We start from the raw sequence: 115,343 nt of genomic DNA on the forward strand, positions 1-115,343 counted from the left end.
TACTCACCCAGTTCGAGCATGCAGGCCGTTACTGAGAAAACCTCAGTGCGGTCGAATTCGTGTTCATCGGGTTCCCTTGCCGAATTCGATGGTAATCCCCACACCGCGTCGAGCCGGCGCATATCGGAGAAACTCGACTTTTCCGACTCCGGTCGGTGAACCCGGATTTCCGGACCGGACAGGATTCGGACGGCGATGTCGAGAACGCACGACCGGCTCCGTCCCCGAATCGAATGCGACCACAATGGGTTGCACCAGCACCGAGGAGAACACGATGGCCAAGTACCTGCTGCTCAAGCACTACCGCGGCGCTCCGGCGGCGGTCAACGACGTGCCCATGGACCAGTGGACGCCCGAGGAGATCTCGGCGCACATGCAGTACATGCACGACTTCGCGGCCCGGCTCGAGGGGACCGGCGAATTCGTCGACGGTCAGGCGCTCGCCCCGGAGGGAGTGTTCGTGCGGTACGACGGCGAGGGCCGGCCGCCCGTCACCGACGGCCCGTTCGCCGAGACCAAGGATCTCATTGCCGGCTGGATGGTGATCGACGTCGACAGCTACGAACGCGCCGTCGAGCTGGCCGGAGAGTTGTCGGCCGCCCCCGGCGCGGGGGGAAAGCCGATCCACGAGTGGCTCGAGCTGCGCCCCTTCCTGACGGCGCCGCCCACCGTCACGGAGTGACCGTCCGGTGAACGAACTCGAGCTCCGCACCCTCGTGCCCAGCGTGCTCGGGATCCTCGTCCGTCGCGGAGCAGACTTCGCGGCGGCCGAGGACGCCGTGCAGGACGCGCTGGTCGAGGCGATCCGCGTCTGGCCGGCCGACCCACCGCGGGACCCGAAGGGCTGGCTGATCGCGGTGGCCTGGCGCCGGTTCCTCGATGCCGTCCGCACGGACGGTGCCCGCCGACGTCGCGAGCAGCTCGTCTACGCGGAGCGGGGCCGGCCGAGTGACCGAGGCGCCGAGCCGGCACCCGTCCCCGCGGTGGACGACACCCTTCAGCTCTACTTCCTGTGTGCCCACCCGTCGTTGACGCCGTCGTCCGCGGTCGCCCTCACGTTGCGCGCCGTCGGCGGGCTGACCACCCGCCAGATCGCCCGCGCGTACCTGGTGCCCGAGGCGACCATGGCGCAGCGCATCAGCCGGGCCAAGCGCACCGTCGCCGGGGTGCGGTTCGACCGGCCCGGCGACGTGGCCACCGTGCTGCGCGTGCTCTACCTCGTCTTCAACGAGGGCTACTCCGGCGATGTCGACCTAGCCGCCGAGGCCATCCGGCTCACCCGGCAGCTCGCCGGCGCGATCGACCATCCCGAGGTGGCGGGGCTGCTCGCTCTCATGCTGCTTCACCATGCCCGGCGTGCCGCCCGGACGGCACCCGACGGCAGCCTGGTGCCGCTCGCCGAGCAGGACCGCGCCCGATGGGACACCGAGTCGATCGCCGAGGGGGTCGAGATCCTGCAGGCGGCGCTCGCCCGCGACCGGCTGGGCGAATTCCAGGCGCAGGCCGCCATCGCGGCACTCCACGCCGATGCCCCGAGCGCCGAGGAGACCGACTGGGTGCAGATCGTCGAGTGGTACGACGAGCTCGTCCGGCTGACCGACAGCCCGGTCGTCCGGCTCAACCGGGCGGTGGCCGTCGGCGAGGCCGACGGGCCGCGCGCCGGCCTCGCCGCGCTCGCGGCGCTGGACGACTCGCTGCCCCGCCACGCCGCGGTGGCGGCGTACCTCCACGAGCGCGCCGGCGACCCAGTGACGGCGGCATGGCTGTACGCCGAGGCAGCCCGGAAGGCCCCGAATCTCGCCGAGCGTGACCACCTGACACGCCAGGCGGCCCGGCTCAACGACCGGCCGCGTCGCTGAACGGGCACTCGGCGGCGAGGCCGCTGCCGTACTCGGGTGAGCTGCGGGAGGTGGGCGATGCGGGCGTCGTGGTGGCGCGCGCTCACTCCTCGGGCAGGGGAGCCGACCACAGCACCCGGGTGCCACCGGTGCCGAGCGCGGTAGCGGTGAAGGTGCCTGCGGCTTCCTCCGCCCGGGAGGCCAGGTTGTGCAGTCCACTGCGCGCGACGGTGACCGGAAGACCGACGCCGTTGTCGGTGACGTCGAGGGTGAGATAGTCGTCGACCGACACGGTGACGGTGACGGTGTCCGCGCCGGAATGGTGCACCACGTTGCTCATCGCCTCCCGCAGCACCGCCTCCGCATGATCGGCGAGGGAACCGGTGACCACGTTGAGCGGACCGGACATGCGCACCACGGTGCGCAGGCCGACCTCGGCGGTCTGTTCGGCGACGATGTCGTGCAGCGCCTGGCGCAGCTGGCGGCCGCCCTCCGCTCCCCCGTGCAGGTCGAAGATCGCGGTGCGCACGTCGGTGATGATGTTCTGCACGTCGTCGATCATGTCCGCCAGGCGCCCCTGGATCTCCGGCGAACGGGTGCGGGCGTGCGTGCTCTGCAGGTTCAAACCGTGGGCGAACAATCGCTGGATGACATGATCGTGCAGGTCCCGCGCGATGCGGTCCCGGTCGGCGAGCACGGTCAGGGAATTGAGCCGCCGTTGGTCGTCGGCCAGCTTCAGCGCGAGCGCCGCCTGATCGGTGAACGACGTGGCGAGGAAGAGCTGCCGGTCGTCGAAGGGTTCCCGATCCGCGGTGCGAACGACCGACAGCACCCCCGACACGGTGTCGGCCGAGGCGCGCAGGGGCAGCAGCAGCGCCGGTCCGTGCCGATCGCCGTCGCCGTCGAACTCCGTGACCTGGAGCGGCTGCCCGCCCCGGTACACGGATCCGGTGGCGGTGCCCTCCACCCGGATCCGCTTGCCCTCGAACGCCGTGGGGTCCGAACCGGCGTACGCGGTGACGACCAGGGTCGAGACCTCCTCCGGCGGCACATCCGGATCCTCGGGTTGGGCGATCTGGACGTGGTCCGCCTCCGCCAGCACCAGTGCGCGCCGGGCGATGAGGTCGAGCACGTCCTGCGGGTCGGTATCGGCCAGCAGTTCCGCACGGATCTCGCTCGTGGCCTCCTGCCAGCGCTGCCGCAGCCGGGCCTCCTCGAACAGGCGCGCATTGTCCACCGCGATGCCCGCGGCGGCCGCGAGGGCCTGCACGATCACCTCGTCGTCCTCGGTGAACGACTGACCGTTCGCCTTCTCGGTGAGGTAGAGGTTGCCGAAGACCTCCCCGTGCACCCGGACCGGGACACCCAGAAAGGTCCGCATCGGCGGATGGTGATCCGGGAAGCCGGACGAGGCCACGTGCTGGGCGAGGTTGTCGAGGCGGATCGGCTTCGGTTGCTCGATCAGCAGCCCGAGCAGGCCGTGACCGGTGGGGAGGTCGCCGATCAGCGCGCGAGTGTCCTCGTCGATGCCCTCGTACACGAAGTTCTGCAGTCCGTCGCCACGGCGATTGAGCACGCCCAAGGCGCCGTAACGGCAGTCCACGAGCTCGATGGCCGCGTGCACGATGCGCGCCAGCGTCGCCTCCAGCTCGAGGCCGGACGCGACCGTGAGCACGGCCTCGAGCAGCCCGTCGATCTGATCGCGTGCGACGACCACCTGGTCGATGCGGTCCTGGACCTCCGCGAGCAGCTCCCTCAGCCGCAGCTGTGAGAGCGTGCCCGCGAGCAACGGTTCCTCGTCGGCAGCCATCGCTCACCCCTTCGGTGGATCACGGGCCCCGGGCGCCCCCGCCCGGCTGCTTCCGAAGGCCCGGTTTCTCCCATTGTGCAGAGGGTAATCCGTGGAATGCCGCCGCCGCGGTGACTTGCGCCCCGACGGTGACGACTTTCGGCCCTGCCGCTCGAGGTCACCGCGGGCCACTGTGGAGTCGGAGAATGTCTCGGTGGGAGGAGTAGGCCCAGGATGACCACGGGTCCGGACGCCCCGCTCGCGCCCGGTCGGTGCATGGCGCTGCTGCGCTCGGTGCCGACCGGCCGTCTAGTCTACACCGAGGGCGCACTGCCGGCGGTGCACCCGGTGACCTTTGCCGCGCCGAACGGCGAGATCATCGTTCCCACCGGGGACGACGGGTGGTTCGAGCGCTTCGACGGCAGGCTGCTCGCCTTCCACGCCGAACAGCTCGAAGCGCCGGTCCGGACAGGATGGAGCGTGGTCGCGATCGGCCGCGCCCGGCTCGTGCGGGGCACCGACGGCCTCCGCGGATTCGACGGCGCCCACGGTGTGCCGTGGGGCATCGGCACGGAGGATGCGCTCCTCGTCATCGACGTCGAGCACATCAGCGGGCGTCGTGCCACGCTGCCGTGGTGGCCCGGCGCGTGCAGCTGATCATTCTGCGACCGTCGACAACCCGGTCCGAGCCGATGTGAGCCGGCTCACCGTGCGGTACCGTGCTGTCCGGGGATTGGAGGCTGCCGCATGGTCAAGGTCTTTCTCGTCGACGACCACGAGGTCGTCCGCCGTGGCATCGCGGATCTGCTCACCACCGATCCCGACCTGACGATCGCGGGGGAGGCGTCGTCGTACGGCGAGGCGCTCGTGCGGGTTCCGGCCGCGGAACCCGACGTGGCCGTGCTCGACGTCCGGATCCCGGACGGCAACGGCATCGAGCTGTGCCGGGAACTGCTCTCGCAGATGCCGCAACTGCGCTGCCTGATGCTGACCTCGTTCACCGACGAGCAGGCGATGCTCGATGCGATCCTTGCCGGCGCGAGCGGGTACGCGCTCAAGGACATCCGCGGAACCGAGCTGATCCAGGCCGTGCGGGACGTGGGCGCCGGCAAGTCCCTGCTCGACAGCCGCGCCGCGACCACGCTGATGGCGAAGCTGCGCGCCGACACCAGCACCAGCGACGGCCCCTACGCGAACCTGACCGAGCAGGAGCGGAACCTGCTCGCGCTGCTCGGCGAGGGGCTGACCAACCGTCAGATCGCCGAGCGGATGTTCCTGGCCGAGAAGACGGTGAAGAACTACGTGTCGCGGCTGCTGGCCAAGCTCGGCGTGGAGCGCCGCACCCAAGCTGCGGTACTGGCGACGAAGATTCCGCCGAGACGCCCCGGGGGGCGCTGAGCCCTCCGGGGCGGGCGTGACGCGACGGCAGGACGAATCCATGGCGGAGGAGTGGTCCCGGTTCGAGCGGTTGAGTCCGCTCGACGTGGGCAACCTGCGCGTCGAGGACCATGGGGTGCCGATGCACGTGGCGGCGCTCGTCGTCGTGGACGGGACACCGCTGCGTGATGCGGTGGGGCGGCTCCGGCTGGCGGCGATCCGCGCACACGTCGAGCGCCGCACTCGTCGAGCACCGCGGCTGCGCCAGCGGTTGCACCGGCCGCCGCCGGGTGCCGGACCGCCGGTGTGGGTCGACGACTCGCGCTTCGACATCTCGTACCACGTGCGGACCCGTGCCCTGCCCGCCCCCGGCGACGAGGCGACCTGGTTGCGCACGTGCGCGGAACTGGACGAGCCCCGCCTCGACCGTTCGCGGCCACTGTGGGAGCTGTGGCTGCTCACCGATCGCGACGACGGGACGGTCGCGATGCTTCTGCGGCTGCACCACGTGGTCGCCGACGGCATCGCCGCCCTCGAACTGTTCGGCGCCCTCCTCGACACCGCCGCGGTCCCGCCCGACGAGGACACCCTTCCGGTGCCGGCCCCGGCACCTGTGCCCTCGGTGCGCGCGCTCGTCCGCGACAACCTGCGCCGCCGGAGCGCGGCCGCGCGGCGTCGGATCCGGGCGGTGCGGCCTGCGGCGGCGGCGCGACGGGGCGCGCTGCGGATGCGGCAGTTGCGCGAACTGGCGCGGCACGGCAAGGCCCCGCGGGTGCCGTTCGACGGTCCTGTGGGACCGCACCGCCGGCTGAGCCTGGTGCGCTGCGACCTCGCCGAGGTCCGTCGCGTCGCCCATGCGCACGGGGCGACGGTCAACGACGTCGTACTCGCCGCCGTCGCGGCCGGGCTGCGGCGGCTCCTCGAAGCGCGCGGCATGCACGACCCGGATCTGATCCTGACTGTGTCGGTCGCGGCGTCGTTGCGCACCACCGGCGACCGGAGCCCGGGAAACCGGGTCGGGATCCTGCTCGTGCCGCTGCCGGTGGGGCCCGGACCGGTGGCCGCGCGGCTCGTGGCCGTCGCTCGCGAGACCGCCCGGCTCCGGCGGGAGCCGCCGCTGCAGCCCGGGGGCCGGCTGCTCCAGCGTTGGACGGTGTGGGTCATGCGGCGTCAACGGCTGGTCAATCTGTTCGTCAGCAATCTGGTCGGCCCGCCTGTGCCGCTCTACTTCGCCGGGGCCCGCATCCTCGAGATGTTCCAGATCGGCGTGGTGCAGGGCAATGTCGGCCTCGGCGTCGGAGTGCTGTCCTACGCGGGCCGGCTGAATATCGATCTGGTTGCGGACGCGGTGCTCGTTCCCGATCTCGAGATCGTGGCAGCGGGATTCGCCGCTGCCGTCGACGAATTGTGTGCGGCGCCGTCTGCGCGCCTCGACCCGTGACGACCTGCGCGAATTGCGGCGCGACGTACTTTGTTGGCGCCGTCCGTATTGCTGGAATTTCGCGGTACGTCGTATCTGCCGGATTGTGTCTCGAATTGCAGACGTTCAAAGCCTCCGGTAACAATTGAGTCGGTGCACGACCCGCACCGCCGTGTACAGCATCAGAAATGGAGTTACCTAATGGACCTCGCTTTCCTCAGCGAATTCTTCGACGCCGTGTCGACCCTCTTCGACGCGCTCGACTTCTTCTCGGGCTCGGCTGAGGCCGCCGGCAGCTCCGACGCTGCGTAAGCTGGACTCGACGAGCGGGCGGCCTGCGGTTGGAAAACCGCAGGCCGCCCGCTCGTGTGAATTCCCGTGGCCCCTCGAGTAAATACTTCGATTCGGAAAAGCATGAATTCGGTAAAGGAACCGCTGTCCTCCGCACCGGTAGGTCCCGACGATTGCGTGCACTTCTCACCCGTCGTCACCCTCGGCCAGGGCCACCGGCCGCATGTACTCGGTAACGTACTCGCGCACCCACCAGGCGCCGGTCTCCCGGCGCTCACGCCGCGTGGTGTACCGGTAGTCGAAGTAGCGTGCCCGCACCCAGCGCGGCGGCTCGTCGGGAAACGGGTTACTGCGTAGCAACGCCGTCACGTGCCTGTCGTTGGTCAGCAGCTTCTCGAGCAGTCGCCCGAACCAGGAGCGTGCGTAGTCGGGGGACAGCGCGGCAAACCACATCAACCAGTCCAGCCGTAGGTGGTACGGCGCGTACTGGCGGGGCCGGCGCTGCACGTCGCCGGGTTTGCCCTTGAACTCGTATTCGCGCCACACGGTGCCGGGACCGATCTGCCGATCCGAGGTGCCCTCGACGATCACCTCGTGCCGGTGCCGGGTGATGCTGCCGAACGCGCCGTAGGTGTTGACGAAGTGCCATCGGTTGAACGAGGCGTTCATCGCCTGCCGGTGCGAGAGCATGTTCCGCACCGGCAGATAGCTCAGCACCGCGACCGTCCCGGTCAGCGCGAGGACCGCTGCCACGAACACCGTCGGTGTCGGCCCGTACCCCGTGCCCGGCTCGAGCGGCAGCAGACGCTCCCACCAGTCGTCCGGGATCACCGACAGCGCCAGCACGATCGTCAGCCAGTTCAGCCACGAGAAGTTCCCGCTGATGACCAGCCACAGCTGGGTGACGATCATGATCGACGCCGCGATCCCCGCGATCGGTTGCGGCGCGAACAGGAAGAACGGCACCACCAGCTGGGTGACGTGGTTCCCGGCCACCTCGACCCGGTGCAGCGGCTTGGGCAGGTGATGGAAGTACCAGCTCAGCGGGCCGGGCATCGGCTGAGTCTCGTGGTGGTAGTACAGGCACGTCAGATCCCGCCAGCACCGGTCGCCGCGCATCTTGATCAGGCCCGCCCCGAACTCGAGCCGGAACAGCAGCCAGCGGAGCAGGATCAGGACGAGCAGTGGCGGGGCGGTGTCCGCGTTGCCGAGGAAGATCGCCAGGAATCCGGCCTCGAGCAGCAACGATTCCCAGCCGAACGAGTACCAGACCTGACCGACGTTGACGATCGACAGGTACAGCAGCCACATCAGGAACCAGACGAGCATCGAGGCGATCAGCGGCAGCCGGTCCGTCACCCCGAGGGCCGTGGCGGCGGCCAGGACCGCGCCGAGACCGGCGACCGCCGCGAACAGACGGTCCGAGTAGCGCAGGTGGAACACGCTCGGGGCACGGCCGAACGACGTCGCGCTCAGGAAGCGGGGGATCGGCGTCAGGCCGGTGCTTCCGAGCAGCGCCCGGAACTGGTTGAGCGCCACGAGGAACGCGACGAGGTAGACCAGGGCGAGCGCACGCGTGCACAGCAACCGTCCCAGCGAGTACCCCTCGGCGTCGTACCATTCCACGGCAGCTCACCTCGTCCCGGCGCGGACCTCTCGAGCATGGCACGGACTCCGCATTCCGGGAACGGGATCGTCGCGGCGGCGATTCAGCGCAGCGCCGGTGGACTGTCCAGATCCCGCGCCGTGTAGGTGTCGCACGCCGCGATCTGCCCGGTGGTGTACCCGGCGAGGAACCACTTCTGCCGCTGTTCGGACGAGCCGTGCGTCCAGCCCTCGGGGTTGACCCGGCCGCCGGCGGAGGCCTGGATCCGATCGTCGCCGACGGCGGAGGCTGCCGACAGTGCGTCGCGGATGTCCTGGTCGGTGAGCGGCTGCAGGAACGGCTCCCCGGTGTTCGGATCCGGCTGCTTGTCGGCGTGGTACGCCCAGGCGCCGGCGTAGCAGTCGGCCTGCAACTCGGTCCGGACCGCGCCGGAGTCGGCGCCGCGCGGATCGGCCTGCGCGCGGCCGAGGTCCCCGAGCTGATTCTGCAGATGGTGGCCCACCTCGTGCGCGACGACGTATTCCTGCGCGAGCGGGCCCGCGTTGGCGCCGAACCGGGTGACCAGATCCTGGAAGAAGCTGGTGTCGAAGTACGCAGTTCGGTCGGCCGGGCAGTAGAACGGCCCGACGTCGCTCGTGGCGTTGCCGCAGCCCGTCGCGACCGCGCCGGAGAACAGCACGACGTCGGGCCGGACGTACTCGACGCCGGTCTGCGGCCCGAGCTGCTGTTCCCACACCGCGTCGAGGCTGCCGACGGTGAACTGGACGCGGCAGTCGACGCTCGCGTTGGCGTCCGCACCCGTCTCGCAGCCCTCGAGGGTGCCCGAGCCGTACTGTCCGGCCTGCTCCGGGGCGCCGCTGCCGAGCAGGGAGCCGGGATCACCCCCGAACAGCAGTGCCAGGATCAGCACCACCAGGCCGCCGGCCCCACCACCGATCGCGATGCGCCCGCCGGGGCTGCCTCCGCCGCCGAGCCGGATCCGGCCGCCCTCCATCCGCGCGCCCTCGTTGAACGTCATCGCCGCCTTCGCTTTCTCGTCGCAGGGTGACCGACCGGTTCAGCTTGGCACGGCCGATCGGGTACGGGTGTCCTCGGCGGATACGTGCCTTTCGTAGGATTGCAGCGACGACGTCCCTCGCCAATGTTGTTTCGAAAGGAATTCCGTGCTGCGCACCCATCTCGCCGGCTCGTTGCGAGCCGAGCACGCCGAGCAGACCGTCACCCTCACCGGCTGGGTGGCCCGGCGCCGCGACCACGGCGGGGTGATCTTCATCGACCTGCGCGACGCGTCGGGCGTGTCGCAGGTCGTCTTCCGCGAGGGCGACGTCCTCGAGCAGGCCCACCGTCTGCGCGCCGAGTACTGCATCAAGGTCGTCGGAGCCGTCGAGGTCCGCCCGGAGGGCAACCAGAACTTCGACATCCCCACCGGTGCCGTCGAGGTGAACGCGACGCAGCTCGAGGTGCTCAACGAGGCCGCACCGCTGCCGTTCCAGCTCGACGACCAGGTCGGTGAGGAAGCCCGCCTCAAGTACCGCTACCTGGACCTGCGGCGCGAGGGCCCGGGCAAGGCTATCCGGCTGCGCAGCAAGGTCAACGCCGCCGCGCGCGCCGTGCTGGCCCACCACAGCTTCGTGGAGGTCGAGACTCCGACGCTGACGCGCTCCACCCCGGAGGGCGCACGCGACTTCGTGGTGCCGGCACGGCTGCAGCCCGGCAGCTTCTACGCGCTGCCGCAGTCGCCGCAGCTGTTCAAGCAGCTGCTCATGGCCGGCGGCATCGAGCGCTACTACCAGATCGCCCGCTGCTACCGGGACGAGGACTTCCGCGCCGACCGCCAGCCGGAGTTCACCCAGCTCGACATCGAGATGGCCTTCGTGGGCCAGGACGATGTGATCCTCCTCGCCGAGGAGATCCTGCACGCGCTGTGGCGTCTGATCGGCCACGAGCTGACCACACCGATCCCGCGGATGACCTACGCCGAGGCGATGCGCCGCTTCGGCTCGGACAAGCCCGACCTGCGTTTCGGCCTCGAGTTGGTCGAGTGCAAGGAGTTCTTCAAGGACACCACCTTCCGGGTGTTCCAGGCCGAGTACGTCGGTGCGGTCGTCATGCCCGGCGGTGCGAGCCAGCCGCGGCGCCAGCTCGACGCCTGGCAGGAGTGGGCCAAGCAGCGGGGTGCGAAGGGCCTGGCGTACGTGCTGGTCGGCGAGGACGGCGAACTGTCCGGACCGGTCGCGAAGAACCTCACCGACACCGAACGGGACGGTCTGGCTGCGCATGTCGGTGCCCAGCCGGGGGACTGCATCTTCTTCGCCGCCGGCCCCACCAAGCCCATGCGTGCGCTGCTCGGTGCCGCGCGCGGCGAGATCGCCCGCAAGCTCGATCTCATCGATCCCGACGACTGGAAGTTCGTGTGGGTCGTCGACGCCCCGCTGTTCGAGCCCGCCGCCGACGCCACCGCGTCCGGCGACGTGGCGCTCGGCACCTCCGCGTGGACTGCGGTGCACCACGCCTTCACCTCGCCGATGCCCGAGCACCTCGACACGTTCGACAGCGACCCCGGTTCGGCACTCGCCTACGCGTACGACATCGTGTGCAACGGCCACGAGATCGGCGGCGGCTCGATCCGTATCCACCGCATGGACATCCAGCAGCGCGTGTTCAAGGTGATGGGGATCTCCGAGGAGGACGCGAACGAGAAGTTCGGCTTCCTGCTCGAGGCGTTCAAGTACGGCGCGCCGCCGCACGGCGGCATCGCCTTCGGCTGGGACCGCATCACCGCCCTGCTCGCCGGTGCGGACTCGATCCGCGAAGTCATCGCGTTCCCGAAGTCCGGCGGTGGCGTCGATCCGCTGACCGACGCCCCGGCGCCCATCACTGCCGAACAGCGCAAGGACTCGGGCATCGACTTCAAGCCGGAGCCGAAGCCGGCCGGGAAGTAAGAGGACGGGACAGCAGTCCCCGGTGGCGCCGACCGGGGATCCCCAGGTGGCGCCACCGGGGCGCCGGCCGTCACCGAACCCGGTGCACCGGGTCACGCGACCGGCATCCGTTCGTGCTGCCCACGCACGTTTCGGTCAAGATGCGGTTCGTGCACGAACTGATCGTCGCCCGAACCGGGTAGATTGTCAGGCGATGACTGCAACTTTGGCGGAGCCCATGTCGGAAGTGGTGGAGGCGGCGGAAAAGCTGCTGACCCGGCGTACCGGCGCACCCGTGACCTTGGCCGATCCGGTGGATCTCGGCGGCAGCGGCCGCTCGGTGGTCCTGCGCGTGCGGGTCGCGGCGAACCCGTTCTCCCTGCCGCGCACCCTGGTGCTCAAGCAGGTGCCGCCGCGCACGAACCGGCGGGTGGGATTCCGCGGTGCCGCCACCGACGACGAGGTCGCGTTCCTCCGGGAGGCGGTGTCCTACCAGTTCGCCACCGCCCTGGCCAAGGACGACCGGCCCGGCGCCGAACTGCTGGCGTACGACTTCGAATCCCGCCTGCTCGTGCTCAGCGATCTCGGCGACGCCACTCCGATCGCCACGCTGCTGCGCAGCGACGACACCGACACGGTCACCAACACCCTCATGGCGTTCGCCCAGGCCCTCGGCCGGATGCATGCCGCGACCGTCGGGCGCGAAGAGGACTTCGCCGCGCTGCTGCGCCGCGCCGAGGTGGCGCATTTCGCCGATGCGGTCGTCGAGCAGGCCACCGCCGCGCTGCGTGGGGTGCCCGACCGCTTCGCCGTCGAGTTCGGGCTCGAGGTGCCGCAGAGCGTGATCGACCGCGCCGAGCGGTCCGCGAAGCTGTTCACCGCCGGCCGGTTCCGGGCGTTCAGTCCTTCGGACCTGTGCCCGGACAACATCGTCGTCGGAGACGAGGGCGTGCAGTTCCTCGACTACGAATGGGGCGGCTTCCGCGACGCCACCCTCGACATCGCCTATGCCCTCACCTCCTTCCCGGCCTGCCTGTGCAAGGCACCGCTCACCCTCGAGCGGGCCCGCGCGATGGCCGACGCGTGGCGTGCCGAGGTGGTGGGCATGTGGCCCTCGCTCGGCTTCGACGAGGTGCTCGCCGAGCGGTTGCTCGACGCACAACTCGCGTGGGTGTGGTTGAGCACCTACCTGTTCGTTCCCGAGGACCCTGCCCGTGTCGCTGCGGTGCGGGACCACCATCTGTCCGTGCCGTGGCCGGACGCGCTGCGCAGCCGCTGGTCGCTGCTCGCCGACTTCGCCGGCGACACCGGACACGACGACGTCGCCGGGCATGCCCGGGACGTCCTCGACCGCCTCGAGCGGCGCGTCGGCGACTGACCGGGCCGCGCGCGGAGCGTCACGGCCCGGCGTGGTGCGTCACGGCGCGGTGCGCGCGCAGATCGCCTCGACGAACCGGCCCACCTCCGACTCCGGCAGATGTGTGGCCAGGTCGGCCTCGCTGATCATCCCGACCAGTCGATGCTCCTCGACCACCGGCAGCCTGCGGATCCGGTGTTCCTCCATCACCGTCAGGACCCGGCCGACGTCCGCGTCCGCGTCGACCACGTAGGGCTTGCCGTGGGCGAGCGCACCGGCCGTCATCGAACGCGGGTCGCCGCCCGCAGCCACGCACTCGAGCACGATGTCGCGGTCGGTGATGATGCCGTGGAGCCGATTGTCGTCGCCGCAGATCGGCAACGCGCCGATGTCCAGTTCCCGCATCCGCCGGGCCGCGGTCTCGAGGGTGTCGTGTTCACCGATGCAGACCGCGTCACCGTGCATGATGTCGCGTGCAGTGGTCATCACTGCCTCCTCCGTTGAAAACGGTTACTGCCCTTCCATTGTCACGCGCGGCGGCGGACGGTGGAAGGGGAGTCGACGTCGAATTCACCCGGCGAAGGCGTGCGCCGCCGCGCGGCCGTCCCAGCCGCCCGGCGGTTCGGCCAACCCGAACAGTGCCGCGACCGTGGGGGCGACGTCCAGGGTGCGCAGGGGGTCGGAGACCGTCGAGCCCCGGCGGAGGCTCGCGTGCCCGCCGGCGACGAAGAACGGGATGTCGACGGTCGCGGCGTGCCCGTGATTGCCCGGAATCGGATTCGACAGCGGGCTCGGATCGGAGAACCGCCACCCCGCGTCGCACAACGCCACCAGATCGCCTGCGGCCGCACCGAGACCCAGATCCGCTCCCGCGTACAACCCGGCCACGCCCGGGACGACGGCAGCCACCTCCCGCATCCGCGCCACCGCCTCCAGCCGGGCCGCCGGATCGCCGACCCAGTACAGCAGGTTCGCGCCACCGTTCTGTGCGGTGCGCACCGAGCCGGCGAGCAACGGGTCGGCGCCGAGCACGTCGACGAGGCCGATCAACTGGTCCGGCGCCGACCAGTCCATCCCGTGGTCGGCCAGCACCATCAGCACCGAGCGTTCCCACCGCCCCGTCGCGCGCAGGAACTCGACGAACCGCGCCACCTGCTCGTCCGTCGAGCGCAGTGCCGCCGTCCGGGCGAGCCGCAGCGACGCGCCGAGCACGTCCAGGTGCCCGACGCGGTCCACGTCGCCGAGGTTGGTGAACGTCAACCGCGGTGACCGCTCGTCCACCACGGAGATCAGCGCGTCGATCGTGAACCGGTCCGGGGCGTGCTCGGTGACCGGGAGCAGCGGCACCGGATCCCACGCCACCGACGCGCGACCACCGAACAATCCGTGCAGGTACCGCTTGGACAGCACGCTCGCCGTCGTCAACCCCAGTTCGCGGGGCAGGCGGTCGAGCACCGTGGCCGCGCGCAGGTCGGCCGGCCGATCCAGGTCCCGGGTACGTCCGAGCATCGGGTCGAAGACCGAATTCGCGGGCACCCCGTTCCGGTGCGGCAGCACACCGGTCATCATCGCCGCATGGTTGGGGAGCGTCTCGGCGACCGGAATCGCCCGGGCCGCGCTGTACCGGGTGCCGGCGTCGGCGAGCGCCACGAGATGCGGCGTGAGACCCGGCACGAGTTCGTCCGGGCGCATCCCGTCCACGACGAGGACGTGCACGTCCGCGTCCGGGAGCAGCGCCGGCGCCGCCGCCCGTGCGGGAGCAGTACCGGTCAGGGCCACCCCGGCCAGCACGGCCGTGCCCGCGAGCATCGTGCGCCGGTCGATCGCCCCGGCGGACCGCGTCACGGCCGGTCCGCCCGGCGGTGCGCACCCGGATCGAGCGGGCCGGCCGGTCCGAGCCGCGGCGTGCCGGCCGCGACCCGTCGGCTCGTGCCGTACCGGACCCCGGTCTCCGGGTCGGTCGGATCGAGGACGTAGAACCAGTCCATCTGCACCGCGTCGGCCGTCACGTCCAGGATTCCGAAACCGTGCGAATCCAGCTCCACGTACCCGATGTGGCGATTCGTCGCCTGTATCGCCGCCTCGATCGACGGCGAGACGGTGCGCCGCGAGACGCCGAGCAACTCGTCGATGTTCGCCGAGGTCACCGAGGGCACCACGAGCTCCGTGGCCACGGTGCCTGCGCCCGGATAGTTCGCGGCGTCGACAGGGATGTCGGCGGCCCACGACGAGTGGATGTCGCCGGTGAGGAACACCACGTCCCGGCCGGACGCACGAATCGCGTCGAGCAGCCGTCGCCGGTCCGCGGGGTAGCCGTCCCACTGGTCGACGTTGAACGGCGCGCCCGCAGCAGGGATCCCCGCGACGGCGGTCAGCGCCGCCGTGGTCCGCTGGTCCAGCGGCGGCAGCAGCACGGGCGCGATCATCACCGGATTCCCGACGAGCTGCCATCGCGTGCCCGAACTGCTGACGCCCGCAGTCAGCCACGCCATCTGCTCGGCGCCGGTGATGGTGCGTTCCGGGTCGTCGATACGGCGCCCGTTCACCTGCTCGGATCGGTAGCTGCGCAGATCCAGCATCGACAACTCGGCCAGGTTCCCGAACTGCAACCGCCGGTACAACCGGGGCGCGTCGGCGGTGCCGCCCGGCCGGACGGGCTGCCACTCGAGGTACGCCTGCAGGGCCGCGGCCCGCCGGTCCGTCCAGAGCCCCTCGACGGCAGGATCGTGGTTCTCCGCGCCGCCGGACCAGGCGTCGTTGGCGCTCTCGTGGTCGTCCCACACCACGATCCACGGCACCAGCGCGTGCAACTGCTGCGAGTCGGGGTCGCTCTTGTACTGGCCGTGCCGGATCCGGTAGTCGGCCAGGGTGACGATCTCGTGCCGGGGGTCGTGCGGGCGCACCACCCGGCGGCCGCCGGCGGCGTACTCGCCCGTGCCGTACTCGTACAGGTAATCGCCGAGGTGCACGACGGCATCGAGGTCCGGGCGCGCCGCCAGGTGCCGGTAGACGCCGAAGAACCCGGCCTCCCAGTTCGAGCACGACACCACCGCGAACCGCAGACGGTCCGTATCGGTGTCCGGCCCCGGCGCGGTGCGGGTACGGCCGACGGGGGAGGACACGTCGCCGGCGGTGAAACGGTAGAAGTAGGCGGTGTCCGGTTCGAGGCCCGTCGCGTCGACCTTGACGGTGTGGTCGGACGCCGGGGACGTGGTCACGGACCCCGAGGCCACCACGTCGCGGAAATCGCCGTCGGTGGCGACTTCCCAGCGGACCGCCGTCGCCGCGCCGAGGCCGGAACCCGGCACGGCGTCCGGGGCGGGCGTGACGCGGGTCCACAGGATCACCCGGTCGGGCAGCGGGTCGCCGGAGGCGACGGCGTGCGCGAACACGGCGTTCTGCGCCGAGGCGGGGGAGGCGGAGACGGCCGCCAGAGCCGCGGCACCGAGGACGGCGCCGCCCGCGCGCAGCGCGGTCCGTCGCGACACGACGCGAGATTGGGTCGGGGACACCGGATGATCAGACCAGCGTGCCCCGCGATGAGCAAGTACCACGGCCGAACGCCCCGATCGTTCACGATCGGTTCACGCCCCGTCGGCCCGGACCGCCGTCGGGACGGGACGGTAGCTTCGTGGGGTGAGCACCTTCTTCGGAGCGGAGGAACCCACCGGGCCGGACACCTTGTTCGAGGCTCCCCGCCCGACCGGACCCGAACCCGACCCCGCGCAACCGGCGGCGCGTCCGCCCCGCGGCGGCGGACCGAACGCACCGCTCGCCGCCCGTATGCGCCCGGCCGACCTGAGCGAAGTCGTCGGCCAGCAGCACCTGCTCGCCCCCGGCGCGCCGCTGCGCCGCCTCGTCGAGGGCTCCGGCGCCGCGTCTGTCGTGCTCTACGGCCCGCCCGGCACGGGAAAGACCACCCTGGCCTCCCTCATCTCCGGCGCCACCGGTCGACGCTTCGAGGCGCTGTCCGCGCTGTCCGCCGGCGTCAAGGACGTGCGCGCCGTGATCGAACTGGCCCGCCGCCGTCTCAGCGCCGGCGAGCAGACCGTGCTCTTCATCGACGAGGTGCACCGGTTCTCCAAGACCCAGCAGGACGCGCTGCTCGCCGCGGTGGAGAACCGGATCGTGCTGCTCGTGGCCGCCACCACCGAGAATCCGTCGTTCTCCGTCGTCGCCCCGCTGCTGTCCCGTTCCCTGGTGCTGCAGCTGCAGCCGCTGGGTCCCGACGACATCCGGGCCCTGCTCGAGCGGGCCCGGACCGACGAACGCGGCCTCGACGGAAGCGTGCAGATCACCGACGAGGCGCTCGAGCACCTGGTGCGCCTCGCCGGCGGCGACGCACGGCGTGCGCTCACCGCCCTCGAGGCGGCCGCCGAGACCGCCCTCGACCGCGGCGGGACGGGCGCGACGATCGACCTGCCGACCGTCGAGGCGAGCATCGACAAGGCCGCGGTGCGCTACGACCGCGACGGCGACCAGCACTACGACGTCGCGAGCGCGTTCATCAAGTCGCTGCGCGGCTCCGATGTCGACGCCGCGCTGCACTACCTCGCGCGGATGATCGTCGCGGGGGAGGACCCGCGGTTCATCGCGCGCCGGCTGATGATCCAGGCCAGCGAGGAGGTCGGCATGGCCGATCCGACCGCGCTGCAGGCGGCGACGGCGGCTGCGCAGGTCGTGCAGCTCGTCGGCATGCCCGAGGCCCAGCTCGCCCTGGCGCAGGCCACCATTCACATCGCCACCGCACCCAAGTCGGGTGCGGTCACCGCCGCGCTCGGCGCCGCGATCGCCGACGTCGAGGCCGGCCGGTCCGGGTCGGTGCCGGCGCATCTGCGCGACGGCCACTACGCCGGCGCCCAGAAGCTCGGCAACGCCGTCGGCTACCGCTACCCGCACGACCACCCCGACGGCGTGCTGGCGCAGCAGTACGCGCCGGACGAACTCGTCGGCGTCGACTACTACACCCCGACCGGCCACGGAGCCGAGCGGGAGCTGGCACAGCGGGTGCCGAAACTGCGACGGATCGTGCGCGGCACGCGTTAGCGTGGTCCGGCACCGACGCGAGGAGGCCACCATCGACACGGCGCACGCGGAGTGGGATCCGCGCTCCGAGGCGGTGCAGGCGGATCAGGTCGTCGGGTACGACGCGATGCGGGCCCGCGGGCCGATCGCGTACGACGGTGACCGCAGCTGGACCGTTTTCGGGCACGCCGAGGCCGTGCGGATCCTGGACGACCCCGCGACGTTCTCCAATGCCGTGTCGCGGCACCTGCAGATCCCCAACGGACTCGACGGGGAACGACACCGCGCGTACCGCGCCGTCGTCGACCGCTATTTCACCGTCGAGCGGCTCGCCGCGTTCGAACCGGCCTGCCGCGCCGTCGCCGCCGAACTGGTCGCCGCCCTGCCCCGCGGACGCGCGGTCGAGGTGATGTCCGCGCTGGCCGAGCCGTTCGCCGACAACATCACGTGCGCGTTCATGGGCTGGCCCGATGCGCTGCGGGCGCCGCTGCGGGCGTGGGCGGAGAAGAACCGCCGCGCCACCCGCGCCGGGGACCGGGCGGCGCTGTCGGCGGTCGCCGTCGAGTTCGACGGCCACATCCGCGCCCAGCTCGACGCCCGTCGCGGCGAGCCCGTCACCGATCCCACGGGCGAACTGCTGCACGAGACCGCGGACGGCCGGCCGCTGCGCGACGAGGAGATCGTCTCGATCGTGCGCAACTGGACCGTCGGCGAGCTGTCGACGATCGCCGCGAGCGTCGGCGTGGTCGCCGGCTTCCTGGCGAACCACCCCGAGGTGCAGGATCGGCTGCGGACGGACCCGTCGCTGCTCGTTGCCGCAAGCGACGAGATCCTGCGGATCGACCCGCCGTTCGTCGCCAGCCGCCGCCGGGTGACCGCCGAGCACCGGGTCGCCGGTTGCCTGCTGCCTGTCGATGCGCGGGTGCAGGTGCTGTGGGCGTCGGTGAACCGGGACGAGGCCGTCTTCGGTGACCCCGACGAGTTCCGCCTCGACCGCGACCCCGCCGACAACCTGGTCTACGGCCGGGGCGTGCACTACTGCCCGGGTGCCCCGCTGGCCCGGCTCGAGCTGCGGGTGCTGTTCGAGGAGCTGCTCGGCGGCACCGCGCGGATCACGCCGGCCGACGGGCGCGCCGCCGTGCCCGCCCGCTATCCGAACGGCGGATTCGCGGAGCTGCCGCTGCAGTTCGACTGAGCGCGTATCGCCGGGTGTCAGCCGGTTCGGCGTCGCGGGGCGGGACGGATGTCGTCGACGAATCGCCCGGCCCTGCCGCGAAGCGACCGCCGAGCAACCGCGACGCGGCGCGCGTGCAACTCGGCGAGCGCCTGCTGCCCCTTGTCGCGGTATTCCCGGTATGCCCTGGTCTCGCCGTATACCCGCTGTTCGAGTGGCGGACGGCCCCCCTTGGTGAGGATCACCCGCGCGTTGTCGGCGACGTGGCGTAGCTGCCGGCACGGCGGGCAGTCGGCGCCGCTCGGCGGCCGGATCCGGGCCCGGCAGTTGTCGCACCGGTTCGGCATCAACCGGCGCAGCCAGCGCCGGATGGGGGCAGGATCGGAGTGCTCGTCGTCGGGTGTGGGGGCGGGGGGCACACGGGCTCCTGTTCCGAGGGCGTGCGGCCGAACAGATAGGTCGGGCCGCCGGTCGACAGAGCCGAACGATACTTCGCTCACGCCCGGCGGATGCTCACGGCGGTCGCTGCCGTCGGCGCGATAGGCTGAACGATGGCCGATTCGCCGTGCCCGGACGGGCACGGTAGTCCACACCGTCAGACAAAGAGGACCATCGACGTGCAGACCCACGAGATCCGCAGGCGCTTTCTCGACCACTTCGTGAAGGCGGGCCACACCGAGGTGCCCAGCGCGTCGCTGATCCTGGTCGATCCGAACCTCCTGTTCGTCAACGCCGGCATGGTCCCGTTCGTGCCCTACTTCCTCGGCCAGCAGACCCCCCCGTTCAGCACCGCGACCTCGGTGCAGAAGTGTGTGCGCACCCTCGACATCGAGGAGGTGGGCATCACCACCCGGCACAACACGTTCTTCCAGATGGCCGGCAACTTCTCGTTCGGCGACTACTTCAAGGAAGAGGCGATCGGGCACGCGTGGTCGTTGCTGACCGGCTCCGTCGACGACGGCGGCTACGGCATCGATCCCGAGAAGCTCTGGGCGACGGTGTATCTGGACGACGACGAGGCGTACTCGATCTGGCACGACAAGATCGGCGTCCCCGCCGAGCGCATCCAGCGCCGCGGCATGAAGGACAACTACTGGTCGATGGGCATCCCCGGTCCCTGCGGCCCCTGCTCGGAGATCTTCTACGACCGCGGCCCCGAATACGGTGCCCCGGGTGGCCCCGAGGCCGACGAGGACCGCTACATCGAGATCTGGAACCTCGTGTTCATGCAGAACGAGCGCGGCGAGGGCGGAGCCAAGGAGGGCTATCCGATCCTCGGGCCGCTGCCGAAGAAGAACATCGACACCGGCATGGGTGTCGAGCGAGTCGCGTTCCTGCTCCAGGGCGTCGAGAACGTCTACGAGACCGACCTGCTGCGCCCGGTCATCGACAAGGCCGCCGAGCTCACCGGCAGCGTCTACGGCGCCGACCACGCCTCGGACGTGCGCTTCCGGGTCATCGCCGACCATGCCCGCACCGCCGCGATGCTCATCGTCGACGGCGTCAACCCCGGCAACGACGGTCGCGGCTACGTCCTGCGCCGCCTGCTGCGCCGGATCGTGCGCTCCGCGCGTCTGCTCGGCGCCGACACGCCGACGATGGCCGAGTTCATGGCCGTCGTGCGCGACACCATGAGCCCGTCCTATCCGGAGCTGGCGACGGACTACTCGCGTATCGAGACCGTCGCCGTCGGTGAGGAGACCGCATTCCTCAAGACCCTGGGCACCGGCAGCAAGCTGTTCGAGGGCGCGGTCGAGTCCGCGAAAGCCCAGGGCAGGTCCGTTCTCGGCGGCACCGAGGCCTTCACCCTGCACGACACCTACGGGTTCCCCATCGACCTGACGCTGGAGATGGCCTCCGAGGCCGGTCTGACCGTCGACGAGGACGGCTTCCGTTCCCTCATGGCCGAGCAGCGTCAGCGCGCCAAGGACGACGCCCGTGCCCGCAAGCACGCCCACGCCGACCTGACCGTCTACAAGGAACTGCTCGACCGCGGCCCCACCGAGTTCACCGGCTTCACCGAACTGGTGACCGAGGCGACGGTGCTGGCCGTCATCACCGGCGGGGAACGGTTGCACGCGGCGCAGGCCGGCCAGAACGTCGAGCTGATCCTCGACCGCAGCCCCCTCTACGCCGAGGCCGGCGGTCAGATCGCCGACGTCGGCACCATCACCGCCGGCGGTCTGCGCATCAAGGTCGACGACGTCCAGAAGATCGCCAAGCAGCTGTGGGTGCACAAGGTGACCGTGCTCGAGGGGCAGGTCACCGAGGGCGACGCTGTCCTCGTGCAGGTCGACCCGTCCTGGCGCAAGGGCGCCACGCAGGGCCACTCGGGTACCCACCTGGTCCACGCCGCGCTGCGCGAAGTTCTCGGCCCCAACGCCGTGCAGGCCGGCTCGCTGAACAAGCCGGGCTACCTGCGGTTCGACTTCTCCTGGCCCGGAGCGCTCAGCGAGCAGCAGAAGGCCGACATCGAGGCCGTCACCAACGAGGCCGTCGCGGCGAACTACCCGGTCAACACCTTCGTCACGGACCTGGACAAGGCCAAGAAGATGGGTGCGATGGCGCTCTTCGGCGAGAACTACGGCGACGAGGTCCGCGTCGTGGAGATCGGCGGCCCGTTCTCGATGGAGCTGTGCGGCGGCACGCACGTCGAGCACTCCTCCCACGTCGGCACCGTCACCCTGCTCGGCGAGCAGTCCGTCGGCTCGGGCGTGCGCCGCGTCGAGGCATACGTCGGCCTGGACTCGTACCGGCACCTGGCCAAGGAACGGGCCCTGCTCGCCGGCCTGTCCTCGACCCTGAAGGTGCCCTCCGAGGAGGTGCCCGCGCGCGTCGAATCCCTGGTCGAGCGGTTGAAGGCGGCCGAGAAGGAACTCGAACGCACCCGCGCCGCCGCGGTGCTCGCTTCGGCCGGCACGTTCGCCGAGAAGGCGGAACGCACCGGCGATCTGCTCGTCGTCGCCGAGGCGGCCCCCGAGGGCGTGGCCGGCAACGACCTGCGCAGCCTCGCCTCCGACGTCCGCGGCCGGCTCGGCAGCGAGCCCGCCGTGGTGCTGCTCCTCGGTTCGGCCGACGGCAAGGTGCCGTTCGTCGTCGCCACCACCAAGGCCGCCCAGGCCAAGGGCATCAAGGCCGGCGACCTGGTCTCGAGCTTCGGGCCGGTCATCGGTGGCCGCGGCGGTGGCAAGCCCGACATGGCACAGGGATCCGGATCCGACCCCGCCGGTATCCCCGCGGCGTTGACCGCGTTCCGCGCCCGGCTCAGCGAGCTGGCCGGCTGATCGTGGCCGACTTCGCCGGTCCCGACCGTCCGGGTGTCGACGACCCCGGCCGCGGCCGCCGCATCGGCATCGACGTCGGAAGTGTCCGGATCGGTGTGGCCTCGTCCGATCCCGACGGGATCCTGGCCACCCCGGTCGAGACCGTGCCGCGCTCGAAGGAACGCGGGCCCGACGCGCCGGATATCCGGCGCATTGTGGACATCGTCACGGAGTACGAGGCCGTGGAGGTTATCGTCGGTCTGCCGCAGACCCTGCGCGGGGAGCCCGGCAAGGCCGCGAAACTGGCCCGTGACTTCGCGGGACGGTTGCGTCGGCGGATGACCGGGATTCCCGTGCGGATGGCCGACGAACGATTCACGACGGTCACTGCGGCGCGGGCCCTCCGCGAGAGCGGAGTCAGTGCGCGCGGTGCGCGGCCGGTGATCGACCAGGCCGCCGCCGTCGCCATCTTGCAGGGTTGGTTGGACGAGCGGAGTGCAGTGGTGAACGTGGCCGAGGACGGCAAGCCGGAGGACGGACGATGAGCCGGCACGGGAGGCCGGACGACGAGTCCACCGGGGCGGACCACGCCTTCGGAGACCGTCCCGGGTTCGGGTCCGCCCAGCAGGACGAGTGGTACCGGCCGCGGCACGGGACCGACGCTTCGCCGCCGTCCGCCGCCGGGGGCGGCCACCGCTACGAGCCTCCGACCCCTCCGGCCGGCGGGCACCCCTTCGACGACGCCCCCACCACTGAGCACGTCTACCGGCTCGACGAGTACGACCCCGGCACCCCGTCGCAGCCCGAGCTCCGCCCCTACGGCGGACACCCCGCCGACCACCCGGGTGCCGAAACCGAGGTCTTCGAGGCTCAGACCTACGAGCCCCAGGGCTACGGGCCCAGCGACTACGATCCCCGCGACCGCGACGGATACGACCCTGCACCGGGCACCTACCGACACGACGACGACGAGCAGCCGCCCACCTACGACGAGTCGGGCTACGACCAGTTCGGGTACGCCGCAGTCGACGACGATCCGCGCGGCTACCCCGAGGCGTCGGCAGCGGGACAGGACTGGACCGACTCCGTCGATCGCGCCGCCCCCGAACCTGTCGGGATGTCCCCGGCCCGCCGGGCCCACGCCCGCTCGGCCCGGGCCCGCCGCACACGCGGCCGGATCGTCGGCGTGCTCGCCGTCGCGGCCGTGCTGGTTCTGCTCCTCGGCGGCGGATTCTTCGCCTACCAGAAGTTCACCGGCCCCGACCTGCCACCCGACTACACCGGTGCGGGCGGTCCCGCCGTCGTCGTGCAGGTGCACCCGGGTGACACCGCCGAGCAGATCGGCGCCGCCTTCAAGGAAGCGGACATCGTCGCCAGCTCCGACGCCTTCTACAACGCCGCCGTCCAGAACCCCGGGATGAACTCGCTGCAGCCGGGCTTCTACTCGATCGCCAGCCGGCTTCCCGCCCGCGAGGCCGTCGCCGCCCTCGTCGACCCCGCGAACCGGGTGGGGGCGCTGGTGATTTCCGAGGGCCGGCAGTTGCACGACATCCGCGACGTCAACACCGGCGCGGTGCGCAAGGGGATCTACACCCTCATCGCGGAGGCCAGTTGCCTCGAACGCGACGGGCAACGCACGTGTCTGACCTACGAGGAACTCGACGCCGCGGGTGCGAGCACCGACCTCGCCGCGCTCGGTGTGCCGGAATGGGCGCGGGCCGCCGTCGCGAACGTGCCCGATCGCACTCGACAGCTCGAGGGACTCATTGCGGCCGGCCGCTGGGACTTCGATCCCACTGCCGGGGCCGCGGACATACTCCGGTACCTCGTCTCCACCAGCGCCGAGCGCTACGACGAGACGGGCATCACCCAGGCCGCGGCCAAGGTGGGGCTGACGCCGTACGAGATGCTCGTCTCTGCGTCCCTCGTGGAACGCGAGGCGCTGCCGGACGACTTCGCGAAGGTCGCCCGGGTGATCCTCAATCGCCTGAAGATCGGGCAGCCGTTGCAGTTCGACTCGACGGTCAACTACGCCCTCGACGAAACCGAGCTGGCGACGACCGATGCCGATCGGGCGCAGGTCACCCCCTGGAACACGTACGCGAGCCCGGGACTGCCCGCCACCCCGATCTCGTCGCCGAGCATCGAGGCGCTGCAGGCCGTGGAGAACCCGGAGACGGGGAACTGGACGTACTTCGTGACCATCGACGCTCAGGGCACGACCCTGTTCGCCGACAACTACGACGAACACCTGACGAATACGCAGCAGGCGCTGGACAGCGGAATCCTCGACAGTGGCAGATGACGACAGTGGCAGATGACATCGTGACCGGAGCCCGCAGGGCCGCGGTCCTCGGCAGCCCCATCGCGCATTCGAAGTCCCCGTTGCTGCACCTGGCTGCCTACCGGGCGCTGGGTCTGACGGACTGGACCTACGAACGCATCGAATGCACGGGCGAGCAGCTGCCGGCCCTCGTGTCCGGACTCGGGCCCGAGTGGGTCGGGGTGTCGGTGACGATGCCCGGCAAATTCGCGGCCCTCGAGTTCGCGACCGAGCGCACCGACCGGGCCGTGCTGATCGGCTCGGCGAACACCCTGGTGCGGACCGCGGACGGCTGGCGGGCCGACTGTACCGACGTCGACGGCGTCACCGGCGCGCTGCGCGCCGCCGGCGTCGGGGACCTGGCCGGCGCTTCGGCGGTGGTGGTCGGGGCCGGGGGGACCGCGCGGCCGGCCCTGGTGGGGCTCGCCGAGCTCGGGGTCACCTCGGTGACCGTCGTCGCCCGCAACGAGGTCCGGGCCGCCGAGACGTTCGACTGCGCCGAGGCGGTAGGTATGAAGCCGCGTTGGTTGCCGTTCGACGCCCCGGAACTCGCGGACGTGTGCGCGAGCGCGGGTGCGCTCGTGAGCACCGTGCCGGCGGCCGCGGCGGCGCCCTACGCGCAGCAGCTCGGCCGCGCACCGTTCGTCCTCGACGCGATCTACGACCCGTGGCCCACCCCGCTCGCCGAGGCCGCAACGGCGCACGGATCCGTCGTGGTGGGCGGCCTGCAGATGCTGCTGCATCAGGCATTCGGCCAGGTCGAGCAGTTCACCGGTCGACCCGCACCGAAGGCGGAGATGGCCGCCGCCCTCGCCGGTTGACGGCGCGTCGGGTGACGACGCGGCGTGCTCGGCTCCGGCGACGCCCGTGGCAACGGGGGTGCTCGTCGGAAAGGCTCCCGGTGCGGTGCGAGGAACGACTGTGCTCGACGCTACCCGCACGCGACGGCGCGGATCGTGCGACGGGACGGATCGCCGTCATACGACCCGGCGCCGGGCGCGGTCAGTAGTAGTCGGCCCGGGGGTTCCACGTCGAGATCGCCCAGATGACCACGACGTCCAAGGCGATGATCAGGATCGACCACCACGGGTAGTACGGCAACCACAGGAAATTCGCCAGAATGGACAGCGCGGCGATGATGATGGCCGCCACCCGTGCCCACGTCGCGCCGGTGATCAGCGCGATGCCGACGACGACGATCACGACACCCATGACGATGTGGATCCATCCCCAGGTCGTGAGATCGAACTTGAAGGTGTACTCCTGGCCCTGGACGATCACTTCGTCCTCGGCGACCGCCGCAATCCCCTGGAAGAACTGCAGGACTCCGATCGTGGCCATGATGACCGCGGCTCCGATCGACGTCCCCGCCGCGACGGCCTGTTTCGTGGACATGGGTTCCGGTTCGACATGCACGTTGTGTGACACGGTCGTCTCCCTCTCCGAACGGATCTGACGGGTCGAGTGTGCGCCGGGTTGCACAGGTCCAGCAGGGACTTTCGTCCCATTCTCGGTATCGGCGCGGTCACGCACCCCTCGCGCTCCTCTTTTCGGCGACGAGGCGGGAGCAATCCGGTTGCCTGCCCGAAGACAGCCTGCCCGAAAACCGGATGCGCGCAGACATGTGCGAGCTATCGTCGAACATGCAGTGGACCGGTTCTCCGTTCCCCGGTCGGCGTCGCCACCATGCGGGTGTGGCGCCGTGAAACCGCCCGAACTGCTGCCGAAGACCGATCCCGTCGCTGAAACGAGGCACCCGGTGACCGATTCCGACATCGACGAGATGGGTCCGGTCGACTATCTCGTCATCGAGTTCCCCGCCGACCGTCCGCCCGACGGGTCGGCGCTGCCCCTGCTGCGCGATCTCGTCGAGCGCGGCATCGTCCGAGTGCTGGACCTGGCGTTCGTCCAGAAGGATCCGGACGGCTCCGTCGCCGGGATCGACATCGCCGACGTCGGACTCGAGGGCGAGGTCGATGTCACACTGTTCGCGGAAGCCGCCTCCGGTCTGCTCGACGACACCGACTTCGCCGAAGCCGGTGCCGCGCTCGAGCCGGGTTGTTCGGCGGCGGTGCTCGTGTACGAGAACACGTGGGCAGCACCCTTCGCTCGCGCTCTGCGCCGCAACGGCGCCCAGCTCGTTGCGTCGGGCCGGATTCCCGTGCAGAGCATCCTGTCGTCCCTGGATCGGATCGAGTCCGAAAGCTGAGAACAGCCAGAGGGATTGGGCTACGTCGATCCTTCGAGTATGCAGAGGAGTGCGTCATGCCCGGACTGCTGCGGGGCGTCGCCCGCACGGCCGTGGTGGCGGGAACCGCTACCGCCGTCTCCAACCGTGTATCCCGGCGACAGGGTCAGCGCTGGGCGGGGCAGGAGCAAGCGCAATACGAACGCTACGAGCAGTATCCGCCTGAACCCGCACCGCCGCCGGCCGCCCCGGCCGCCCAGGGAGGGACGGACCGGATCGCCGCATTGAAGGACCTCGCCGAGCTGAAGGCGCAGGGCGTGCTCACCGAGGCCGAGTTCGCAGCCGAGAAGGCCCGGATCCTGGCTTCCTGACCGGCCGACCTCGAGCCCTACCGCGGTGAAGCATCCTGCGGGCGGGCGTGTCCCGGCGCCTGCGGGCCCGACATGCTCGGACTCTGGGTCATCCGCTCCCCGAGTCGTACGTGCGGCCGGATCGTAGGTGCGCGATCCTGATTCGCTGTCAGCGGTGATGGACACGCTGCGGTGCCACTGCGGCCGCGACGGGGATGGGGGGCGGCGGCGCCGAACGCCGGCGTCGCCGCAGTACCTTCTCGCCTTCGATGACGACCGGAACGAGGAGCGACCAACCCACGCAGGCGAGCCACTGGCCGCCGGTCAGTGAGGTGGTCATCAGCAGGTCCTGGAGGAAGCCGGCCTCGACGGCGAACACCGTGACGACGACGGGGATGGACAGGATTCCGAGAGCCCTGAGGACAGGAGCGGTCATCCCCGACTCCGGGTCTCGGCGCAGGGCGAGTCCGCTCAGGATGGAACCGAACGACAAGACCACGAATGCGGTCGTCATCGGGACATTGGCCGCGGTGGGGCTCATCTCGCCGGGAGCGAGGAGCATCGCAGCGAGGGTGACGGCGAACTGCAGGATGCCATATGCCAGCCACTGCAGTAGCGCCGTGCGGTTCGCGATCGGCACCCCGGGGTCGCGGGGCGTCTTGGTCATCAGGTTCGGCGGTGGCGGGTCGAGCATGATGACCGCAACCGGAAAGAGGGTGATGAAGAAGTGCTGGAACAGCACCATCAGCGGCGTGAGCGCGACGCCGTCGTTGATGTCGAAGATGCTCGCGACGAGGAACAGCAGGACGAGTGAGAACAGCTTGGACATCTGGTAGCGGATGTAGGACACGATCTTGTCGTAGATGCTGCGGCCCAACCTGATCGCGGTGATCAACGTCCCGAAGTTGTCGTCCGTGAGCACCATCTTGCCGGCCTGCTTGGTGACCTCGCTGCCCGAGCCCATGGCCACCCCGATGTCGGCCTTCTTCAGGGCCGCGGCGTCGTTGACGGCATCGCCGGTCATGGCCACTACCGCGCCGCTCCGCTGCATGAGGTCGGCCAGCCGGAGCTTGTCCTGCGGAGTGACGCGGCCGAAGACGTGCAGGTTCGGCAACGCTGCCGTCAGTTCCTCGTCCGACATGGCGTGCAGTTCGGCCCCGCCGATCGCGCCCGGCCCGAGACCGAGTTCGGCACCGATCGCCGACGCTGTGATCGCGTGGTCGCCGGTGATCATGCGGACCTCGATGCCGGCCGCTCGCGCGGTGCGGACCGAGTCGACGGCCTCCGGGCGAAGCGGATCGATGATGCCGACCATCCCGGCGAAGATGAGCTCACCGACGAACGACATCGGGTCGGCCTGCACCGCCTCTTCCCGACCGTCGAGCAGGCGGACCGCGAACGCCAGCACGCGCAACCCCTGCTCCGAGAGAGTTCGGTTGGCCGCGGCCAGGTCGTCGCGGACCTCCTCGATCGGTACCTCCCGACGGCCCGGCTGGTAGGCGCTGGTGCAGCGGGCGAGGACGACATCGGGTCCACCCTTGACGAGTTCCACGAATCGGGTGGTGCCGTCGACCGGTAGGTGGTGGAACGTCGCCATGAACTTGTAAGCGGAGTCGAACGGCACCTCCGCGACCCGCGGATACGTCCGCCGGGTCAGCGGAGCGTCGATCCCGATCTTCGCGGCGAGCACCACGAGCGCGGCCTCGGTGGGATCGCCGACGATGTCGCCGGTGTCGGAGACGGTGGCGTCGCTGTCCAGGCACAGGCCGTACGCGAGCAGGGTGAAGTCCGGAACCTCCAGGCCGGCAGCCTGGGCAATCCTCCCTGTCTTGTCGTAGCCCTCGCCGTCCACGGTGTACCAGCGGCCGTGGAAGTACAGGGACCGGACGGTCATCTGGTTCATGGTCAAGGTGCCGGTCTTGTCCGAGTTGATCGCGCTGGTGGCACCGAGTGTCTCGACGTCGGTGAGGTTCTTCACGACGGCCTTGGCGTCCGCCAGTTGACGAGCCCCGAAGGCGAGCATGGCCTGGACGAACGTGGGCAGACCGGTGGGGATGGCGGACACCCCCATGGAGATGCCCAGCAGCAGCAGCGTCGCCAGTTCCTGCCCCCGAACCAACCCGATGATCACGATGATCGCGACCGCAGCCCACGCAATGATCCCGAGAATCTTGGTCAGTGAGTCCAGCTCGCGCTGAAGGGGCGACTTGCTCGGTGCGACGGCCGACAGCATCGACGCGATCCGGCCCATCTCCGTGTGCATGCCGGTTTCCGTGACGATCATCGTGGCGGTGCCCCGGGTGACCGACGTGTTCTGGAAGACCATGTTGCTGCGGTCGCCGAGGGCGACATCGGCGGTGTCGAGCGTGTGTGGGTCCTTCGGGACGGGGGTGCTTTCACCCGTCAGCGCCGCCTCCTGCGTCTCGAGGGTGGCCGTCGTGAGCAGCCGGCCGTCGGCGGGCACGATGTCGCCCGCCTCCACTTGCACGATGTCGCCCGGGACGAGATCGGTGGCGGCGAGCTGAACCAGGGCGCCGGCACGGATCACGCGCGTCTGCGGGGTCTGCATCCTCGCGAGCGCATCGACGCTGGCACGAGCCTTCAGTTCCTGTTGCGTGCCCAGCACGATGTTGAGTCCGACGAGCACCACGACCACGATCGCCGTCGGTACCTCACCGATGACGATGCTGACGACGGCGACCGCGACCAGCATCAGGTTCATCGGATCTTCGAGCTGCCGAAGCGCGATCGCCCACATCGACGGTCCGGGCTCGGAGGCGATCTCGTTGAGGCCGTACCGGCGGCGGCGGGCACCGGCTTCTCCCGCGGTCAACCCCGAGTGCCGATCCGAGTTCAGCGCCGCGACAACGGTATCCGGCTCCTGGATGTGCCAGGTGTTCCGCTCGGCCTGCACGTCGTCGGTGTCGGTGGGATGCCCCTGATCCGGGGGGTGTTCGGTGAGAGCCATGATCGCTTCTCCTCGCCGGAGACGACTCGTCGGAGACGACTCCTCAGAAGGGCGTGGGGATCCAGTGCAGTTGCTGCCTGGGCGTCCGGTATCCGTGCGGACCTCGACGCTCCGGCAGGGTGATGTCGCGGTGTTCGAGCGGTTCGTAGGGAATCTGGCTCAGCAGGTGGCTGACGACATTGAGCCGGCCGCGCTTCTTGTCGTCGTTGTCGGCGACAAACCAGGGTGCCCAGCCGGTGTCGGTGTAGCGGAACATCTCGTCGCGTGCCCGCGAATAGTCGTACCACCGGCTGTACGACTGTAGATCGAGGTCCGAGAGCTTCCAGATCCTGCGCGGATCGTCGATCCGGCGTTGCAGCCGCGCCGTCTGCTGTTCCTGACTCACCTCGAGCCAGTACTTGAGCAGAACGATGCCCGAGTCGACGATCGCCCGTTCGACCGCGGGCGTCATCTCGAGGAAGTGCCGCGCTTCCTCTTCGGTACAGAACCCCATCACCCGTTCGACTCCCGCGCGGTTGTACCAACTGCGGTCGAAGATCACCACCTCGCCACCGGCCGGCAGATGCGGAAGGTACCGCTGCACGTACATCTGGCTCTTCTCGCGCTCGGTCGGCGCGGGCAGGGCGACCACGCGGAACACACGCGGGCTGACGCGTTCGGTGATCGCCTTGATGACGCCGCCCTTTCCGGCGGTGTCGCGGCCCTCGAACAGGATGCAGACCTTCGCGCCGGACGATCTGACCCATTCCTGCATGGCGACGAGTTCACCCTGGAGCGGTTTGAGACGTCGTAGATATTCCTTGTTCTTCATCGGCTTCTTCGCCGGCGCGCCCGGTTCCGCGGCAGGCGAATGAAGCTCCCCGACTTCGGCAGCGCGCTCCCGGCCGTGGCCGCCCTTCGACGCCTTCTTCCGGGCCGACTTGGAACCCATGACCGAATCTCCCGATGTGTGGACTGGAGGCGACGGGCCTCATCGAACGGCCGGCACTTTCCGGAGCGATCTCCGGATGGTGCATGGAAGCGATTTTCCATCAGTGCCGAGAAATCCGCCGGACTTCGACCATTTCGCCGGCTCTATCACGGCGGCGCAACGGCGGCGGTGGACGCTCGAAATCGCCACCTCCGGTTCTTCGAATGCCCGAGAATGTCACTGCCCACGCAATGCACGAGTCGGTGCATCACTCCATCGAGCGGAAGGGCTCGCCATGGCAGACGGTCTCGACTCCCCGCGCCCGTCCTCGACCCTGCGGCGGATGCTGGTGCCGCTGGCTCTGGCGCAGTTCATCTGCAGCTTCGCCGGGTCGAACATGAACGTGATGATCAACGACATCAGTGCGGATCTCGGGACGACTGTGCAGGGTGTGCAGACCGCGATCACCGTGTTCCTGCTGGTGATGGCCGCGTTCATGATCCCCGGAGGCAAGCTGACCGACCGGTGGGGGCGTAAGCGGTGCTTCGTGCTCGGTCTCGTTCTGTACGGCATCGGGGCGTTGATCAGCGCGGTCTCGCCCAACCTCGGGGTACTGATCATCGGCAACTCGATCCTCGAAGGGGTGGGCACCGCGCTGCTGATTCCGCCGGTGTACATCCTCACCACGATGCTCTTCAGTGATCTGACCTCTCGAGCGCGGGCATTCGGTGTCATCACCGGGATGGGCGGCATCGGAGCGGCAGCAGGCCCGCTGATCGGTGGTGTCATCACCACCGGCATCGACTGGCGAGCGGCCTTCGTGTTCCAGGCGCTGATCATCGGAGCGATCCTCGTGCTCAGCCGGGGGATCGTGGACCCGGTGCCTCCCGACCCGGCGCGACCGTTCGACGCCGTCGGCGCCCTCCTTTCCGCCGCCGGCCTGGTCTGCCTCGTGATGGGGATCCTGCAGGCAGACACCGATGTCGTCCTGATGGCGATCCTGGTCGTGGTAGGAGCGCTGTTCATCATGGGGTTCCTGCTGTACGTGCGGGCCCGTGAACGGGCCGGCAAAGAGCCCCTGCTGTCGCTGTCACTGTTCCGCAACCGCACCTCGAACCTCGCGCTGGTGACGCAGAACATCCAGTGGTTGCTGCTGATGGGGATCGCGTTCGTCGTTTCCGCCTTCCTGCAGGTCGTCCGGGGCTACAACGCAATCGAGACCGGCGTGATCTTCACCGCGGCCACGGCCGGCATCCTCGGTGCCTCGCTCGTGGCGGAGCGGCTGACAGCGAAGTACCCGCAGCGCACGCTGATCACGGCCGGGTTCGTCACCACCCTCGCGGGTGTCGGTGTCCTTCTCCTGCTGGTGCGGGCTTGGACGAGTGCATGGGCGTTCGCGCCCGGGCTGCTGCTCATCGGTATCGGCCTCGGGACGATGCTGACGCCGTCGGTCAACGTGGTGCAGTCCGCATTCGCGGAGGAGCGTCAAGGCGAGATCTCGGGGTTGTCGCGGTGCGTCTCCAATCTCGGATCGTCGCTGGGTACGGCTGTGGCGGGTACCGTCCTGGTCGCCGGGTTGACCTCGCCCGACCGTGCGTACGCGCTGGCCATGATCGTGCTAGCCGTCCTCGGTCTGATCGGGTTGGTGGCGGCGCTGCTTCTCCCCGGCACACCCGATCGAGCTCCGGCACCACGTTGACGGTTTCGGGGGCTTTGCGTATATGGGCGGCGTACGATATGTACGGTCGTCCCGCAAAAGGGGCCACATGGATGCGAGAGAGCATGCCGGGTGCTGGTGCCGACGCTGTCACGGTCGATCGGCTTACCACCGATTTCGGTGGCGATGTACCACCCGCGGCCTTCGAGGCCGCGGTGGTGGTGAGCGTCGGTAATTCGAGCGGGGTTCCGGAGTCGGATCTGCCGGAACCCGGGGGACGGTTCCTCCGTCGGGGTCCGCTGAACTCGGTCGAGTCGCGGACGACGGCGGTACCGTAGCGCGCCGGGATCGCCGTAGCAGGATCCGAGAATTTCATTCCGGCCGGCTTCGAGGGAATCACCTTGCCGGTCCGGTCGAGGAGGCTGACCTGATGGATTCCTTCTGGGATTACGTGTGGTACACGGTCGTCGTATTCGCCTTCGTGGCGTATCTGATCGTGCTGTTCCAGATTCTCGTCGACCTGTTCCGCGATCACACCGTGTCCGGCTTCGCCAAGGCGGTGTGGGTGGTCGTGCTGGTGCTCTTCCCGTACATCAGCGCACTGGTCTACCTGATCGTCCGCGGCCGGGGGATGGCGCTGCGGGCGCAGCAGGCACAGGCGGAAGCCAGGCAGGCCACCGACGAGTACATCCGGAACGTGGCGGCCGGCAAGTCCCCGGCCGAGCAGATCGCCGATGCCAAGGCGCTACTCGACTCGGGTGCGATCACGGCCGCGGAGTTCGAGCACCTCAAAGCTCAGGCGCTGGGACGGGGTACCGCTGGGCGTGACGGCGTCCCCGTCGGCTGAGTCGCCGTGCGGGACCGGATGCCCGGTGCCAGCGTTCTCCCGTCCTGTCGGGGAGGGCAGGTGGCCGGCAGTCGCGCACGTGAGCGGATCCGTTGCGGCAGAAGCAGATCCCGACTGTCGGGGCCGGCTCCGCCGGAGCCGGCCGGTGCACGGGGAAGGAGTGCGACATGGTCTACAGTGCCCTCGGCCCGAGGAGCGATGTCCGTCCCGCACCGCCGCGCTCGGCTGTTCAGCCGGCCGCCGGCGACCTGAAGCGCGGCGCCCGGGACGTGCCCCCGGCGGTCGGGGACGAGGCCGTGCAACTCGAGCTGGTCGTCACTCGCCTCGCCGTGCGCTTTCCGTCGATGTCGCGCGGCGACATCGAGGTCGTGGTGCGGACCGTCGAGAAGCGGTTCGCCGATGCGAAGGTCCGGGACTTCCTGTCCCTGTTGATCGAGAAGGCAGCCCGCCGCGAGATCGATGAGGGCACAGCGTCGTCTCGGATCGAACTCGCGTAGGCGGACGGCGATGACAGCGCACGGACCCAGGGTGGAGGACGAACCGGCGGCGAGCACGCCCGGGAAGCAGAACAGCGGAGTCCGTGCTGCCGGCACCGAGCCCCAGGACGCGCCGAGTGCGGACGACACGGATCGCGAGACCGGGCGCCGCCGGAGGTTGCTGTTCGTCACCCTTCCGGGGTGCTGGGGCGCACTGCTCTTCGCGTGCCTGTCGTTCACGCCGTCGCTGCTGCCTCGAGGAGGCCTGCTCCAGGGCGTGATCTGCGGCATCACCGCCGCGATCGGCTACGGGCTGGGAGTATTCGCGGCGTACGTGTGGCGCGCCTTCGCCGATCGCGGTCCCCGGCGCCCGCGGCGCGGCTCCTGGTACGTCTTCCTCGCCGCGGCGACGGTGCTGTTCGTCGGCTCCTTCGCCGCCGGACAATACTGGCAGCACCAGATCCGCACGTTGATGGGAGTCACCGAGTACAACGTCGCGCTCGTCGTCCTCTCGCCGTTCGTGGCAGTGCTCGTCTTCGGTCTCCTGCTCGCGATCGGACGTGGCGTGCGGGGCGCGTACCGGTGGCTGACCACTCTGCTCGACAGATGGATCGGGCATCGCGCGGCGAGGGTGCTCGGGTGGATCGCGGTCGCCTGGCTGGTCTACGCGGTCGTCTCGGGTGTGCTGCTCGGTGGCCTCGTCAACGTCGCCAACTCCGCATTCTCTCTGCGCGACACCACGACTCCCGAGGGCGTGCAGCAACCCGAGACGAGTCTGCGATCGGGTGGACCGGGTTCGGTGGTGCCGTGGGACTCGTTGGGGTACCAGGGGCGCACCTTCATCGGCTCGGGCCCCACCACCGAGGAGATCGCACAGTTCGTCGGCCGCCCGGCTGTGGAGCCGATTCGGACGTATGCCGGTCTGGCGTCGGCGGACGACTCCGAGGCTCGGGCAGCGGCGGCGGTCCAGGATCTGGAGCGTGCCGGAGGCTTCGAGCGGGCGAATCTGCTCGTGGTCACGACCACGGGGAGCGGGTGGGTGGACCCGGCGCTGGTGGATTCGTTCGAGTACCTCACCGGGGGCGACGCGGCGACCGTGACGGTCCAGTATTCGTACCTGCCGTCGTGGATCTCCTATCTGGTGGACCAATCGAAGGCTCGGCAGGCCGGTCGCGATCTGTTCGACGCGGTGTACGACGTGTGGTCGAAGCTGCCCCAGGACGCCCGTCCCCGACTGTTCGTCGCCGGAGAGAGTCTCGGCTCGTTCGGCGGCGAGACCGCCTTCAGCGGCGAATACGATCTGCGTAACCGCACCTCGGGAACCGTGTTCGCCGGGCCCCCCAACTTCAACACGCTGTTCCGGGAATTCAGCGACCGGCGTGAACCCGGCAGTCCGGAGGTCGAACCGGTCTACAAGGACGGGCGCACCGTGCGGTTCACCAACGATCCGCAGGGCGGCATTCCTCCCGCGGATCGTCCGTGGGACGGCAGCCGGGTGCTGTACCTGATGCATCCGTCCGATCCCATCGTGTGGTGGAGCCCGAATCTGATTCTCCGCGAACCGGACTGGATCGGGGAGGCACCCGGCCGGGACGTGCTCGAGGACATGGTCTGGATTCCGTTCGTCACGTTCTGGCAGGTCACCGCCGATCTGCCGTTCTCCACGGGAGTGCCCGGCGGCCACGGCCACAAATACACCGGCGAGTACGTCGACGGCTTGAACACGGTCGTGCAGCCGGTGGGGATCACCACCGAGCAACTCGCCACCCTCCGGGACATCATCGACGCGGGGGAGTAGGGCACCGGTCGATGCGGATCGCCGTCCTCCCGCGCACGGCGTTCGGGATCCGGTCGACGCAGCGCGGCACGAGCGGCCGCGTCCCGTCGGATGCCGGCGAGGCCGTGCCACGAAATCCGTTCGCGCGGCAGCAGGTATGCGGACTGCCCGAAGTGCGGTGAGCGCCCTGTGGGCGGTGCCATACTTGCGGAATGTCTCGGAGGCGAGCTCTCGCTCGACTGCCCGGAGTCGAGACGGTACGCGGCTACCGTCGGGACTGGCTGCGCTCGGATCTCGTCGCGGGTCTCGTTCTCACTGCCCTGTTGATCCCCGCCGGCATGGGATACGCCGAGGCGGCGGGACTGCCCGCGTACGCGGGCCTCTACGCGACGATCGTTCCGCTGCTCGCCTACGCGATCGTGGGGCCGTCCAAGATCCTCGTCCTCGGCCCCGATTCGTCGCTGGCGCCGTTGATCGCGGCGGCGGTGGTGCCGCTGGCCGTGACCGACGACCCCGAGAGCGCCCTCGCATTGGCCGGCGTCCTCGCCGTGCTCGTGGGTGCCATCATGATCGCGGGCGGATTCCTGAACCTCGGCTTCGTCACCGAGCTGCTGTCCAAGCCGTTGCGGCTGGGATACCTCAACGCCATCGCGCTCGTCGTCATCGTCGGGCAGTTGCCGAAGCTGCTGGGCTTCTCGGTGGACGCGTCCGGGTTGCTCGGTGAGATCGGCGCGATCGCCCGCGCGGTGGGGGACGGGCAGGTGGATCCGACAGCTGCCTGGGTCGGAGTCGCATCGCTGCTGGTCATCGTGGGTTTCAAGGTGCTGCATTCGAGGGTCCCGGGGGTGCTCGTCGCGGTCGTGGGAGCCGTGATCGTGGCCGCGGTGGCGGATCTGAGCGACGACATCGACATGGTCGGCGCACTGCCCGAGGGCCTGCCGCGTCCCTCGTTCGGCGGGGTCGACTGGGGTGACGTCGCGTCTCTGGTGGGACCGGCCGCGGGCATCGCGCTGATCGCATTCGCCGACTCCGGTGTGCTCTCCCGCACCTTCGCTGCCCGGCGGGGGGAGAACGTCGACGGGAACACGGAGATGAAGGCGATCGGGGTCGCCAACGTGGCCAGTGGCATGTTCGGGGGGTTTCCCATCTCTGCCAGCGGATCGCGCACGCCTGTGGCAGAGCAGAGCGGGGCGCGTACCCAGCTTGCCGGCGTGGTCGGCGCCGTGGCGGTGCTGTTGTTCGTCCTCCTGGCACCGGGAGTGACCGCGTACCTGCCCCAGGCGACCCTCGGAGCGGTGGTGATCGTCGCGGCGACGGCGCTGGTCGACGTCCGCGGGCTGGTGCAGATGTGGCGTATGAGCCGGACGGAGGCGTTGCTCGCGGCCGCGGCATTCGTCGGCGTCGCGCTGGTGGGAGTCCTGCAGGGCATCCTGGTCGCGATCGGACTGTCGTTCCTCGCGGTGGTGGTGCGGGTGTGGCAGCCGTACCGGGCCGAATTGGTGGCCGTGCCCGATCGGGAGGGCTTCCACGACCTCGCCCGTCATCCCGAGGGCCGGCGCATCCCGGGATTGGTCATCGTCCGATTCGACGCCCCGCTGTTCTTCGCCAACGGGGAGATGTTCGATCGCTACGTCCGCTCGCTGGTGACCGATTCTCCCCGTCCGGTCGAATGGGTCGTGCTCGCCGCCGAACCCATCATCGGATTGGACACCACCGCGGTCGACGAACTCGTCGACCTCGACCGCTACCTGGAGAGTTGCGGCATCAGGCTGGTGTTCGCGGAGATGAAGGGCCCGATCAAGGATCGGCTGGTGCGGTTCGGGGTCGGCGACCGCTTCGATCCGTCCCGCTTCTACCCCACGCTCGAGGCGGCAGTGGACGCGTTCGAGTCCCGCGACCGGTCGCACGACCGGACCCGGCCACAAGACGAGGGGGCAGGTCCGTGACCGTCCACTCGCACGGCACCGTGCCCCTGTGTCACCGTGCGCCTGTGTCGGTGCCGGTGGACGGTCCCGTGGGACAGCAGATGGATCGGGCCGAGTCCTGACGGCGACCTCGGCATTCTCGAGTCGGGGACGGCGCCGGTGTGATGCAATGAGATGGTGTGCAGATGGATGGCCTACTCGGGCGATCCGATCCTCGTGGAGGACTTGCTGTTCAAGCCCGAGCATTCCCTGATCGACCAGAGCCTGCATTCGCGGCTCGGGGCGACCACCACCAACGGTGACGGATTCGGGATCGGGTGGTACGGCGAGGAGGACGAGCCGGCCGTGTTCAAAGGGGTCGATCCGGCGTGGAACGACCGCAATCTCCGGGAACTCGCCGCCCATGTGCGCACGCCGCTGCTCCTCGCGCACATCCGCGCCTCGACGGGCACACCGGTTCAGCGCAGCAACTGTCATCCGTTCCGTCACGGCCGTTGGCTGTGGATGCACAACGGGGTGCTGAGCGAATTCCGGCGCATCAAACGCGATCTGGTGCTGGCGGTCGATCCGGAACTGTATCCGGACATCGAGGGGTCGACGGATTCGGAGGTACTGTTCTTCCTCGCCCTGACCTTCGGCTTGTCGGACGATCCGATCACCGCGGTCTCCCGGGCCGTCGGGACCGTCGAACATGTCGCTCGCGCCAAGGGCGTCGACGACCCGGTGCAGATGACCGTGGCCACCACCGACGGCGAATCCCTGTGGGTCTTCCGGTACTCGAGCGTGGGCCGCAGCCGCTCGCTGTTCTTTTCCACGGCGGTCGACAAGGTCCGGGCGCTGCATCCGGAGGTGGAGGTGCTGCATCGCCTCGGCCCCGAGACCCGCTTCGTGGTCTCCGAACCACTGCGCGACCTGCCGGGTGCCTGGAACGAGGTGCCCGAGGCGTCCGTCGGAATCGTCCGGCCCGGGGCGGACGAGATCCTCCCGTTCCGGCCGCTCGAGCCGGTCTGACATTCACCGGAAGGAATGTCGCGAGTCGTGCTGGGCACCCGGCCCGGCGGACACATCCGGCAATCAGGAGGAGGCGGCGTGTACACGTACAAGGTGATCGAAGTTCGCGAGAAGATGCTCGGCGGCAAGATGTCGGGTGACAAGCTCGAGCGGCTCCTCAACGAACAGGCCCGACAGGGGTGGCGCTTGAAGGCGATCACGTCGGCGGACATCAAGGGCCGGCTCGGTCCAGGCGGCGTCGAGGGAATGCTCGTGACGTTCGAGCGCGAAGACTGAGACACGCCGGCGGCGCCCGGCGCGTCACCGGAACCGCACGTGTGTGCATCACCGGCGGTACACGACCGACCAGCGGGAGTATGCGATGCGTATCGAAGACTACGGTCTGATCGGAGATCTGCAGAGTGCCGCGCTCGTCGGCCGCGCCGGCAACATCGACTGGTTGTGCCTGCCTCGGTTCGATTCGCCGTCGTGCTTCGCCGCGCTGGTCGGTGACGATCGGCACGGGCACTGGAGTCTGCGCCCGGCAGCCGAGATCACGGGGGTCACGCGGCGGTACCGCCCCGGAACGCTCATCCTGGAGACCGACTTCGAGACCGCGGACGGTGCGGTCCGCGTGATCGACTTCATGCCGCGCCGCGGCGACGGACCTCCGCGGCTCATGCGCATCGTCGAGGGGTTGCGCGGCAGGGTGTCGATGCGGATGCGTCTGTCGCTCCGACCGGACTACGGCACGATCACGCCCTGGGTCGAGCCCGCTGCCGACGGTGTACTCGCCACCGCGGGACCCGACTCGTTCCGGCTGAGTACTCCGGTGCCGCTGGGGATATCGGATGGTGATGCGACGGCGGACTTCACCGTCGCCGAGGGGCGACGCGAGCGCTTCACGCTGTGCTGGCACTACTCCTTCGGTCCCCCGCCGTCGGTCGAGGACGCGGACTCGGCGCTGGCCCGCACGCAGGCGTGGTGGCACGAGTGGAGCAGCCGGCTCGAGTACGCCGGACCGTACCGGGACGAGGTACTCACCTCCCTCATCGTGCTCAAGGCCATGACCTACGAGGTGACCGGCGCGCTGATCGCAGCGCCGACGACGTCCCTGCCCGAGGACATCGGGGGAGTGCGCAACTGGGACTACCGGTTCTGCTGGATTCGTGACTCTGTGCTGGCCCTGGAATCCCTTCTCGCCGGCGGATACACCGAGGAGGCGTTCTCGTTCCGCAGTTTCCTCCAGCGGGTCGGCACGGGAGACCCCGCGAAGATCCAGATCATGTACAGCATCGGCGGTGAGCGGCGCTTGACGGAGTTCGAGCTGCCCGACATGCCGGGATACGAGGGATCCGCCCCGGTACGGGTCGGCAACGCCGCCTCGGAACAGTTCCAGCTCGACGTCTACGGCGAACTGATCGGCGTCGCCTTCCTCAGCACCGAGGCCGTGGGGCGGGTCGAACCGCACCTGTGGCCGCGCTGGCGCACTCTGATCGAATACGTCGAGTCGATCTGGGGTGAACCCGACGACGGAATCTGGGAGACCCGCGGGCCGCGGCGGCACTTCACCCAGTCGAAGGTGATGGCATGGGTGGTGTTCGACCGGGCGGTCCGCCTGGTCGAACGATACGACCTGGAGGGTCCGGTCGAACGGTGGAGGCGGCTACGGGACGAGATCCACGACGAGGTGTGCGAGCGCGGCTACGATCCGCAGCGCAACACCTTCACCCAGTACTACGGATCGGAGGAACTCGACGCCAGCGTGCTGACGATTCCGCTCGTCGGCTTCCTGCCGGGCACCGACGAGCGGGTGACCGGCACGATCGACGCGGTCACCCGCGAACTCGGGCGCGACGGGTTCGTCTCGAGATACTCGACCTCCCGGACGGACGACGGTCTGCCCGGCGACGAAGGCCAGTTCCTGGCGTGCTCGTTCTGGCTGGTCGCTGCGCTCGCCCGCAACGGCCGTCTCGAGCAGGCTCGGACGTTGTTCGAGCGGCTCGCCGCCTTGAGCAACGATCTCGGGCTGCTGGCGGAGGAGTACGACGTCGGACGTGGTCGCCAGGTCGGCAACTTCCCGCAGGCGTTCAGCCACCTGACCCTGATCGGTGCGGCCTACGCGATCGCCGCGGCAGAGGGCGCAGCCGACGAGAGGTGACCGGGTACGCGGCACGAGATGTCAGGACTGCCGGCCGTGCCTCGGCACGGCCGGTGGAGGTCAGGACGAGTCCCGCGCGGACAGTTCCTCGAGCAGGATCGGCACGCCGAGGTTGAGCGAGTGGATGCCGACGGTCGTGGCGAGTTTTAGGACTTCGAGAATTTCGTGTGCGGTGACGCCCAGATCGAGTGCGGCCCGGATGTGCCGCTGCAGTCCGGGCCCGTACATGTGGGTGCAGGAGGCATCGACCGCAATGCACAGCAACTGGACGACCTGCGGCGGGAGCACACCGCTTTCGTAGGGTTGCAGCGTGGCAGTCAGGTAGTGCTCGGTCCATCCGGGATCGAGTTCGTCGAGTCCGTCCCACAACGGGTTCCAACTTCCTTCGCGCTTGAGGCGGTCGACGATGGACGAAGCTGCGTCGTGGGTTGTCATCGGCCACTGCCCTGACCTGCGACGGCTGGAACCAGTTCGCGTTTGAGGATTTTTCCGGTGGCGGTCATGGGCAGTACGGTGGCGAACTCGATGTGGCGCGGGTACTTGTAGCCGGCCATCTGCTCCTTGCACCAGGCGATCAGCTCGGGTTCGGTGATCGGTGCGCCCGGTTCGCGGATGACGAACGCTTTGACCTCCTCGCCGTGACGATTGTCGGGGACGCCGACGACGGCGGCGAGGGAGACGGCCGGGTGGGTCATGAGGACCTCTTCGATCTCGCGGGGGTAGACGTTGAAGCCGCCGCGGACGATGAGGTCCTTGGCGCGGTCGACGATGTAGTAGAACCCGTCCTCGTCACGCCGGGCGAGGTCGCCGGTGCGCAGCCAGCCGTCGCGCATCACCTCGGCGGTGGCCTCGGGTCGTCCGAGGTAGCCCGTCATGATGTTGTGGCCGCGCAGGACGAGTTCTCCGACGCCGTCGTGGACGGGATTCCAGTGTTCGTCGACGAGGGCGGCCTCGATGCCCCACACCGGTACGCCGATCGAACCGGGACGCGGGGCGCGTTCGGGGTCGCTGAACATTGCCAGCGGTGACGTCTCGGACAGGCCGTAGCCTTCGAGGATCTGGACATCGAACTTGCCCTTGAACTGCGTGAGGATCTCCACCGGCAGCGCCGCGCCGCCGGAGATCGCCCGACGCATGGTCCGCGCGATCTTTTCGACGTCGACGCCGGCCGCCTTCGCGGCGTCGAGCGCACCGAGCAGCGCCCAGTACATTGTCGGCACCCCGGCGAACACGGTGATGTCGTGCTCGTCCATCAGGTGCAGCGCCGCGGGGGCGTCGAAGCGGGGCATGAGCACGCAGGTGGCACCGACCGACAGTGCGGCGTTCATCGTCACGGTCTGGCCGAAGGAGTGGAACAGCGGCAGGGTGAGCAGATAGGTGTCCGGACGCTGCGGGGTGCTGTCGAACAGGCGGTTCGCGGTCAGGGCGTTGAGCACCATGTTGGCGTGGGTCAGTTCGGCGCCCTTGGGCCGGCCGGTGGTGCCGCTGGTGTAGAGGATCACGGCGGTGTCGACGGGTTCGCGCACGGCGGTGGCGAACGTGTCCGGCTGTTCGGCGGTGGCGTGGGCCAGGGTGGCGATACCGTCGAGCGGGGACGGGGCCTGCGGATCGCGGGTGATCAGCAGCATGGTGCGGCAACGGTCGGCCCGGTCGAAACCGGCCCTGCCGTATTCGCCGACGGGAAGTTCCGCGGTCCCTTCGAAGCAGAGGTAGAGGGCGGCACCGGAATCGTCGAGGTGATAGGCGATCTCGCGAGGCTTGAGCTGAACGTTCAGGGGCACGACCACCGCGCCGGCCTTGAGGATGCCGTAGTAGACGGCGGGAAACTGGGGGACGTTCGGGCACGAGAGCGCGACCTTGTCGCCCGGCGCGACGCCCTCGGCGACGAGCAGGTTGGCGATCCGGTTGGCCTGCGCGTCGAGTTGCGCGTAGGTGAGTCGTTCGCTGCCGAGGACCAGCGCGGTCCGGTCGGGGTAGCGGCGCGCGGAGTCCTCCAGTAACACGGAGAGATTGAGCATACGAATCGATGTCCTGTCGGAAGGGGGACGAGGGGATCAGACGAGGGGAGCGCCGGTGGCGGCGCGGACCTGCTCGTCGGTGACGCCGGGCGCGGTCTCGACCAGGACCAGTCCGTGGTCGGTGACGTCGACGACCGCGAGATCGGTGACGATGCGCTGCACCACGGCTCGGCCGGTGAGGGGCAGCGTGCACTTCTCGACGATCTTCGGATTGCCGTGCTTGTCGGTGTGTTCCATGAGCACGATGACCTTGGCGGCGCCGTGGACGAGGTCCATCGCCCCGCCCATGCCCTTGACCATCGCGCCGGGCACCATCCAGTTCGCGAGGTCACCGGTGGCCGAGACCTGCATCCCGCCGAGCACCGCGGTGTCGATGTGACCGCCGCGGATCATCGAAAAGCTCGTCGCCGAATCGAAGAACGACGCGCCGGGCTCGACCGTGACGGTCTCCTTGCCCGCGTTGATCAGATCCGCGTCCACCTGCTCCTCGGTGGGGTAGGGGCCGGTGCCCAGGATTCCGTTCTCACTGTGCAGGGTGACCTTCACCCCGGCGGGCAGATGGTTCGGGATCAGTGTCGGCAGTCCGATACCGAGGTTGACATATTGGCCGGGCGAGAGTTCGGCCGCGGCACGGGCGGCCATCTCGGTCCGCGACCATCCGAGGATCTTGGGTTCTGCTACTACGGTCACGTCAGGCTCCTTTTCCCGTCGAGACGGTGCGCTTTTCGATCTGCTTGTCCTGGGCGCCGGTGTGCACGATGCGGTCGACGAAGACGCCCGGCAGGTGTACCTGGCCCGGGTCGATCTCGCCCGGTGCGACGAGCTGTTCGACCTGGGCGATGCAGATGCGTCCGGCCGTCGCGGCGAGCGGGTTGAAGTTCATTGCGGCCTTGTTGAACACCAGGTTGCCCTCGGTGTCGCCGCGCAGGGCGTGTACCAGTGCATAGTCGGCGGTGATGGACTCTTCGAGCACGTACTGCTTGCGGCCGAACTCGCGGATCTCCTTCGGTGGGGACGCGACTGCCACCGAGCCGTCGGGGTGGTAGCGCCACGGCAGGCCACCGTCGGAGACGGGGGTGCCGACACCGGCCGGGGTGAAGAAGGCTGGGATGCCGGCGCCGCCGGCGCGCAGCTTCTCGGCCAGGGTGCCTTGCGGCGTCAGTTCCACTTCGAGTTCACCGGAGAGGTACTGCCGGGCGAACTCCTTGTTCTCGCCGACGTAGGAGGCCGTCACTCGTCGGATCCGTCGTCGTTCGAGGAGGATTCCCAGTCCGCGGCCGTCTACGCCGCAGTTGTTGGAGAACACCTCGAGGTCGGTCGCGTCCCCGGCGGCGATCGCGGCGATCAGCTGGTCCGGGATGCCGGACAGGCCGAACCCGCCGACGGCGAGGGAGGCTCCGGAGGGAACGTCGGCGACCGCCTCGGCGGCCGTTTCATAGATCTTGGTCATTTCGTGGTTTTCCGGACGTGAGCGAGGCGCTCGGAGTGTGGACGGGGACGGAGTCGCGGTGCCGGTGGGGTTCAGCTGTGTACCGGGAGGGCGGTGCTGTCGAGCAGTTGCCGGAGCAGGTTCTCGGCGTCGGGCCAGTAGCCGTATCCGGCGGCGGGATTGAGGTGCCCGACGTCGCCGAGGTCCACCAGGCGGCTGCCCCACGTTTCGGCCATGCCGGCGATGCGCCGGTAGCCACCGAGCGGATCGGTGCGGCTGGCGGCGACGATGCTCGGAAACGGCAGCCTGCGGCGGGGGATGGGGTTCCATCCGCCCCGGTCGAGGTCGTCGGTGGTCGGGTAGCCCTCGGGCAGGGGTAGTTCCAGGTCTGCCGGCGTGGCCAGCAGCGCGCCCTGGATCGGACGCGTCGGGTTCTGCGCCCAGTGCACGGTGATCATCACGCCGGCGCTGTGGGCGACGAGCACCACGGGTCCGTCGATCTCACGCAGGACGTCGTCGAGTGCGGCGACGCGGGCAGCGCGGCTGAGCTTGTCGCGCTCGAGCGGAGGAACGGTCCGGACGTCGGAAAGACGTTCGGCGAGCAGGGTCTGCCAGTGATCGGCGACGTGGTCGCGCAGGCCGGGGACGATGACCACGGTCGGGGAGTGGGAGGGGTTCACGGGTGACTCCGGGAGATGGGGTGGGAACGGGACGACAGTCGTTCAGGCAGCCGTGCCGGGGCCGGTGCCGAGGGTGGTGAACTTGCGCAGGCCCAGCGGGTAGAGGCGTTTGCCTGCTACCAGTGCGCCGATGGCGAGGACGTAGACCAGCGGGGACAGCTGCAGCGCTTCCCGCAGGCCGAGTCGGTCGGCGAGGATGCCCACGACGAAGGGCCCGAGGGCGAGGCCGAGCAGATTGTTGGCCACGGTCAGCGTCCCCATGGCGGACGCGCGGACGGACGAGTGCGTGAGGTTGGCGACCATGGCCGCGGTGGGTCCGGAGGATCCGGCGGAGAAGAACGCACCGATGCCGAGCAGCACCAGTTGCGCGGTGCCCGTGTCGAGACGGAACGCGAGGGCCAGGCACGCCAGGGAGATGGCGCAGAAGGCGATCGCGGTGGTCCACTTGCGGGTGATGTCGTGCCGTCCGACGCGGTCGGTGACGATCCCGCACACCACCATGCCGCTGCCGACGAGCAGGACGACGATCGAGGCGGCGACGCCGGCCTTGTCCGGGGCGAGGCCGTAGTAGCGGTTGAAGAAGCTCGGCGTCCACGACAGCAGGACCGCGGCGGTGAACATCTGGAGGCCGCCGCCGGCGTAGGCGCACAGCACGGCGGGGTTGGTGAACAGGCTCGACACCGGCGCGCGGAATCCGTCCGGCGGTGTGGTCGCGGCACCGGCGGGTCGCTCGTCGACGGCAGCGGGCCGGTCGTCGGCGGCGTGCGCGGCGAGCCTGCGCTCGGTGACCAGGGCGCGGAACAGTGCCACCAGGATGAGCCCGAAGACCGCCATCGCCGCGAACGACCACCGCCAGCTCAGATGAACGGCGATGACGCCGCCGAGGGCGACACCGAGGACCGAGCCGAACGAGCCGCCGGCCATGAACGCCCCACTGAGGGAGGCGTGGACCCGGGGAGCGAACACGCTCAGTACCACCGCGATTCCGACACTGCCGTAGGCGGCCTCGCCGACGCCGACGAGGAATCGCGCGCCGAGCATCTGCTCGAAGTTGGTGGCCACCGCACACATGAGAGTGGCCACCGACCACAGCACCGCCATGAGCACCAGGCTCTTGACCCGGCCCCACCGATCGGCCAGCAGCGACAGCGGGAGGGTGAGCAGTCCGACCATGAGCGCCACGATGCTCGTCAACGATGCGAGCTGGGAATCGGTCAGGGCCCATTCGGCTTTGAGGAACGGGAAGACGGCACTGAGAACCTGCCGGGACATGTAGTCCGACAACAACAGTCCGAAGGTGAGAGCGAACACGAGCCACGGGTACTTCCGCGATCGGGTCCTCGGACCGGCGGGGGTGCTGGTGGCGGTGTGGTTCTCCAGGGAGGAGGTGGACGATCCCATGGGTGCTCCTGCAAGGCTGGGGCGGCGGGCGGGGATGCGCATCGGGGAGCGCCCACCGCGAGAGGGGCGAGGACAGGGAGGGCTCGACGGACTCGGTCACCGGCCGGGTCCCGGGGCACGCGGTGCGGGTCGCGTGCCCCGGGGGTCGGTGGGTCAGCCGTGGTGGGTGAAGCCGACCTGTCCGGGCCGGCGGTTGGGGGCATAGCCGAGCTTGGCGAGGGTTTCGTCGGCGTCGCGGTAGGTCTCGCCGATCCGGTAGATCTCGCGGGCCTCCTTGCCGGTGGCGACCTCGCGGCCCAGTTCCCCGGCGATGCGGACCAGCTGCCGGATCTGCTGCACCGACGTCATCTTCTCGCCCTTGCGGCCCCAGATGGTGTCCTCGTTGCCGCAGCGGGTGTGCAGGCCCATCGCGATGGCCATCGCGTTGACCGGGAGCACGGACCGCATGAGCGTCTCGAGGGTCAGGCAGGCGCCGTCCGGAACCCGCTGGACGAAATTCATGATGTTGTACGGATTGGGGCCGTCGAAGCCGCCGCCGATACCGACCCACGTCAGGTTCAACGGTCCGGTGTAGACCCCGCGCCGGATCAGGCGCTCGACCGTCTCGAGCTGCGGGATGGACGAGAGCTGGAAGTGCGGCTGAATACCCTTGGCCTGCAGTCGCTTCAGATGCTCCGCAACCCACTCCGGACCGGCGGGCACGGTCATCTCCCGGTACGTCGCCGCGAGTTCCGGGCGCTCCATCGAGGTACCGGCGATGTCGTCGGCCGTCATCAGCTCCATGATGTTCATCTGGCTGGTGTTGATGGCGATGGTCACCTGGTCCGGCGCCGGGTCGAGCTCGGCGAGCATGTGCCGGGTGTCGTCCGAGAGCCACTTCGCCTCGGCGCCTTCACCTTCGGGAGCAAAGGAGATGGATCCGCCGACCTGCAGGATCATGTCCGGCACCGCCTCGCGCAGGCCGGCGAGCAGCTCGTTGAACTTCGACAACCTCTTGCTGCCCTTGCCGTCGAGTTCACGGACGTGGATGTGCAGCACGGTGGCGCCCGCCTCGTAGCAGTCCACCGCCTGCTGGATGTGCTCGTCCATGGTCAGGGGAAGATCCTCGCGGAAGTCGTCGAGCTCCCATTCCGGGCCGTAGGGCGCGGCAGTGATGACCAGCTTCTCCTGGTTCTCGGGGAACAGGGCGTCGTCGTGGAAGTGCATTGTCGGGTCTCCGTTTCGGAATGTGGACGGTGTAAGGGAAGGAAGGGAAGAGCTCAGAAGGGCCGGTCGCCGACGATCCCGGCGCGTTCCATCTTGCGAACGGCGGGCCAGTAGTCCTGCACCGCGTAGTGCTGCGTGGAGCGGTTGTCCCAGATGGCGATGCTGTTCTCCGTCCAGCGCCAGCGCACCTGGTACTCGGGAATCGACGCCTGGCTCGTCAGGAACTGCAGCAGGTTGCCGGCACCCGGGGCGTAGTCGATGCCGAAGCGGACGTTCTCGGCGGTGTGGTAGTTGACCAGGTGGGTGGTGAAGGAGTTGACGAACAGGATCTTCTCGCCGGTCTCGGGGTGGGTACGCACCACCGGATGTTCCGCATCCGGGTAGCGGGCGTGCAGCGCATGGCGCTGTTCGAGCGGCAGCTGGGCGCCGAAGCTCGCCTCGATGCTGTGCCGGGCCCGCAGGCCGGCGATCTGCTCCTTGACCGAGCCGGGCAGGCGCCGGTAGGCCTCGGCCATGTTCACCCAGATGGTGTCCCCGCCCACCGGCGGGGTCTGCACACAGCGCAGCACGCATCCCATCGGGGGGTTGTCGCGCCAGGTGGCGTCGCAGTGGTAGGCGTTCTCGTAGTGCTCGGGCGGGCTGTCGAGGTCCTTGTAGATCCGCACCAGCCCAGGATGGTCGGGGTCGCTGCCGACCACCGGGTGATCCTCGAGCGGGCCGAACCGCTCGGCCAGGGCGACGTGCTCGGCACGGGTGATGTCCTGGTCGCGGAAGAACAGCACCTTGTGCTCGAGCAGCAGGGCCCGCAGCTCGGCGAACAGCGTGTCGTCGCGCGAGACCTCGCCGAGGTCCACGTCGAACAGTTCGGCACCGATCGTGCAGGTCAGTGGTTCGACCCGGAAGGCCGTGGAGACCGGACTCGGCGGTCGGGTGGCGGTGGTCATGGATGTCCTTCGGAAGTGGGCGGACTCCGGGTACGGCCCGGACGGGGTCAGAGGGCGAAGACCGACGAGCCGATGCTGCGGCCGGCCTCGAGATCGCGATGCGCCTGCACCGCGTCCTCGAGTGCGTAGCGCTGGTTGATCTCGATCGCGATTTCTCCGGTCGCGACGTGCGAGAACAGCTCCGCGGCGAGGGCGGCCCGCTCGGCAGGGTCGGCGATGTAGTCCGCCAGCGCCGGACGGGTGACGTACACCGACCCCTTGATCGCCAGCTGCATGGCGTCGATCGGCGGAATCGGCCCCGAGGCGGTGCCGAAGCACACCAGCAGGCCGCGGCGGGCCAGCGAGTTCAGTGAGGTCTCGAAAGTGGTGGCGCCGATGCTGTCGAACACCACGGGAACGCCCTTGCCGTCGGTCAGTTCCCGCACCCGCTGCGCCACATCCTCCTCGGTGTAGATGACGACCTCGTCGCAGCCGTGTGCTCGGGCGACCTGCGCCTTGCGCTCGCTCGACACCGTGCCGATCACCCGGATACCCAGCAGCTTCGCCCACTGACAGAAGATCAGGCCCACGCCGCCGGCGGCGGCGTGCAGCAGCACCGTGTCCCCGGCCGCCAGCGGCCAGATGCGCCGCAGCAGGTAGGCGGTGGTCAGGCCGCGCATCGTCATCGCCGCGGCCGTGTCGAAGCCGATGGCGTCGGGCAGTGCGATCAGGTGGTCGGCGGGCATCACCCGTTCGGTGCTGTAGGCCCCGAGCGGGCTGCCGGTGTAGGTCACCCGGTCGTCTTCCCGGACCGACGTCACGCCTGGACCCACCGCCTCGACCACCCCGGCGGCCTCGACGCCCATCCCGGCGGGCAGCGGTGCCGGGTACAGGCCGGTGCGGAAGTAGGTGTCGGCGAAGTTCAGGCCCACCGCCTCGTGCCGGATGCGGACCTCGCCGGGGCCCGGTTCGCCGACCTCGACGGCCTCCCACTGCAGTACTTCCGGACCGCCGGTCTCGTAGAAGCGAACAGCCTTTGCCATGTTTCCTCCTGAACGCGCACTCGCAGGCCACGATTGGCCGGCGGAGGGCGGATGTGTATGAATTCGGTGAGCCGGTGGCGGCGATCCCGGTTCTCGGCCGTGGGGTGCGGCCGAGGCGGTGGAAGCGGAGCCCCTCGGGGGTCCGGACTCTCGATCCGCTCCGTCACACTTCGCCGTACCTTGTGATGCAACTAACAGTAGGGGATCTCGAGGCGGTACGCTTATCCCACGGGGACGGATTGTCATTCATTTCGGGACAGGGAGGGCAGTGAAACCACTGGCGCGCTACGCCGCACTGAACAGCTATGTCGAGGTGGCACACTCGTCGAAGATCGATCCGGCGACGCTGCTCCGCGCGTCCGGTCTCGACCTGGCCGGCTTGAGCCTGCAGGACCGGTGGGTGCCGGCCGAGGCGATCGCGGACCTGCTCGAACGTTCCGCCGCGGCAGCCGATCGCGACGACTTCGGTCTCGAGCTGGCCGAACGACGGCGATTTTCGAATCTGGGCCCGTTGAGCCTGGTGGTCCGGGAGGAGCCGGACGTCCGCAGCGCGCTGCGGATCCTCGTGCGCTACGAGCACATGTACAACGAGGCCCTGCACACCCGCCTGACCGAACAGGACGGTGTCGCCACCATCCGCATCACCCTGGATGTCGGCCGGCCGGGGGAGTTCCACCAATCCGTCGATCTCGCGGTAGCAGTGATGCATCGTCTGCTGCAGGGCTTCCTCGGTCCGCAATGGCGTCCGCTGTCCGTCTCGTTCGTGCGTCCCGCACCCCGGCGCCTCGACACTCACCACCGCGTGTTCGGCACCGCCGTCGACTTCGGCCGGGACTTCGACGGAATCGTCCTCTACACAGCGGATCTGGACGCGTCCAATGCCATGTCGGATCCGCTGCTGCGGTCGTACGCGCAGCAGTTCCTCGACTCGGTCGGAAGTCCACGCGAGACGACCACGGTGGACCGGGTGCGGGAGCTGATCGAGTTGCTCCTTCCCACCGGCCGGTGCTCGGTCGACCAGGTGGCCCGCAGTCTCGGCATCGACCGCCGCACCGTGCACCGCCGGCTCGCGGACGAGGGGGAGACGTTCTCGTCCGTCCTCGACGCCACCCGCGCGGACCTGGCGACGCGCATGGTCGGCAGCGGACGACACTCGCTCACCGAGGTTTCCGACCTGCTGTCGTTCTCCGCGCCCAGCAATTTCTCCCGCTGGTTCCGGAACCGGTTCGGGTGCAGTCCGAGCCGATGGCGCGCGGAGGAGGGGGGACGCCCCGAGCCGGCGAGTGCGATGTCGATTCGGCGGCCCGCCGATCGTGTAGAGGGTGGATCACCGGCGCCGGTCCGGTGATCGTGAGGAGGAGTGCCATGACCCAGTACCTGCTGAGCATCTACCAGCCGGACGGCGACCCGCCACCGGCGGAGATCCTCGAACCGATCATGCGCGACGTCGAGGCCGTCGACGCCGAGATGCGCGCCGCCGGCGCCTGGGTGTTCGCCGGTGGCCTGCACCCGCCGAGCACGGCCACCGTGCTCCGGCTCGACGGCGACGGAATCCTCACCACCGACGGCCCGTACCTCGAGGGCAAGGAACACATCGGTGGGTTCACCGTCGTCGAGGCGCCCGACCTCGACGCCGCCCTCGAATGGGGCCGCAAACTCGCCCGCGCGATCACACTGCCGATCGAGGTGCGGCCGCTGCAGGGCGGGCACTGCGGGTGAGTCGGCCGTGGCCGCGGTGACGGCCGCGGAGATCGCGCGCGTGTTCCGCAGCGAGCACGGCCGCGCGGTCGCCGTGCTCGTCCGCGCATTCGGGGACATCGACCTTGCCGAGGAGTCCGTGCAGGACGCGTTCGCCGTCGCCGTCGCCCGGTGGCCCGCCGACGGACTGCCGCCGAGCCCGGCCGGCTGGATCGTCACCACCGCCCGGCGCCGCGCGATCGACCGCATCCGCCGGGAGAACGCCCGCGCAGGCAAACACGCCGAGGCCGCCCGCCTGCAGGAGGTCGGGACCAGCGCCGTCGACGAGGAGAATGCCGTGCCCGACGACCGGCTGCGCCTGATCTTCACGTGTTGCCATCCCGCGCTGGCGCCCGCCGCCCGCGTCGCTCTCACGCTCCGGTTGCTCGGCGGCCTGAGCACCGCCGAGATCGCCCACGCTTTCCTCGTTCCGGAGAAGACCATGGCGCAGCGGCTGGTGCGCGCCAAGGGCAAGATCCGCGACGCCCGGATCCCGTACCGCGTTCCGGGCCCCGCGGAACTGCCCGCCCGCCTCGCCTCCGTCCTCGCCGTCGTCTATCTCGTCTTCACCGAGGGGCACACCGCGGCCGGTGGGGACCGCCTGGTCCGCGACGACCTGTGCGTGGAGGCGGTCCGGCTCGCCCGCCTGCTGGCCGAACTGCTGCCCGACGAGCCCGAGGTGCTGGGCCTGCTCGCGCTGCTGCTGCTCACCGACGCGCGACGACCGGCCCGCACGAACGCCGACGGCGACCTGATCCCGCTCGCCGCGCAGGACCGCACGCTCTGGGACCGAGACCTGATCACCGAGGGACAGTCCCTCGTCCGCCGCTGCTTGCAACTGCGCCGGCCCGGCCCGTACCAGATCCAGGCCGCGATCGCCGCCGTCCACAGCGATGCCGCCACGGTCGAGACGACCGACTGGCGGCAGGTGGTCGCGCTCTACGATCAGTTGCTCGTCGTCGCACCCACCCCCGTCGCCGCCCTGCACCGGGCCGTCGCGGTGGCCGAGGTGGACGGCCCCGCCGCGGGTCTGGACCTGGTCGATTCCCTCGACCTGGACCGGTACCACCTGTGGCACGCGGTGCGGGCCGACCTGCTCCGCCGGCTCGGTCGTCTCCCGGAGGCCGTCGCGGCATACGACGCCGCGCTCGTCCGGGCCACCAACGCCGCCGAGCGCGGCTTCCTGCACCGTCGCCGCGCCGAACTCAGCTGACCGGTGCCTTCTCGGTCTGCGGTCCGCTCCTGCCGTTCTGCCACGGCCACCGGCCGGAGATCTCGAGCTGCAGCGACCAGCTGAGGAAGGTCCGGATCAGGACGATGATCGCCAGGACCCCCACCGACGTGAAGGTGGGGGTCACGGCGACCGTTTTGATGATGTCCGCGGCCACCAGGAATTCGAGGCCGAGCAGGATGGACCGTCCCAGATCGCGCCGGTAGCGTTCGTAGATCGGCGCACCCGGCGAGCGGCGCCAGGACCGTAGGGCGATCCAGCTCGCCACCGCCGCCCCGACGACGATCACCGCCACCCCGACCACGTCGACGGCGCCGCCGACGGTCTCGAGAACGCGGGCCAGCTCCATGCGAACCTCCGGGATGCGGACGGGACGATTCGGTCATGGTCGCAGGTCCGGCTCGATCCGTCCCGGCAACCGGGTTGTCCACACCCGGCCCGTTCGTCCACAGATTCCGGCCGTGGGCGGCGAGATCGCCGTTCGGGTGCCACCCGGACGGCACGCTGACGCCATGACCGTCGTGGTGTTCGCCGTTCTCGGCGCCGTGGCCGGAGCCGGCATGCGGCGGCTCGTCGCGCGCCTCGTCCGGCGTCTCCCACCGCGAGGGATGTGCGAGGTGGCCGGCGCGGGCGGCGGTGCCGTGGCCGTGCTCGGCACCTCGACGACGCCGGGCGCGGTTGCTGTCGCGGCGCTGACCTGGTGGTGCCTGTGCCTGAGCGCAGCCGACCTGTCGGCGCGGCGGTTGCCGAACGTGCTGACCGTACCGGGCACCGGCGTCGTCCTCACGGTCGCCGCGGCAGCGGGGCAGGCAGTCCCGGCGTTCGTCGGCGCGTGCCTGCTGGCGGGACCGTACCTGCTTGCCCACCTGGCTGCCCCGCGCAGTCTCGGCGCGGGCGACGTGAAGCTCGCGGCCGGGCTGGGGGCAGCCGCGGGCGCCGCCGGCGCGGGAGCGTGGACGACGGCGGCCCTGCTGCCGCCGCTGCTCACCGCCGCGGTGGGCGTCGTCGTCGCCGCCGTGGGTTGGGCACGGGCACACCGTCGCCCGCGCGGTGTGGTGTTGCCGCACGGGCCGTCGATGTGCGCGGCAGCCGTCGCCGGGGTCCTCGCGGCGGCTTGACCGGGGCGGCGTCCCGCCGGTGGCGACGAACGTGGAAGGATGGTCCTGTGCTGCGCTGGATAACTGCTGGAGAGTCCCATGGTCCCGCCCTCGTCGCGATGCTCGAGGGGATGGTCGCCGGTGTCGAGGTGACGTCGAGCGACATCTCGGAGCAGCTCGCGCGGCGGCGCCTCGGCTACGGCCGCGGCGCGCGCATGAAGTTCGAGGCCGACAAGGTCACCATTCTCGGCGGCGTCCGGCACGGCCACACCCTCGGCGGCCCGGTGGCCATCGAGATCGGCAACACCGAGTGGCCCAAGTGGGAGACCATCATGTCCGCCGACCCGGTGGACGCCGAACTGCTCGTCGGACAGGCCCGCAACGCACCGCTCACCCGCCCGCGACCCGGCCACGCCGACTACTCGGGGATGCTCAAGTACGGCTTCGACGACGCTCGTCCCGTCCTCGAGCGCGCCAGCGCCCGGGAGACCGCGGCCCGGGTCGCCGCCGGCACCGTGGCCCGCAACTTCCTGCGGCAGGTGTTCGGCGCGGAGGTCGTCTCGCATGTGATCTCCATCGGAGCGTCCGACCCCTACGTGGGGGCGGAGCCGACCGGGGCCGATCTCGCCGCCATCGACGCCAGCCCCGTGCGGGCCTTCGACAAGGCGGCCGAGGAATCGATGATCGCCGAAATCGAGGCCGCCAAGCGCGACGGTGACACCCTGGGCGGTGTCGTCGAGGTCGTGGTGCACGGCCTGCCCGTGGGTCTCGGCTCGTTCATCAGCGGGGCGGACCGGCTCGACGCCCGGCTCGCCGCGGCCCTCATGGGCATTCAGGCGATCAAGGGTGTCGAGGTCGGCGACGGCTTCGAGACCGCCCGCCGGCGCGGCAGCGTCGCCCACGACGAGATCCGGCCCGGCCCGGACGGCGTGCTCCGCTCGACCAACCGGGCCGGCGGCCTCGAGGGTGGCATGACCAACGGCGAGGCGCTGCGGGTACGGGCGGCGATGAAGCCGATCTCGACGGTGCCGCGCGCCCTCGCCACCGTCGACATGGCCTCCGGCGAGGAGGCCGTGGCGATCCACCAGCGCTCCGACGTGTGCGCCGTGCCCGCGGCCGGTGTCGTGGCCGAAGCGATGGTGGCGCTCGTCGTGGCGCAGGCCGCGCTCGAGAAGTTCGGGGGCGACTCGATCGACGAGACCCGCGCCAACGTCCGCAACTACCTCGAGGCCGTCGCGGCCCGGGTGCCACGGTGACGCCATGACGCCACGCGCAGTCCTGATCGGGCCGCCCGGGGCCGGCAAGTCGACCATCGGCCGGCGGCTCGCCCAGGCGCTCGATCTGCCGTTGCTCGACACCGACGCCGAGATCGAGCGCACCACCGGCCGCACGATCCCGGACATCTTCGGCACCGACGGCGAACCGGCGTTCCGGCGGATCGAGGAGGAGGTGGTGGCCGACGCGCTCGCCCGGCACGACGGCATCGTCTCGCTCGGCGGCGGCGCGATCCTGTCCGAGCGCACCCGCGCCCTGCTCCAGGACCGAACGGTGATCTACCTCGAGATCAGCGTCGCCGAGGGCCTGCGCCGCACCGGGACCAACACCACACGACCGCTGCTCGCCGGGGCGGACCCCGCGGCGAAGTACCGGGAGCTGATGCGCCGGCGCCGCCCGCTCTACCGGCAGGCGGCCACCATCCGCGTGCGCACCGACGGACGCAGTCCGGGCCGCGTGGTGCAGCAGGTCCTCGCCAAGCTGGAGGCCCAGTCGGATCTGGCGGCCACCGGCGCCCACCCGTCCGCACCCAGCACGACCAGTACAGAGAATCGGAGCAATCAACCGTGACCGAACCGGTACGCGTCGACGTCCAGACGGCCCAGCCCTACCCGGTGATCATCGGCCGGGGCCTGCTCGGTGAGCTCGTCGACGAACTCACCGGCACCCGCACCGTGGCGATCCTGCACCAGCCGCCACTCGCGGAGACCGCCGAGGCGGTGCGCGCCGCGCTGGCAGAGAAGGGCATCGACGCTCACCGCGTCGAGATCCCCGACGCCGAGGACGGCAAGGACCTCGCCGTGGCGGGCTTCTGCTGGGAGGTGCTCGGCCGCATCGGGCTGACCCGATCCGACGCGATCGTCAGCCTCGGCGGGGGAGCGGCCACCGACCTGGCCGGGTTCGTCGCCGCCACGTGGATGCGCGGCGTGCGGATCGTGCACGTCCCCACCACGCTGCTCGCCATGGTCGACGCCGCGGTCGGCGGCAAGACCGGCATCAACACCGAGGCCGGCAAGAATCTCGTCGGTGCCTTCCACGAACCGTCCGCGGTGCTCGTCGACCTCGCGACGCTCGAGACGGTGCCGCGCAACGAGATCGTCGCCGGTCTCGCCGAGGTGATCAAGACCGGCTTCATCGCCGATCCGAAGATCCTCGAACTGATCGAGGCGGACCCGGAGGCCGCGCTCGACCCGACGGGAAGCGTGCTGCCCGAACTGATCCGGCGCTCGGTCGAGGTCAAGGCGAAGGTCGTGGCCGCGGACCTCAAGGAGTCGAGCCTGCGCGAGATCCTCAACTACGGGCACACCCTCGGTCACGCCATCGAACGGCGCGAACGCTACCGGTGGCGGCACGGCGCCGCCGTCGCCGTCGGTCTCGTCTTCGCCGCCGAGCTGGGACGCCTCGCGGGGCGCCTCGACGACGCCACCGCCGACCGGCACCGCAGCATCCTCGAGCTCGTCGGGCTGCCCACCACCTACGATGCCGACGCCTTCCCCCAGCTGCTCGAGGGCATGCAGACCGACAAGAAGAACCGCGCGGGCATGCTGCGGTTCGTCGTCCTCGACGGCCTCGCCAAGCCCGGCCGGCTCGAGGGACCGGATCCGTCGCTGCTCGCGGCGGCGTACTCGGCCGTCGCGCGGGAAGGCACGGCGGACGCCGGCACCGTGCTCCTGTGAGCTGCTGAGCCCCGGGCCGGCGCACCCAAAGGTGCGCCGGCCCTCTCGCTTTCGGGCGCCCCCGGTTCACCGGCCCCGAAGAAATTCGGGCTGGACGGAATCGAAGAGTTCTCCGAACAACGGACCACGACGCCCCGCAGCGCGGCCGTCCGCAAGAGTGACGACGAAAATACCTCCGTCGCACCGTATTCGGATTCTCCTCCGCCACTTCGTTGATTTCCGGGTGAAACCGGCCGTACCATTCCGGTCATGATGAACGCTCAGCAGGTCACGACGACGCCGGATGCCTTCCGGCGCCGCGTCACTCACTGCTGACCCACCACGCGAGCCCCGGGAGTCGACGTCCCGGGGCTTTCGTCGTGTTCGGGCACGTCGCTTCCTCTCGCCGAGACGAGAGTCGAGGAACACGAAATGAACGGTGCAGATCATCGAGTGCTCGGTCGCGAACTCGAGATGTTCGCCACCGCACCCGCTGTGGGGGCGGGACTTCCGATGTGGCTGCCGGACGGTGCGGTGATCCGTGCCGAGCTCGAGGCCTTCGCCGCCGAGGTGGCGGCCGAGAGCGGCTGTCGCCGCGTCTACACCCCGGTGCTCGCCAAGAAGGAGTTGTTCGTCCGGTCGGGTCACTGGTCCAAGTTCGCCGACGACATGTTCCCCGAGATGCAGGTCGGCGGCGAGAGTTTCGTGCTGCGGCCCGCGAACTGTCCCCACCATGCCCAGATCTTCGCCTCGCGGGGCCGCAGCTACCGCGAGCTGCCGATCCGCCTGTCGGAGCTGGGATCGATGTTCCGCAGCGAACTGTCGGGTGTGCTCGGCGGCCTGAGCCGGGTCCGGCAGATCGGTCTCGACGACGCGCACGTGTTCTGCGCGCCCGAACAGGCCGGTGCGGAGATCGAACTCGCGTTGAGCGCGATCGAACGCTGCTACGGGGTGCTCGGGCTCGACGACCGGCGCTACCGCCTGTCCCTCCGCGGCGCCGGCGGGCGGTATCTCGGCACCGGCGAGCAGTGGGTGCACGCACAAGGTGAGCTGCGCGGTGCGCTCGAACGGCGCGGCCTGGATTTCTTCGAAGCCGAGGGGGAGGCCGCGTTCTACGGTCCGAAGATCGACGTCCAGGTCGCCGGGGCGCACGGGCGCGAGGAGACTGTGTCCACCGTCCAGTTCGACTTCACTCAACCGGAGCGCTTCGGCCTCGAGTACACCGGCGAGGACGGACGCAGACACCGGCCCGTGATGATTCACCGGGGTGTGCTCGGATCGATGGAGCGGCTGACCGCGATGCTTGTCGAACGCTTCGAAGGGCGCATGCCGCCGTGGCTCTCGCCCCGCCAAGTGGCGGTCCTGCCGGTCGGCGACCCGCACCGCGACGGGGCGGGTGCGTTGCGGGACAGGCTGGTGGACGAGGGGATTCGCGCCGAGGTGCTGTCCGGTGGATCGCTGGGCGGCCGGATCCGCGCCGCGCGCGTGCACCGTGATCCCTACGTCGCGATCGTCGGCGACGACGAACTCGCGGACGCCACCGTCAGCGTCCTGGTGCCGCGGTCCGGGCAGCGGGCGCGCGTCGGGCACGAGCAGTTCGTGCGCCGGGTGTCGGCCGATGTCCGGGGCCGGGTCCTGCGCCCGTCCGCACTGCCGTGAATGTGCACTCGTCGGCGTCGAGTCGGACTGCGATCGATCGTGCCGGGACGGCAACGCGCAGCACCCGGAGCGGTCACCCCACGTCGGTCGCTGGTTCGGCGGGCCCCGGTCGGGGCTAGTCGGCGCCGTGCACGACCTGCAGACCGGGGCGAGTCGCCCGCGCCGAGGGAGGTGCTCCGCGGCGAGCGCGTTCGTCCCGGTCCGGGCGGCCGATCCGGTGGGCCTGCAGATAGGCCACGCCGACACGGGAATACCAGGCGGCGGTCCACGACGGGATCCCGCCCAGCATCGACAGGGCGAACCCGTGGTGGCGCTCGACGAAGTCGACGGTCACCGCATACAGATCCACCCCCGGGCACTTCCTGGCCGCCGCCTCGAGATCGAGATCGTCGGGCCACCAGTTCGCCGGCAGGACGGGGTCGGCCGCCTCCCTGGCCCCCGGGTGACGGAGACCGAGGACCCGTCCACCCACCGCCACCGCGGCACTGCACGTTCCTTTCGCGAGCCCCCGCGTCGTGGACCAGAGCCCGCCTGGGCGCGTCAGCGGCAGTATCGCCCCGAGCAGTCGCCCCAACTGTGGCTCGCCGCAGGTCCGCGAGGCGAAGGCTCCGGCCTCCTCCGAGCCGTTCGGGGCCGTCTTCCGGTCGGGACGTATCGGAGCGCGCTCTCCCATGCTTTCCCACCTTAAATGCACTGGGCGCCAAAGTGATTGGTTTTCTCCGATCGCACCGCTGGGGGAGTGGCGGCCGCTGCGCCCGGTGCGCGCTCGGCCGTCGGCGCGGGCGGTGCCGAGGGCCGCACTCATCCGGCGTCGACGCTCCGGTGGGCCAGTTCCTCGCGCGCGGCGGTCTCGACGGCGACCGGAAGTGTCAGGGTGCGGCCCAGTTCGAGGTCGGCCACGAATTCGGCGAGCAGGTCGGTCGGCCATCGATCGAATTCGGCCATCGCAATCCCCCCTCGGTGCGTGCGATCGGGGTGACCGGCGTGCCCCAGCAGGTCCCCGGTTCTCGATCCCGACAGTTCACATTTACACCACCGGCACGTCCCGTGACACTGCTTCCGGCCGAATCGGTCCGTTCCGCCCGGCGAGTCCGGTTCCGTCCGACCTACCCGTCCTCCGACGGAGTGACGGCACGCCGGACGAGCAGGGCGCAGTGCTCGACGAGCGCGTCTCGCTCGACGTCGATCTGCCCGTCGATCCACGCGACGATCAGCGCCCCGATGCCCAGGCCCAAAACGGCGCCGGTGATCAGCCGGGTCTCGGCGTCCGGCTCCGGCGCGCTGACGTCCACGAGCAGGGCGCCGAGTAGGGCGGGCGCTGCATGCAGACCCTGCTGCGACAGGACCGGCTCGGTCATGGCCTCGCGGACCAGCACCCGGCCGCGACGGGGGTCGGCGGCGAAGAAGTCGATCGCTCCGGAGACGAAGGCGCGGGCCCGCGCGGCGACCTCCGCCGGAGCGGACGCCACGACATCCTGCATATGACGCACGAGACCCTCCGCCGTCGTCGCGAAGACCGCGGCGACCAGGTCGTCGCGCGAGGGAAAACTCTCGTAGAAGTAGCGCTCGCTGACCCCGGCGGCGCGGCACAGGGCGCGGACGGTGACCGCGCGGCCTCCGCCGGTGCCGAGCAGTTCGGTGCCCGCCGCAAGGATCCGGGTGCGGCGCTGCGCGCGCCGGTCGTCGGCGCTGACGCCGTGCCAGCTGCGGCTCGGGGGTGTGCGCATGGATCCCATCCTGCCGGACCGGGCGACCGGAACGGGAAAGGCCGTTGACCACCCCGTAGTGGACAACATATGTTGTCCACTACGGGTCCGGGAGAGCAACGGAGAACGAATGAAGAATGTGACGATCGGACGGCAGATCCGACGGGAGATCGAGCGGCTCGATCCGGTCCGCGACGATCGCGCCGTCGCGCGGCTCTCGCTCGAGGTCCTGCACGGGAACGCGATGCTCGTGAACGCGCTGTTCACGGTGTCGTTCATCCGGCAGGTGGCCGTGCCCACCGTCGCAAAGATCCTGCACCGCCGCGGCCGCGGCGACATCGTCGTCGACACGGCGAAGCGCAACGACGACACCATGGTGTTCTTCGGCAAATTCCTCGAACTCGGCTACGACACCGCCGAGGGCCTCGCATGGATCGAGCGGCTCAACGAGATCCACGGGCACTTCCCGATCCGCAAGGAGGACTCGCTCTACACCCTCGCGACGCTCGCGCTCGAACCGCAGCGCATCGCCGCGCTCGTCGGGTCCCGGCCGTTCTCCGACACGGAACTCGAAGGACAGTGGCGCTTCTGGAGCGGCGTGGCAGCCGCCCAGCGGATCACGGACATCCCCGAGTCCCGCGACGAGCTCACCCGCTGGACGGCCGCCTTCGAGGCCGCGCAGTATGCGCGCACCGACGACGGGCTCGCCGTGACCCGTCGACTCGTCGACGACTTCGCGGACCGCTGGTTTCCCGGCCCGTTGCGAGCGCTCGCGCCGGAGGTGCTGTCGACGTTCTGCGACGACCACCTGCGCGGCGTGCAGAACCTGCCCGAACCGCGGCCCGCTCGCGCCTACCTCGCGCGATCCGCGGTGCGCACCTACTTCGCTGCCACCACGCTGCGCCCGGTACGGCGCGACCGCAGTTTCGTGGAGACCTTCGGGACGGCGCGGTACGGAGCCCGTGACCGGGACGCGGTGGGATATCGGCGCCCGGACCCGGCGCGACGGCGCTGACCGCCCGGATCGGGGCGGGGGTCAGGCCCGGAGCGCGGCGGCAGCCTGTGCGGAGCTCGGTTCGGCGCCGTGTTCGCGGCCCAGTTCCGCGATCGCGCGCGTGAATTCGGGGTCGAACAGCAGGAAGCTGAGCAGGTCGCCGCGATCCTCTTCGTCGCCCCCGATCAATCGTGCGACGACGGACGGCGCGGGATTGCGCACGAACTGGCGCACGAGGGACTGGTTGCGCACCACGGCGTGGGCGATCTCGGCGATCCGTCCCGCATCCTCCAGCGGCGGGCCGGCGAAGTCGATGCCGATCGGGCGGTCGGTGGGCGCCACCGCCCGGGTCTCCGCGATCCGCGCGTTGCGGAATTCGAGCTGATGCAGATCCTCGATCATCCGGTAGCCGAGCATGGCTCGCAATGCGAGGGCCGCGACGCCCGCGACGTCCGGGGCGGGCCGCCGGTGCCGGTTCGGGCGGGGCACCACCGGGGGCGGCCAGACCCGCGGCTGAGTCGCCACCACCCCGACGTGCCCCGCGCCGAGCAGAAGCGCGGGCTTGATGGGGGTGTTGAGGAGCAGTCCGCCGTCGATGTACCACCCGGTGCGCTGCGGCGCGCACGGGTCGGTGATGTGGACGGGCCGGAACAGGATCGGCACCGCGGAGGACGCCAGCAGGTGGTCGACGGTCAAGGTGGTCTCGACGTAGCTGATGTTGCGGCGGAGGTCGTACTCGGGCAGCCGCACCGAGTCGTTCTTCTCGACGAACACCACCGTGCCGCCCGAATCGACGGACGTCGTGGCCACGGCGACCGCATCCACGAGTCCGGCACGGATGTTCTCGTGCAGCCGGTCCCACGGGAGGAGACGCTGCAGCGTGTGCCGGATCGGGCTCGTGTCCAGCAGGCTGACCAGACGAGTGAGCGGGAAGCCCAGGGCCTGCCCGACGAAGGCGGCGCCCGTTCCCAGAATGCTGTGCACCGTCGAGTACACGTCGGACGAGTCCACACCGGTCCACAGGTCCACCAGCCGCTCCGAAGCCGCGGGGAACCCCTCGTCGGCGAAGGCGGCGAGTCCCACCACGTTGATCGCGCCGGCGCTGGTGCCGACGAGAAGCTCGGGCGGGCCGTTGTGCGCGGTCATTCGTGGTAGCAGTGTGGTGATCGCCCCGGCCTGATACGCGCCGCGCGCGCCCGCGCCCGCCACGACCAGCGCCGACCGCCGGCGTCCGTGGGTGCCGCTCGTCCCGCGTCCGGCCATGGGCCGAACGGTACCTGCCCGCTCCGGGCCGCGGACCCGATTCCGTCACCGCTGCGGACCGCGGCCGGCGGGCAGGCGTCAGGGGCGGCGGTCCGGATCGATCCGCTCGAACACCTCGGTTGGTGCGTCGTCGTCACGCCACTCCCGATCCGGGGCCGCGGACGCTGGGACCGGTGCCTGCCTGTCGTCCGGCTTTCCCGGCGCCGCAGACTTGCGCTGGTCCCGGCGTACCAGTAGCCGCCCGAGCATCACCGCCGCCGTCGCGGGGACGAACACCAGAAGCACGGTGAACGCCGCGCCCGAGGTCAGTTCGAAGAACAGCGACTTGACCCCGACCTGGATCGGGCTGACCGTGTCGATCAGCCACGTCAGCAGGCCGGCGAGGAGACCGGTGACCGCCGCGGCCTTCAGCCACAGCATCGTCAGGTCCGCACCGTCCTCCGACTGCGGGTGCGCCCGCTGATCGCGGATCCCGTCGAGCCCGGCCCACACGATCGCGGCGAGCACGACGACGGCCAACGCCACCATCCGCAGCATCGAGCCTTGCAGCGGCCATTGCACCAGGGCGGCCCCCAGCAGGACCCGTACCAGCACGTGCACGAGGGTCAGGCCGAGCCCGCGAAGCAACCAGGGTTTCATGTTCCTCAGAGTAACGTCTGGATCGGCGGAGATGTGTCCCGCCCCACATTCGTCACCGGCGACGGCGGTCCCGGCGGTCGGCGCGGGAGTACGTTGACCCCATGCCCGCCGATCACTCCGCCCGCCGCGCCGCGCTGCGCCGGTTGCTCGCCGACCGGGACCTCGATGCGCTCCTGGTGACCGACCTGCTCAACATTCGCTACCTCACCGGATTCACCGGTTCGAACGCCGCGCTGCTCGTCACCACCGACGACGTCGACGAGTCCCGCACCGTCGTGTGCACCGACGGCCGCTACCTCACCCAGGTCGCCGCTCAGGTTCCCGATCTGCGGGCCCAGATCGCCCGCGCCAGTGCCGATCACCTGGTCCGTTCCGCGGCGACGCCGGCCCGGTGGGGCTTCGAGAGCCATGTCGTCACCGTCGACACGCACGTCCGCTGGGCGGGGCTGGACAGCCCGCTCACCCTCACCCCCGCGCCCGGGCTGGTCGAGCAGTTGCGCATGGTCAAGGACGAACACGAGGTCGGACTGCTGACGGCGGCGTGCGCCGTCGCCGACCGGGCACTGGCGGACCTCGTCGCCGCCGGCGGTCTGCGCCCGGGCCGCACCGAACGGCAGGTCGGTCGCGATCTCGAAGCCCGCATGCTCGACCACGGGGCCGACGGCATCTCCTTCGAGACGATCGTCGCGACCGGGGCGAACTCGGCCGTGCCGCACCACCGGCCCACCGACGCCGTGCTCGCCGCCGGAGACTTCGTCAAGCTCGATTTCGGTGCACAGGTCGGCGGATACCACTCCGACATGACCCGCACGTACGTCCTCGGGCGGGCCGCCGACTGGCAGCGCGACGTGTACGACCTGGTCGCGCGCGCCCAGGCGGCCGGGCGGGCGGCGCTCGTACCGGGCATCGACCTGGCTGCGGTGGACGCCGCGTCCCGCGACGTGATCGCCGCCGCCGGACACGGTGAGCTGTTCCTGCACGGACTCGGCCACGGCGTCGGTCTGGAGATCCACGAAGCACCCGGAATCGGCCAGGCCGCGACCGGTACACTTGCCTGCGGTGCGGCGGTGACCGTCGAACCGGGCGTGTACTTCTCCGGGCGCGGAGGCGTGCGGATCGAGGACACGCTCGTGGTGCGTGAGCAGGGACCGGAGCTGCTCACACTCACCGACAAGACATTGACCGTCGTATAAGGGCGGTACCTCGACTCTAGGAGACGCGAAACCAAGTGGCCGATACCAGCGATTTCAAGAACGGGCTCGTGCTGAAGATCGACGGTCAGCTGTGGCAGATCATCGAGTTCCAGCACGTCAAGCCCGGCAAGGGGCCGGCGTTCGTCCGCACGAAGATCAAGAACGTGCTCTCCGGCAAGACCGTCGACAAGACCTGGAACGCCGGTGTGAAGGTCGAGACGGCCACCGTCGACCGTCGCGACATGACGTACCTGTACCACGACGGCTCCGATTACGTCTTCATGGACGGCGAGACCTACGACCAGATCTCCATCAGTGAGGAGACCCTGGGCGGCGGCGCCCGGTTCCTCCTCGAGAACATGCAGGTGCAGGTGGCCACCCATGAGGGCACCCCGCTGTTCGTCGAACTGCCGGTCACCGTCGAACTCGAGGTCACCCACACCGATCCCGGCCTGCAGGGCGACCGCTCGACCGGCGGCACCAAGCCCGCGACCCTCGAGACCGGCGCCGAGATCCAGGTGCCCCTGTTCATCAACACCGGCGACAAGCTCAAGGTCGATTCCCGTGACGGCAGCTACCTCGGGCGAGTGAATTCCTGAGTGTCCGGTACGCAGAAGAAACTCGGAGCCCGGCACAAGGCGCGTAAGCGCGCCGTGGATCTGCTGTTCGAGGCCGAGGCCCGCGACATCGATCCGGTCGGTCTCGCCGCCGACCGGGTCGCGCTCGCCGTCACCGACGACCAGGTCGCGCAGGTGCCGCCGTACACGCAGACCGTCGTGCGCGGCGTGTCGGAGCGACTCGACGAGCTCGACCAGGTGATCGCCGAGCACCTGCACGACTGGACGCTCGAGCGGCTGCCCGCCGTGGACCGGGCGATCCTGCGCATCTCGGTATGGGAGCTGTTCCACGCCCCCGACGTGCCGCCGGTGGTGGCCGTCGACGAGGCGGTCGAGCTGGCCAAGCAGCTGTCCACCGACGATTCGCCGGCGTTCGTCAACGGCATCCTCGGCCAGATCGTGGCGCTCGCCGACCAGGTGCGTGCCGCCGCGGCAGCCACCTCCTCGCGCGCCGCCGACGCGGCCGAGCAGCGGGAGCCCGAGCGGCCCTGACGACGCAGCGTGAGCGGGCCCGGCCGGCGACATCCGTCGCCGGCCGGGCCCGCGCGCCGCTTCGGGGACCCCGGCGTGTGTCGGGCCTCACCCCTCATCCGTGCCGGGCGGGCACCGGCCGCTGCTAGGCTGGTGCACCGTCAGGCATCCTTTAACGATCCGTCCAGCGAGGCGGAGAAGGAGGTCGCAGTATGGCCATGTCCGAAGACGGGTCACCGGCATCCCCGCCCGGTCCGGCCCGCGAATTGCTCTCCGCAGCCGACGTCGGCCGCACCGTCGCCCGCATCGCGCACCAGATCATCGAGAAGACCGCGCTCGACGCCCCCGCGGGTGAAGCCCCTCGCGTCGTCCTCGTCGGCATTCCCACCCGCGGCACCACCCTCGCGCACCGGCTCGCCGAACGCATCGCCGAGTTCTCCGGGGTGCGCGTGCCCGTCGGCTCCCTGGACATCACCCTCTACCGCGACGACCTGCGCACCAAGCCGCACCGCCCGCTCGAGCGCACGTCGGTGCCCGAAGGCGGCGTCGAGGACGCCCTCGTCGTCCTCGTCGACGACGTCCTGTTCTCCGGTCGCTCGGTGCGCGCCGCCCTCGACGCCCTGCGCGACCTGGGCCGGCCCCGCGCCGTGCAGCTTGCCGTCCTGGTCGACCGCGGGCACCGCGAACTGCCGCTGCGCGCCGACTACGTCGGCAAGAATGTCCCCACCGCCCGCGCCGAGGACGTGCGGGTCCTGCTCACCGAGCAGGACGACCGCGACGCCGTGGTGATCTCCGGAGGCAAGATTTCGTGAAGCACCTGCTCTCCATCGCGGACCTGACCGAGGAGTCCGCGACCGAGCTTCTCGACGAGGCCGAACGGTTCGAGCAGGCGCTGCTCGGCCGGGAGGTGCGCAAGCTGCCGACCCTGCGCGGCCGCACCGTGATGACGGTGTTCTTCGAGAACTCCACCCGCACCCGGGTCTCGTTCGAGGTCGCCGGCAAGTGGATGAGCGCCGACGTCATCAACGTCAGCGCGTCGAGTTCGTCGGTCGCCAAAGGCGAGTCGCTGCGCGACACCGCGCTGACCCTGCACGCCGCCGGAGCCGATGCCCTGATCGTGCGGCACCCCGCGTCGGGCGCCGCGCACCGGATCGCCGAATGGACCGGCGACGGCAACGGCGGGGGACCGGCGGTGATCAACGCCGGCGACGGCACCCACGAACACCCCACGCAGGCCCTGCTCGACGCGCTCACCCTCCGGCAGCGGCTCGGCTCGATCGCCGGCCGGCGCATCGCGATCGTGGGCGACATCCTGCACAGCCGGGTCGCGCGCTCCAACGCCCTGCTGCTGTCCACGCTCGGTGCCGAGGTGGTGCTCGTCGCGCCGCGCACGTTGCTGCCGGTGGGTGTGGAGACCTGGCCGGTCACCGTCTCGCATTCCCTCGACGCCGAACTGCCCGGCCTCGACGCGGTGCTCATGCTGCGGGTGCAGGCCGAACGCATGAACGGTGGTTTCTTCCCCTCGGCGCGCGAGTATTCGATCGGCTACGGGCTGTCGGAGAAACGGCTGGCGATGCTCGCCGAGCACGCCGTGGTGCTGCACCCCGGCCCGATGCTGCGCGGCATGGAGATCGCCTCGGCGGTCGCCGACGCCCCGCAGACCGCGGTGCTGCAGCAGGTGAGCAACGGCGTGCACGTGCGCATGGCCGTGCTGTTCCGGCTGCTCGTCGGCACGGAGAGCGCGATCGCATGACCGAAGCGTACGCGGACCGGACGTCCGCGCAGAAGACGAAGAACAGTGGGACAGGAGAAGATTCGGTGTCGCCGCAGGTGCTCATCCGCAACGTGCTCGTCTACGGGGAGGGTGCGCCGACCGACGTGCTGCTCGGCGACGAACAGATCCTCGCCCTCGGCACCGACCTCGAGGCGAGCCCCGACGCCGAGGTGATCGACGGCGCGGGACGGATCCTGCTGCCCGGCTTCGTCGACCTGCACACGCATCTGCGCGAGCCCGGCCGTGAGGACACCGAGACCATCGACACCGGATCCGCGGCCGCGGCGCTCGGCGGTTACACCGCGGTGTTCGCGATGGCCAACACCGACCCCGTCGCGGACTCCGTCGTCGTCACCGACCACGTGTGGCGGCGCGGGCAGGAGGTCGGCCTCGTCGACGTGCACCCCGTGGGTGCCGTCACCGTCGGGCTGGCCGGCACGCAACTCGCCGAGATGGGCACCATGGCCGCCGGTGTCGGCCGTGTCCGGATGTTCTCCGACGACGGGCACTGCGTCCACGACCCGCTGATCATGCGGCGGGCGCTGGAGTACTCGAGTTCGCTCGGGGTCCTCATCGCCCAGCACGCCGAGGAACCGCGGCTGACCGCCGGGGCCGTCGCGCACGAGGGCCCCACCGCGGCGCGCCTCGGACTGGCCGGCTGGCCGCGCGCGGCCGAGGAGTCCATCGTCGCGCGCGACGCCCTGCTCGCCCGGGACGCCGGCGCCCGCGTGCACATCTGCCACGCCTCCACCGCCGGGACCGTCGAACTGGTGAAATGGGCCAAGGCGCAAGGGATCCCGATCACCGCCGAGGTCACCCCGCACCATCTGCTGCTGGACGATTCCCGGCTCGAGACCTACGACGGCGTCAACCGGGTCAACCCGCCGCTGCGCGAACGTTCCGACGTCGAGTCGCTGCGCCGCGGACTGGCCGAGGGCGTGCTCGACTGCGTCGCCACCGACCACGCCCCGCACGCCGAGCAGGACAAGTGCTGCGAGTTCTCCCAGGCTCGGCCCGGCATGCTCGGGCTCGAGACGGCCCTGTCGATCGTCGTCGAGACGATGGTCCGTCCCGGGTTGCTGGACTGGCGCGGCGTCGCGAAGGTCATGAGCGAACGGCCCGCCCAGATCGTCGGCCTCGACGACCAGGGGCGCCCGCTCGAGGTGGGGGAGCCCGCCAACGTGGTGCTCGTCGACCCCGACGCCGAATGGACGGTGCGCGGACCGGAACTGGCGTCGGTCGCGCACAACACGCCGTACGAGGCGATGACGCTGCCCGGCAAGGTCGTTGCGACCGTGCTGCGCGGCCGGATCACCGCACTCGACGGCGCGGTCCGGCCCGGCACCGGAAGCGGGGTGCGGTGATGGACCGCCTGTGGCTCACACTCGGCTTCGTCGCCCTGTGGGTGGTGCTGGTCCTGCTGATGTGGAAGGGCTGGCGCGGCCGCGGCCGCCGCCAGGCCGACGCCGTCGGTGCCCTCCCGCCGGTGCCGGCCGAGCTGGGGGAGCAGCTGGTGGCCCCGAGCACCGGCCTGTACGTGGGCAGTACCCTCGCGCCGAGCTGGCAGGACCGGATCGCCGTCGGCGACCTGGGCCACCGCGCGGCCGGCGAGATCAGCCGCTACCGCGCCGGGGTGCTGCTCGAGCGCGACGGCGCCTCGCCGATCTGGATCCCGCAGGACTCCATCCGGGCGGTGCGCACCGAACGCGGCCTCGCGGGAAAGGTGATGACCAAGGACGGGGTGCTGGTGATCCGCTGGCAGCTGCCGTCCGGCACCGAGATCGACACCGGATTCCGCGGCGACGACAAGACCATCTACCCCCAGTGGGTGCAGGAGACGAACGAGAATCACCGGGACAGTGAAAGCTAGGACGACAGCCTGGACGGCTGGTACAGCGACGACGGCACGCGAGATTTCGGCTGATGCGGCGAGCTCCGGTGAGGTCGAGCAGAACGGAGAGAACGCATGAGCGGCAACAACTTCGACACGGACACCGCGATCCTGGTGCTCGAGGACGGTCGCACGTTCCGCGGCACCGTCTTCGGTGCGGTGGGACAGACCCTCGGCGAGGCGGTGTTCAGCACCGGCATGACCGGCTACCAGGAGACCCTCACCGACCCGAGCTACCACCGGCAGATCGTGGTCTCCACGGCCCCGCAGATCGGCAACACCGGGTGGAACGCCGAGGACAACGAGTCCGTCGGCCCCACCGGTGACCCCGCCGCCGCGAGGATCTGGGTCGCCGGCTACGTCGTGCGCGACCCGTCGCGCCGCACCTCGAGCTGGCGCGCGGCCGGATCCCTGCAGGACGAACTCGAGCGGCAGAACATCGTCGGTATCGCCGGGATCGACACCCGCGCCCTGGTGCGGCACCTGCGCACCCGCGGCTCGATGCGGGCGGGCGTCTTCTCCGGCGACGCCCTCGCCGGCGACGCCGAGCTGCTCGACCGGGTCCGGAGCCAGCCGTCGATGCTCGGCGCCGACCTCGCCGGCGAGGTCACCACCACGAGCGGCTACGTCGTCGAGCCCGACGGCGAGGCCCGCTTCACCGTCGCCGCGATCGACCTCGGCATCAAGACCAACACCCCGCGGATGTTCGCCGAGCGCGGCATGCGCGTGCACGTGCTGCCCTCCACCGCGACGCTGCACGACATCCTGGACCTGAAAGCCGACGGAGTCTTCCTCTCGAACGGCCCCGGCGACCCGGCCACCGCGGACGGCGCGGTGCACCTGACCAAGGAAGTCCTCGGGCAGGGACTGCCGCTGTTCGGCATCTGCTTCGGCAACCAGATCCTCGGCCGCGCGCTCGGTCTGGGCACCTACAAGATGAAGTTCGGGCACCGCGGCATCAACATCCCGGTCATCGAACACGAGACCGGGCGGATCGCGATCACCGCCCAGAACCACGGCTTCGCGCTCGAGGGCGAAGCCGGCCAGGAGTTCGACACCCCGTTCGGCCGGGCCGTGATCAGCCACACCTGCGCCAACGACGGCGCCGTCGAGGGCGTGCGCCTGCTCGACGGGTCCGCCTTCTCCGTGCAGTACCACCCCGAGGCGGCGGCCGGCCCGCACGACGCCTCCTACCTGTTCGATCGGTTCACCAGCATGCTCGAGGGAGAGAAGAACTAAATGCCACGCCGTACCGACCTCTCCCACATCCTCGTCATCGGCTCCGGCCCGATCGTCATCGGGCAGGCCTGCGAATTCGACTACTCCGGCACCCAGGCGTGCCGGGTGCTGCGCGAGGAAGGCCTGCGGGTCTCCCTCGTCAACTCCAACCCGGCCACGATCATGACCGACCCGGAGTTCGCCGACTCCACCTACGTCGAGCCCATCACCGCCGAGTTCGTCGAGAAGGTCATCGCCGCCGAGCAGGCCAAGGGCACCCCGATCGACGCGGTGCTCGCAACCCTCGGCGGGCAGACCGCGCTCAACACCGCCGTCGCCCTGCACGAGCAGGGCATCCTCACCAAGTACGACGTCGAACTGATCGGCGCAGACTTCGACGCCATCCAGCGCGGCGAGGACCGGCAGAAGTTCAAGGACATCGTCGCCAAGTGCGGCGGCGAATCCGCGCGCTCGCGGGTCTGCTACACGATGGACGAGGTGCGTGAGACCGTCACCGAACTCGGCTACCCCGTAGTGGTGCGCCCGTCGTTCACCATGGGCGGCCTCGGCTCCGGCATGGCCTACGACGAGGCCGACCTAGAACGCATCGCCGGCGGCGGCCTCGCCGCCTCGCCCACCGCGAACGTGCTCATCGAGGAGTCCATCCTCGGCTGGAAGGAGTACGAGCTCGAGCTCATGCGTGACGGCCGCGACAACGTCGTGATCGTCTGCTCCATCGAGAACGTCGACCCGGTGGGCGTGCACACCGGCGACTCGGTCACCGTCGCCCCCGCCATGACCCTGACCGACCGCGAGTACCAGAAGATGCGCGACCTGTCGATCGCGATCCTGCGCGAGGTCGGTGTCGACACCGGCGGCTGCAACATCCAGTTCGCGATGGACCCGCGCGACGGTCGTCTCGTGGTGATCGAGATGAACCCGCGGGTGTCGCGTTCGTCCGCGCTGGCCTCGAAGGCCACCGGCTACCCGATCGCGAAGATGGCCGCCAAGCTCGCCATCGGCTATACCCTCGACGAGATCGTCAACGACATCACCAAGGAGACGCCGGCCTGCTTCGAGCCGACGCTCGACTACGTCGTCGTCAAGGCGCCGCGCTTCGCGTTCGAGAAGTTCCCCGGCGCCGACGGCACCCTGACCACCACCATGAAGTCGGTCGGTGAGGCCATGTCCATCGGCCGCAACTTCACCGAGGCATTCGGCAAGGTCCTGCGGTCGCTCGAAACCAAGCGTTCCGGGTTCTGGACCGGCCCCGAGGTCGAGGCGGCCGATCTCGGCACCCTGCTCGGGGAGCTCGAGGTCCCGCACGACGGCCGCTTCTACGGCATCGCCAAGGCCTTCGAGCTCGGCGCCACCGTCGAGCAGCTGTTCGACGCCACCAAGATCGACCCGTGGTTCCTCGACCAGATCCAGCAGATCGTCGAGCTGGGGGAGAAGGTGCGCGCCGCCGAGACGTTCGGTGAGCGGGAACTGCGCTTTTCCAAGCACCACGGTTTCTCCGACCGGCAGATCGCGGCGCTGCGCCCCGAGCTCGGCGACGAGGACGCGGTGCGGGCCCTGCGCGAGCAGCTCGGCGTGCACCCGGTGTACAAGACCGTCGACACCTGCGCCGCCGAGTTCGAGGCCAAGACCCCGTACCACTACTCGACGTACGAACTCGACCCGGACGCCGAGACCGAGGTCGCCGAGCAGCGTGAGCGGCCGAAGGTGCTCATCCTCGGCTCGGGCCCCAACCGCATCGGCCAGGGCATCGAGTTCGACTACTCGTGCGTGCACGCCGCCCTGACTCTGTCGCAGGCCGGCTACGAGACCGTCATGGTCAACTGCAACCCCGAGACGGTCTCGACCGACTACGACACCGCCGACCGTCTCTACTTCGAGCCCCTCACCTTCGAGGACGTCTTCGAGGTGTACCGGGCCGAGTCGCAGTCCGGCACCGTCGCCGGGGTCATCGTCCAGCTCGGCGGCCAGACCCCGCTCGGGCTCGCGCGACGGTTGAAGGCCGCCGGGGTGCCGATCGTCGGCACCAGCCCCGAGGCCATCGACCTGGCCGAGGACCGCGGCGAGTTCGGCCGGGTGCTCACCGAGGCGGGTCTGCCCGCCCCGAAGTTCGGCACCGCCACCACCTTCGAGGGCGCCCGCGACATCGCCGCCGGCATCGGCTATCCGGTGCTCGTCCGGCCGTCCTACGTCCTCGGCGGGCGCGGCATGGAGATCGTCTACGACGAGAAGGCGCTCGAGAGCTACATCTCCCGCGCCACCGAGATCTCCGAGGACCGGCCCGTGCTGGTCGACCGCTTCCTCGACGACGCCGTCGAGATCGACGTCGACGCCCTGTGCGACGGCACCGACGTCTACATCGGCGGCATCATGGAGCACATCGAGGAGGCCGGCATCCACTCCGGTGACTCGTCGTGTGCGCTGCCGCCGATCACCCTCGGCCGGTCCGACCTCGAGAACGTGCGCCGCTCCACCGAGGCCCTCGCGCGCGGCATCGGCGTCAAGGGTCTGCTCAACGTGCAGTACGCCCTCAAGGACGACATCCTCTACGTGCTCGAGGCCAACCCGCGCGCCTCCCGCACCGTGCCGTTCGTCTCGAAGGCCACCGCGGTGCAACTCGCCAAGGCCTGCGCGCGGGTCATGATGGGTGAGAGCATCGCCGACCTGCGCGCCGAGGGCATCCTGCCCGCCCACGGCGACGGCGGGCACGCCCCGGTCGACGCTCCGGTCGCGGTGAAGGAGGCGGTGCTGCCGTTCAACCGGTTCCGCCGCGCCGACGGCACCGGCATCGACTCGCTGCTCAGTCCGGAGATGAAGTCCACCGGCGAGGTCATGGGCATCGACGACGACTTCGGCACCGCGTTCGCCAAGAGCCAGACCGCCGCCTACGGGTCGTTGCCCACCTCCGGTTCGGTGTTCGTCTCGGTCGCCAACAAGGACAAGCGGTCGCTGATCTTCCCCGTCAAGCGGCTCGCCGACCTCGGCTTCCGGGTGCTCGCCACCATCGGCACCGCGGAGGTGCTGCGCCGCAACGGTATCCCGTGCGAGCACGTGTACAAGGTGTCGGAGGAGGAACGGCCCGAGGGGGCCCACACCATCGTCGAGAAGATCCGCGCCGGTGAGGTCGACATGGTGATCAACACCCCCTGGGGCAACTCCGGACCGCGCATCGACGGCTACGAGATCCGCACCGCCGCCGTCGCCGCCAACATCCCGTGCATCACGACGGTGCAGGGTGCCTCCGCGGCCGTTCAGGGCATCGAGGCCGCCATCCGCGGCGACATCGGCGTGCGCTCGCTGCAGGAGATGCACGCCGGGATCCGGGAGGACCAGGGCAGTCTCGACGGCGACGCGGTGCCGGCGTCCGGCGGCGTCGGCGGTCTGCGCGACGGACTCGCGGACACGGCGTCGTGACGACGTTCGGGCAGCGGCTGCACGCGGCCCTCGCCGAGCGCGGGCCGCTGTGCGTGGGCATCGACCCGCACCCGGAACTGCTCGCCGCGTGGGGCCTCACGGTCGACGTCGCGGGGCTCGAGCGGTTCGCCGGGACGTGCGTCGACGCCTTCGCCGGGCACGTAGCCCTCGTCAAGCCGCAGGTCGCGTTCTTCGAGGCGTTCGGTGCCGCGGGCATCGCGGTGCTCGAGCGCACCGTGACGGCCCTGCGCGGCGCCGGCACGCTCGTCCTCGCGGACGCCAAACGCGGGGACATCGGCTCGACGATGGACGCCTACGCCCGCACGTGGCTGACCGACGCGTCCCCGCTGGGCTCCGACGCGGTCACCGTCTCGCCGTACCTGGGGTTCGGCGCACTCGAGCCCGCGCTGCGCCTCGCCGTCGACGGGCGCGGGGTGTTCGTCCTCGCCGCCACCTCCAACCCCGAGGGTGCCCAGGTGCAGCAGGCGCGCACCGCCGACGGGCGCAGCGTCGCACAGGTGATGGTCGACGAGGCCGCGGCCCGCAACGCCGGTGCCGACACCCTCGGCTCGGTCGGCGTCGTCGTGGGCGCGACCCTCACCCGCGCGCCGGACCTGAGCGCGCTGCACGGCCCGATCCTGATGCCCGGTGTGGGCGCCCAGGGCGGCACCGCCGAGGACGTGCGCCGGCTGGCGGGCGAACGCCTCGACGCCGTCGTGCCCAACGTCTCCCGCGAGGTGTTGCGGGCCGGCCCGACGGCCGCGGCGCTGCGCCACGCCGTGTCCCGCACCGTGGACTCGTTCGCCTTCCTGCGGGCCTGACGCGGCCCGGACATCCGGCCCGGGCTCCGGGCCGGATGTCCGTTCCGGTGCAGGTGGGAGGCCCCCGACACGCTCGTGCGCGGAAATTTTTCCGGGCCGTTTCCGGCGGCGACGGCCCGCCGTCGGCGCCGGGGCGCGGGGCGGCACCCGCCCCGGCCCGAACAGCCGCCCATAACGCCGCTACCAGCGGCTATGTCGTGATCGTCGAGGTGGTGGGCGGTGCCCGTGCCCCCGGGCCGGACCGGCCCGTGGGTCACGCTGGGGGCGCACTACCGCACGTGTTTTCGAGCCGAAACGCCGGGGGGTGGGTTCGCAATCGTCGTCCGGCGTGAGTACGGTCGCTATCGCCGCTGGTTAACCGGCGGATGAGACTGATTGCCAACGATGAGACGGAGGAACCGTGGCCCTTCCCCAGCTGACCGACGAGCAGCGCGCCGCTGCTCTGGAGAAGGCGGCTGCTGCCCGTCGCGCCCGGGCTGAGCTCAAGGACCGCCTGAAGCGCGGCGGCACCGACCTCAAGCAGGTCCTGGCCGATGCCGAGAACGACGAGATCCTCGGCAAGATGAAGGTGTCCGCCCTGCTCGAGGCCCTGCCGAAGGTCGGCAAGGTCAAGGCGCAGGAGATCATGACCGAACTCGAGATCGCCCCGACGCGCCGCCTGCGCGGTCTGGGTGACCGTCAGCGCAAGGCGCTGCTCGCCAGGTTCGACTTCGACGCCTGAGCGACCGGTGGTAGCTGACGCACACACCGTGTCGGACAGCGGTTCCACGACGCGGAGGGGCCGGCTGGTGGTGCTGGCCGGCCCCTCCGCCGTCGGGAAGTCGACCGTCGTCCGCCGGCTCCGCAGCCGGGTGCCCGACCTGCTGTTCAGCGTGTCGGCCACCACCCGCGCTCCCCGGCCCGGCGAGGTGAACGGGGTGGACTACCACTTCGTCAGCCGCGACGAGTTCGATCGGATGATCGAGTCCGGGGACCTGCTCGAGTGGGCGGAGATCCACGGCGGGCTGCAACGCTCGGGCACCCCCGCCGGTCCCGTGCGGGACGCGCTCGCCTCGGGACGGCCCGTGCTCGTCGAAGTGGATCTGACCGGGGCCCGCTCCGTCCGCGCCGCCATGCCGGAGGCCGTGCTGGCCTTCCTGGCGCCGCCGAGCTGGGATGTGCTGGTCGCCCGCCTCACCGGCCGCGGCACCGAATCGGACGAGGTGGTCCGTCGCCGGCTAGAGACCGCCCGGACCGAACTCGACGCCCGCGAGGAGTTCGACACCGTGATCGTCAACGAGGACGTCGACCGCGCCTGCGACGAATTGGTATCCTTGTTGGTCGGCCCCCGCGACGATCCCTCCGACCGTCCGCAGCCGATCACGACATTCCCCGCCTCGACCCCGAATCCCGAGCCCCACCAGAGCTCCGGAACGACACAGGAGAACACCGAGTGAGCAGCACCCAAGCAGCCGTGTCCGACACCGCCGGCCACGACCTGCCGGCCTACGACACCCCGCTGGGCATCACCAACCCGCCCATCGACGAGCTGCTCGAGCGCACCTCCTCGAAGTACGCCCTGGTGATCTACGCGGCCAAGCGTGCCCGGCAGATCAACGACTACTACAACCAGCTCGGCGACGGCATCCTCGAGTACGTCGGCCCGCTCGTCGAGCCCGGCCTGCAGGAGAAGCCGCTGTCGATCGCGCTGCGGGAGATCCACGCAGACCTGCTCGAGCACGCCGAAGGCGAGTGAGTCAGCGCGCCGCGGGCACCGCGGACCATTCGGAATTCGGGCAGCGCCGCCGCATCGTCGTCGGCGTCGGCGGCGGCATCGCCGCCTACAAGGCCTGCGCGCTGATCCGGGCGTTCACCGAAAGTGGACACCACGTACGGGTCATCCCGACGGATTCGGCGCTCGAGTTCGTCGGCCGGGCCACCTTCGAGGCCTTGTCCGGCAACCCAGTGCACACCGGCGTCTTCGCCGACGTGCCGCAGGTTCCGCACGTGCGGCTCGGGCAGGAGGCCGACCTGGTGGTCGTCGCCCCCGCCACCGCCGACCTGATGGCCCGCGCCGCCCACGGCCGCGCCGACGACCTGCTCACCGCCACACTGCTCACCGCGCGGTGCCCGGTCGTGTTCGCGCCTGCGATGCACACCGAGATGTGGGAGCACCCGGCGACGGTGGACAACGTCGCCACGCTCCGCCGCCGCGGCGCCGTCGTCGTCGAGCCGGCCTCCGGCCGGCTCACCGGGCATGACACCGGCGCCGGCCGGCTCCCCGAGCCCGAGGAGATCTTCGGACTGGCGTCGCTGCTGCTCGAACGACCGGACGCGTTGCCGCGGGATCTGACCGGGCGGCGCATCGTCGTCTCCGCCGGCGGCACCCGCGAACCACTGGACCCGGTGCGGTTCCTCGGCAACCGCAGCTCCGGCAAGCAGGGCTATGCCCTCGCCCGGCTCGCCGCCCAGCGCGGCGCCGACGTCACCCTCGTCGCGGGAGCGGTGGCCGGCCTGGCCGATCCCGCCGCGGTGGAGGTCGTGCGGGTCCAGACCGCCGCCCAGATGCAGGCCGCGGTCACCAAGCACGCCGCCGGTGCGGACGCCGTCGTCATGTCCGCCGCCGTCGCCGACTTCCGGCCCAGCACCTTCGCCACCAGCAAGATCAAGAAGGGTGCGGGCGAGCCGGAGGCGATCGCGCTGACCAAGAACGAGGACATTCTCGCCGGGCTGGTCGCCGCCCGCACCGAGGGCACGCTGCCGGCGAGCACCGTCATCGTCGGCTTCGCCGCCGAGACCGGTGACGCCGAGGGCGACGTCCTCACCCACGCCCGCGCCAAACTGGCCCGCAAGGGCTGCGATCTGCTGGTCGTCAACGCCGTCGGCGAGGGGAAGGCGTTCGAGGTCGACCACAACGACGGGTGGCTGCTGGCGGCGGACGGTTCCGAGACCGCCCTCGCGCACGGCTCCAAGGCGCTGATGGCCAGCCGCGTCCTCGACGCGCTGGGTCCGCTGCTGGCGCAGAACCGGTCGTGACCTCGGGGGCGGCGCGCCCGTGACCTCGGGGCGGTACGCCCGTGACCCGGGGGGCGGTACGCCCGTGACCCGGGGGGCGGCGCGCCCGTGAGCGAAAGTCTCGCGTCGGCGCGACCGGAACAGTAGCGTCGCCCATATCGTTGACATCAGTTCGTCCGTTCGAGCTAGACACAACCAGTCGAGAGGGAGTTCCGTGAGCAAGACCGGCGGTCGGCTTTTCACCAGTGAGTCCGTGACGGAGGGACACCCGGACAAGATCTGTGACGCGATCAGCGACTCCGTCCTCGACGCGCTGCTCACCGAAGACCCCCGCGCCCGCGTCGCGGTCGAGACCCTGGTGACCACCGGGCAGGTGCACGTGGTCGGGGAGGTCACCACCTCGGCCTACGCGGACATCCCGAAGATTGTGCGGGACCGGGTCCTCGAGATCGGCTACGACTCCTCCTCGAAGGGTTTCGACGGCAACTCCTGCGGGGTCAACATCGCCATCGGTGCGCAGTCCCCGGAGATCGCCGGCGGCGTCGACGTCTCGCACGAGGCCCGCACCGGGGTGCTCACCGACGACGAGGTGGCCCGTCAAGGCGCCGGTGACCAGGGCCTGATGTTCGGCTACGCCTGCTCGGACACCCCGGAACTGATGCCGCTGCCGATCGCGCTGGCGCACCGGCTCTCGCGCCGGCTCACCGAGGTCCGCAAGACCGGGGTGCTGCCGTACTTGCGGCCGGACGGCAAGACCCAGGTCACCATCGAGTACGACGGCGACCGCCCGGTCCGGTTGGACACGGTGGTGATCTCCACCCAGCACGCGGCGGACATCGACCTGAACAACCTGCTCACCCCGGATCTGCGCACCCACGTCGTCGAGGCGGTACTGGCGGACCCGAGCCTGGCAGGCCTCGACACCACCGGCCTGCGGTTGCTGGTGAACCCGTCCGGGTCGTTCGTCCTCGGCGGTCCGATGGGGGATGCAGGCCTGACCGGCCGCAAGATCATCGTCGACACCTACGGCGGCATGGCCCGGCACGGCGGTGGCGCGTTCTCGGGCAAGGACCCGTCGAAGGTGGACCGCTCGGCCGCGTACGCGATGCGCTGGGTCGCCAAGACCGCCGTGGCGGCGGGGCTGGCCGGCCGGCTCGAGGTACAGGTGGCCTACGCCATCGGCAAGGCCGCCCCGGTGGGGCTGTTCGTCGAGACGTTCGGCACCGAGAAGACCGACCCGGCGCGGATCCAGCAGGCGATCACCGAGGTGTTCGACCTGCGACCGGGTGCGATCATCCGGGACCTGGACCTGCTGCGGCCGATCTACGCGCAGACCGCCGCGTACGGGCACTTCGGCCGCACCGACATCGACCTGCCGTGGGAGAACACCGACCGGGCCGAGAAGCTGCGCGCCGCCGCCGGTCTGTAACCCGGACCCTCGACGGTCCGGGTGGCCACCGACAGGACCGCGGCCGAGACGGATCCGGTGGCGCGGATCCTGCCGCTGCTGCCGCTGCCCCACCTCGACCGCGAGTTCGACTATCTGATCCCGCGGGAGTTCGATGCCGAGGCGCGGCCGGGCGTGCGGGTGCGCGTCCGGTTCGCCGGCAGGCTCGTCGACGGCTTCCTGCTGTCCCGCGCGGCGACCAGCGAGCACACCGGCCGGCTCGGCTGGCTCGACCGGGTCGTCTCACCCGAGGTCGTGCTGACCCCGGAGATCGCCGCGCTCGCCGACGCCGTCGCCGCCCGCTACGCCGGCACCCGAGCCGACGTGCTGCGCCTCGCCGTGCCACCGCGGCACGCCCGGGTCGAGGCGGAGGACCCGCCACCCGCCCCGCCCCCCACGGCACCGGAGATCGACCGCACCGCCTGGTCCCGATACCGGCACGGCGAGAACTTCCTCGACGCCCTCGCCGCCGGCCGCGCCCCCCGCGCGGCCTGGCAGGCCCTGCCCGGCGAGGACTGGCCGCGTCGTTTGGCCGAACTCGCGGCGTCGGTCGCCGCCACCGGCCACGCCGCGGTGCTCGTGGTGCCCGACCAGCGCGACCTCGACCGCGTCGTGACGGCCTGCACCGACCTCGCCGGCGCCGACTGCGTCGTCGGGCTCGCCGCCGGGCTCGGTCCGGCCGTGCGCTACCGGCGCTGGCTCGCGGCGTTGCGCGGAACCGCCCGCATCGTCGTCGGCACCCGGGCCGCCGTGTTCGCTCCCACCCCCGCCCTCGGCCTGCTCGTGGTGTGGGACGACGGCGACGACCTGCACTCCGAGCCCCGCGCGCCGTACCCGCACGCCCGAGAGGTGGCGCTGCTGCGGGCGCACGCCACCGGCGCCGCCGTCGTCCTGGCCGGGCACGCCCGCACCGCCGAGACCCAGGCCCTCGTCGACACCGGGTGGGCCCACGACCTCGCCGCCCCCCGCGACGTCGTCCGCGCCCGCGCCCCCAAGATCACCGCCCTCGCCGACAGCGACCAGGCCCTGGCCCGCGACCCCGCCGCGCGTGCCGCCCGGCTGCCGGCCATCGCCTTCGCCGCCGCCCGTGCCGCCCTCGGCGCCGACCGCGGGGTGCTCGTGCAGGTGCCCCGCCGCGGCTACGTGCCCGCGCTCGCGTGCGCCAAATGCCGGACCCCGGCCCGCTGCCGGCACTGCAACGGCCCGCTCGCGTTGCCGCAGGCCGCCGGGCCGGACGGCACCGCGACCCCCGCCTGCCGCTGGTGCGGCATCGCCGACGCCACCCACCGCTGCCACGCGTGCGGTGCCCGCGCCCTGCGCGCCGTCGTCGTCGGCGCCGGGCGGACCGCCGAGGAACTCGGTCGCGCGTTCCCCGGTGTCCCGGTGGTCACCTCCGGTGGGACGGAGGTCAAGGCCACCGCCCCGGCCGGACCCGCGCTCGTCGTGGCCACAGTGGGCGCCGAACCCGTCACCGCCGGGGGGTACGGCGCGGCCCTGCTGCTCGACGGGTGGGCCCTGCTCGGCCGCGCCGACCTGCGGGCCGCCGAGGAAACGATGCGTCGCTGGCTCACCGCGTCGTCGCTGGTGCGGCCCTTCGCCGACGGCGGCCAGGTCGTCGTGGTCGCCGACGCCGGCATCCCCACCGTGCAGGCACTGGTGCGCTGGGACCCGATCGGGCACGCGCAGTCCCAGCTCGCCGAACGCGCCGAGGTCGGCTTCCCGCCCGCGGTGCACATGGCCGCGGTCGACGGCACCGCGGCCGCGGTCGCCGACCTGCTCGCGGCCGCGACGCTCCCACCGGAGGCGGAGGTACTCGGACCGGTGCCGTTGCCGCCGGGGGAGCGGCCGCCGTTCGGGGCCGACGACCCCGAGCCCGACGAGGTGCAGCGCATGGTGATCCGGGTGCCGCGCGGCCGGGGTCTCGCGCTCGGCCGCGCCCTGCGCGAGGCGCAGGCAGCGCGCAGCGCCCGCCGCGCCGAGGGAGCGTTGCGGGTGCAGATCGATCCGCTGCGCGTCGGGTGACGCCCCCCGGCCCCCGGGTCCGCGCGGAGGGACACCCCGGGGGCAGGGCAGGCAAAACCCTCCCGTCACCTGCGGAAAGATGGCATGCCGGCGGGGCGCAACTGTGTCACGATAGGTCACAGGGGTGGGGGTCGATCCTGGTGACGGAGCCCGGCTGCGGGCGAGCCGGAGGGAGGGGCCGTGAACGGGGCACGCAGGATTGCCGGCGCGCTGGCCGGTATCGCGGCGGCCGTCGCGGCCGTCACCGGCGCCGCGACCGTCACCGCCGCACCCGCGCCGGGCTCGTCGGCGTCCGTGCCCGTCGCCCCCGGACCGGTGGCCACCACCCACGCCCAGGCCGCCGGCTACGCCGAGGAACATCCCGGAACGGCGCCGGCGCGATCGAACGACTTCGGGTGCGTACCGTCCCCGGACCATCCACGACCGGTGGTGCTCGCCCACGGCACCGACTCCAACTCCTACTCGGACTGGGCTGCGGTCGCACCGATGCTCGCCGAGGCCGGCTGGTGCGTGTTCGCCCTCGACTACGGCAAGGCCGACGGCGCCGACGAATACGGCACCGGCGACATCCGGGTCAGCGCCGCGCAGCTGGGCGCGTTCGTCGAGCGGGTCCGTGCCGGCACCGGTGCCGGCGAGGTCGACCTGGTCGGCTACTCGCAGGGTGCGACCGTCGCGCGGTACTACGTCAACCGGCTGGGCGGCTCGGCCGTCGTGGAACGCTGGGTGGGTGTGGCCTCACCCAGCTACGGCGGCACCTTCTACGGACTGGGTACCGCGGCTGCCGCCGCGCCCGGTGCCACCGGCGCGGCCGAGGCCTTCCTCTCGGTGGCCCTCGTCCAGCAACTGCAGGGCTCGGAACTGCTCACCGAACTCAACACCCCCGTCGACACCGTTCCCGGCGTCCGGTACACCACCATCGGATCCCGCGTCGACGAGGTCATCCAGCCGGCCACCAACGTCGCGCTGCGCGGGCCCGGGGCGGTCAACCTGACCATCCAGGACCTGTGCCCCCAGGACCAGACCGGCCACTTCAACATGGTGTACGACCCGTTCTCGCTCACCGTGATCCGGCACGCCCTCGACCCCGAACGGTATGCCCTCGGCGAATGCGTCCCGGTGCCGCTCGGCACGGGCATCCCCGAATTGATCATCGAGAGCAACTCCTGACCCGATCCACCCCCGGGAGCGTCCCGGTGCCCCGATCATGGGTATGCAGGCGGTGCGTGCCCGGTCGTCCGGGCCGGTCACGCGGGAGGGAGGTAGCGGTGAACACCCCGTTCCTTCCCGGTCGCGCGGCGCTGCGGGCGCCGCAGCTCGTGCCGCCGCGGCAGTACGCCCGGGTGGCCGCGCGGTGCGGGTATCTCGCTGCGCTGATCGGGACCGTCGTCACCCACGGCATCCCCGCCGACCGCCTGTACCAGGCCGCCTGGATCGTCGCCGGACTGATCGCCTTCGCGATCGACCGGCCGTGGCGCGGGCACCTGCGCGTCGTCGTCGACTGGCTGCCCCTGGTCGCGGCGCTCGTCGTCTACGACCACACCCGCGGCCTCGCCGACGAACTCGGCCTGCCCGTCCGGGTGCACGAACCGGCCGCCGTCGAGAGCTGGCTGTTCGGCGGCACGATCCCGACGGTGTGGCTGCAGGAGCGTCTGCTCGGCGCGGACGGCGAGCGGCCCGGCTGGACGATGATCACCGCGGTCGTCTACACCAGCCACTTCCTCGTACCGTGGCTGCTCGCGGCCCTGCTGTACCTGTACTCGCGGTCGCGCTGGGCCGGATACATGCGACGGGTGCTGCTCCTGTCCTACTTCGGGCTGCTCACCTACATCCTGGTGCCCGCGGCGCCGCCGTGGTACGCCTCCGAGGTGGGCGTCCTGCCGGAAGGAGTCGGCCGGGTCACCGGATTCGGTTTCGGTGTCGTGCCGATCGACGTCGGCACCCGCTGGCTCGAGGCCCAGGGCAACCCGGTCGCCGCGCTGCCGTCGCTGCACTCGGCGTTCGCGCTGCTCGTCACCGTCGCGCTGTGGCCGATCGCGCGGCGCACCTGGATGCGGGCGCTGCTGGTGGCGTTCCCGCTCGCCATGGCCTTCACCCTCGTCTACGGCGGCGAACACTACGTGGTCGACGTGCTGCTCGGCTGGGGCTACGTCGGGCTCGCCGCCCTGGCCGCCCGGGCCTGGGAGACGCGCCGACACGACCGGCGCGCCCCGCAGGTCAGCCCACCTGCTCCAGCGGCATCGCCAACGTCACCCAGTCGTGCAGGCCCCCTCGGTAGTACGCCAGCGCGGACGCCGGATACCCCGCCTCGAGCAGGTCCCGGATCGCCATCGGGGACTGCGGACACTGCGGACCGTTGCAGAACAGAATCGACAGCCGGGACGGATCGAGCCGGTCCCGCAGCTCCGTGATCCGGTCGTGCGGCAGATTGACCGCGCCCGGAATGGACCTGCCCTTGCGCGAGTCCGGAACCCGGGTGTCGACGAGCAGGGCACCGTTCGCCACCAGCTCGGTCAGCTCCAGCTCGCCGACCGTCACCACGCCGGGCGCGCACTGCAGGGGCTGCAGCTCGCCCCACGTCGTGTCGACGAGGACCACGTCCTCCTCCTGCACGGCCGGCCAGGGCACGCCCGCCGGATCCGCCGATCGCGTGCGGACGGAACGCTCCATCCGATCTCGAATCTCTGCCATCGGCTCAGCCTATCGACGCGACGCGGCGGTCGCGCGAGTCGTCGGGCGGGGACCGTCCCGCCGCGTTCGCGGACGGCCGTCACCGTCGGCCGGCGCGGTCCCTAGACTGAGGGCACGTTTCGTCGTCGACATCCGGGAGCAGCATTCGTGAACAGTTCGGTCGGCCCAGCACGGTCCTCGTCCCGGGGCCGGTGCCTCGCCTCTCGCCCCCGGACGGGCCGCTGACGTGCGGCTGGTGTTCGCCGGGACGCCCGAACCGGCCGTACCGTCACTGCGCCGCCTGCTCGAGTCCCCGCGCCACGAGGTGGTCGCGGTGGTGACCCGGCCCGACACCACCGCCGGCCGCGGGCGGCGCACCGTCCGGTCGGCGGTGGGCCGGCTCGCCGACGAACACGGCATCGAGGTGCTCACCCCGGCGCGGCCCCGCGATCCCGACTTCGTCGCCCGGTTGACCGAACTCGCCCCCGACTGCTGCCCGGTCGTCGCCTACGGCGCGCTCATCCCGCAGCCGGTGCTCGACATCCCGAAGTTCGGCTGGGTGAACCTGCACTTCTCGCTGCTGCCCGCCTGGCGTGGTGCCGCGCCCGTCCAAGCCGCACTCGCTGCGGGGGACGAGGTGACCGGCGCGAGCACGTTCCGGCTCGAGGCGGGCCTGGACACCGGCCCGGTCTACGGGGTGGTCACCGAGACGATCCGGCCCGACGACACCGCGGGAGCTCTGCTCGGCCGGCTCGCCGACTCCGGTGCCGCGCTGCTCGAATCCACCCTCGACGGCCTCGAGGACGGGGTGCTCACCGCGGTGCCCCAGCCCCCGGACGGCGTCTCGCACGCCCCGAAGGTCACCGTCGAGTCGGCGCGGGTGAGCTGGGACCGTCCCGCGCACCTCGTCGACCGCCACATCCGGTCGGTCACGCCCGCACCCGGCGCCTGGACGATGATCGGTGACCTGCGCGTGAAGCTCGGCCCCGTGACCGGCACCGACGAGACCCTCGCGCCCGGGCAGATCCTGCCCCGCAAGGACGGTGTCCTGGTCGGCACCGGCAGCACCGCCGTGCGACTCGGGCAGGTCCAGCCGCCCGGTAAGAAGACGATGGCGGCCGCGGACTGGGTTCGCGGCGCCCGCCTCGACCCGGAGGTACGCGCCCAGTGACCGAGTCCCGCCGCCCTGCCCGCCGCTCCCGCCGCGGGCCCGGCGACCGCAACAACAAGCCCCGGCAGGCCCGCCGGCCGTCGCCCGCCGAGGCCGGCCTCGACCCGGCGCGGCTCGCGGCCCGGGACGTGCTGCGCGCGGTCCGGGAGCGCGACGCCTACGCCAACCTGGTGCTGCCGGCGCTGCTGCGCGAGCGGCGACTCGACGGGCGCGACGCCGCCCTGGCCACCGAGCTGACCTACGGCGCCGCCCGCGCCCAGGGCCTGCTCGACGCCGTGATCGCCGCGTGCGCCAACCGGCCCGTCACCGAGATCGACGGGGCGCTGCTGGACACCCTGCGGTTGGGCACCTACCAGCTGCTGCGGACCCGCATCGCCCCGCACGCGGCCGTCGCGACGAGCGTCGACATCGTCCGCGGCGAATTCGGCCACGGCAAGTCCGGATTCGTCAATGCGGTGCTGCGCCGCGTCGCGGAGAAGCCCGAGGAACAATGGGTCGCCGAGCTCGCCCCCGACCCGGCTCGCGACCCGGTGGGACACCTGGCCTTCCGGTATGCGCATCCGGAGTGGATCGCGAAGGCCTTCGCGGTCGCGCTCGGCCCGGACGCCGGGGAGCTCGAGGACGTGCTCGCGGCGGACGACGCCCGGCCGGTGGTGCACCTGGTGGCCCGGCCGGGGGTGATCACCGCGGAGGAACTCGCGCTGGCCACCGGTGGCGAGATCGGACCCTGGTCGCCCTACGCCGTGCACCTCGACGCCGGCGGTGATCCCGGCAAGCTCGACGCCGTGCGCGAGGGCATGGCCGCGGTGCAGGACGAGGGCAGCCAGCTGGTGGCGCGGGCGCTCACCCTCGCCCCGCTGGGCGGACCCGATCGGGGCCGGTGGCTGGACCTGTGTGCCGGTCCCGGCGGCAAGGCCGCGCTGCTCGGCGCGCTCGCGGACATCGACGGCGGCACCGTCGACGCCGTCGAACCGGTCGAGCACCGCGCCGAACTGATCCGCAAGTCCACCCGCGGACTCCCGGTCACGGTGCACGTCGCCGACGGCCGCGAGCCCGGCCTGGAGCCCGGCTACGACCGCATCCTGGTCGACGCGCCGTGCACCGGGCTCGGCGCCCTGCGTCGCCGGCCCGAATCACGGTGGCGCCGCAACCCCGGTGACGTCGCCGAGCTGGTGCGGTTGCAGAAGCAGCTCCTCGCCTCGGCGATCGGGCTGCTGCGGCCGGGCGGGGTGGTGCTGTACGCGACGTGCTCGCCGCACACCTCCGAGACCCTCGCCGTCGTCGCCGACGCCGTCCGGCGGCACAACGTCGAGCAGCTCGACACGCGTGAGCTCGTGCCCGGCGTGCCGCGTCTCGGCGACGGTCCGGCCGTGCAGCTGTGGCCGCACCGGCACGGCACCGACGCGATGTTCATGGCCGCGCTGCGCGCCCCGGCGAGCTGATCGGCGAGGTCGCCGCGCGAACGCCGGGAGAATCGGCCTGCGCTCGGATACGGTCGGACGCGACCCGACCGCTCCCGGCAGGAGGCACGTCGTGCCCGACATCGTCACCTTGACCATGAATCCGGCGCTCGACGTGACCACCTACACCGAGCAGGTGCGGCCCACCAGCAAACTGCGCTGCGAGGCGCCGCGACTGGAGGCCGGCGGCGGGGGGATCAACGTCGCGAAGGTCGCCGGGGTGCTCGGTGTCTCGGCCGGAGCGGTGTACCCGGCCGGCGGTCCGACCGGGGACACGCTCTCGGCGCTGCTGTCCGGCGGCGGTGTCGACAGCCGGCGCATCGACATCGACGGCATGACCCGGGAGTCGTTCACGGCGATCGAGCGCAGCACCGGCCAGGAGTACCGGTTCGTGCTGCCCGGCCCGGAGCTGAGCGTGCGGGATCAGGAACGGTGCCTGGACCTGCTGGTCGAGACCGCCACCGGCGCACGGTACGTCGTCGCCAGCGGCAGCCTGCCGCCGGGCGTGCCGGGCGAGTTCGTCCAGCGCGTGGCCGACGCGGCCACCGATGCCGGTGCCCGCTTCGTCCTCGACTCGTCGGGGGACGCACTGCGCCGCATCAAGTCGGGCGTGCACCTGGTCAAACCGAGCCTGCGAGAGCTGCGCGAATGGGTGGGCCGGGAACTGCGCACCCCGCACGAACAGTCCGCCGCCGCCCACGAACTCGTCGACGCCGGGATCGCCGAGATCGTGGTGGTCTCGCTCGGGCCGGACGGGGCGCTGCTCGTCTCCGCCGACACCACCGCCCGGCTGAAAGCGTTGGACGTACCCGTGCGCAGCGCGGTCGGGGCGGGCGACAGCATGGTCGCCGGACTGGTCGTGGGCCTGCTGCGGGGCCGGCCCCTGCGCGACGCCCTGGCACTGGGCATCGCCGCCGGCTCGGCGGCGCTGCTCACCCCCGGCAGCCAGGTCTGCCGGCGCGAGGACGTCGAACGATTCGACGTCCTCGCGCGTCAGCGGTGACGCCCGGGACGGACGCGGCCGTCAGTGCTCGCGCCGGGCGCGGTCCAGAACGATCCGCTGCTCGGCCCGCGCCACCGTGCGCCGGGTCTGGGCGGCCGCGTCCGGCGTCACCGACACCGACGTGATGCCCCGCCGCACGAGATGCTCGGCGAGCTCGGTGCTGGTGGAGACGGCCTGCCCGCACAGCGACGTGGTCAGGCCGGCCGCCGACGCCCGTTCGATGATGTGGTCGATCGCGTCCAGCACCGCCGGGTCGAGCGTGTCGAACAGGTCCTTGCACACCTCGGAGTCACGGTCGACACCGAGCACGAGCTGGGTCAGGTCGTTGCTGCCGATCGACACCCCGTGGATGCCGAGCTTCGCGTACTCAGGCAACCAGTACACCACCGACGGGACCTCGGCCATGATCCAGCGCAGCATCCGCCGATCGGTGCCGAGCGGGTGCGCGTCGAGCTGGGCCAGGCACTCCTCCAGCTCCCAGCGGGTGCGCACGAACGGAATCATCAGGTGCACGTTGGGATGCTGCGCGCGCACGCGGTGCAGGACGTCGAGGTCGAGCGAGAACAGCTCGGGGTCGCGCACGTAGCGGAAGCAGCCGCGGTACCCGATCATCGGGTTCTCCTCGTCCGGCTCCGTCTCGCCGCCCTTCAGGTTCGCGAACTCGTTGCTGCGCAGGTCGATCGCGCGGTACACCACCGGACGCGGCGCGAAGGCCGCCGCGATCCGCGCGACGCCGTCGGCCATCTTCGACACGTACTCCTCGCGCCGGCCCTGCGCGATCATGTAGGCGGGATGCTCCCCGGCGAGCGCCTCGGTGATCATGAACTCCGCCCGCAGCAGCCCCACCCCGTCGACGTCGGTGTCGGCGACGGCCTGCGCGGCGTCCGGGGTGGCGAGATTGACGTACACCGCCGTCGCGGTGACGGCCGAAGCGGGTGCGGCGGCCGCCGGAGCGGCGGTCTGCGCCGCGGCCGGCCGCTCCGCGCGGACCTCCCCGTCGAACACGACGCCGGCGTCGCCGTCCACGGTGATCAACTGGCCGTCCTGCAGGTCCTGCGTCGCGGTGCGGGCGCCCACGACGACGGGTTTGCCGAGTTCGCGGCCGACGATCGCGGCATGGCAGGTGATGCCGCCGCCGTCGGTGACGATGCCGCCGGCCCGGCGCAGGATCGGCAGCCAGTCGGGCCGCGTCATCGGGGCCACGAGGATCTCCCCGTCGCTCAGGCGCTTGCCGTCGACCAGCTCGTGCAGCACCCGGACCCGCCCGGTCGCCCGGCCGGGACCGGCACCGAGCCCGGTCAGCAGCGGCGCCGCCTGCCCGTTGCCCGACGCCGCCGCGGCGGCAGGCATCCCCAGGGTGGTGATCGGGCGGGTCTGCACGATCCACAGCTCACCCTCGGCGAACGCGAACTCGAGGTCCTGCGGCCGGCCGTAGTGCTGTTCGACACCCGCGGCGAGCCGCGCGACCTTCTCGAGCTGCCCTTCGTCGAGCACGCGGGTCTGCCGCGACGAATCGACCGCGACGCGGCTGTCACCGGCGTCGGTGGACGCGATCTGGAACTCCTGATGCCCGAGATGCACATCGAGCACCGTGAAGCCGTCCTTGGCGACGACGTAGGTGTCGGGCTCGACCTGCCCGCCGACGACGACCTCGCCCAGACCGAGGGCGGCCTCGACGACGATGCGATCGAGCTCACCGGTGCGCGGGTCGGCCGTGAACGCCACCCCCGACGATTCCGAGCGCACCATCACCTGCACCACGACGGCGATGGACGGCTCGTCGGTCACCCCGCGCAGACCCCGGTAGGTCCGGGCGCGTTCGGACCACAACGACGCCCAGCACGCCTGCACGGCACGCACCACCGCGTCGGCGCCGACGATGTTGGTGTACGACTCGTGGATTCCCGCGAACGAGGTGTCCGCGGCGTCCTCGGCGGGCGCGGAGGACCGCACCGCCACCGGCACGTCCACGCCCAGCTTCTCGTAGGCGGCGACGATGTCCGCGCGGATGTCGTCGGGCACCGTGGCCTCGGTCACCAGCGCCGCCAGTTCCGCGGAGGTGCGGATCAGCGTCGCGTCGTCGATGTCGGGGGCCGGAACGGCCTCGGCGCGCAGCCGGTCGCGCACCCCCGCCGCGGCCATCGAATCGAGATAGGCGGCGGTGGTGATCGCGAAGGCAGGCGGCACGGGGAACCCGGCGCGGGTCATCTCCCCGAGGTTCGCGGACTTGCCGCCCACGGTCGGCGCGTCCTCCGCGCCCACGTCGCCGATCGGTCGAACCCACACCGTGTGCGTGGCCATTCTCGCTCCCCACTGCCGCATCGGGCCCAGCGGTTCCGGACCCGCCACCGTCCACTCAAGCATCGCCCAGCACACCGAACCAGAGGCCGAAAGTCATGAAAACCCGCACCGGCCGCGGAGGCACCGTGACGCGCGGCAGAGTCCGCCGCCGGGACCGTTAAACTCGGTGGACGTGGCCCACCCGATGATCGCTCCCTCCATCCTCTCCGCGGACTTCGCCCGGCTCGCCGACGAGGCCGCCGCGGTAGCCGACGCGCACTGGCTGCACGTCGACGTCATGGACGCGCACTTCGTCCCCAACCTGACCCTCGGCCTTCCGGTGGTGCAGTCGTTGCTGAAGGCGACCGACATCCCGCTCGACTGCCACCTGATGATCGAGGATCCGGGTCGCTGGGCGCCGCCCTACGCCGAGGCGGGCGCGCACAACGTCACCTTCCATGCCGAGGCCACCGACAACCCCGTCGCCGTCGCCCGCGACATCCGGGCCGCCGGTGCGCGGGCCGGGCTGAGCGTCAAGCCCGGCACCCCGATCGAGCCGTACCTCGAGATCCTGAAGGAGTTCGACACGCTGCTGGTGATGAGCGTCGAGCCCGGATTCGGCGGTCAGTCGTTCATCCCGGACGTGCTCGACAAGGCCCGCACGATCCGCCGGCTCGTCGACGCCGGCGAGCTGACCCTGCTCGTCGAGATCGACGGGGGCATCAACGCCGACACCATCGAGGCGGCCGCCGAGGCCGGTGTCGACTGCTTCGTCGCCGGGTCGGCCGTGTACGGGGCCGACGACCCGGGCGAGGCGGTGCGCAAGCTGCGCGAACGGGCCGCCCACGCCTCCCCGCATCTGACCCCGGCCCCGTGAGCGGCGCTCCGCGCGGGGCGGCGGTGAGCGGCGCACCGCTCGACGCGGCCCTGCGCCTCGCGCTCGACGCCGGTGAGTCGGTGCGCGGGTCCACCACCCCCAACCCGCCCGTCGGCGCGGTGATCCTCGACGCGGCCGGGCAGGTCGCCGGGGTGGGGGCGACCTGCCCGCCGGGTGGGCCGCACGCCGAGGTCGTGGCGCTGGCCGCGGCGGGGGAGCGGGCCCGCGGCGGCACCGCGGTGGTCACCCTCGAGCCGTGCAACCACACCGGCCGCACCGGGCCGTGCGCGCAGGCGCTGCTGCGTGCCGGTGTCGCCGCCGTCTACTACGCGGTGACCGATCCGAATCCGCCCGCCGCCGGCGGCGCACAGACCCTGCGCGCCGCCGGGGTGAGCGTGCACGGCGGCTTCGGCGCCGACCTCGCCGAGGCGGGCGCGCTGCGTGCCTGGCTGCACCGGCAGCGCACGGGACGTCCCCACGTCACCTGGAAGTTCGCGGCGAGCCTGGACGGGCGCAGCGCCGCGGCCGACGGCACGAGCCGCTGGATCTCCGGCCCGCAGTCGCGCGCCCGCGTGCACGCCGAGCGGGCCCGCCTCGACGCGATCGTCGTCGGCACCGGCACCGTCCTCGCCGACGACCCCTGGTTGACCGCCCGGCAGCCGGACGGCTCGCTCGCCCCGCACCAGCCGCTCCGCGTGGTCGTCGGCCGCAGTGAAATCCCTAGGACTGCAAGGGTTCTCGACGATGCCGCCCCGACCCTGGTGCTGCGCACCCACGATCCCGACGAGGTGCTCGGCGCGCTAGCGGACCGGGCGGACGTGCTGCTCGAGGGCGGCCCGCGCCTGGCCGGGGCGTTCCTCGCCGCGGGCCGGGTCGACCGCGTCCAGGCCTACCTCGCGCCGGTGCTGCTCGGGGCCGGACCGTCCGCCGTACGGGACGCGGGCGTGGGCACGATCGCCGAGGCGCTACGGTTTCGTCGGGAGCGCGTCGAAACCGTCGGCGCCGACGTGTTGCTGACCCTGGTCCCCGACCGGGAGTGAAGGAGCGGGTACGTGTTCACCGGGATCGTGGAGGAGCTGGGGGAGATCGTCGCGCGGGAGGACCTCGCCGACGCGGCGCGGTTCACCGTCCGCGGGCCCGTGGTGACCTCCGACGCCGGCCACGGCGACTCCATCGCCGTCAACGGTGTGTGCCTGACCGTCGTCGACATCCAGGGCGGTGACTCCTTCACCGCCGACGTGATGAAGGAGACCCTCGACCGATCGAGCCTGTCGCAACTCGCGCCCGGCAGCCGCGTCAACCTGGAGCGGGCCGCGGCGCTCAACAGCCGTCTCGGCGGGCACCTGGTCCAGGGTCATGTCGACGGCACCGGCACCGTGCTCTCGCGCACCCCGTCGGAGAACTGGACCGTGGTGCGGATCTCGCTGCCGGCCGACGTGTCCCGGTACGTGGTCCACAAGGGCTCGATCACCGTGGACGGGGTCTCGCTGACCGTCTCCGCGCTCGGCGGGGCGCCCGGTGACGAGTGGTTCGAGATCTCCCTGATCCCGACGACGCTGTCGCTGACCACCCTGGGCAGTGCCGCGCCCGGCACGCTCGTCAACCTCGAGGTCGACGTCATCGCCAAGTATGTGGAGCGGCTGCAGGCCGCCGGCCGCTGAGTCGTACTGTTGAACTCGGCAATCAGTTTGTCCGTACACGAGATTTTGGAGCCCACGCAAGTGACGAGGTTCGACACCATCGAGCGCGCGATCGCCGATATCGCAGCCGGCAAGGCGGTCGTCGTGGTCGACGACGAGGACCGCGAGAACGAGGGCGACCTCATCTTCGCGGCCGAGAAGGCCACCCCCGAACTCGTGGCGTTCATGGTGCGCTACACCTCCGGCTACCTGTGCGTGCCGCTGGCCGGGGAGGACTGCGACCGCCTCGGCCTGCCCCCCATGTACTCGACCAACCAGGACAAGCACGGCACCGCCTACACGGTGACCGTCGACGCCCGCGAAGGGATCGGCACCGGCATCTCCGCCTCGGACCGGGCCACGACGATGCGCCTGCTGGCCGATCCGAACAGCACCGCGCAGGACTTCACCCGCCCCGGGCACGTGGTGCCGCTGCGCGCCAAGGAGGGCGGCGTGCTGCGCCGGCCCGGCCACACCGAGGCCGCCGTCGACCTCGCCCGCATGGCCGACCTGCGTCCGGCCGGGGTGATCTGCGAGATCGTCTCGCAGAAGGACGAGGGCCACATGGCTCAGACCGAGGAACTGCGCGTCTTCGCCGACGAGCACAAGCTGGCCCTGATCTCCATCGCCGACCTGATCGCCTGGCGCCGCAAGCACGAGAAGCACGTCGTGCGCATCGCCGAGGCCCGCATCCCCACCCGGCACGGCGACTTCACCGCCGTCGGCTACCAGAGCGTCTACGACGAGGTCGAGCACGTCGCGCTGGTGCTCGGCGACATCCCCGGCCCCGACGGTGAGGGTGCCGACGTGCTCGTGCGGGTGCACTCGGAGTGCCTGACCGGCGACGTGTTCGGCTCGCTGCGCTGCGACTGCGGTCCGCAGCTCGACGCCGCGCTCGAGATGGTGGCCATGGAGGGCCGCGGCGTGGTGCTGTACATGCGCGGGCACGAGGGCCGCGGCATCGGGCTGATGCACAAGCTGCAGGCCTACCAGCTGCAGGACGCGGGCTCGGACACTGTGGACGCGAATCTGCAGCTCGGCCTGCCCGCCGACGCCCGCGACTACGGCATCGGCGCGCAGATCCTGGTGGACCTGGGTATCTCGTCGATGCGGCTGCTCACCAACAACCCCGCCAAGCGCGTCGGCCTCGACGGCTACGGGCTGCAGATCACCGAGCGGGTGGCGATGCCGCTGCGCGCGAATTCCGAGAACATCACCTACCTGCGCACCAAGCGGGACCGCATGGGCCACGACCTGATCGGCCTCGACGACTACGAGGCGGGGGACGCGTAGATGAGTGGCGAAGGACTACCCGAGCTGCAGCTGTCCGAGGCGGCCGGGTTGCGGCTGGCCATCGTCGCCGGCCGCTGGCACCCCGAGATCTCCGAGGCCCTCGTCGCCGGGGCGCGCCGGGTCGCCGAGCAGGCCGGCGTCACCGATGTCACCGTCGAACGGGTCGCCGGCGCGATCGAGCTGCCGGTCGTCGCCCAGCAGCTGGCCCGCACCCACGACGCGGTCGTCGCCCTCGGCGTCGTGATCCGCGGCGGTACCCCGCACTTCGAGTACGTGTGCGACGCGGTCACCTACGGGCTGACCCGCATCGCCTTGGACGAGGGCACCCCCGTCGGCAACGGCGTCCTGACCACGAACGACGAGCAGCAGGCCCGCGACCGGGCCGGCTTGCCCGGCTCCGTCGAGGACAAGGGCGGGCAGGCGTGCGCCGCCGCCCTCGACACCGCCGTGACCCTGCGGCGGCTGCGCGGGGCCGCGCGGTGACCTCCGCCGCCGACACCGTCTGGGACCTCGAGGTCCGCAGCCGCAAGATGTCCCGGTGGGCGATCGTCGCGGCGGTCCTGCTCATGCTCGGCCACATCGGGGCCGCGCTCGTGCTGCGCGCCGGCGGCGATACCGGCGTGAACCTGCGCCTCGCCGATCAGATCGCCATCGTCTGCGTGGGAGTGGTCGTCTCCGGCGGTGTGCTGCTGCTGACCCGGCCCCGGCTGCGGGCCGGAGCCGCCGGCGTGGCGGTCCGCAACATCCTCGGCGAGAAGATGTTCGGCTGGGAACAGGTGCGAGGCATGAGCTTCCCCCAGGGCAAGCCGTGGCCGAGGCTCGAGCTGCCGCAGGACGAGTACGTGCCCGTCGTCGCGGTACAGGCCCGCGACGGCGAGCACGCCGTCGCGGCGCTGACCGCGTTCCGCAAGCTCGAACAGCGCTACGGCGGCGGTGTCGGCGCAGCCGACTAGCCTGGACCCGTGCCCGACCCCTCGACCTATCGCCCTGCCCCCGGCACCATCCCGCTGGAGCCGGGGGTGTACAAGTTCCGCGACCCGCACGGCCGCGTCGTCTACGTCGGAAAGGCCAAGAGCCTGCGTTCGCGGCTGAACTCGTACTTCGCCGACGTCGCGTCGCTGCACCCGCGGACCCGCCAGATGGTGACCACCGCCGGGTCCGTCGAGTGGACCGTGGTGGGCACCGAGGTCGAGGCGCTCCAGCTCGAGTACAACTGGATCAAGGAGTTCGATCCGCGCTTCAACGTCCGCTACCGCGACGACAAGACCTACCCGATGCTCGCGGTGACGCTGAACGAGGACTACCCGCGGCTGTTCGTCTACCGAGGGCCGCGCCGCAAGGGCGTGCGGTACTTCGGTCCCTACTCCCACGCCTGGGCCATCCGCGAGACCCTGGACCTGCTGCTGCGGGTGTTCCCGGCCCGCACCTGCTCCGCCGGGGTGTTCAAGCGCCACGCGCAGATCGGCCGCCCGTGCCTGCTCGGCTACATCGACAAGTGCTCGGCGCCGTGCGTGGGCCGCGTCGACGCCGACGAGCACCGGCGCATCGTCGAGGACTTCTGCGACTTCCTCGCCGGCCGCACCGACAAACTGGTCCGCGACCTCGAACAGCGCATGCAGGCCGCGGCCGAGGACCTCGACTTCGAGACCGCCGCGCGCCTGCGCGACGACCTCGGGGCGCTGCGCCGGGCCATGGAGAAGCAGGCTGTGGTGCTCGGCGACGGCACCGACGCCGACCTCGTCGCCTTCGCCGGCGACGAACTCGAGGCGGCCGTACAGGTGTTCCACGTGCGCGGCGGCCGCGTGCGCGGACAGCGCGGCTGGGTGGTGGAGAAGTCCGGGGACGTGGTGGACCGGCCCGAGACCGCGTCGGGTGCGCCCGGCGCCGACCCGGAAGTGTCGCTGCTCGTCGAGCAGTTCCTCACCCAGTTCTACGGCGAGGAGGCCGCCCTGTCGGCGGCCGGTGCCGAACCGGCCGGCAGCGCGGTGCCGCGGGAGGTGCTCGTGCCCGCCCTGCCGCCCGACCCGGAGGAGATGAGCCGCTGGCTCGGCACCCTGCGCGGGGGGCCGGTGCGGCTGCGGGTGCCGCAGCGCGGGGACAAGAAGGCCCTCGCCGAGACCGTGCAGCGCAATGCGCACGAGGCGCTGACCCAGCACAAGCTGCGCCGCGCCGGCGACTTCACCGCCCGCTCGGCCGCCCTGCAGGGCATCCAGGAGGCCCTCGACCTGGACTCGGCGCCCCTGCGGATCGAGTGCGTCGACATCAGCCACGTGCAGGGCACCGACGTCGTGGCGTCGCTGGTGGTGTTCGAGGACGGCCTGCCCCGCAAGTCCGACTACCGCCACTACGCCATCCGCGAGGCCGCCGGCGACGGCCGTTCCGACGACGTCGCCTCCATCGCCGAGGTGACCCGGCGCCGGTTCCTGCGGCACAACCGGGACCTCGCCGGGGCCGGCGGTGACCCGGTCGCGGCCCGCAGTGACTCGGTCGCGGCCCGCGGCGGTGACGGCGGTGACGGCGGTGACCTCGCCCCGGAAGCCGCGCTCGACCCGGCCACCGGGCGGCCCCGCCGCTTCGCGTACCCGCCGAACCTGTACGTCGTCGACGGCGGTGCCCCGCAGGTCGCCGCCGCGGCGGAGGTGCTCGACGAACTCGGCGTCACCGACGTCGCCGTGATCGGCCTGGCCAAACGGCTTGAGGAGGTGTGGGTGCCGGGGGAGGACGATCCGGTCATCCTGCCGCGCACCAGCGAATCGCTCTACCTGCTGCAGCGGGTGCGCGACGAGGCGCACCGCTTCGCCATCACCTACCACCGCAGCAAGCGGTCCCGGCGGATGACCGCGTCCGCGCTCGACGGGGTCCGCGGGCTCGGTCAGGCACGGCGCAATGCGCTCGTCGCGCACTTCGGGTCGGTGGCCCGGCTGCGGGACGCGAGCGTGGAGGAGATCACCGAGGTGCCGGGCATCGGCGTTGCCACCGCCCGCGCCGTGCTGGACGCACTGCGCGGCGACGTCCCGGACCCCCGGGCGACGCCGGCGGGTGAGGCTGCGCCGGACACGCCGGTAAGTGATGATGGCACCGTCGGCGTGTCGGGCGGACGAACGGAGACGGAACAGTGACGCAACAGGCAGAGACGGCGCAGCCTCGACCCCGGCCGCAGGGTGACCTCCGCCCGCGGGCCGAGGTCGCCCTGGTCACCGGCCTGTCCGGGGCCGGTCTGAGCACCGCCGCGACGGCACTCGAGGATCTCGGCTGGTTCGTCGCCGAGAATCTGCCGCCGCAACTGGTCACCTCGATGGTCGATCTCGCGGTGCAGGCCGACCCGCCCCTGCAGCGCCTCGCCGTGGTGATGGACGTCCGCAGCCGCCTGTTCACCGGCGACCTCGGCTGGGTCGTCACCGAACTGGCCGCCCGGCCCGTGCGCACCCGCGTGCTGTTCCTCGAGGCCACCGACGAGGTCCTCGTGCGTCGCTTCGAACAGGTCCGGCGCAGCCACCCGCTGCAGGCCGACACCGCCGACCGCACCCTCACCGACGGCATCGCCGCCGAACGCGCCCAGCTCGCCGCGGTCAAGGCGGCCGCCGACCTGGTGGTCGACACCTCGTCGCTGTCCGGCCCGGAACTGCGCCGCAAGATCGACTCCGCGTTCGGGGACGGCGACGCCGACTCGATCCGGGTCACCGTCGAATCCTTCGGGTTCAAGTACGGTCTGCCGATGGACGCGGACGTGGTGTGCGACGTGCGGTTCCTGCCCAACCCGCACTGGGTGCCGGAACTGCGCCCGCACACCGGCCAGGACGACGACGTCCGCGACTACGTGCTGAGCCGGGACGGGGCCCAGGACTACCTGCAGACCTATCATCGGCTGCTCGAACTGACCACGGCCGGTTACCGCCGGGAGGGAAAGCGCTACATGACGATCGCGGTGGGATGCACCGGCGGCAAGCACCGCAGCGTGGCGATGAGCGAGGCCCTCGCCGCGCGCCTGGAAGCCGACCCGACGCTGTCGGTGCACGTCGCGCACCGCGATCTGGGGCGCGAATGACGGGCCCCGGCACCGCGGCCCCCACACCCCGGCCCGGCGGGCAGGCCGCCGCGCCGGCACCGTCGATCGTCGCCCTCGGCGGCGGCCACGGCCTGTACGCCACGCTCAGCGCCGTGCGCCGGCTCAGCGACCGCGTCACCGCCGTCGTCACCGTCGCCGACGACGGGGGTTCCTCCGGCCGGTTGCGCGCCGAACTCGGCGTCATCCCGCCCGGCGACCTGCGCATGGCCCTGGCCGCGCTCGCCGCGGACACCCCCGACATCCACACCTGGACCGAGACGGTGCAGCACCGGTTCGGCGGCACCGGCGCCCTGGCCGGCCACTCGGTCGGCAACCTGATCCTGGCCGGACTGACCGAGGTGCTCGGTGACCCCGTGGCCGCCCTCGACCGCGTCGCCGAGCTACTCCAGGTGCGCGGCCGGGTGCTGCCGATGTCGCCGATCGCGCTCGACATCGAGGCGGACGTGTCCGGCCTCGAATCCGACCCGCGCGCCAGCCGCATCATCCGCGGGCAGGTCGCCGTCGCCACCACCCCCGGCAAGGTGCGGCGCGTGCGGCTGATCCCGGCCGACCCACCGGCATGTCCCGACGCGCTCGACGCGGTGGGCGCCGCCGACCTCGTCGTGCTCGGGCCCGGCTCGTGGTTCTCGAGCGTCATCCCGCACGTGCTCGTCCCCGAGCTGCACGAGGCGCTGGTGGCCGCCCCCGCCCACAAGGTGCTGGTGCTCAATCTCGCCGCCGAACCGGGGGAGACCGCCGGATTCTCCACCGAGCGGCACCTGCACGTGCTGGCCCAGCACGCCCCCGACTTCCGGGTCGACCACGTCGTCGTCGACTCCGCGTCGGTACCCGAAGGACGCGAACGCGAGCACCTGTGCCGAGCCGCCGCCGGATTCGGCGCCCGGGTGGTCTACGCCGACGTCGCCGAGACCGGCACCCACCGACACGATCCCGCCAAACTGGCGGCGGTCCTGGAACGACACGTGCCCGACGCGGCCCGCCCCCGGGATCTCGCGCAGCGGGACGGAAGGGAGATCCCGACGTGGCAATGACAGCGGAGGTCAAGGACGAGCTGAGCCGGCTGGCGGTCACCCGCACCAGCAGCCGCAAGGCCGAGGTGTCCGCCCTCCTGCGCTTCGCCGGCGGACTGCACATCGTCGGCGGCCGCGTCGTCGTGGAGGCCGAGGTGGACCTCGGATCGATCGCCCGCCGGTTGCGCCGCGAGATCTTCGAGCTCTACGGCTACTCGGCGGAGGTGCACGTCCTCGGCGCCGGCGGACTGCGCAAGAGCTCGCGGTACGTGGTGCGCGTCGCCAAGGAGGGCGAGGCCCTCGCCCGCCAGACCGGCCTGCTCGACGTGCGCGGCCGCCCGGTCCGGGGCCTGCCCGCCCCCGTCGTCGGCGGCAGCATCGCCGACGCCGAGGCCGCGTGGCGCGGCGCCTTCCTCGCCCACGGCTCGCTCACCGAGCCGGGCCGCTCCTCCGCCCTCGAAGTCAGCTGCCCCGGCCCCGAGGCGGCGCTCGCGCTCGTCGGCGCCGCCCGCCGCCTCGGCATCGCCGCCAAGGCCCGCGAGGTGCGCGGCGCCGACCGGGTCGTCGTGCGCGACGGCGATGCCATCGGTGCGCTGCTCACCCACATGGGCGCCCAGGACACCCGGCTGACCTGGGAGGAGCGCCGGATGCGGCGCGAAGTCCGCGCCACCGCCAACCGGCTCGCCAACTTCGACGACGCCAACCTGCGCCGCTCCGCGCGCGCCGCCGTGGCCGCGGCCGCCCGCGTCGAACGAGCCCTGGCGATCCTCGGCGACGACGTGCCCGACCACCTCGCCGCGGCGGGCGCCCTGCGCGTCCAGCACCGGCAGGCCTCCCTCGAGGAACTGGGCCAGCTCGCCGACCCCCCGATGACGAAGGACGCCGTCGCCGGACGCATCCGCCGACTGCTGTCCATGGCCGACCGCCGCGCCAAGGATCTCGGCATCCCCGACACCGAATCGGCAGTGACCCCGGAGCTGCTCGACGAGGCCTAGCCGACCGGCCCGGGCCTCCTGCCGCACTCCGCAGGCACCGCAGATAGGGTAGGGGTCACATCGACCGATGAGTCCTGCCGGTGGGCGCCGCTGTCTCCGGCACCGCGGCGGGCAACACTGGCACAACCAGAAGAAATGGGCAAAGGAGCGTAATTGTGACTGTCCGGGTAGGCGTGAACGGCTTCGGTCGTATCGGACGTAATTTCTTCCGGGCTGTCGAGGCGCAGAAGGCGCTCGGCACCACCGACATCGAGATCGTCGCGGTCAACGACCTCACCGACAACGCGACTCTGGCCCACCTGCTCAAGTACGACTCGATCCTCGGCCGGCTGCCGCAGGACGTCAGCCTCGACGGTGAGGACACCATCGTCGTCGGCGACCACCGGATCAAGGCCCTCGAGGTCAAGGAAGGCCCGGCCGCGCTGCCGTGGGGCGACCTGGGCGTCGACGTCGTCGTCGAATCGACGGGCATCTTCACCGACGCGTCGAAGGCGAAGGGTCACCTCGACGCCGGCGCCAAGAAGGTGATCATCTCGGCGCCCGCCAAGGGCGAGGACCTCACCGTCGTGATGGGCGTCAACGACGACAAGTACGACGGCAGCCAGAACATCATCTCCAACGCCTCGTGCACCACCAACTGCCTCGGCCCGATCGCCAAGGTCCTCGACGACAGCTTCGGCATCGTCAAGGGCCTGATGACCACGGTCCACGCCTACACCCAGGACCAGAATCTGCAGGACGGCCCGCACAAGGATCTGCGCCGCGCCCGCGCCGCCGCCCTGAACGTCGTGCCCACCGGCACCGGCGCCGCCAAGGCCATCGGCCTCGTCCTGCCGCAGCTGGTCGGCAAGCTCGACGGCTACGCCCTGCGCGTGCCGATCCCCACCGGCTCGGTCACCGACCTGACCGCCAACCTCGCCACCCCGGCCTCCATCGAGGAGATCAACGCGGCGATGAAGGCGGCCGCCGAGGGCCCGCTCAAGGGCATCCTCAAGTACACCGAGGACGAGATCGTCTCCTCGGACATCGTCACCGACCCGCACTCGTCGATCTACGACGCCGGCCTGACCAAGGTCATCGACGACCAGGTCAAGATCGTCTCCTGGTACGACAACGAGTGGGGCTACTCCAACCGCCTGGTCGACCTCATCGGCCTGGTCTCGAAGTCCCTCTGACCGAACAGGACAGTCGAACAGTGGCAGTTCAGACTCTCGAGGATCTGCTCGCCGCCGGCGTCGAGGGCCGTGGCGTGCTGGTGCGCTCGGACCTCAACGTTCCGCTGGACGGCGCGACGATCACCGACCCCGGTCGCATCGTCGCGTCCGCCCCGACGATCGCCGCGCTCGCCGAGGCGGGCGCGAAGGTCGTCGTCACCGCCCACCTGGGCCGGCCCAAGGGCGAGCCCGATCCGAAGTTCTCCCTCGCGCCGGTCGCGGCGAAACTCGGCGACGTGCTCGGCCGCAACGTCCAGCTCGCCGGCGACGTCGTCGGGCAGGACGCGCTGGCCCGCTCGGAAGGCCTGACCGACGGCGACATCCTCCTGCTCGAGAACATTCGCTTCGATCCGCGCGAAACGAGCAAGGACGAGGCGCAGCGGCAGGCACTGGCCCGCGACCTCGTCGAACTCGTCGGCGACGACGGGGCTTTCGTCTCCGACGGGTTCGGCGTGGTGCACCGCAAGCAGGCATCGGTGTACGACGTGGCGAAGCTGCTCCCGCACTACGCGGGCAACCTCGTCGCCGCCGAAGTCGAGGTGCTCGGCAAGCTCACGAGCGACCCGGAGCGGCCCTACGCGGTGGTGCTCGGCGGCTCGAAGGTCTCGGACAAGCTCGCCGTCATCGAGGCCCTCGCCCCCAAGGTCGACACCCTCGTCATCGGTGGCGGCATGTGCTTCACCTTCCTTGCCGCGCAAGGCATCCCGGTGGGCAACTCGCTACTCGAGGAATCGATGACCGAGACCTGCAAGGACCTGCTCGAGCGGTTCGGCGACGTCATCCACATCCCGCAGGACGTGGTGGTCGCCGACTCGTTCGCCGCCGACGCCGAGGCAAAGACGGTGCCCGCCACCGAGATCCCGGACGGCTGGATGGGCCTGGACATCGGACCCGAGTCGGTGGCCCGGTTCGCCCAGTACCTCACCGGCGCAAAGACCGTGTTCTGGAACGGCCCGATGGGCGTGTTCGAGTTCGAGAAGTTCGCGGCCGGCACCAAGGGGGTCGCCGAGGCGATCGTCGAGGCCACCCGCTCCGGCGCGTTCAGCGTCGTCGGCGGCGGCGACTCGGCCGCGGCCGTGCGTCTGCTCGGCCTGCCCGAGGACGGGTTCTCGCACATCTCCACCGGCGGCGGCGCCTCCCTCGAATACCTCGAGGGCAAGGATCTGCCCGGCATCAGCGCCCTCGACGACACCGCACCGGAGGCCTGAGATGACCCGAAAGCCGCTCATCGCCGGCAACTGGAAGATGAACCTCAACCACCTCGAGGCCATCGCCCTGGTGCAGAAGATCGCCTACGCGCTGCCGGAGAAGTACCTCGAGAAGGTGGACGTGACGGTGCTGCCGCCGTTCACGGACATCCGCAGCGTGCAGACGCTGATCGAGGGCGACAAGCTGCTGCTCACCTACGGTGCGCAGGACGTCTCCGCCCACGACTCCGGTGCCTACACCGGAGAGATCAGCGGCCCGATGCTGGCCAAGCTGGGGTGCACCTACGTGGTCGTCGGCCACTCCGAACGGCGCACCCTGCACGGCGAGACCGACGAGACCGTCCTCGCCAAGACCAAGGCGGCGTTGCGGCACGGCCTGACCCCGATCGTGTGCATCGGCGAAGGCCTCGACATCCGCGAAGCCGGTCAGCACGTGTCCCACAACGTCGCCCAGCTGCGCGGATCCCTCGCCGGGCTCTCGTCCGACGACATCGCGAAGATCGTCGTCGCATACGAGCCGGTCTGGGCCATCGGCACCGGCAAGGTGGCCTCGGCCGCCGACGCCCAGGAGGTGTGCGCCGCGGTGCGCGCCACCCTCGCCGAGCTCGCCTCCCCGGAGACCGCCGACACCGTCCGCGTGCTGTACGGCGGCTCGGTCAACGCCAAGAACGTCGGCGAACTGATCGCCCAGCCCGACATCGACGGCGGTCTCGTCGGGGGCGCCTCGCTCAAGGCCGACGAGTTCGCCCAGCTGTCCGCCATCGCCGCGGGCGGGCCGCTGTAAGGCACCCGCGGTGCCCTTCCGGATCCGCCGAGGCCCGGAAGGGCACCGCGACGGCGCCCTGTAGTCTGACGCCATGGCACTGTTCCTCGACATCCTGCTGATCACCACCAGCCTGCTGCTGATCCTGCTCGTGCTGCTGCACCGCGGCAAGGGCGGCGGTCTGTCCACCCTGTTCGGTGGCGGTGTCCAGTCCAGCCTGTCCGGCTCCAGTGTCGCCGAGAAGAACCTCGACCGGCTGACCGTGTTCACCGGCATCGTCTGGCTGATCGCCATCCTCGGCATCGGCCTGCAGATCAAGTTCAGCTGAGCCCTGCGCACGACGGCGCGACCCGGAATTCCGGGTCGCGCCGTCGTGCGTCGGCCGCGATACTGGCCGGATGACGGATACCGCCCGCCCGGCCGACCCCTCCCGGTCCCGCTCCGCCACCGAGCCTCTGCGCCAGGACATCCGGCTGCTCGGCGGGATGCTGGGCCGCATCGTCCGCGAACAGGCCGGCGAGCACCTCTTCGCCCTCGTCGAACGCGCCCGCGTCGAAAGCTTCCGCGTGCGCCGCTCCGAGATCGACCGCGCCGAACTCGCGGCGATGTTCGCCGACGTCCCCACCGACGACACCCTCCCCGTCATCCGCGCCTTCAGCCACTTCGCGCTGCTCGCGAATCTCGCCGAGGACCTGCACCGGGAACGCCGCCGCGCCGTGCACGTGCGCGCCGGGGAACCGGCCCAGGACAGCTCCCTGGCCGCCACCTACCGCAAGCTCGACGCCGCCGAACTCGACCCCGCCGAGGTCGCCGCCGCGCTCGACGGCGCCCTCGTCTCCCCGGTGATCACCGCCCACCCCACCGAGACCCGCCGCCGCACCGTCTTCGACGTGCAGAGCCGCATCACCGACCTCATGCGCCGCCGCGAACACGCCGAACCCGACGAGCGGTCCGACATCGACCTGCACCTGTGGCGGCAGATCCTCACCCTGTGGCAGACCGCCCTCATCCGCCTCGCCCGCCTGCGCATCCAGGACGAGATCGAGGTGGGCCTGCGGTACTACGACGCCGCCCTGTTCCGCGTCGTCCCGGCCCTCAACGCCGAGGTCCGGCGCGCCCTGCGCGAACGCTGGCCCGGCGTCCCGCTGCTGCCGGACCCCTTGGTGCGCACCGGAACCTGGATCGGCGGCGACCGCGACGGCAACCCCAACGTCACCGCCGAGGTCGTCCACCGCGCCACCGACCGGGCCGCCGCAACCGCTCTCGGGCATCACCTCGCCGAACTCGAACGGCTCGAGCAGGAACTGTCGATGTCCGCACGTCTGGTCCGCGTCACCGACGACCTGGCTCGGCTCGCCGACGCCTCCGGCGACGACGCCCCCTCGCGCGCCGACGAACCGTACCGCCGCGCGCTGCGCGGCATCCGGGGCCGCCTGACCGCCACCGCGGCACGACTGCTCGACGAACCACCGCCGCATGCGGTGTCGAGCCCGCTGACCGCCTACGACGCCCCCGCCGAACTGCTCGCCGACCTCGACATCCTCGACGCCGCCCTGCGCGCCGGCGGCAGCGCGGCCCTCGCCGACGACCGGCTCGCGCACGTGCGCGGCGCCGTGGAGACCTTCGGCTTCCACCTCGCCTCCCTCGACCTGCGCCAGAACGCCGAGGTGCACGGCCGGGTGATCGCCGAACTGTTCAGCTGGGCCGGCGTCACCGACGACTATCTCGCGCTGCCCGAGGAGGAGAAGGTCGCGCTGCTCGCGGCCGAACTGCGCACCCGCCGTCCCCTCAGCGCGCCCGGCGCGCGGCTCGGCGCCGACACCACCCGTGAACTCGGCGTGCTCCGTGCCGCCGCCGCCGCCGTGGCCCGGTTGGGCCCGGCCGCCGTACCGCACTACATCGTCAGCATGTGCAGCTCGGTCTCGGATCTGCTCGAGGCGGCGGTGCTGCTCGACGAGGCCGGGCTCGTCGAGCACGACGTCGCCGGACCGCGCTGCCCGGTCGCGGTGATCCCGCTGTTCGAGACCATCGACGATCTGCGGCACGGCGCCGACATCCTCACCGCCGCCCTCGCCGTCCCCGAGTTCCGCAACCTCGTCGACTCCGCCGACGGGATCCAGGAGGTCATGCTGGGTTATTCGGACTCGAACAAGGACGGCGGGTACCTCGCCGCCAACTGGGCGCTGTACCGGGCCGAGCTCGACCTGGTGGAGGCCGCGCGCACCGCCGGGATCCGACTGCGCCTGTTCCACGGCCGCGGCGGCACCGTCGGTCGCGGCGGCGGACCGAGCTACGACGCGATCCTGGCGCAGCCGCCCGGGGCCGTCGCCGGTTCGCTGCGCCTGACCGAGCAGGGCGAGGTGATCGCGGCGAAGTACGCCGAGCCGAAGCTGGCGCGCCGCAATCTCGAATCCCTCGTCGCCGCGACCCTCGAGTCCACCCTCCTCGACGTCGAGGGGCTCGGCAGCGACGCCGGTCCGGCGTACGCGGTGCTCGACGAGCTCGCCGAACTCGCCCGCGCCGCCTACAGCGACCTGGTGCACGAGACCCCCGGCTTCGTCGAGTACTTCCGGACCGCCACCCCCGTCGCGGAGATCGGATCCCTGAACATCGGCAGCCGGCCCACCTCGCGCAAGCCGACGTCGTCGATCGCCGACCTGCGGGCCATCCCCTGGGTGCTGGCGTGGACCCAGTCCCGTGTGATGCTGCCCGGCTGGTACGGCACCGGGACGGCCGTCGAGACCTGGATCGCGGGCGACGAGACGCGCCTGGCCACCCTCACCGGCCTCTATCGACGCTGGCCGTTCTTCCGCACCGTGCTCTCCAACATGGCGATGGTGCTGGCCAAGTCCGACCTCGGTCTCGCCGCGCGCTACGCCGAACTGGTGCCCGACCCGGATCTGCGGCACCGGGTGTTCGACAAGATCACCGCGGAGCACGAGCGCACCGTGCGCGTCTATCTGGCGATCACGGGGCACTCCGAGCTGACCGCGGACAACCCGGCACTCGCCCGGTCGGTGCACAACCGCTTCCCGTATCTCGAGCCGCTCAACCACCTGCAGGTCGAGTTGCTGCGGAGGTTCCGGGCGGGGGAGGACACCGACCGGGTCCGCCGCGGCATCCAGCTGACGATGAACGGCCTCGCGACCGCGTTGCGGAACAGCGGATAGCGCAGCGGGCGGGGCGGACGGGTCGGGGCGATGGCGGGCGGGCCGGAGCGACCGGCCGCCCTGCCCGGTGGTGTCCGCTCAGCGGGAAGACGACGCACCGAACGGCCGTGACCCGCTACACCTGGACCGGTGACACATGACCGCGAACAGATCGTCGAGCGGCTCGCCGAACTCGCCGCCGCCCTCGACCGCCGGGACTGGGCTGCCCTCGGCGCCGCCTTCACTGACTCCGCGACCGGCTACGGCGCGGCGGGGCGCGACGGCATCGTCGCCGTGGTCCGCGCCCATCTCGGCGGCTGCGGACCGTCGCAGCACCTGCTGGGCAACCACCGCATCGAGATCGACGACGACCGGGCCCGGTCTCTGACGTACGCCCGCGTCCACCACGTGGGCGCGGGCCCGGCCGCCGGGGCGAGCTACGAGTGCTTCGGCGAGTACGACGATCGGTGGATCCGCACCCGCGACGGCTGGCGTCTGACATCGCGCACCTTCACCATCTCCCACGACCTCGGCGACTTCGGCGTCCTCCGGCCCGGCTGACCCGCGGCGCGCGCACCCCGATTCCGGCCGAGGCGGGGGTCACGGCGTGACGATCGCGAAGTCCGGATCCACCGGTGCGAGCACCTCGACGAGCCGGCCCACCACCGTCGGGTCGCCGGTCACCGCGATCGTCCCGTCCGCGAGGGCCGCCGCCGCATCCAGCTGCCCGGTGAGGGCCCCGATCAGCGTGCGGCGGGTGAGGGTGAACACGGTGCTGCCCGGCGGCGGCTCGGGCACGGTCCGATGGTTGAGCACGCCGTGCCGCAGCTCCGTGAGATACGTGGTCCCGAGGTCGGTGAGGACCCATGTGATCACCAGCTGCAGATCCCACGCGCGGGGCCCGTCCACCCGCACCGCCAGGCTGTCGAAAAGCTGCGGGACGGTCAGCGCATCGAGGAAGTCGCCCGAGGACTGCACCGGCGAACCGAAGATCCCCTCGCGGAGTTCCTTCGCGCCGGCCAGATAGATGCAACGCCAGGTGCCGTTCTCGGCGCCGTACGCGAGTTGCTCCATCGCGTCGGCCTGCAGGTCCCGGGCGGCCTGATCGGTGTCGTCGGTGAACAGCAGATGTTTGCAGACCTCGAGCACCCAGCGGTAGTCGCCCTCCTCGAAGGCGCCCCGCGCGACGGCGAGGGCGGCGTCGGCGCCGCCCATGGCGTCGACGTACCGGCGGGCGGCCTCGGCCGGGGGATGGGCCCACAGGTTGGCGGGGTTGCCGTCGTACCACCCCATGTACCGCTGGTAGATCGCCTTGACATTGTGACTCACCGAGCCGTAGTAGCCGTGGGTGTGCCACGCCGCCGCCAGGGCCGGAGGCAACTCGAAGCGTTCGGCGATCTCCGGGCCCACCAGGCCCTGGTTCATCATCCGCAATGTCTGATCGTGCAGGTACAGGTACATGTCGCGCTGCACGGCGAGGAATTCGAGCGCCCGCTCGCGGCCCCAGGTCGGCCAGTGGTGCGAGGCGAACACGACCTCGAGCGCGTCCCCCCACAGCCCGATCGTCTCGTTGAGGTAGTGGCCCCACGCGTGCGCGTCGCGCACCACCGCGCCGCGCAGCGTGAGGATGTTGTGCATGGTGTGGGTGGCGTTCTCGGCCGCGCACAGCGCGCGCCGCTCGGGGAACCAGATGTTCATCTCGGCGGGGGCCTCGGTGCCGGGGGTCAGCTGGAAGACCATCCGTACCCCGTCGACGGTGAGTTCCTGTCCGGTCGCGGTGATGTCGACGGTGGGCGCGATGAGCGTGACGGTGCCGGCCGACGTGGTCTGGCCCAGCCCGGCACCGATCTGCCCGGCCGGTCCCTTCGCGAGCGCCGCGCCGTACATGTAACCCGAGCGCCGCGACATCGCCGTGCCGGCGAACAGGTTCTCCGACACCGCATGTTCGAGGAACCCGGCCGGGGCCACGACGGGGACCGTCCCGGCCGCGACGAGTTCCGCGTCGAGCACCCCCTTGACGCCACCGAAGTGGTCGACATGCGAGTGCGTGTAGATCATCCCGGAGACGGGCCGGTCGCCGCGGTGCTGCCGGTACAGCGTCAACGCCGCCGCGGCGGTCTCCGCGCTGATCAGCGGGTCGATCACGATCACCCCGGTGTCACCTTCGACGACGGTCATCACCGACAGGTCGAAGCCGCGCAACTGGTAGATCCCCGGTACCACCTCGAACAGGCCGTCCTCGCCGAGCAGCCGGCCCTGCCGCCACAGACTCGGATGCGCCGTCGGCGGCGCGGGCCCGTCGAGGAACGCGTAGGCGTCGAGGTCCCACACGACACGTCCGTCCGCGGCGGTGATCGTCCGCTGCTCGCTGCGGCCGACGAAGCCGCGCGTCGCATCCTCGAAGTCCTGCCCGTCGTCCGCGGGCAGCGCGGCCGCCGCAGCCTGCAGATTCCGCCGCGTGGTCTCGCTGGCACCGGAAGTGCTCATGGCCGCCGTCCTCCCCGGAAGTTGCGCGGTGCCCCGAGCCTAGAGGACGTCGCCGGTACAGACCGGTGATCACCGGAATCGGACGCTGCCGCTCACCGGTACTCGTCGGCGAGGTCGAGGTAGCCGTCCCAGTGCGGCATGGCCCGGCCGGTGAGCACGGCATCGAGCCGGTCGAGGTAGTACTGCCAGCCAGGACCGATCTCCGAGGTCTCCGACCGCGGGACGTGCCGGTGCGAGAGCTCGAGGGTGGTGACGGCACCCACCTGCTTCGTCGTGAGCTCGAGTTGCCACCCGTCCTGGTCGACGACGAGGACGTGGGGTGGGTCGCAGCGCAGGATCCGCACGTCCGTCGTCGCCGTGTCGTGCTCGTCGGTCATCGTCAGCCGCACCCGTCCGGAGGCGGGGTCGCCCGTCCACCGTCCGTACCAGCGTTCGAGCCGGTCGGTCAACGCCGCCCACACCTCACCGACCGGCAGGGCGAAGCTGCGCACGTAGTGCAGGGTCACCAGGGAAGACCCGTCCGGGCAGTCGTGCTCGGGCCGGATCTGGCCCAGGACGGTGGTCGGGGTGCTCATCGAACGCTCCTTTCCACGCAGTGCTGTCCCCATTGTGGTCCGCCGGGCCGCCGCCTGCCGGGTATGCGCCGGTCCGTCCCACGGGGAACCGCCGGGCCGGCCGCGGCGTCGAACTGGGCAGGGAACACCGTAGGGGAGGAGCTTCGCGATGGACCGTAGGACGGAGCGATGCCGCCGTGGCCGCCTCACCGGGCTGCGCGCGACCCGCAATCCGAGCTGGGCCGCACGACTGCGCTGCGGCGTGACCGACGGCCGTGTGCCCCCGGATCCGCGGCCCGGAGGGCCCGACCGGGACGGGCAGCGGTGGTGACGGTCACCCGGCGGGCAGCGCCGCGGCGGCCTCCGTGTCGAGGAACCACACGGTCCGGTCGAGGCCCCGTGCCCCGGCGGCCGGGACGTCCACCGCGTCGGCGCCGCCCACCGCGGCCGCGACGGCCTCGGCCTTGGCCGCGCCGGTGACGAGCAGCCACACCTGCCGGGCGCGACGGACCGCCGGGAGGGTGAGCGTGACCCGCGCGGCGGGCGGCTTGGGGGAGTCGTCGACGCCGACGACGAAGCGATCCTGCTCGCGCACGGCATCGGTGTGCGGGAACAGCGAGTTGACGTGGCCCTCGCCGCCCATGCCCAGCAGGTGCACGTCGAACTCGGGGGCGCTGCCGTCGGGGGAGTTCGCGGCGAGCACCTGCGCGTACGTGCGGGCCGCCGACTCGGGGGAACCGGCCCCGGCCTCGTCGAGAGTGGGCATCGCGTGCACCCGCGCCGGATCGAGCGGCACATGGTCGAGCAGCGCCGCGCGGGCCTGGACCTCGTTGCGCTCGGGATCACCCGGCGGCAGGTACCGCTCGTCGCCGAAGTACACGTCCACCGCGGACCAGTCGATTCCGCCGGGAGCCCGCAGGACCGCGTCGAGCACGGCGATGCCGGTGCCGCCGCCGGTCAGCACCACCGCGGCGTGGCCGCGGTCGCGCTGCGCGGCGACCACGGTCTCGACGAACGCTGCGGCGGCCGCCCGCGCGAGCTCGTCGCCCGACTCGAAGCGCCGTACGTGGACGTTCCCGGAGATGTGGTGCGCGTCAGACATATTCCACCTTCGACAGGGCCGTCAGGGCCGAGTGGTACACCTCGTCGGGGTCGAGCCGCCGCAGCTCCTCGGCGAGGCATTCCGAGGAGTCGCGGCGTGCGAGCGTGATCAGCGAATCGGGTTTGCCGGTGCGCCGCAGCGTGGCGACGCGCCCGTCCTGGGGCCGCTCGAGCGAGATCGTCTGGGTGCGGGTGCGCAGCTCGACCCGCAGGTCGCCCACCGCACGCTGGACCGGGCCGTCGATACGGCTCGCGAGCCAGCCCGCGAGCAGATCCACCGCCGGTTCGCTGCCGAGTCCCGACACCAGCGCCGACTCGACCGGCTCGAACGGTGGCTGGTCGAGCGCCGAGACGAGCAGCGCCCTCCAGTAGGTGATCCGGCCCCACGCGAGGTCGGTGTCGCCGGGGGTGTAGCCGGACAACCGCGAGACGATCTCGGCCATCGGACGCGACGAGTTCGTCGCATCGGTCAGGCGCCGCACGGCGAGCCGCCCCACCGGGTCCGCCGCCGGCACCTCGGGCGGGGTGTTCGGCCACCACACCACCACCGGGGTGTCCGGCAGCAGGAACGGCACGATCACCGATTCCTGGTGATCGGCGAGCGGGCCGTGCAGCGCGAGGATCAGCACCTCCGAGGCGCCGGCGTCCCCGCCGATGCGGATCTCGGCGTCCATGCGCGGTTCGCCGCCCGCGCGACCACGGCCGACGACGATCACGCGGCACGGATGCTCCCGCGACGCCCCGATGGCCGCGGTGATGGCGGCTTCGAGACCACGTGGACCGTCGGTGCACACCACCAGGGTGAGCACTCGGCCCTGCGTGACGATGCCGCCGGTCTGCCGCAGCTGGACCAGCTGTTTGCTGATGTCGATCGCGGTGGCGTTGCGCAGCTGCATCCTCACGGGCGTCTCCATTCGCGGCCCGAGCGACGGAGCACCTCGTCGGCCGACGACGGCCCCCAGGTGCCGGCCTCGTACGGCTCGGGCTTGCCGTGCGCCGCCCAGCGCTCCAGTACCGGGTCGAGGATCTTCCACGACAGCTCGACCTCGTCGTCGACGGGAAAGAGCGACGGCACCCCGAGCAGCACGTCGAGGATCAGCCGCTCGTACGCCTCGGGGGAGGACTCGGTGAACGCCTGGCCGTAGCTGAAGTCCATGTTGACGTCGCGGACCTCCATGCTCGAGCCGGGCACCTTGGAACCGAAGCGGAGCGTGACGCCCTCGTCGGGTTGCACGCGGATGACGAGTGCGTTCTGGCCGAGCTCGGTGGTCATCGTCTGGTCGAACGGCAGGTGCGGGGCCCGCTTGAACACGATCGCGATCTCGGTGACGCGCCGGCCCAGGCGCTTGCCGGTGCGCAGGTAGAACGGCACTCCGGCCCAGCGGCGGGTGTCGATCTCGCAGGTGATCGCCGCGTAGGTCTCGGTGGTCGAGTCGGCGGCGAAACCCTGCTCGTCGTGCAGACCGACGACCTGCCCGCCGTTCTGCCAGCCGGCGATGTACTGGCCGCGGGCGGTGGTCTCGTCGAGGGGCTCGGCGAGCCGGGTCGCGGACAGCACCTTGATCTTCTCCGCCCGCAACTCGGCCGGGTCGAAGCTGATCGGTTCCTCCATCGCGATGAACGCGAGCAGCTGCAGCAGGTGGTTCTGGATCACGTCCCGGGCGGCGCCGATGCCGTCGTAGTAGCCGGCGCGGCCGCCGAGACCGATGTCCTCCGCCATCGTGATCTGCACGTGGTCGACGTAGTGCGCGTTCCACAGCGGATCGAACAGCTGATTCGCGAACCGCAACGCCAGGATGTTCTGCACCGTCTCCTTGCCGAGGTAGTGGTCGATGCGGAACACCGCCTCCTCGGGGAACACCTCGGCGACCAGCCGGTTCAGTTCCCGGGCGCTCGTCAGATCGTGACCGAACGGCTTCTCGATGATCACCCGGCTCCAGGTGCCCTCCCGCGCGATCGCGAGTCCGGACTGTTTGAGCTGCGCGGACACCACCGGGAACGCGTTCGGCGGGATGGACAGGTAGAAGGCGTGGTTGCCGCCCGTGCCGCGGGCCTTGTCCAGCTCGGCCAGCGTCGACGCGAGCTCGGCGAACGCGGCGTCGTCGTCGAAGCTGCCCTGCACGAACCGAATGCCCTCGGCCAGACGGTTCCACACCTCCTCGCGGAACTTGGTGCGCGAGTTGGCCTTCACGGCGTCGTGCACGACCTGACCGAAGTCCTCGTCGGCCCAGTCCCGGCGGGCGAAGCCGACGAGCGCGAACCCGGGCGGCAGCAGACCGCGGTTGGCCAGGTCGTACACCGCCGGCATCAGCTTGCGGCGGGCGAGGTCGCCGGTGACCCCGAAGATCACCAGGGCACACGGCCCGGCGATCCGGGGCAGCCGCCGATCACGCTCGTCCCGGAGTGGGTTGACCCACGCCGCCGTCTCGGGTTCGCGCACCGCGTCAGCTCTTGGCGCCGTGCGCGATCAGCTGCTCGGAGGTGGCGGCGAGCAGCTCGTTCCAGGACACCTCGAACTTCTCGACGCCCTCGTCCTCGAGCTTGCGGAACACCTCGGGCAGGTTCACCCCGATCGTCGACAGCGCGGAGAACACGTTCTGCGCCGCCTTCTCGGTGCCGGTGACCGTGTCGCCGGTGACCGCACCGTGGTCGGCGACGGCCTCGAGGGTCTTCTCCGGCATCGTGTTGACCGTGTTCGGGGCGACCAGTTCGGTGACGTACAGGGTGTCCGAGTAGTCCGGGTTCTTCACCCCGGTCGACGCCCACAGGGCGCGCTGCGGACGCGCACCGGCCGCGGCGAGCTGCTCGAACCGGGCCCCGGACTCGAACGCCCGGCGGTACGCCGCGTACGCCAGGCGGGCGTTGGCGACGCCGGCCTTGCCGCGCAGCGCGAGCGCCTCGGGGGTGCCGATCGCGTCGAGCCGCGCGTCGATCTCGGTGTCGACGCGGGAGACGAAGAACGAGGCCACCGAGTGGATCGTCGACAGCTCGTGCCCGGCCGACTTGGCGGCGGTCAGACCGTCCAGGTAGGCCTCGATGACCCGTTCGTAGCGCTCGACCGAGAAGATCAGCGTCACGTTCACGCTGATGCCCTCGCCGATCACGCGGGCGATGGCCGGCAGGCCCGCCACCGTCGCGGGGATCTTGATGAGCAGGTTGGGCCGGTCCACGATGTGCCACAGCTCGATCGCCTGCTGCACGGTCGCGTCGGTGGAGTGCGCCAGTCGCGGGTCGACCTCGATGGAGACCCGACCGTCGACACCGTCGCTGGCCTCGAACACCGGGGCCAGGACGTCGCACGCGGCGCGCACGTCGTCGGTGGTGACGGTGCGGATGGTGGTGTCCACATCGGCGCCGGCCAGCGCGAGCTCACGGACCTGGGCGTCGTAGACGTGGCCCTTGCTGAGCGCCGCCTGGAAGATCGACGGGTTGGTGGTCACGCCCACGACGCTGCGGGTGGCGATCAGCTCGGCGAGGTTGCCGGTCTCGATGCGGTCCCGGGAGAGGTCGTCGAGCCACACGGACACCCCGGCGGCGGAGAGCTGTGCGAGATTCGCGTTCTGGGTTACCTGCTGGGTCATCGGGATCATCCCTTCACTCGGGTCAGCGAGCGGCGGGCGGCGTCGACGACGGCCTCGGCGGTGATGCCGAACTCGCGGAACAGGGTCTTGTAGTCGGCGGAGGCGCCGAAGTGCTCGAGCGAGACGGCCTCGCCGGCGTCGCCGAGCAGGCGGTGCCACGGCATCGCCAGTCCGGCCTCGACGGAGACGCGCGCACGCACCGCCGGCGGAAGCACCTCGTCGCGGTACGCCTGGTCCTGCTCGAGGAACCAGTCGAGGACCGGCACCGAAACCACGCGGGTGGGCACACCGTCGGCCTCGAGCACCTCGCGGGCGGCGACGGCGAGCTGCAACTCGGAGCCGGTGCCGAGCAGGATCACCTCGGGCGTGCCGGTGGACGCCTCGGCGAGCACGTACGCGCCGCGGGGCAGGCCCTCGGCGGCCTTCTCCCGGGTGCCCTCGAGCACCGGCACATCCTGGCGGGTCAGGGCCAGGGCGGTCGGGCCGGTCTTGTTCTCGAGCGCCGCGGCCCACGCGAACGAGGTCTCGTTCGCGTCGCCGGGACGGATCACAGCCAGATTCGGGATCGCCCGCAGCGCGGTGAGGTGCTCGACCGGCTGATGGGTCGGGCCGTCCTCGCCGAGGCCGATCGAGTCGTGGGTCCACACGTAGATCGCGGGGGTCTGCATGAGCGCGGCGAGCCGCACGGCGGGACGCATGTAGTCGCTGAACACCAGGAAGGTGCCGCCGTAGGGGCGGGTCGGGCCGTGCAGGGCGATGCCGTTGAGGATCGAACCCATCGCGTGCTCGCGCACACCGAAGTGCAGCGTCCGGCCGTACGGCTGGGCGTTCCAGTCCTTCGTGGAGATCGACACCGGGCCGAACGAGTCCGACCCGGGGATCGTGGTGTTGTTCGAGCCGGCCAGGTCGGCCGAGCCGCCCCACAGCTCCGGCAGCACCGGGCCGAGTGCGGCGAGGGCGCTGCCGGACGCCTTGCGGGTGGCCGGACCCTTGGCGGCCGGCTCGTAGGTGGGCAGCACCTCGGTCCAGCCGGCGGGGAACTCCCCGGCCTGCAACCGGTCGAACAGTTCCTTGCGCTGCGGCTCGCGACCGGCCCACGCGTCGAACTCGGCCTGCCATGCGGTGCGGGCCGCCGCGCCGCGCTCGACGACGCCGCGGGTGTGCTCGATCACGGCGGGGTCGACGTCGAAGTGCTGCTCGGGGTCGAACCCGAGGGCGGTCTTGACGGCGGCGACCTCCTCGGCGCCGAGGGCGGCGCCGTGCACGTCGCCGGTGTTCATCTTGGTCGGCGCCGGGTAGCCGATGATCGTGCGCAGCACGACGAGCGACGGCTTGTCGGTGACGGCCTTGGCGGCCTCGACGGCGTCGAGGATCGCGGTGACGTTCTCGCCGCCCTCGACGGTCTGCACATGCCAGCCGTAGGCCTCGTAGCGCTTGGCGACGTCCTCACCGAGGGCGATCGCCGTGTCGTGCTCGATGGAGATCTTGTTGTCGTCGTAGAAGACGATCAGGTTGCCGAGCTGCTGCACGCCCGCGAGGGACGAGGCCTCCGACGTCACGCCTTCTTCGATGTCGCCGTCGGAAGCAAGAACGTAGATGTGGTGGTCGAACGGGCTCGCGCCCGTCGCCGCGTCCGGGTCGAACAGGCCGCGTTCCCGCCGCGCCGCCATCGCCATGCCCACCGCGGAGGCCAGGCCCTGCCCGAGCGGGCCGGTGGTCATCTCCACCCCCGCGGTGTGCCCGAACTCGGGGTGGCCGGGCGTCTTCGAACCCCACGTGCGCAGCGCCTCGAGGTCGGCGAGTTCGAGACCGTATCCCGACAGGTAGAGCTGGATGTACAGCGTCAGGCTCGAGTGTCCGCACGAGAGCACGAACCGGTCCCGTCCCACCCAGTGCGGGTCGGTCGGGTCGTGCCGCATCACCTTCTGGAACAGCGTGTAGGCCACGGGGGCAAGGCTCATCGCCGTGCCCGGGTGCCCGTTGCCCACCTTCTGGACCGCGTCGGCGGCGAGCACGCGTGCGGTGTCGACGGCCTTGGTGTCGAGGTCGGTCCAGTCGGCGGGGTGCACTGCCTGGGTGAGGGAGCGGATCTCGTCTGTGATCGACACGAGCAGAAGTCTCCTGACATGGGTATACGGGGAGCGTGCGGGCGCGAAAGCCTCGAGCGCCCCTCCAGAGTAATGTGCTGCGCTTTGCGGGTCGATTCGGTCCGGGCCTGCGCGACGTCTACCATCGTTCGTAGTAGGGCGACGGCGAGCGAAGGTGCGTAATCGCGTGGTGCAAGGAGACAGGGTGCGGGCAGGGCAACGGCCGGGA

Annotated in this window: 103 protein-coding genes and 2 pseudogenes (1 of these 105 running past the window's edge); 71 read left to right on the forward strand and 34 right to left on the reverse strand. The window is 71.0% G+C overall.

The annotated features are described in order from the left end of the window. The first annotated feature begins 274 nt into the window (after window positions 1–274). Complete coding sequence (locus QYS60_RS11160) at window positions 275–682, forward strand: YciI family protein (protein WP_289379512.1); 408 nt, start codon at window positions 275–277, stop codon at window positions 680–682. Window positions 683–689: 7 nt separating this feature from the next. Beyond that, complete coding sequence (locus QYS60_RS11165) at window positions 690–1,859, forward strand: RNA polymerase sigma factor (RefSeq protein ID WP_289379513.1); 1,170 nt, start codon at window positions 690–692, stop codon at window positions 1,857–1,859. An 82-nt stretch (window positions 1,860–1,941) separates the two neighbouring features. Here QYS60_RS11165 and QYS60_RS11170 read toward each other — a convergent pair whose 3' ends face one another. Continuing rightward, window positions 1,942–3,648 (reverse strand): GAF domain-containing sensor histidine kinase, encoded by a 1,707-nt coding sequence (locus QYS60_RS11170; protein WP_289379514.1) that lies wholly within the window; start codon window positions 3,646–3,648, stop codon window positions 1,942–1,944. A 213-nt stretch (window positions 3,649–3,861) separates the two neighbouring features. Between QYS60_RS11170 and QYS60_RS11175 the strand changes: the two genes are divergently transcribed. From QYS60_RS11175 to QYS60_RS11185, 3 genes are all read left to right on the forward strand, one after another. Then, window positions 3,862–4,284 carry a pyridoxamine 5'-phosphate oxidase family protein gene (locus QYS60_RS11175; protein WP_289379515.1) on the forward strand — a complete coding sequence of 141 codons (423 nt, stop codon included), beginning with the start codon at window positions 3,862–3,864 and terminating at the stop codon, window positions 4,282–4,284. Between the two features lie 90 nt (window positions 4,285–4,374). Beyond that, entirely contained in the window at window positions 4,375–5,025 is a 651-nt protein-coding gene (locus QYS60_RS11180) for a response regulator transcription factor (protein WP_289379516.1), read from the forward strand. A 16-nt stretch (window positions 5,026–5,041) separates the two neighbouring features. After that, the gene (locus QYS60_RS11185) at window positions 5,042–6,445 is read left to right on the forward strand and encodes a wax ester/triacylglycerol synthase family O-acyltransferase (protein WP_371383176.1); all 1,404 of its coding nucleotides are present in this window, start codon (window positions 5,042–5,044) and stop codon (window positions 6,443–6,445) included. 456 nt (window positions 6,446–6,901) lie between these two features. Here the strand turns inward: QYS60_RS11185 and QYS60_RS11190 are convergent, their stop codons facing one another. Continuing rightward, complete coding sequence (locus QYS60_RS11190; protein ID WP_371383178.1) at window positions 6,902–8,341, reverse strand: lipase maturation factor family protein; 1,440 nt, start codon at window positions 8,339–8,341, stop codon at window positions 6,902–6,904. A gap of 83 nt (window positions 8,342–8,424) precedes the next feature. Then, window positions 8,425–9,339 (reverse strand): neutral zinc metallopeptidase, encoded by a 915-nt coding sequence (locus tag QYS60_RS11195; protein ID WP_371383180.1) that lies wholly within the window; start codon window positions 9,337–9,339, stop codon window positions 8,425–8,427. A 145-nt stretch (window positions 9,340–9,484) separates the two neighbouring features. Between QYS60_RS11195 and aspS the strand changes: the two genes are divergently transcribed. Together aspS and QYS60_RS11205 are read left to right on the forward strand one after the other, a co-directional pair. Further along, window positions 9,485–11,263 carry an aspartate--tRNA ligase gene (gene aspS, locus QYS60_RS11200; protein WP_054372814.1) on the forward strand — a complete coding sequence of 593 codons (1,779 nt, stop codon included), beginning with the start codon at window positions 9,485–9,487 and terminating at the stop codon, window positions 11,261–11,263. A 217-nt stretch (window positions 11,264–11,480) separates the two neighbouring features. Next, window positions 11,481–12,620 carry a kinase gene (locus tag QYS60_RS11205; protein ID WP_289382110.1) on the forward strand — a complete coding sequence of 380 codons (1,140 nt, stop codon included), beginning with the start codon at window positions 11,481–11,483 and terminating at the stop codon, window positions 12,618–12,620. A 39-nt stretch (window positions 12,621–12,659) separates the two neighbouring features. Here the strand turns inward: QYS60_RS11205 and QYS60_RS11210 are convergent, their stop codons facing one another. The 3 genes from QYS60_RS11210 to QYS60_RS11220 all read right to left on the reverse strand — a co-directional run bounded on the left by QYS60_RS11210 (window position 12,660) and on the right by QYS60_RS11220 (window position 16,087). Beyond that, the gene (locus tag QYS60_RS11210) at window positions 12,660–13,085 is read right to left on the reverse strand and encodes a CBS domain-containing protein (RefSeq protein ID WP_289382103.1); all 426 of its coding nucleotides are present in this window, start codon (window positions 13,083–13,085) and stop codon (window positions 12,660–12,662) included. Between the two features lie 84 nt (window positions 13,086–13,169). Further along, window positions 13,170–14,444: an alkaline phosphatase family protein gene (locus QYS60_RS11215; RefSeq protein ID WP_289382106.1), complete on the reverse strand. Its 1,275-nt coding sequence runs from the start codon at window positions 14,442–14,444 to the stop codon at window positions 13,170–13,172. Next, on the reverse strand, window positions 14,441–16,087 hold the full coding sequence (locus QYS60_RS11220; RefSeq protein WP_371383182.1) for an alkaline phosphatase: 1,647 nt from the start codon (window positions 16,085–16,087) through the stop codon (window positions 14,441–14,443). Before QYS60_RS11220 ends, QYS60_RS11215 begins: the two co-directional genes overlap by 4 nt. 148 nt (window positions 16,088–16,235) lie before the next feature. On the opposite strand from QYS60_RS11220, the gene QYS60_RS11225 reads away from it, so the two are divergent. Both QYS60_RS11225 and QYS60_RS11230 read left to right on the forward strand, forming a co-directional pair. Continuing rightward, complete coding sequence (locus QYS60_RS11225) at window positions 16,236–17,645, forward strand: replication-associated recombination protein A (protein WP_371383184.1); 1,410 nt, start codon at window positions 16,236–16,238, stop codon at window positions 17,643–17,645. A gap of 1 nt (window position 17,646) precedes the next feature. Next, window positions 17,647–18,819: a cytochrome P450 gene (locus QYS60_RS11230; protein WP_371383185.1), complete on the forward strand. Its 1,173-nt coding sequence runs from the start codon at window positions 17,647–17,649 to the stop codon at window positions 18,817–18,819. A gap of 17 nt (window positions 18,820–18,836) precedes the next feature. On the opposite strand, the gene QYS60_RS11235 is transcribed toward QYS60_RS11230, so the two are convergent. After that, window positions 18,837–19,217: a hypothetical protein gene (locus QYS60_RS11235; RefSeq protein ID WP_371383187.1), complete on the reverse strand. Its 381-nt coding sequence runs from the start codon at window positions 19,215–19,217 to the stop codon at window positions 18,837–18,839. Window positions 19,218–19,415: 198 nt separating this feature from the next. Between QYS60_RS11235 and alaS the strand changes: the two genes are divergently transcribed. Genes alaS through QYS60_RS11255 form a run of 4 tightly spaced genes read left to right on the forward strand, consistent with a single transcriptional unit; the run spans window position 19,416 to window position 25,205 of the window. After that, window positions 19,416–22,082, forward strand: a complete 2,667-nt coding sequence (gene alaS / locus QYS60_RS11240; protein WP_371383189.1) for an alanine--tRNA ligase — start codon at window positions 19,416–19,418, stop codon at window positions 22,080–22,082. Then, window positions 22,082–22,606: a Holliday junction resolvase RuvX gene (gene ruvX, locus QYS60_RS11245; protein WP_371383303.1), complete on the forward strand. Its 525-nt coding sequence runs from the start codon at window positions 22,082–22,084 to the stop codon at window positions 22,604–22,606. The genes alaS and ruvX overlap by 1 nt, the downstream gene beginning before the upstream one ends. Continuing rightward, entirely contained in the window at window positions 22,603–24,366 is a 1,764-nt protein-coding gene (mltG, locus tag QYS60_RS11250; protein WP_371383191.1) for an endolytic transglycosylase MltG, read from the forward strand. Before ruvX ends, mltG begins: the two co-directional genes overlap by 4 nt. Then, window positions 24,363–25,205, forward strand: a complete 843-nt coding sequence (locus QYS60_RS11255) for a shikimate dehydrogenase (RefSeq protein ID WP_052033930.1) — start codon at window positions 24,363–24,365, stop codon at window positions 25,203–25,205. Before mltG ends, QYS60_RS11255 begins: the two co-directional genes overlap by 4 nt. A gap of 181 nt (window positions 25,206–25,386) precedes the next feature. On the opposite strand, the gene QYS60_RS11260 is transcribed toward QYS60_RS11255, so the two are convergent. Beyond that, window positions 25,387–25,779, reverse strand: coding sequence for a hypothetical protein (locus QYS60_RS11260; protein WP_225222415.1), 393 nt, complete (start codon window positions 25,777–25,779; stop codon window positions 25,387–25,389). Between the two features lie 364 nt (window positions 25,780–26,143). On the opposite strand from QYS60_RS11260, the gene QYS60_RS11265 reads away from it, so the two are divergent. Both QYS60_RS11265 and QYS60_RS11270 read left to right on the forward strand, forming a co-directional pair. After that, the gene (locus QYS60_RS11265; RefSeq protein WP_029540091.1) at window positions 26,144–26,593 is read left to right on the forward strand and encodes a DUF6325 family protein; all 450 of its coding nucleotides are present in this window, start codon (window positions 26,144–26,146) and stop codon (window positions 26,591–26,593) included. Between the two features lie 56 nt (window positions 26,594–26,649). Then, window positions 26,650–26,943 (forward strand): SHOCT domain-containing protein, encoded by a 294-nt coding sequence (locus QYS60_RS11270; RefSeq protein ID WP_289380093.1) that lies wholly within the window; start codon window positions 26,650–26,652, stop codon window positions 26,941–26,943. 148 nt (window positions 26,944–27,091) lie between these two features. Here QYS60_RS11270 and QYS60_RS11275 read toward each other — a convergent pair whose 3' ends face one another. Together QYS60_RS11275 and ppk2 are read right to left on the reverse strand one after the other, a co-directional pair. Next, the gene (locus tag QYS60_RS11275) at window positions 27,092–29,890 is read right to left on the reverse strand and encodes a cation-transporting P-type ATPase (protein WP_289380094.1); all 2,799 of its coding nucleotides are present in this window, start codon (window positions 29,888–29,890) and stop codon (window positions 27,092–27,094) included. 43 nt (window positions 29,891–29,933) lie between these two features. After that, window positions 29,934–30,821: a polyphosphate kinase 2 gene (gene ppk2 / locus QYS60_RS11280; protein ID WP_289380095.1), complete on the reverse strand. Its 888-nt coding sequence runs from the start codon at window positions 30,819–30,821 to the stop codon at window positions 29,934–29,936. A 274-nt stretch (window positions 30,822–31,095) separates the two neighbouring features. Between ppk2 and QYS60_RS11285 the strand changes: the two genes are divergently transcribed. From QYS60_RS11285 to QYS60_RS11320, 8 genes are all read left to right on the forward strand, one after another. After that, on the forward strand, window positions 31,096–32,499 hold the full coding sequence (locus tag QYS60_RS11285; protein WP_371383193.1) for an MFS transporter: 1,404 nt from the start codon (window positions 31,096–31,098) through the stop codon (window positions 32,497–32,499). Window positions 32,500–32,887: 388 nt separating this feature from the next. Next, complete coding sequence (locus QYS60_RS11290) at window positions 32,888–33,304, forward strand: SHOCT domain-containing protein (RefSeq protein ID WP_371383194.1); 417 nt, start codon at window positions 32,888–32,890, stop codon at window positions 33,302–33,304. Window positions 33,305–33,471: 167 nt separating this feature from the next. Next, the gene (locus QYS60_RS11295) at window positions 33,472–33,801 is read left to right on the forward strand and encodes a three-helix bundle dimerization domain-containing protein (protein ID WP_371383195.1); all 330 of its coding nucleotides are present in this window, start codon (window positions 33,472–33,474) and stop codon (window positions 33,799–33,801) included. A 31-nt stretch (window positions 33,802–33,832) separates the two neighbouring features. Beyond that, complete coding sequence (locus QYS60_RS11300) at window positions 33,833–35,578, forward strand: alpha/beta-hydrolase family protein (protein ID WP_003935449.1); 1,746 nt, start codon at window positions 33,833–33,835, stop codon at window positions 35,576–35,578. A gap of 191 nt (window positions 35,579–35,769) precedes the next feature. Further along, entirely contained in the window at window positions 35,770–37,503 is a 1,734-nt protein-coding gene (locus QYS60_RS11305) for a SulP family inorganic anion transporter (protein ID WP_371383197.1), read from the forward strand. A gap of 168 nt (window positions 37,504–37,671) precedes the next feature. After that, on the forward strand, window positions 37,672–38,493 hold the full coding sequence (locus tag QYS60_RS11310) for a class II glutamine amidotransferase (RefSeq protein ID WP_003935446.1): 822 nt from the start codon (window positions 37,672–37,674) through the stop codon (window positions 38,491–38,493). Between the two features lie 78 nt (window positions 38,494–38,571). Then, a complete protein-coding gene (locus QYS60_RS11315) occupies window positions 38,572–38,769 on the forward strand; it encodes a DUF4177 domain-containing protein (protein WP_003935445.1) in 198 nt (65 codons plus the stop codon). Window positions 38,770–38,854: 85 nt separating this feature from the next. Then, on the forward strand, window positions 38,855–40,633 hold the full coding sequence (locus QYS60_RS11320; RefSeq protein WP_040781679.1) for a glycoside hydrolase family 15 protein: 1,779 nt from the start codon (window positions 38,855–38,857) through the stop codon (window positions 40,631–40,633). A 60-nt stretch (window positions 40,634–40,693) separates the two neighbouring features. Here the strand turns inward: QYS60_RS11320 and QYS60_RS11325 are convergent, their stop codons facing one another. The 9 genes from QYS60_RS11325 to QYS60_RS11365 form a co-directional block, all read right to left on the reverse strand. After that, window positions 40,694–41,068 (reverse strand): carboxymuconolactone decarboxylase family protein, encoded by a 375-nt coding sequence (locus tag QYS60_RS11325; RefSeq protein ID WP_040271302.1) that lies wholly within the window; start codon window positions 41,066–41,068, stop codon window positions 40,694–40,696. After that, entirely contained in the window at window positions 41,065–42,651 is a 1,587-nt protein-coding gene (locus tag QYS60_RS11330) for a long-chain fatty acid--CoA ligase (RefSeq protein WP_371383200.1), read from the reverse strand. Before QYS60_RS11330 ends, QYS60_RS11325 begins: the two co-directional genes overlap by 4 nt. 36 nt (window positions 42,652–42,687) lie before the next feature. Beyond that, window positions 42,688–43,341 carry a CoA transferase subunit B gene (locus QYS60_RS11335; RefSeq protein WP_003935441.1) on the reverse strand — a complete coding sequence of 218 codons (654 nt, stop codon included), beginning with the start codon at window positions 43,339–43,341 and terminating at the stop codon, window positions 42,688–42,690. Window position 43,342: 1 nt separating this feature from the next. Then, window positions 43,343–44,101 (reverse strand): CoA transferase subunit A, encoded by a 759-nt coding sequence (locus tag QYS60_RS11340; RefSeq protein ID WP_003935440.1) that lies wholly within the window; start codon window positions 44,099–44,101, stop codon window positions 43,343–43,345. A gap of 71 nt (window positions 44,102–44,172) precedes the next feature. Continuing rightward, window positions 44,173–44,760, reverse strand: coding sequence for an alpha/beta hydrolase (locus QYS60_RS11345; RefSeq protein ID WP_010595154.1), 588 nt, complete (start codon window positions 44,758–44,760; stop codon window positions 44,173–44,175). Window positions 44,761–44,802: 42 nt separating this feature from the next. Further along, entirely contained in the window at window positions 44,803–46,161 is a 1,359-nt protein-coding gene (locus QYS60_RS11350; protein ID WP_010595153.1) for an MFS transporter, read from the reverse strand. Window positions 46,162–46,314: 153 nt separating this feature from the next. Then, on the reverse strand, window positions 46,315–47,367 hold the full coding sequence (locus QYS60_RS11355) for a 3-keto-5-aminohexanoate cleavage protein (protein WP_102030723.1): 1,053 nt from the start codon (window positions 47,365–47,367) through the stop codon (window positions 46,315–46,317). A gap of 53 nt (window positions 47,368–47,420) precedes the next feature. After that, complete coding sequence (locus tag QYS60_RS11360; protein WP_040271317.1) at window positions 47,421–48,311, reverse strand: TauD/TfdA family dioxygenase; 891 nt, start codon at window positions 48,309–48,311, stop codon at window positions 47,421–47,423. A 47-nt stretch (window positions 48,312–48,358) separates the two neighbouring features. Beyond that, window positions 48,359–49,333, reverse strand: coding sequence for a quinone oxidoreductase (locus tag QYS60_RS11365; RefSeq protein ID WP_371383203.1), 975 nt, complete (start codon window positions 49,331–49,333; stop codon window positions 48,359–48,361). A 268-nt stretch (window positions 49,334–49,601) separates the two neighbouring features. Here QYS60_RS11365 and QYS60_RS11370 point away from each other — a divergent pair, with 268 nt between their 5' ends. From QYS60_RS11370 to QYS60_RS11380, 3 genes are read left to right on the forward strand one after another with little or no spacing between them, the layout of a single operon-like run. Next, window positions 49,602–50,681, forward strand: coding sequence for an AraC family transcriptional regulator ligand-binding domain-containing protein (locus QYS60_RS11370; protein ID WP_371383205.1), 1,080 nt, complete (start codon window positions 49,602–49,604; stop codon window positions 50,679–50,681). A 17-nt stretch (window positions 50,682–50,698) separates the two neighbouring features. After that, a complete protein-coding gene (locus tag QYS60_RS11375; protein ID WP_003935433.1) occupies window positions 50,699–51,052 on the forward strand; it encodes a YciI family protein in 354 nt (117 codons plus the stop codon). Window positions 51,053–51,059: 7 nt separating this feature from the next. Beyond that, window positions 51,060–52,283, forward strand: coding sequence for an RNA polymerase sigma factor (locus tag QYS60_RS11380; protein ID WP_289381896.1), 1,224 nt, complete (start codon window positions 51,060–51,062; stop codon window positions 52,281–52,283). Here the strand turns inward: QYS60_RS11380 and QYS60_RS11385 are convergent. Then, a complete protein-coding gene (locus QYS60_RS11385) occupies window positions 52,276–52,650 on the reverse strand; it encodes a DUF1622 domain-containing protein (RefSeq protein ID WP_054372770.1) in 375 nt (124 codons plus the stop codon). The genes QYS60_RS11380 and QYS60_RS11385 overlap by 8 nt on opposite strands. A 163-nt stretch (window positions 52,651–52,813) precedes the next feature. On the opposite strand from QYS60_RS11385, the gene QYS60_RS11390 reads away from it, so the two are divergent. The 5 genes and pseudogenes from QYS60_RS11390 to thrS form a co-directional block, all read left to right on the forward strand. Continuing rightward, entirely contained in the window at window positions 52,814–53,419 is a 606-nt protein-coding gene (locus QYS60_RS11390) for a prepilin peptidase (protein WP_371383208.1), read from the forward strand. 47 nt (window positions 53,420–53,466) lie between these two features. Beyond that, window positions 53,467–54,654, forward strand: coding sequence for a chorismate synthase (aroC, locus tag QYS60_RS11395; protein WP_003935429.1), 1,188 nt, complete (start codon window positions 53,467–53,469; stop codon window positions 54,652–54,654). Window positions 54,655–54,658: 4 nt separating this feature from the next. After that, complete coding sequence (locus tag QYS60_RS11400; protein ID WP_003935428.1) at window positions 54,659–55,243, forward strand: shikimate kinase; 585 nt, start codon at window positions 54,659–54,661, stop codon at window positions 55,241–55,243. Next, a complete protein-coding gene (aroB, locus tag QYS60_RS11405) occupies window positions 55,240–56,349 on the forward strand; it encodes a 3-dehydroquinate synthase (protein ID WP_003935427.1) in 1,110 nt (369 codons plus the stop codon). Before QYS60_RS11400 ends, aroB begins: the two co-directional genes overlap by 4 nt. Window positions 56,350–56,751: 402 nt before the next feature. Beyond that, window positions 56,752–57,987: pseudogene (gene thrS, locus QYS60_RS11410) on the forward strand (threonine--tRNA ligase); the annotation flags it as partial. 115 nt (window positions 57,988–58,102) lie between these two features. Here the strand turns inward: thrS and QYS60_RS11415 are convergent. The 3 genes from QYS60_RS11415 to QYS60_RS11425 all read right to left on the reverse strand — a co-directional run bounded on the left by QYS60_RS11415 (window position 58,103) and on the right by QYS60_RS11425 (window position 59,714). Continuing rightward, window positions 58,103–58,465, reverse strand: a complete 363-nt coding sequence (locus QYS60_RS11415; RefSeq protein ID WP_003935425.1) for a hypothetical protein — start codon at window positions 58,463–58,465, stop codon at window positions 58,103–58,105. 323 nt (window positions 58,466–58,788) lie between these two features. Continuing rightward, window positions 58,789–58,932 carry a hypothetical protein gene (locus tag QYS60_RS11420; protein WP_289380748.1) on the reverse strand — a complete coding sequence of 48 codons (144 nt, stop codon included), beginning with the start codon at window positions 58,930–58,932 and terminating at the stop codon, window positions 58,789–58,791. 161 nt (window positions 58,933–59,093) lie between these two features. After that, window positions 59,094–59,714: a TetR/AcrR family transcriptional regulator gene (locus tag QYS60_RS11425; protein ID WP_289380747.1), complete on the reverse strand. Its 621-nt coding sequence runs from the start codon at window positions 59,712–59,714 to the stop codon at window positions 59,094–59,096. Window positions 59,715–59,823: 109 nt separating this feature from the next. Here QYS60_RS11425 and QYS60_RS11430 point away from each other — a divergent pair, with 109 nt between their 5' ends. After that, window positions 59,824–60,708 (forward strand): DUF2236 domain-containing protein, encoded by an 885-nt coding sequence (locus QYS60_RS11430; RefSeq protein ID WP_371383211.1) that lies wholly within the window; start codon window positions 59,824–59,826, stop codon window positions 60,706–60,708. 21 nt (window positions 60,709–60,729) lie between these two features. On the opposite strand, the gene QYS60_RS11435 is transcribed toward QYS60_RS11430, so the two are convergent. Together QYS60_RS11435 and QYS60_RS11440 are read right to left on the reverse strand one after the other, a co-directional pair. After that, window positions 60,730–61,950: a patatin-like phospholipase family protein gene (locus QYS60_RS11435; protein ID WP_289380745.1), complete on the reverse strand. Its 1,221-nt coding sequence runs from the start codon at window positions 61,948–61,950 to the stop codon at window positions 60,730–60,732. A 78-nt stretch (window positions 61,951–62,028) separates the two neighbouring features. Beyond that, a complete protein-coding gene (locus QYS60_RS11440) occupies window positions 62,029–62,589 on the reverse strand; it encodes a B-4DMT family transporter (protein WP_054372761.1) in 561 nt (186 codons plus the stop codon). A gap of 101 nt (window positions 62,590–62,690) precedes the next feature. Here QYS60_RS11440 and QYS60_RS11445 point away from each other — a divergent pair, with 101 nt between their 5' ends. The 18 genes from QYS60_RS11445 to QYS60_RS11530 all read left to right on the forward strand — a co-directional run bounded on the left by QYS60_RS11445 (window position 62,691) and on the right by QYS60_RS11530 (window position 82,877). Beyond that, complete coding sequence (locus tag QYS60_RS11445) at window positions 62,691–63,782, forward strand: M24 family metallopeptidase (RefSeq protein WP_371383212.1); 1,092 nt, start codon at window positions 62,691–62,693, stop codon at window positions 63,780–63,782. A 35-nt stretch (window positions 63,783–63,817) separates the two neighbouring features. After that, a complete protein-coding gene (efp, locus tag QYS60_RS11450; protein WP_040271344.1) occupies window positions 63,818–64,381 on the forward strand; it encodes an elongation factor P in 564 nt (187 codons plus the stop codon). Then, the gene (nusB, locus tag QYS60_RS11455) at window positions 64,382–64,891 is read left to right on the forward strand and encodes a transcription antitermination factor NusB (RefSeq protein WP_003935418.1); all 510 of its coding nucleotides are present in this window, start codon (window positions 64,382–64,384) and stop codon (window positions 64,889–64,891) included. A gap of 191 nt (window positions 64,892–65,082) precedes the next feature. Beyond that, entirely contained in the window at window positions 65,083–65,682 is a 600-nt protein-coding gene (gene pyrR / locus QYS60_RS11460; protein ID WP_010595132.1) for a bifunctional pyr operon transcriptional regulator/uracil phosphoribosyltransferase PyrR, read from the forward strand. Beyond that, on the forward strand, window positions 65,679–66,623 hold the full coding sequence (locus tag QYS60_RS11465) for an aspartate carbamoyltransferase catalytic subunit (protein WP_003935416.1): 945 nt from the start codon (window positions 65,679–65,681) through the stop codon (window positions 66,621–66,623). Before pyrR ends, QYS60_RS11465 begins: the two co-directional genes overlap by 4 nt. A 65-nt stretch (window positions 66,624–66,688) precedes the next feature. Continuing rightward, window positions 66,689–68,008: a dihydroorotase gene (locus QYS60_RS11470; protein WP_371383304.1), complete on the forward strand. Its 1,320-nt coding sequence runs from the start codon at window positions 66,689–66,691 to the stop codon at window positions 68,006–68,008. Next, window positions 68,008–68,514: a hypothetical protein gene (locus QYS60_RS11475; protein ID WP_003935414.1), complete on the forward strand. Its 507-nt coding sequence runs from the start codon at window positions 68,008–68,010 to the stop codon at window positions 68,512–68,514. The genes QYS60_RS11470 and QYS60_RS11475 overlap by 1 nt, the downstream gene beginning before the upstream one ends. Before the next feature lie 96 nt (window positions 68,515–68,610). Continuing rightward, entirely contained in the window at window positions 68,611–69,774 is a 1,164-nt protein-coding gene (carA, locus tag QYS60_RS11480; protein WP_003935413.1) for a glutamine-hydrolyzing carbamoyl-phosphate synthase small subunit, read from the forward strand. Beyond that, complete coding sequence (gene carB / locus QYS60_RS11485) at window positions 69,775–73,185, forward strand: carbamoyl-phosphate synthase large subunit (protein WP_371383213.1); 3,411 nt, start codon at window positions 69,775–69,777, stop codon at window positions 73,183–73,185. It abuts the gene before it with no gap. Beyond that, a complete protein-coding gene (pyrF, locus tag QYS60_RS11490) occupies window positions 73,182–74,006 on the forward strand; it encodes an orotidine-5'-phosphate decarboxylase (protein ID WP_371383214.1) in 825 nt (274 codons plus the stop codon). Before carB ends, pyrF begins: the two co-directional genes overlap by 4 nt. 400 nt (window positions 74,007–74,406) lie before the next feature. Continuing rightward, window positions 74,407–74,727, forward strand: coding sequence for an integration host factor, actinobacterial type (gene mihF, locus QYS60_RS11495; RefSeq protein ID WP_003935409.1), 321 nt, complete (start codon window positions 74,407–74,409; stop codon window positions 74,725–74,727). A 67-nt stretch (window positions 74,728–74,794) separates the two neighbouring features. After that, window positions 74,795–75,442: a guanylate kinase gene (gmk, locus tag QYS60_RS11500; protein WP_289380749.1), complete on the forward strand. Its 648-nt coding sequence runs from the start codon at window positions 74,795–74,797 to the stop codon at window positions 75,440–75,442. Next, window positions 75,439–75,741 carry a DNA-directed RNA polymerase subunit omega gene (rpoZ, locus tag QYS60_RS11505; RefSeq protein WP_003935406.1) on the forward strand — a complete coding sequence of 101 codons (303 nt, stop codon included), beginning with the start codon at window positions 75,439–75,441 and terminating at the stop codon, window positions 75,739–75,741. The genes gmk and rpoZ overlap by 4 nt, the downstream gene beginning before the upstream one ends. Beyond that, window positions 75,738–77,021, forward strand: a complete 1,284-nt coding sequence (coaBC, locus tag QYS60_RS11510; RefSeq protein ID WP_289380740.1) for a bifunctional phosphopantothenoylcysteine decarboxylase/phosphopantothenate--cysteine ligase CoaBC — start codon at window positions 75,738–75,740, stop codon at window positions 77,019–77,021. Before rpoZ ends, coaBC begins: the two co-directional genes overlap by 4 nt. Before the next feature lie 193 nt (window positions 77,022–77,214). Continuing rightward, window positions 77,215–78,429, forward strand: a complete 1,215-nt coding sequence (metK, locus tag QYS60_RS11515; protein WP_003935404.1) for a methionine adenosyltransferase — start codon at window positions 77,215–77,217, stop codon at window positions 78,427–78,429. Between the two features lie 21 nt (window positions 78,430–78,450). Beyond that, the gene (locus QYS60_RS11520) at window positions 78,451–80,469 is read left to right on the forward strand and encodes a primosomal protein N' (protein WP_371383215.1); all 2,019 of its coding nucleotides are present in this window, start codon (window positions 78,451–78,453) and stop codon (window positions 80,467–80,469) included. Between the two features lie 180 nt (window positions 80,470–80,649). After that, window positions 80,650–81,636 (forward strand): esterase/lipase family protein, encoded by a 987-nt coding sequence (locus QYS60_RS11525; protein ID WP_371383216.1) that lies wholly within the window; start codon window positions 80,650–80,652, stop codon window positions 81,634–81,636. A 98-nt stretch (window positions 81,637–81,734) separates the two neighbouring features. Beyond that, window positions 81,735–82,877 carry a phosphatase PAP2 family protein gene (locus tag QYS60_RS11530; RefSeq protein ID WP_371383217.1) on the forward strand — a complete coding sequence of 381 codons (1,143 nt, stop codon included), beginning with the start codon at window positions 81,735–81,737 and terminating at the stop codon, window positions 82,875–82,877. Here QYS60_RS11530 and QYS60_RS11535 read toward each other — a convergent pair. Further along, window positions 82,777–83,157: pseudogene (locus tag QYS60_RS11535) on the reverse strand (rhodanese-like domain-containing protein); the annotation flags it as partial. The gene QYS60_RS11530 and the pseudogene QYS60_RS11535 overlap by 101 nt on opposite strands. A gap of 226 nt (window positions 83,158–83,383) precedes the next feature. On the opposite strand from QYS60_RS11535, the gene fmt reads away from it, so the two are divergent. The 3 genes from fmt (at window position 83,384) to QYS60_RS11550 (ending at window position 86,770) form a co-directional block, all read left to right on the forward strand. Beyond that, a complete protein-coding gene (gene fmt / locus QYS60_RS11540; RefSeq protein ID WP_289380737.1) occupies window positions 83,384–84,307 on the forward strand; it encodes a methionyl-tRNA formyltransferase in 924 nt (307 codons plus the stop codon). Further along, complete coding sequence (locus tag QYS60_RS11545; RefSeq protein ID WP_054375289.1) at window positions 84,304–85,749, forward strand: RsmB/NOP family class I SAM-dependent RNA methyltransferase; 1,446 nt, start codon at window positions 84,304–84,306, stop codon at window positions 85,747–85,749. The genes fmt and QYS60_RS11545 overlap by 4 nt, the downstream gene beginning before the upstream one ends. 91 nt (window positions 85,750–85,840) lie before the next feature. Continuing rightward, window positions 85,841–86,770: a 1-phosphofructokinase family hexose kinase gene (locus QYS60_RS11550; protein ID WP_003939456.1), complete on the forward strand. Its 930-nt coding sequence runs from the start codon at window positions 85,841–85,843 to the stop codon at window positions 86,768–86,770. A 21-nt stretch (window positions 86,771–86,791) separates the two neighbouring features. Here the strand turns inward: QYS60_RS11550 and ppsA are convergent, their stop codons facing one another. Then, window positions 86,792–89,071: a phosphoenolpyruvate synthase gene (gene ppsA, locus QYS60_RS11555; protein ID WP_371383218.1), complete on the reverse strand. Its 2,280-nt coding sequence runs from the start codon at window positions 89,069–89,071 to the stop codon at window positions 86,792–86,794. A 172-nt stretch (window positions 89,072–89,243) separates the two neighbouring features. Here ppsA and rpe point away from each other — a divergent pair, with 172 nt between their 5' ends. From rpe to QYS60_RS11635, 16 genes are all read left to right on the forward strand, one after another. Then, complete coding sequence (gene rpe / locus QYS60_RS11560; RefSeq protein WP_371383219.1) at window positions 89,244–89,927, forward strand: ribulose-phosphate 3-epimerase; 684 nt, start codon at window positions 89,244–89,246, stop codon at window positions 89,925–89,927. After that, a complete protein-coding gene (ribD, locus tag QYS60_RS11565) occupies window positions 89,924–90,967 on the forward strand; it encodes a bifunctional diaminohydroxyphosphoribosylaminopyrimidine deaminase/5-amino-6-(5-phosphoribosylamino)uracil reductase RibD (protein WP_238586346.1) in 1,044 nt (347 codons plus the stop codon). Before rpe ends, ribD begins: the two co-directional genes overlap by 4 nt. Window positions 90,968–90,979: 12 nt before the next feature. After that, a complete protein-coding gene (locus tag QYS60_RS11570; protein ID WP_003939460.1) occupies window positions 90,980–91,588 on the forward strand; it encodes a riboflavin synthase in 609 nt (202 codons plus the stop codon). 60 nt (window positions 91,589–91,648) lie between these two features. Then, entirely contained in the window at window positions 91,649–92,899 is a 1,251-nt protein-coding gene (locus QYS60_RS11575) for a bifunctional 3,4-dihydroxy-2-butanone-4-phosphate synthase/GTP cyclohydrolase II (RefSeq protein ID WP_054373451.1), read from the forward strand. After that, the gene (gene ribH / locus QYS60_RS11580; protein WP_289380731.1) at window positions 92,900–93,382 is read left to right on the forward strand and encodes a 6,7-dimethyl-8-ribityllumazine synthase; all 483 of its coding nucleotides are present in this window, start codon (window positions 92,900–92,902) and stop codon (window positions 93,380–93,382) included. Next, window positions 93,379–93,852: a PH domain-containing protein gene (locus tag QYS60_RS11585; protein WP_371383220.1), complete on the forward strand. Its 474-nt coding sequence runs from the start codon at window positions 93,379–93,381 to the stop codon at window positions 93,850–93,852. The genes ribH and QYS60_RS11585 overlap by 4 nt, the downstream gene beginning before the upstream one ends. A 9-nt stretch (window positions 93,853–93,861) precedes the next feature. Then, window positions 93,862–96,018, forward strand: coding sequence for an excinuclease ABC subunit UvrC (gene uvrC, locus QYS60_RS11590; protein WP_371383221.1), 2,157 nt, complete (start codon window positions 93,862–93,864; stop codon window positions 96,016–96,018). Window positions 96,019–96,089: 71 nt separating this feature from the next. Then, window positions 96,090–96,944 (forward strand): RNase adapter RapZ, encoded by an 855-nt coding sequence (rapZ, locus tag QYS60_RS11595; RefSeq protein ID WP_193788772.1) that lies wholly within the window; start codon window positions 96,090–96,092, stop codon window positions 96,942–96,944. Next, window positions 96,941–97,996: a uridine diphosphate-N-acetylglucosamine-binding protein YvcK gene (gene yvcK / locus QYS60_RS11600; protein WP_371383222.1), complete on the forward strand. Its 1,056-nt coding sequence runs from the start codon at window positions 96,941–96,943 to the stop codon at window positions 97,994–97,996. The genes rapZ and yvcK overlap by 4 nt, the downstream gene beginning before the upstream one ends. Continuing rightward, the gene (whiA, locus tag QYS60_RS11605) at window positions 97,993–98,970 is read left to right on the forward strand and encodes a DNA-binding protein WhiA (RefSeq protein WP_193788773.1); all 978 of its coding nucleotides are present in this window, start codon (window positions 97,993–97,995) and stop codon (window positions 98,968–98,970) included. Before yvcK ends, whiA begins: the two co-directional genes overlap by 4 nt. Before the next feature lie 155 nt (window positions 98,971–99,125). Continuing rightward, the gene (gene gap, locus QYS60_RS11610) at window positions 99,126–100,145 is read left to right on the forward strand and encodes a type I glyceraldehyde-3-phosphate dehydrogenase (protein WP_003939468.1); all 1,020 of its coding nucleotides are present in this window, start codon (window positions 99,126–99,128) and stop codon (window positions 100,143–100,145) included. Window positions 100,146–100,165: 20 nt separating this feature from the next. Beyond that, window positions 100,166–101,392: a phosphoglycerate kinase gene (gene pgk / locus QYS60_RS11615; protein ID WP_003939469.1), complete on the forward strand. Its 1,227-nt coding sequence runs from the start codon at window positions 100,166–100,168 to the stop codon at window positions 101,390–101,392. A 1-nt stretch (window position 101,393) separates the two neighbouring features. Further along, window positions 101,394–102,176, forward strand: coding sequence for a triose-phosphate isomerase (gene tpiA, locus QYS60_RS11620; protein ID WP_003939470.1), 783 nt, complete (start codon window positions 101,394–101,396; stop codon window positions 102,174–102,176). 73 nt (window positions 102,177–102,249) lie between these two features. Then, window positions 102,250–102,483 carry a preprotein translocase subunit SecG gene (secG, locus tag QYS60_RS11625; RefSeq protein ID WP_003939471.1) on the forward strand — a complete coding sequence of 78 codons (234 nt, stop codon included), beginning with the start codon at window positions 102,250–102,252 and terminating at the stop codon, window positions 102,481–102,483. A 70-nt stretch (window positions 102,484–102,553) separates the two neighbouring features. After that, window positions 102,554–105,325 (forward strand): phosphoenolpyruvate carboxylase, encoded by a 2,772-nt coding sequence (gene ppc, locus QYS60_RS11630; protein WP_371383223.1) that lies wholly within the window; start codon window positions 102,554–102,556, stop codon window positions 105,323–105,325. Between the two features lie 129 nt (window positions 105,326–105,454). Next, complete coding sequence (locus tag QYS60_RS11635; protein WP_003939473.1) at window positions 105,455–105,865, forward strand: nuclear transport factor 2 family protein; 411 nt, start codon at window positions 105,455–105,457, stop codon at window positions 105,863–105,865. Window positions 105,866–105,904: 39 nt separating this feature from the next. Here the strand turns inward: QYS60_RS11635 and QYS60_RS11640 are convergent, their stop codons facing one another. Both QYS60_RS11640 and QYS60_RS11645 read right to left on the reverse strand, forming a co-directional pair. Next, window positions 105,905–107,791, reverse strand: a complete 1,887-nt coding sequence (locus QYS60_RS11640) for an alkyl/aryl-sulfatase (RefSeq protein ID WP_371383224.1) — start codon at window positions 107,789–107,791, stop codon at window positions 105,905–105,907. A 92-nt stretch (window positions 107,792–107,883) separates the two neighbouring features. After that, a complete protein-coding gene (locus tag QYS60_RS11645; protein WP_371383225.1) occupies window positions 107,884–108,366 on the reverse strand; it encodes an SRPBCC domain-containing protein in 483 nt (160 codons plus the stop codon). A 148-nt stretch (window positions 108,367–108,514) separates the two neighbouring features. On the opposite strand from QYS60_RS11645, the gene QYS60_RS11650 reads away from it, so the two are divergent. Further along, window positions 108,515–108,676 (forward strand): hypothetical protein, encoded by a 162-nt coding sequence (locus QYS60_RS11650; RefSeq protein WP_161628506.1) that lies wholly within the window; start codon window positions 108,515–108,517, stop codon window positions 108,674–108,676. Window positions 108,677–108,679: 3 nt separating this feature from the next. Here QYS60_RS11650 and pgl read toward each other — a convergent pair whose 3' ends face one another. The 5 genes from pgl to tkt are packed head-to-tail and all read right to left on the reverse strand — an operon-like array spanning window position 108,680 to window position 115,135. Then, window positions 108,680–109,447, reverse strand: a complete 768-nt coding sequence (pgl, locus tag QYS60_RS11655) for a 6-phosphogluconolactonase (protein ID WP_371383226.1) — start codon at window positions 109,445–109,447, stop codon at window positions 108,680–108,682. Next, window positions 109,440–110,348: a glucose-6-phosphate dehydrogenase assembly protein OpcA gene (gene opcA / locus QYS60_RS11660; protein WP_003939477.1), complete on the reverse strand. Its 909-nt coding sequence runs from the start codon at window positions 110,346–110,348 to the stop codon at window positions 109,440–109,442. Before opcA ends, pgl begins: the two co-directional genes overlap by 8 nt. Next, window positions 110,345–111,886, reverse strand: a complete 1,542-nt coding sequence (gene zwf, locus QYS60_RS11665) for a glucose-6-phosphate dehydrogenase (RefSeq protein ID WP_003939478.1) — start codon at window positions 111,884–111,886, stop codon at window positions 110,345–110,347. Before zwf ends, opcA begins: the two co-directional genes overlap by 4 nt. A 4-nt stretch (window positions 111,887–111,890) precedes the next feature. Continuing rightward, window positions 111,891–113,027: a transaldolase gene (gene tal / locus QYS60_RS11670; RefSeq protein ID WP_054373467.1), complete on the reverse strand. Its 1,137-nt coding sequence runs from the start codon at window positions 113,025–113,027 to the stop codon at window positions 111,891–111,893. Between the two features lie 5 nt (window positions 113,028–113,032). After that, window positions 113,033–115,135, reverse strand: coding sequence for a transketolase (tkt, locus tag QYS60_RS11675; RefSeq protein ID WP_289380533.1), 2,103 nt, complete (start codon window positions 115,133–115,135; stop codon window positions 113,033–113,035). A gap of 184 nt (window positions 115,136–115,319) precedes the next feature. On the opposite strand from tkt, the gene QYS60_RS11680 reads away from it, so the two are divergent. Next, a protein-coding gene (locus tag QYS60_RS11680) for a heme o synthase (RefSeq protein ID WP_003939481.1) crosses the window boundary here: on the forward strand, window positions 115,320–115,343 show its start. 954 nt of this gene lie beyond the right edge of the window; 24 of the gene's 978 nt are visible here — the first part of the coding sequence; the start codon lies at window positions 115,320–115,322; its stop codon lies beyond the right edge, outside the window.

This window comes from Rhodococcus sp. GXMU-t2271 (assembly GCF_041414735.1).
In the GTDB taxonomy this organism is placed as follows: domain Bacteria; phylum Actinomycetota; class Actinomycetes; order Mycobacteriales; family Mycobacteriaceae; genus Rhodococcus; species Rhodococcus indonesiensis.

Coding starts and splice junctions, on each gene's coding strand:
- QYS60_RS11310 (WP_003935446.1), top strand. CDS start 37,672: ATGGCCTACTCGGGCGATCCGATCCTCGTGGAGGACTTGCTGTTCAAG.
- QYS60_RS11385 (WP_054372770.1), bottom strand. CDS start 52,650: ATGGAGCTGGCCCGCGTTCTCGAGACCGTCGGCGGCGCCGTCGACGTG.
- QYS60_RS11195 (WP_371383180.1), bottom strand. CDS start 9,339: ATGACGTTCAACGAGGGCGCGCGGATGGAGGGCGGCCGGATCCGGCTC.
- QYS60_RS11260 (WP_225222415.1), bottom strand. CDS start 25,779: ATGTCCACGAAACAGGCCGTCGCGGCGGGGACGTCGATCGGAGCCGCG.
- QYS60_RS11290 (WP_371383194.1), top strand. CDS start 32,888: ATGGATTCCTTCTGGGATTACGTGTGGTACACGGTCGTCGTATTCGCC.
- QYS60_RS11255 (WP_052033930.1), top strand. CDS start 24,363: ATGACGACAGTGGCAGATGACATCGTGACCGGAGCCCGCAGGGCCGCG.
- whiA (WP_193788773.1), top strand. CDS start 97,993: ATGACAGCGGAGGTCAAGGACGAGCTGAGCCGGCTGGCGGTCACCCGC.
- carB (WP_371383213.1), top strand. CDS start 69,775: ATGCCACGCCGTACCGACCTCTCCCACATCCTCGTCATCGGCTCCGGC.
- QYS60_RS11645 (WP_371383225.1), bottom strand. CDS start 108,366: ATGAGCACCCCGACCACCGTCCTGGGCCAGATCCGGCCCGAGCACGAC.
- QYS60_RS11305 (WP_371383197.1), top strand. CDS start 35,770: ATGTCTCGGAGGCGAGCTCTCGCTCGACTGCCCGGAGTCGAGACGGTA.
- pgl (WP_371383226.1), bottom strand. CDS start 109,447: ATGTCTGACGCGCACCACATCTCCGGGAACGTCCACGTACGGCGCTTC.
- QYS60_RS11175 (WP_289379515.1), top strand. CDS start 3,862: ATGACCACGGGTCCGGACGCCCCGCTCGCGCCCGGTCGGTGCATGGCG.
- ppsA (WP_371383218.1), bottom strand. CDS start 89,071: ATGGCCACGCACACGGTGTGGGTTCGACCGATCGGCGACGTGGGCGCG.
- QYS60_RS11430 (WP_371383211.1), top strand. CDS start 59,824: ATGAAGAATGTGACGATCGGACGGCAGATCCGACGGGAGATCGAGCGG.
- QYS60_RS11160 (WP_289379512.1), top strand. CDS start 275: ATGGCCAAGTACCTGCTGCTCAAGCACTACCGCGGCGCTCCGGCGGCG.
- tal (WP_054373467.1), bottom strand. CDS start 113,027: ATGACCCAGCAGGTAACCCAGAACGCGAATCTCGCACAGCTCTCCGCC.
- QYS60_RS11400 (WP_003935428.1), top strand. CDS start 54,659: ATGACGCCACGCGCAGTCCTGATCGGGCCGCCCGGGGCCGGCAAGTCG.
- yvcK (WP_371383222.1), top strand. CDS start 96,941: ATGACGGGCCCCGGCACCGCGGCCCCCACACCCCGGCCCGGCGGGCAG.
- pyrR (WP_010595132.1), top strand. CDS start 65,083: ATGGCCATGTCCGAAGACGGGTCACCGGCATCCCCGCCCGGTCCGGCC.
- QYS60_RS11275 (WP_289380094.1), bottom strand. CDS start 29,890: ATGGCTCTCACCGAACACCCCCCGGATCAGGGGCATCCCACCGACACC.
- QYS60_RS11435 (WP_289380745.1), bottom strand. CDS start 61,950: ATGGCCGGACGCGGGACGAGCGGCACCCACGGACGCCGGCGGTCGGCG.
- QYS60_RS11210 (WP_289382103.1), bottom strand. CDS start 13,085: ATGACCACTGCACGCGACATCATGCACGGTGACGCGGTCTGCATCGGT.
- QYS60_RS11475 (WP_003935414.1), top strand. CDS start 68,008: ATGGACCGCCTGTGGCTCACACTCGGCTTCGTCGCCCTGTGGGTGGTG.
- QYS60_RS11420 (WP_289380748.1), bottom strand. CDS start 58,932: ATGGCCGAATTCGATCGATGGCCGACCGACCTGCTCGCCGAATTCGTG.
- carA (WP_003935413.1), top strand. CDS start 68,611: ATGAGCGGCAACAACTTCGACACGGACACCGCGATCCTGGTGCTCGAG.
- QYS60_RS11205 (WP_289382110.1), top strand. CDS start 11,481: ATGTCGGAAGTGGTGGAGGCGGCGGAAAAGCTGCTGACCCGGCGTACC.
- QYS60_RS11445 (WP_371383212.1), top strand. CDS start 62,691: ATGCCCGCCGATCACTCCGCCCGCCGCGCCGCGCTGCGCCGGTTGCTC.
- ppc (WP_371383223.1), top strand. CDS start 102,554: ATGACGGATACCGCCCGCCCGGCCGACCCCTCCCGGTCCCGCTCCGCC.
- QYS60_RS11640 (WP_371383224.1), bottom strand. CDS start 107,791: ATGAGCACTTCCGGTGCCAGCGAGACCACGCGGCGGAATCTGCAGGCT.
- tpiA (WP_003939470.1), top strand. CDS start 101,394: ATGACCCGAAAGCCGCTCATCGCCGGCAACTGGAAGATGAACCTCAAC.
- QYS60_RS11170 (WP_289379514.1), bottom strand. CDS start 3,648: ATGGCTGCCGACGAGGAACCGTTGCTCGCGGGCACGCTCTCACAGCTG.
- QYS60_RS11425 (WP_289380747.1), bottom strand. CDS start 59,714: ATGCGCACACCCCCGAGCCGCAGCTGGCACGGCGTCAGCGCCGACGAC.
- QYS60_RS11320 (WP_040781679.1), top strand. CDS start 38,855: ATGCGTATCGAAGACTACGGTCTGATCGGAGATCTGCAGAGTGCCGCG.
- QYS60_RS11285 (WP_371383193.1), top strand. CDS start 31,096: ATGGCAGACGGTCTCGACTCCCCGCGCCCGTCCTCGACCCTGCGGCGG.
- QYS60_RS11360 (WP_040271317.1), bottom strand. CDS start 48,311: ATGACCACCGCCACCCGACCGCCGAGTCCGGTCTCCACGGCCTTCCGG.
- QYS60_RS11650 (WP_161628506.1), top strand. CDS start 108,515: ATGGACCGTAGGACGGAGCGATGCCGCCGTGGCCGCCTCACCGGGCTG.
- QYS60_RS11375 (WP_003935433.1), top strand. CDS start 50,699: ATGACCCAGTACCTGCTGAGCATCTACCAGCCGGACGGCGACCCGCCA.
- ribH (WP_289380731.1), top strand. CDS start 92,900: ATGAGTGGCGAAGGACTACCCGAGCTGCAGCTGTCCGAGGCGGCCGGG.
- QYS60_RS11295 (WP_371383195.1), top strand. CDS start 33,472: ATGGTCTACAGTGCCCTCGGCCCGAGGAGCGATGTCCGTCCCGCACCG.
- QYS60_RS11365 (WP_371383203.1), bottom strand. CDS start 49,333: ATGGCAAAGGCTGTTCGCTTCTACGAGACCGGCGGTCCGGAAGTACTG.
- QYS60_RS11390 (WP_371383208.1), top strand. CDS start 52,814: ATGACCGTCGTGGTGTTCGCCGTTCTCGGCGCCGTGGCCGGAGCCGGC.
- ppk2 (WP_289380095.1), bottom strand. CDS start 30,821: ATGGGTTCCAAGTCGGCCCGGAAGAAGGCGTCGAAGGGCGGCCACGGC.
- QYS60_RS11340 (WP_003935440.1), bottom strand. CDS start 44,101: ATGACCAAGATCTATGAAACGGCCGCCGAGGCGGTCGCCGACGTTCCC.
- mltG (WP_371383191.1), top strand. CDS start 22,603: ATGAGCCGGCACGGGAGGCCGGACGACGAGTCCACCGGGGCGGACCAC.
- QYS60_RS11325 (WP_040271302.1), bottom strand. CDS start 41,068: ATGACAACCCACGACGCAGCTTCGTCCATCGTCGACCGCCTCAAGCGC.
- QYS60_RS11350 (WP_010595153.1), bottom strand. CDS start 46,161: ATGGGATCGTCCACCTCCTCCCTGGAGAACCACACCGCCACCAGCACC.
- QYS60_RS11180 (WP_289379516.1), top strand. CDS start 4,375: ATGGTCAAGGTCTTTCTCGTCGACGACCACGAGGTCGTCCGCCGTGGC.
- QYS60_RS11330 (WP_371383200.1), bottom strand. CDS start 42,651: ATGCTCAATCTCTCCGTGTTACTGGAGGACTCCGCGCGCCGCTACCCC.
- QYS60_RS11270 (WP_289380093.1), top strand. CDS start 26,650: ATGCCCGGACTGCTGCGGGGCGTCGCCCGCACGGCCGTGGTGGCGGGA.
- QYS60_RS11355 (WP_102030723.1), bottom strand. CDS start 47,367: ATGCACTTCCACGACGACGCCCTGTTCCCCGAGAACCAGGAGAAGCTG.
- QYS60_RS11440 (WP_054372761.1), bottom strand. CDS start 62,589: ATGAAACCCTGGTTGCTTCGCGGGCTCGGCCTGACCCTCGTGCACGTG.
- secG (WP_003939471.1), top strand. CDS start 102,250: ATGGCACTGTTCCTCGACATCCTGCTGATCACCACCAGCCTGCTGCTG.